Source organism: Actinoplanes sichuanensis (assembly GCF_033097365.1).
Taxonomy (GTDB): domain Bacteria; phylum Actinomycetota; class Actinomycetes; order Mycobacteriales; family Micromonosporaceae; genus Actinoplanes; species Actinoplanes sichuanensis.
The window spans coordinates 9,497,747-9,613,089 of the sequence record NZ_AP028461.1 but is presented as its reverse complement, the minus strand read 5'-3'; the positions used below and the strand labels follow the sequence as shown (position 1 = coordinate 9,613,089).

The 115,343-nt window shown below is 68.7% G+C and carries 105 protein-coding genes and 1 pseudogene (2 of these 106 running past the window's edge); 64 read left to right on the top strand and 42 right to left on the bottom strand.

Annotated elements, in window-relative coordinates:
• The 9 genes from Q0Z83_RS44230 to Q0Z83_RS44190 form a co-directional block, all read left to right on the top strand.
• Window positions 1–56, top strand: partial view of a sensor histidine kinase gene (locus Q0Z83_RS44230; protein ID WP_317789480.1) — the 3' end only. The gene continues 1,138 nt to the left of window position 1, outside the view; 56 of the gene's 1,194 nt are visible here — the last part of the coding sequence; its start codon lies off the left edge, out of view; the stop codon is at window positions 54–56.
• Window positions 53–793 (top strand): LytR/AlgR family response regulator transcription factor, encoded by a 741-nt coding sequence (locus tag Q0Z83_RS44225; protein WP_317789479.1) that lies wholly within the window; start codon window positions 53–55, stop codon window positions 791–793. Before Q0Z83_RS44230 ends, Q0Z83_RS44225 begins: the two co-directional genes overlap by 4 nt.
• A gap of 270 nt (window positions 794–1,063) precedes the next feature.
• On the top strand, window positions 1,064–1,747 hold the full coding sequence (locus tag Q0Z83_RS44220; protein ID WP_317789478.1) for a response regulator transcription factor: 684 nt from the start codon (window positions 1,064–1,066) through the stop codon (window positions 1,745–1,747).
• Window positions 1,744–2,805 carry a sensor histidine kinase gene (locus Q0Z83_RS44215; protein WP_317789477.1) on the top strand — a complete coding sequence of 354 codons (1,062 nt, stop codon included), beginning with the start codon at window positions 1,744–1,746 and terminating at the stop codon, window positions 2,803–2,805. Before Q0Z83_RS44220 ends, Q0Z83_RS44215 begins: the two co-directional genes overlap by 4 nt.
• 83 nt (window positions 2,806–2,888) lie before the next feature.
• Window positions 2,889–3,278 carry a DUF485 domain-containing protein gene (locus tag Q0Z83_RS44210; protein ID WP_317789476.1) on the top strand — a complete coding sequence of 130 codons (390 nt, stop codon included), beginning with the start codon at window positions 2,889–2,891 and terminating at the stop codon, window positions 3,276–3,278.
• Window positions 3,275–4,897 (top strand): sodium/solute symporter, encoded by a 1,623-nt coding sequence (locus Q0Z83_RS44205; protein WP_317789475.1) that lies wholly within the window; start codon window positions 3,275–3,277, stop codon window positions 4,895–4,897. The genes Q0Z83_RS44210 and Q0Z83_RS44205 overlap by 4 nt, the downstream gene beginning before the upstream one ends.
• Window positions 4,898–4,958: 61 nt before the next feature.
• On the top strand, window positions 4,959–5,621 hold the full coding sequence (locus Q0Z83_RS44200) for an RlpA-like double-psi beta-barrel domain-containing protein (RefSeq protein ID WP_317789474.1): 663 nt from the start codon (window positions 4,959–4,961) through the stop codon (window positions 5,619–5,621).
• Window positions 5,622–5,678: 57 nt separating this feature from the next.
• A complete protein-coding gene (locus Q0Z83_RS44195) occupies window positions 5,679–6,461 on the top strand; it encodes an ABC transporter ATP-binding protein (RefSeq protein WP_317789473.1) in 783 nt (260 codons plus the stop codon).
• Window positions 6,452–8,041, top strand: a complete 1,590-nt coding sequence (locus tag Q0Z83_RS44190) for an ABC transporter permease (RefSeq protein WP_317789472.1) — start codon at window positions 6,452–6,454, stop codon at window positions 8,039–8,041. Before Q0Z83_RS44195 ends, Q0Z83_RS44190 begins: the two co-directional genes overlap by 10 nt.
• Here the strand turns inward: Q0Z83_RS44190 and Q0Z83_RS44185 are convergent.
• A complete protein-coding gene (locus tag Q0Z83_RS44185) occupies window positions 8,038–8,226 on the bottom strand; it encodes a hypothetical protein (RefSeq protein WP_317789471.1) in 189 nt (62 codons plus the stop codon). The genes Q0Z83_RS44190 and Q0Z83_RS44185 overlap by 4 nt on opposite strands.
• A gap of 126 nt (window positions 8,227–8,352) precedes the next feature.
• Window positions 8,353–8,580, bottom strand: coding sequence for a hypothetical protein (locus Q0Z83_RS44180; protein ID WP_317789470.1), 228 nt, complete (start codon window positions 8,578–8,580; stop codon window positions 8,353–8,355).
• Between the two features lie 73 nt (window positions 8,581–8,653).
• Between Q0Z83_RS44180 and Q0Z83_RS44175 the strand changes: the two genes are divergently transcribed.
• The 9 genes from Q0Z83_RS44175 to Q0Z83_RS44135 all read left to right on the top strand — a co-directional run bounded on the left by Q0Z83_RS44175 (window position 8,654) and on the right by Q0Z83_RS44135 (window position 17,215).
• Window positions 8,654–9,178: a flavin reductase family protein gene (locus tag Q0Z83_RS44175; RefSeq protein WP_317789469.1), complete on the top strand. Its 525-nt coding sequence runs from the start codon at window positions 8,654–8,656 to the stop codon at window positions 9,176–9,178.
• A gap of 117 nt (window positions 9,179–9,295) precedes the next feature.
• A complete protein-coding gene (locus Q0Z83_RS44170; protein ID WP_378078374.1) occupies window positions 9,296–9,655 on the top strand; it encodes a DUF485 domain-containing protein in 360 nt (119 codons plus the stop codon).
• Window positions 9,655–11,331 (top strand): solute symporter family protein, encoded by a 1,677-nt coding sequence (locus Q0Z83_RS44165; protein ID WP_317789467.1) that lies wholly within the window; start codon window positions 9,655–9,657, stop codon window positions 11,329–11,331. The genes Q0Z83_RS44170 and Q0Z83_RS44165 overlap by 1 nt, the downstream gene beginning before the upstream one ends.
• Before the next feature lie 134 nt (window positions 11,332–11,465).
• Window positions 11,466–12,647, top strand: a complete 1,182-nt coding sequence (locus Q0Z83_RS44160; protein WP_317789466.1) for an LCP family protein — start codon at window positions 11,466–11,468, stop codon at window positions 12,645–12,647.
• 113 nt (window positions 12,648–12,760) lie between these two features.
• Entirely contained in the window at window positions 12,761–13,915 is a 1,155-nt protein-coding gene (locus Q0Z83_RS44155) for an LCP family protein (protein ID WP_317789465.1), read from the top strand.
• A gap of 21 nt (window positions 13,916–13,936) precedes the next feature.
• On the top strand, window positions 13,937–14,272 hold the full coding sequence (locus Q0Z83_RS44150; protein WP_317789464.1) for a rhodanese-like domain-containing protein: 336 nt from the start codon (window positions 13,937–13,939) through the stop codon (window positions 14,270–14,272).
• The gene (locus tag Q0Z83_RS44145) at window positions 14,269–15,060 is read left to right on the top strand and encodes a glycerophosphodiester phosphodiesterase (protein WP_317789463.1); all 792 of its coding nucleotides are present in this window, start codon (window positions 14,269–14,271) and stop codon (window positions 15,058–15,060) included. Before Q0Z83_RS44150 ends, Q0Z83_RS44145 begins: the two co-directional genes overlap by 4 nt.
• Window positions 15,061–15,144: 84 nt before the next feature.
• Window positions 15,145–16,269, top strand: coding sequence for a sensor histidine kinase (locus Q0Z83_RS44140; protein ID WP_317789462.1), 1,125 nt, complete (start codon window positions 15,145–15,147; stop codon window positions 16,267–16,269).
• 28 nt (window positions 16,270–16,297) lie between these two features.
• On the top strand, window positions 16,298–17,215 hold the full coding sequence (locus Q0Z83_RS44135; protein WP_378078375.1) for a DUF5926 family protein: 918 nt from the start codon (window positions 16,298–16,300) through the stop codon (window positions 17,213–17,215).
• 59 nt (window positions 17,216–17,274) lie between these two features.
• On the opposite strand, the gene Q0Z83_RS44130 is transcribed toward Q0Z83_RS44135, so the two are convergent.
• Entirely contained in the window at window positions 17,275–18,462 is a 1,188-nt protein-coding gene (locus tag Q0Z83_RS44130; protein ID WP_317789460.1) for an arginine deiminase, read from the bottom strand.
• Between the two features lie 260 nt (window positions 18,463–18,722).
• Here Q0Z83_RS44130 and Q0Z83_RS44125 point away from each other — a divergent pair, with 260 nt between their 5' ends.
• The 5 genes from Q0Z83_RS44125 to pheA all read left to right on the top strand — a co-directional run bounded on the left by Q0Z83_RS44125 (window position 18,723) and on the right by pheA (window position 22,017).
• Window positions 18,723–19,439 carry a hypothetical protein gene (locus tag Q0Z83_RS44125; protein WP_317789459.1) on the top strand — a complete coding sequence of 239 codons (717 nt, stop codon included), beginning with the start codon at window positions 18,723–18,725 and terminating at the stop codon, window positions 19,437–19,439.
• A 75-nt stretch (window positions 19,440–19,514) separates the two neighbouring features.
• Entirely contained in the window at window positions 19,515–19,976 is a 462-nt protein-coding gene (locus Q0Z83_RS44120; RefSeq protein ID WP_317789458.1) for a transcriptional regulator, read from the top strand.
• Between the two features lie 83 nt (window positions 19,977–20,059).
• Window positions 20,060–20,446, top strand: a complete 387-nt coding sequence (locus Q0Z83_RS44115; RefSeq protein ID WP_317789457.1) for an ACT domain-containing protein — start codon at window positions 20,060–20,062, stop codon at window positions 20,444–20,446.
• Window positions 20,447–20,470: 24 nt separating this feature from the next.
• Entirely contained in the window at window positions 20,471–21,040 is a 570-nt protein-coding gene (locus tag Q0Z83_RS44110) for a hypothetical protein (RefSeq protein WP_317789456.1), read from the top strand.
• A 17-nt stretch (window positions 21,041–21,057) separates the two neighbouring features.
• Window positions 21,058–22,017 carry a prephenate dehydratase gene (pheA, locus tag Q0Z83_RS44105; RefSeq protein ID WP_317789455.1) on the top strand — a complete coding sequence of 320 codons (960 nt, stop codon included), beginning with the start codon at window positions 21,058–21,060 and terminating at the stop codon, window positions 22,015–22,017.
• A gap of 2 nt (window positions 22,018–22,019) precedes the next feature.
• On the opposite strand, the gene Q0Z83_RS44100 is transcribed toward pheA, so the two are convergent.
• The 3 genes from Q0Z83_RS44100 to Q0Z83_RS44090 all read right to left on the bottom strand — a co-directional run bounded on the left by Q0Z83_RS44100 (window position 22,020) and on the right by Q0Z83_RS44090 (window position 23,658).
• Window positions 22,020–22,757 carry an AIM24 family protein gene (locus Q0Z83_RS44100; RefSeq protein WP_317789454.1) on the bottom strand — a complete coding sequence of 246 codons (738 nt, stop codon included), beginning with the start codon at window positions 22,755–22,757 and terminating at the stop codon, window positions 22,020–22,022.
• A 42-nt stretch (window positions 22,758–22,799) separates the two neighbouring features.
• Complete coding sequence (locus Q0Z83_RS44095) at window positions 22,800–23,141, bottom strand: metallopeptidase family protein (protein WP_378078389.1); 342 nt, start codon at window positions 23,139–23,141, stop codon at window positions 22,800–22,802.
• A gap of 88 nt (window positions 23,142–23,229) precedes the next feature.
• Window positions 23,230–23,658, bottom strand: coding sequence for an OsmC family protein (locus Q0Z83_RS44090; protein ID WP_317789452.1), 429 nt, complete (start codon window positions 23,656–23,658; stop codon window positions 23,230–23,232).
• A 67-nt stretch (window positions 23,659–23,725) separates the two neighbouring features.
• Between Q0Z83_RS44090 and Q0Z83_RS44085 the strand changes: the two genes are divergently transcribed.
• The 4 genes from Q0Z83_RS44085 to Q0Z83_RS44070 all read left to right on the top strand — a co-directional run bounded on the left by Q0Z83_RS44085 (window position 23,726) and on the right by Q0Z83_RS44070 (window position 27,415).
• Window positions 23,726–24,391, top strand: coding sequence for a hypothetical protein (locus tag Q0Z83_RS44085; RefSeq protein ID WP_317789451.1), 666 nt, complete (start codon window positions 23,726–23,728; stop codon window positions 24,389–24,391).
• 55 nt (window positions 24,392–24,446) lie between these two features.
• Window positions 24,447–25,703 (top strand): serine--tRNA ligase, encoded by a 1,257-nt coding sequence (serS, locus tag Q0Z83_RS44080; protein ID WP_317789450.1) that lies wholly within the window; start codon window positions 24,447–24,449, stop codon window positions 25,701–25,703.
• Between the two features lie 108 nt (window positions 25,704–25,811).
• Complete coding sequence (locus Q0Z83_RS44075; RefSeq protein ID WP_317789449.1) at window positions 25,812–26,621, top strand: HAD family hydrolase; 810 nt, start codon at window positions 25,812–25,814, stop codon at window positions 26,619–26,621.
• On the top strand, window positions 26,621–27,415 hold the full coding sequence (locus Q0Z83_RS44070) for an HAD family hydrolase (protein WP_317789448.1): 795 nt from the start codon (window positions 26,621–26,623) through the stop codon (window positions 27,413–27,415). The genes Q0Z83_RS44075 and Q0Z83_RS44070 overlap by 1 nt, the downstream gene beginning before the upstream one ends.
• A gap of 88 nt (window positions 27,416–27,503) precedes the next feature.
• On the opposite strand, the gene Q0Z83_RS44065 is transcribed toward Q0Z83_RS44070, so the two are convergent.
• Both Q0Z83_RS44065 and ddaH read right to left on the bottom strand, forming a co-directional pair.
• Window positions 27,504–28,067, bottom strand: a complete 564-nt coding sequence (locus tag Q0Z83_RS44065) for a bacterial proteasome activator family protein (protein ID WP_317789447.1) — start codon at window positions 28,065–28,067, stop codon at window positions 27,504–27,506.
• A gap of 50 nt (window positions 28,068–28,117) precedes the next feature.
• Window positions 28,118–28,948 (bottom strand): dimethylargininase, encoded by an 831-nt coding sequence (gene ddaH / locus Q0Z83_RS44060; protein WP_317789446.1) that lies wholly within the window; start codon window positions 28,946–28,948, stop codon window positions 28,118–28,120.
• Between the two features lie 68 nt (window positions 28,949–29,016).
• Between ddaH and Q0Z83_RS44055 the strand changes: the two genes are divergently transcribed.
• Complete coding sequence (locus Q0Z83_RS44055; protein WP_317789445.1) at window positions 29,017–29,478, top strand: Lrp/AsnC family transcriptional regulator; 462 nt, start codon at window positions 29,017–29,019, stop codon at window positions 29,476–29,478.
• Here Q0Z83_RS44055 and Q0Z83_RS44050 read toward each other — a convergent pair.
• The 3 genes from Q0Z83_RS44050 to mobA form a co-directional block, all read right to left on the bottom strand.
• Window positions 29,475–30,557 (bottom strand): T3SS (YopN, CesT) and YbjN peptide-binding chaperone 1, encoded by a 1,083-nt coding sequence (locus Q0Z83_RS44050; RefSeq protein ID WP_317789444.1) that lies wholly within the window; start codon window positions 30,555–30,557, stop codon window positions 29,475–29,477. The two genes, Q0Z83_RS44055 and Q0Z83_RS44050, sit on opposite strands and share 4 nt — an antisense overlap.
• Before the next feature lie 98 nt (window positions 30,558–30,655).
• Window positions 30,656–30,895: a DUF6457 domain-containing protein gene (locus Q0Z83_RS44045; RefSeq protein WP_317789443.1), complete on the bottom strand. Its 240-nt coding sequence runs from the start codon at window positions 30,893–30,895 to the stop codon at window positions 30,656–30,658.
• A complete protein-coding gene (gene mobA, locus Q0Z83_RS44040; RefSeq protein ID WP_317789442.1) occupies window positions 30,892–31,491 on the bottom strand; it encodes a molybdenum cofactor guanylyltransferase in 600 nt (199 codons plus the stop codon). Before mobA ends, Q0Z83_RS44045 begins: the two co-directional genes overlap by 4 nt.
• An 82-nt stretch (window positions 31,492–31,573) precedes the next feature.
• On the opposite strand from mobA, the gene fdhD reads away from it, so the two are divergent.
• The gene (gene fdhD, locus Q0Z83_RS44035) at window positions 31,574–32,401 is read left to right on the top strand and encodes a formate dehydrogenase accessory sulfurtransferase FdhD (protein ID WP_317789441.1); all 828 of its coding nucleotides are present in this window, start codon (window positions 31,574–31,576) and stop codon (window positions 32,399–32,401) included.
• Window positions 32,402–32,439: 38 nt separating this feature from the next.
• The gene (locus Q0Z83_RS44030) at window positions 32,440–34,068 is read left to right on the top strand and encodes an alkaline phosphatase D family protein (protein ID WP_317789439.1); all 1,629 of its coding nucleotides are present in this window, start codon (window positions 32,440–32,442) and stop codon (window positions 34,066–34,068) included.
• Window positions 34,069–34,076: 8 nt separating this feature from the next.
• Here Q0Z83_RS44030 and Q0Z83_RS44025 read toward each other — a convergent pair whose 3' ends face one another.
• Entirely contained in the window at window positions 34,077–35,057 is a 981-nt protein-coding gene (locus tag Q0Z83_RS44025) for a DUF4192 domain-containing protein (RefSeq protein WP_317789437.1), read from the bottom strand.
• Window positions 35,058–35,169: 112 nt separating this feature from the next.
• Window positions 35,170–35,670, bottom strand: a complete 501-nt coding sequence (locus Q0Z83_RS44020; protein ID WP_317789436.1) for a GNAT family N-acetyltransferase — start codon at window positions 35,668–35,670, stop codon at window positions 35,170–35,172.
• A gap of 56 nt (window positions 35,671–35,726) precedes the next feature.
• Between Q0Z83_RS44020 and Q0Z83_RS44015 the strand changes: the two genes are divergently transcribed.
• The 4 genes from Q0Z83_RS44015 (at window position 35,727) to Q0Z83_RS44000 (ending at window position 38,569) form a co-directional block, all read left to right on the top strand.
• The gene (locus Q0Z83_RS44015) at window positions 35,727–36,611 is read left to right on the top strand and encodes a fructosamine kinase family protein (protein WP_317789435.1); all 885 of its coding nucleotides are present in this window, start codon (window positions 35,727–35,729) and stop codon (window positions 36,609–36,611) included.
• A 67-nt stretch (window positions 36,612–36,678) separates the two neighbouring features.
• Window positions 36,679–37,698 (top strand): GTP 3',8-cyclase MoaA, encoded by a 1,020-nt coding sequence (gene moaA, locus Q0Z83_RS44010; protein ID WP_317789434.1) that lies wholly within the window; start codon window positions 36,679–36,681, stop codon window positions 37,696–37,698.
• On the top strand, window positions 37,667–37,945 hold the full coding sequence (locus tag Q0Z83_RS44005; protein WP_378078391.1) for a MoaD/ThiS family protein: 279 nt from the start codon (window positions 37,667–37,669) through the stop codon (window positions 37,943–37,945). Before moaA ends, Q0Z83_RS44005 begins: the two co-directional genes overlap by 32 nt.
• 63 nt (window positions 37,946–38,008) lie before the next feature.
• Entirely contained in the window at window positions 38,009–38,569 is a 561-nt protein-coding gene (locus tag Q0Z83_RS44000; protein ID WP_317789431.1) for a DUF6939 family protein, read from the top strand.
• A gap of 37 nt (window positions 38,570–38,606) precedes the next feature.
• Here Q0Z83_RS44000 and Q0Z83_RS43995 read toward each other — a convergent pair whose 3' ends face one another.
• The gene (locus tag Q0Z83_RS43995; RefSeq protein WP_317789430.1) at window positions 38,607–39,452 is read right to left on the bottom strand and encodes a VOC family protein; all 846 of its coding nucleotides are present in this window, start codon (window positions 39,450–39,452) and stop codon (window positions 38,607–38,609) included.
• Window positions 39,453–39,683: 231 nt separating this feature from the next.
• Here Q0Z83_RS43995 and Q0Z83_RS43990 point away from each other — a divergent pair, with 231 nt between their 5' ends.
• Window positions 39,684–41,045: a metallophosphoesterase gene (locus Q0Z83_RS43990; RefSeq protein ID WP_378078393.1), complete on the top strand. Its 1,362-nt coding sequence runs from the start codon at window positions 39,684–39,686 to the stop codon at window positions 41,043–41,045.
• A 65-nt stretch (window positions 41,046–41,110) separates the two neighbouring features.
• The gene (locus Q0Z83_RS43985) at window positions 41,111–44,239 is read left to right on the top strand and encodes a UvrD-helicase domain-containing protein (RefSeq protein ID WP_317797296.1); all 3,129 of its coding nucleotides are present in this window, start codon (window positions 41,111–41,113) and stop codon (window positions 44,237–44,239) included.
• 22 nt (window positions 44,240–44,261) lie between these two features.
• On the opposite strand, the gene Q0Z83_RS43980 is transcribed toward Q0Z83_RS43985, so the two are convergent.
• Window positions 44,262–44,930 carry a prepilin peptidase gene (locus Q0Z83_RS43980; RefSeq protein ID WP_317789428.1) on the bottom strand — a complete coding sequence of 223 codons (669 nt, stop codon included), beginning with the start codon at window positions 44,928–44,930 and terminating at the stop codon, window positions 44,262–44,264.
• Between Q0Z83_RS43980 and Q0Z83_RS43975 the strand changes: the two genes are divergently transcribed.
• The 4 genes from Q0Z83_RS43975 to Q0Z83_RS43960 all read left to right on the top strand — a co-directional run bounded on the left by Q0Z83_RS43975 (window position 44,902) and on the right by Q0Z83_RS43960 (window position 49,083).
• Window positions 44,902–45,615, top strand: coding sequence for an LppU/SCO3897 family protein (locus Q0Z83_RS43975; protein ID WP_317789426.1), 714 nt, complete (start codon window positions 44,902–44,904; stop codon window positions 45,613–45,615). The genes Q0Z83_RS43980 and Q0Z83_RS43975 overlap by 29 nt on opposite strands.
• Window positions 45,616–45,706: 91 nt before the next feature.
• Window positions 45,707–46,912 (top strand): AAA family ATPase, encoded by a 1,206-nt coding sequence (locus Q0Z83_RS43970; protein ID WP_317789425.1) that lies wholly within the window; start codon window positions 45,707–45,709, stop codon window positions 46,910–46,912.
• A 27-nt stretch (window positions 46,913–46,939) separates the two neighbouring features.
• Entirely contained in the window at window positions 46,940–47,437 is a 498-nt protein-coding gene (locus tag Q0Z83_RS43965; protein WP_317789424.1) for a DoxX family protein, read from the top strand.
• Between the two features lie 221 nt (window positions 47,438–47,658).
• The gene (locus Q0Z83_RS43960) at window positions 47,659–49,083 is read left to right on the top strand and encodes a glycosyltransferase family 87 protein (RefSeq protein WP_317789423.1); all 1,425 of its coding nucleotides are present in this window, start codon (window positions 47,659–47,661) and stop codon (window positions 49,081–49,083) included.
• A 135-nt stretch (window positions 49,084–49,218) separates the two neighbouring features.
• Here the strand turns inward: Q0Z83_RS43960 and Q0Z83_RS43955 are convergent, their stop codons facing one another.
• From Q0Z83_RS43955 to moaC, 4 genes are all read right to left on the bottom strand, one after another.
• Window positions 49,219–49,626 carry a molybdenum cofactor biosynthesis protein MoaE gene (locus tag Q0Z83_RS43955; RefSeq protein ID WP_317797295.1) on the bottom strand — a complete coding sequence of 136 codons (408 nt, stop codon included), beginning with the start codon at window positions 49,624–49,626 and terminating at the stop codon, window positions 49,219–49,221.
• 131 nt (window positions 49,627–49,757) lie between these two features.
• Window positions 49,758–50,975 (bottom strand): molybdopterin molybdotransferase MoeA, encoded by a 1,218-nt coding sequence (locus Q0Z83_RS43950; protein ID WP_317789422.1) that lies wholly within the window; start codon window positions 50,973–50,975, stop codon window positions 49,758–49,760.
• Between the two features lie 16 nt (window positions 50,976–50,991).
• Complete coding sequence (locus Q0Z83_RS43945) at window positions 50,992–51,492, bottom strand: MogA/MoaB family molybdenum cofactor biosynthesis protein (protein ID WP_317789420.1); 501 nt, start codon at window positions 51,490–51,492, stop codon at window positions 50,992–50,994.
• The gene (gene moaC / locus Q0Z83_RS43940) at window positions 51,465–51,956 is read right to left on the bottom strand and encodes a cyclic pyranopterin monophosphate synthase MoaC (RefSeq protein WP_317789418.1); all 492 of its coding nucleotides are present in this window, start codon (window positions 51,954–51,956) and stop codon (window positions 51,465–51,467) included. The genes Q0Z83_RS43945 and moaC overlap by 28 nt, the downstream gene beginning before the upstream one ends.
• Window positions 51,957–52,314: 358 nt before the next feature.
• Here moaC and Q0Z83_RS43935 point away from each other — a divergent pair, with 358 nt between their 5' ends.
• The 4 genes from Q0Z83_RS43935 (at window position 52,315) to Q0Z83_RS43920 (ending at window position 57,505) form a co-directional block, all read left to right on the top strand.
• Entirely contained in the window at window positions 52,315–54,807 is a 2,493-nt protein-coding gene (locus tag Q0Z83_RS43935; RefSeq protein WP_317797294.1) for a putative bifunctional diguanylate cyclase/phosphodiesterase, read from the top strand.
• The gene (locus tag Q0Z83_RS43930; RefSeq protein ID WP_317789417.1) at window positions 54,804–56,081 is read left to right on the top strand and encodes a glycosyltransferase 87 family protein; all 1,278 of its coding nucleotides are present in this window, start codon (window positions 54,804–54,806) and stop codon (window positions 56,079–56,081) included. Before Q0Z83_RS43935 ends, Q0Z83_RS43930 begins: the two co-directional genes overlap by 4 nt.
• 1 nt (window position 56,082) lies before the next feature.
• Window positions 56,083–56,469 (top strand): TFIIB-type zinc ribbon-containing protein, encoded by a 387-nt coding sequence (locus Q0Z83_RS43925; RefSeq protein WP_317789416.1) that lies wholly within the window; start codon window positions 56,083–56,085, stop codon window positions 56,467–56,469.
• A gap of 697 nt (window positions 56,470–57,166) precedes the next feature.
• On the top strand, window positions 57,167–57,505 hold the full coding sequence (locus tag Q0Z83_RS43920; RefSeq protein WP_317789414.1) for a YbaB/EbfC family nucleoid-associated protein: 339 nt from the start codon (window positions 57,167–57,169) through the stop codon (window positions 57,503–57,505).
• A 411-nt stretch (window positions 57,506–57,916) separates the two neighbouring features.
• Here the strand turns inward: Q0Z83_RS43920 and dnaB are convergent, their stop codons facing one another.
• Window positions 57,917–59,362, bottom strand: coding sequence for a replicative DNA helicase (gene dnaB, locus Q0Z83_RS43915; protein WP_378078380.1), 1,446 nt, complete (start codon window positions 59,360–59,362; stop codon window positions 57,917–57,919).
• A 382-nt stretch (window positions 59,363–59,744) separates the two neighbouring features.
• On the opposite strand from dnaB, the gene Q0Z83_RS43910 reads away from it, so the two are divergent.
• Entirely contained in the window at window positions 59,745–63,266 is a 3,522-nt protein-coding gene (locus Q0Z83_RS43910; RefSeq protein ID WP_317789411.1) for a hypothetical protein, read from the top strand.
• Window positions 63,267–63,387: 121 nt separating this feature from the next.
• On the opposite strand, the gene rplI is transcribed toward Q0Z83_RS43910, so the two are convergent.
• The 5 genes from rplI to Q0Z83_RS43885 all read right to left on the bottom strand — a co-directional run bounded on the left by rplI (window position 63,388) and on the right by Q0Z83_RS43885 (window position 66,459).
• Window positions 63,388–63,837, bottom strand: a complete 450-nt coding sequence (gene rplI / locus Q0Z83_RS43905; RefSeq protein ID WP_043529634.1) for a 50S ribosomal protein L9 — start codon at window positions 63,835–63,837, stop codon at window positions 63,388–63,390.
• A 14-nt stretch (window positions 63,838–63,851) separates the two neighbouring features.
• The gene (rpsR, locus tag Q0Z83_RS43900) at window positions 63,852–64,091 is read right to left on the bottom strand and encodes a 30S ribosomal protein S18 (RefSeq protein WP_007073789.1); all 240 of its coding nucleotides are present in this window, start codon (window positions 64,089–64,091) and stop codon (window positions 63,852–63,854) included.
• 41 nt (window positions 64,092–64,132) lie between these two features.
• Window positions 64,133–64,726, bottom strand: coding sequence for a single-stranded DNA-binding protein (locus tag Q0Z83_RS43895; RefSeq protein ID WP_317789409.1), 594 nt, complete (start codon window positions 64,724–64,726; stop codon window positions 64,133–64,135).
• 65 nt (window positions 64,727–64,791) lie between these two features.
• The gene (rpsF, locus tag Q0Z83_RS43890) at window positions 64,792–65,082 is read right to left on the bottom strand and encodes a 30S ribosomal protein S6 (RefSeq protein ID WP_014448192.1); all 291 of its coding nucleotides are present in this window, start codon (window positions 65,080–65,082) and stop codon (window positions 64,792–64,794) included.
• 294 nt (window positions 65,083–65,376) lie between these two features.
• The gene (locus Q0Z83_RS43885; RefSeq protein ID WP_317789405.1) at window positions 65,377–66,459 is read right to left on the bottom strand and encodes a hypothetical protein; all 1,083 of its coding nucleotides are present in this window, start codon (window positions 66,457–66,459) and stop codon (window positions 65,377–65,379) included.
• 128 nt (window positions 66,460–66,587) lie between these two features.
• On the opposite strand from Q0Z83_RS43885, the gene Q0Z83_RS43880 reads away from it, so the two are divergent.
• Both Q0Z83_RS43880 and Q0Z83_RS55990 read left to right on the top strand, forming a co-directional pair.
• Entirely contained in the window at window positions 66,588–67,364 is a 777-nt protein-coding gene (locus Q0Z83_RS43880) for a deoxyribonuclease IV (RefSeq protein WP_317789404.1), read from the top strand.
• A gap of 21 nt (window positions 67,365–67,385) precedes the next feature.
• On the top strand, window positions 67,386–71,015 hold the full coding sequence (locus Q0Z83_RS55990) for a hypothetical protein (RefSeq protein WP_396349878.1): 3,630 nt from the start codon (window positions 67,386–67,388) through the stop codon (window positions 71,013–71,015).
• Between the two features lie 26 nt (window positions 71,016–71,041).
• Here the strand turns inward: Q0Z83_RS55990 and Q0Z83_RS43870 are convergent, their stop codons facing one another.
• The 3 genes from Q0Z83_RS43870 to Q0Z83_RS43860 form a co-directional block, all read right to left on the bottom strand.
• Window positions 71,042–72,574 (bottom strand): glycosyltransferase family 87 protein, encoded by a 1,533-nt coding sequence (locus Q0Z83_RS43870; protein ID WP_317789403.1) that lies wholly within the window; start codon window positions 72,572–72,574, stop codon window positions 71,042–71,044.
• A gap of 142 nt (window positions 72,575–72,716) precedes the next feature.
• Complete coding sequence (locus tag Q0Z83_RS43865) at window positions 72,717–75,023, bottom strand: transglycosylase domain-containing protein (protein ID WP_317789402.1); 2,307 nt, start codon at window positions 75,021–75,023, stop codon at window positions 72,717–72,719.
• 517 nt (window positions 75,024–75,540) lie between these two features.
• On the bottom strand, window positions 75,541–76,008 hold the full coding sequence (locus tag Q0Z83_RS43860) for a DUF5318 domain-containing protein (RefSeq protein ID WP_317789401.1): 468 nt from the start codon (window positions 76,006–76,008) through the stop codon (window positions 75,541–75,543).
• A gap of 158 nt (window positions 76,009–76,166) precedes the next feature.
• Between Q0Z83_RS43860 and Q0Z83_RS43855 the strand changes: the two genes are divergently transcribed.
• Both Q0Z83_RS43855 and Q0Z83_RS43850 read left to right on the top strand, forming a co-directional pair.
• Window positions 76,167–76,802 (top strand): PadR family transcriptional regulator, encoded by a 636-nt coding sequence (locus tag Q0Z83_RS43855; RefSeq protein WP_317789400.1) that lies wholly within the window; start codon window positions 76,167–76,169, stop codon window positions 76,800–76,802.
• A gap of 23 nt (window positions 76,803–76,825) precedes the next feature.
• Complete coding sequence (locus Q0Z83_RS43850) at window positions 76,826–77,905, top strand: inositol-3-phosphate synthase (RefSeq protein WP_317789399.1); 1,080 nt, start codon at window positions 76,826–76,828, stop codon at window positions 77,903–77,905.
• 51 nt (window positions 77,906–77,956) lie between these two features.
• Here Q0Z83_RS43850 and Q0Z83_RS43845 read toward each other — a convergent pair whose 3' ends face one another.
• Complete coding sequence (locus Q0Z83_RS43845; protein ID WP_317789398.1) at window positions 77,957–78,412, bottom strand: methylated-DNA--[protein]-cysteine S-methyltransferase; 456 nt, start codon at window positions 78,410–78,412, stop codon at window positions 77,957–77,959.
• Window positions 78,413–78,432: 20 nt separating this feature from the next.
• Window positions 78,433–79,173 (bottom strand): hypothetical protein, encoded by a 741-nt coding sequence (locus Q0Z83_RS43840; RefSeq protein ID WP_317789397.1) that lies wholly within the window; start codon window positions 79,171–79,173, stop codon window positions 78,433–78,435.
• An 81-nt stretch (window positions 79,174–79,254) separates the two neighbouring features.
• Here Q0Z83_RS43840 and Q0Z83_RS43835 point away from each other — a divergent pair, with 81 nt between their 5' ends.
• On the top strand, window positions 79,255–79,767 hold the full coding sequence (locus Q0Z83_RS43835) for a SigE family RNA polymerase sigma factor (RefSeq protein WP_317789396.1): 513 nt from the start codon (window positions 79,255–79,257) through the stop codon (window positions 79,765–79,767).
• On the top strand, window positions 79,764–80,876 hold the full coding sequence (locus Q0Z83_RS43830; protein ID WP_317789395.1) for a hypothetical protein: 1,113 nt from the start codon (window positions 79,764–79,766) through the stop codon (window positions 80,874–80,876). Before Q0Z83_RS43835 ends, Q0Z83_RS43830 begins: the two co-directional genes overlap by 4 nt.
• Here Q0Z83_RS43830 and Q0Z83_RS43825 read toward each other — a convergent pair.
• The gene (locus tag Q0Z83_RS43825; protein ID WP_317789394.1) at window positions 80,873–82,300 is read right to left on the bottom strand and encodes a CCA tRNA nucleotidyltransferase; all 1,428 of its coding nucleotides are present in this window, start codon (window positions 82,298–82,300) and stop codon (window positions 80,873–80,875) included. The two genes, Q0Z83_RS43830 and Q0Z83_RS43825, sit on opposite strands and share 4 nt — an antisense overlap.
• Window positions 82,301–82,402: 102 nt before the next feature.
• Between Q0Z83_RS43825 and Q0Z83_RS43820 the strand changes: the two genes are divergently transcribed.
• The 8 genes from Q0Z83_RS43820 to Q0Z83_RS43785 all read left to right on the top strand — a co-directional run bounded on the left by Q0Z83_RS43820 (window position 82,403) and on the right by Q0Z83_RS43785 (window position 91,065).
• On the top strand, window positions 82,403–83,269 hold the full coding sequence (locus Q0Z83_RS43820; RefSeq protein ID WP_317789393.1) for a hypothetical protein: 867 nt from the start codon (window positions 82,403–82,405) through the stop codon (window positions 83,267–83,269).
• Between the two features lie 49 nt (window positions 83,270–83,318).
• Complete coding sequence (gene murJ / locus Q0Z83_RS43815) at window positions 83,319–85,049, top strand: murein biosynthesis integral membrane protein MurJ (protein WP_317789392.1); 1,731 nt, start codon at window positions 83,319–83,321, stop codon at window positions 85,047–85,049.
• A 175-nt stretch (window positions 85,050–85,224) separates the two neighbouring features.
• Window positions 85,225–86,817: a protein kinase family protein gene (locus Q0Z83_RS43810; RefSeq protein WP_378078394.1), complete on the top strand. Its 1,593-nt coding sequence runs from the start codon at window positions 85,225–85,227 to the stop codon at window positions 86,815–86,817.
• 30 nt (window positions 86,818–86,847) lie between these two features.
• Entirely contained in the window at window positions 86,848–87,519 is a 672-nt protein-coding gene (gene sigM, locus Q0Z83_RS43805) for an RNA polymerase sigma factor SigM (RefSeq protein WP_317789390.1), read from the top strand.
• Window positions 87,516–88,400, top strand: a complete 885-nt coding sequence (locus Q0Z83_RS43800; protein ID WP_317789389.1) for a hypothetical protein — start codon at window positions 87,516–87,518, stop codon at window positions 88,398–88,400. The genes sigM and Q0Z83_RS43800 overlap by 4 nt, the downstream gene beginning before the upstream one ends.
• Before the next feature lie 124 nt (window positions 88,401–88,524).
• Complete coding sequence (gene trxB, locus Q0Z83_RS43795) at window positions 88,525–89,484, top strand: thioredoxin-disulfide reductase (RefSeq protein ID WP_317789387.1); 960 nt, start codon at window positions 88,525–88,527, stop codon at window positions 89,482–89,484.
• A 16-nt stretch (window positions 89,485–89,500) separates the two neighbouring features.
• Window positions 89,501–89,824 carry a thioredoxin gene (gene trxA, locus Q0Z83_RS43790; RefSeq protein WP_317789386.1) on the top strand — a complete coding sequence of 108 codons (324 nt, stop codon included), beginning with the start codon at window positions 89,501–89,503 and terminating at the stop codon, window positions 89,822–89,824.
• An 89-nt stretch (window positions 89,825–89,913) separates the two neighbouring features.
• Window positions 89,914–91,065 (top strand): N-acetylmuramoyl-L-alanine amidase, encoded by a 1,152-nt coding sequence (locus tag Q0Z83_RS43785; RefSeq protein WP_317789384.1) that lies wholly within the window; start codon window positions 89,914–89,916, stop codon window positions 91,063–91,065.
• On the opposite strand, the gene Q0Z83_RS43780 is transcribed toward Q0Z83_RS43785, so the two are convergent.
• On the bottom strand, window positions 91,062–91,724 hold the full coding sequence (locus Q0Z83_RS43780; protein ID WP_317789382.1) for a GNAT family N-acetyltransferase: 663 nt from the start codon (window positions 91,722–91,724) through the stop codon (window positions 91,062–91,064). The two genes, Q0Z83_RS43785 and Q0Z83_RS43780, sit on opposite strands and share 4 nt — an antisense overlap.
• 152 nt (window positions 91,725–91,876) lie before the next feature.
• Here Q0Z83_RS43780 and Q0Z83_RS43775 point away from each other — a divergent pair, with 152 nt between their 5' ends.
• Window positions 91,877–93,190 carry an aminotransferase-like domain-containing protein gene (locus tag Q0Z83_RS43775; protein WP_317789381.1) on the top strand — a complete coding sequence of 438 codons (1,314 nt, stop codon included), beginning with the start codon at window positions 91,877–91,879 and terminating at the stop codon, window positions 93,188–93,190.
• Window positions 93,191–93,198: 8 nt separating this feature from the next.
• Complete coding sequence (locus Q0Z83_RS43770) at window positions 93,199–94,161, top strand: D-alanine--D-alanine ligase family protein (protein WP_378078386.1); 963 nt, start codon at window positions 93,199–93,201, stop codon at window positions 94,159–94,161.
• A gap of 402 nt (window positions 94,162–94,563) precedes the next feature.
• Here Q0Z83_RS43770 and Q0Z83_RS43765 read toward each other — a convergent pair.
• From Q0Z83_RS43765 to rpmH, 10 genes and pseudogenes are all read right to left on the bottom strand, one after another.
• Window positions 94,564–95,226 (bottom strand): annotated as a pseudogene (locus Q0Z83_RS43765) (hypothetical protein); the annotation flags it as partial.
• Window positions 95,227–99,307: 4,081 nt separating this feature from the next.
• Window positions 99,308–99,664, bottom strand: a complete 357-nt coding sequence (locus Q0Z83_RS55985) for a hypothetical protein (RefSeq protein ID WP_396349877.1) — start codon at window positions 99,662–99,664, stop codon at window positions 99,308–99,310.
• Between the two features lie 3,478 nt (window positions 99,665–103,142).
• A complete protein-coding gene (locus Q0Z83_RS43760; protein ID WP_317789377.1) occupies window positions 103,143–104,237 on the bottom strand; it encodes a ParB/RepB/Spo0J family partition protein in 1,095 nt (364 codons plus the stop codon).
• Complete coding sequence (locus Q0Z83_RS43755; RefSeq protein WP_317789376.1) at window positions 104,234–105,328, bottom strand: ParA family protein; 1,095 nt, start codon at window positions 105,326–105,328, stop codon at window positions 104,234–104,236. Before Q0Z83_RS43755 ends, Q0Z83_RS43760 begins: the two co-directional genes overlap by 4 nt.
• A 392-nt stretch (window positions 105,329–105,720) precedes the next feature.
• Complete coding sequence (gene rsmG / locus Q0Z83_RS43750) at window positions 105,721–106,476, bottom strand: 16S rRNA (guanine(527)-N(7))-methyltransferase RsmG (protein ID WP_317789375.1); 756 nt, start codon at window positions 106,474–106,476, stop codon at window positions 105,721–105,723.
• Window positions 106,477–106,478: 2 nt separating this feature from the next.
• Complete coding sequence (locus Q0Z83_RS43745; protein WP_317789373.1) at window positions 106,479–107,057, bottom strand: Jag family protein; 579 nt, start codon at window positions 107,055–107,057, stop codon at window positions 106,479–106,481.
• Between the two features lie 127 nt (window positions 107,058–107,184).
• A complete protein-coding gene (gene yidC / locus Q0Z83_RS43740) occupies window positions 107,185–108,210 on the bottom strand; it encodes a membrane protein insertase YidC (protein ID WP_317789372.1) in 1,026 nt (341 codons plus the stop codon).
• Between the two features lies 1 nt (window position 108,211).
• Window positions 108,212–108,469, bottom strand: coding sequence for a membrane protein insertion efficiency factor YidD (gene yidD / locus Q0Z83_RS43735; RefSeq protein WP_317789371.1), 258 nt, complete (start codon window positions 108,467–108,469; stop codon window positions 108,212–108,214).
• Window positions 108,466–108,822, bottom strand: a complete 357-nt coding sequence (rnpA, locus tag Q0Z83_RS43730) for a ribonuclease P protein component (protein ID WP_317789370.1) — start codon at window positions 108,820–108,822, stop codon at window positions 108,466–108,468. The genes yidD and rnpA overlap by 4 nt, the downstream gene beginning before the upstream one ends.
• 36 nt (window positions 108,823–108,858) lie before the next feature.
• On the bottom strand, window positions 108,859–108,996 hold the full coding sequence (gene rpmH / locus Q0Z83_RS43725) for a 50S ribosomal protein L34 (protein ID WP_093620811.1): 138 nt from the start codon (window positions 108,994–108,996) through the stop codon (window positions 108,859–108,861).
• 570 nt (window positions 108,997–109,566) lie between these two features.
• Here rpmH and dnaA point away from each other — a divergent pair.
• The 3 genes from dnaA to gnd all read left to right on the top strand — a co-directional run.
• Complete coding sequence (gene dnaA, locus Q0Z83_RS43720) at window positions 109,567–111,441, top strand: chromosomal replication initiator protein DnaA (RefSeq protein ID WP_317789368.1); 1,875 nt, start codon at window positions 109,567–109,569, stop codon at window positions 111,439–111,441.
• 2,118 nt (window positions 111,442–113,559) lie between these two features.
• Window positions 113,560–114,693 carry a DNA polymerase III subunit beta gene (dnaN, locus tag Q0Z83_RS43715; RefSeq protein WP_317789367.1) on the top strand — a complete coding sequence of 378 codons (1,134 nt, stop codon included), beginning with the start codon at window positions 113,560–113,562 and terminating at the stop codon, window positions 114,691–114,693.
• A gap of 39 nt (window positions 114,694–114,732) precedes the next feature.
• On the top strand, window positions 114,733–115,343 hold the 5' portion of the coding sequence (gnd, locus tag Q0Z83_RS43710; protein ID WP_317789366.1) for a phosphogluconate dehydrogenase (NAD(+)-dependent, decarboxylating). 262 nt of this gene lie beyond the right edge of the window; 611 of the gene's 873 nt are visible here — the first part of the coding sequence; it begins with the start codon at window positions 114,733–114,735; its stop codon lies beyond the right edge, outside the window.

Below are 115,343 nucleotides of genomic sequence, written 5' to 3'. Positions count from 1 at the left end.
CCGGTACGAAGGTGAGCATGCGGGTGCCGAAGTTCCACCCCCAGGTGCGGGCATGAGCAGCCTTGTCGTGCTCGCCGTCGACGACGAGCCGCCGGCCCTCGACGAGCTGGCCTACCTGCTGAACGCGGACGGCCGGGTGGCGCACGTGCACCGGGCCGGTGACGCGACCGAGGCGCTGCGGGTGCTGCGTGACACCGAGGTGGACGCGGTGTTCCTGGACATCCGGATGCCCGGCCTGGACGGCATGGAGCTGGCCCGGATCCTGCGGCGGTTCGCCCAGCCGCCGGCGATCGTCTTCGTGACCGCCTACGACGACGGCGCGGTGGACGCCTTCGACCTCGGTGTGACCGATTATGTTCGCAAGCCGGTGCGGGCTGAGCGGCTGGCCGAGTCGCTGCGCCGGGTGGCGGGTCTGCGAGCGGCGCCGGCGCCGGCCGTTCCGGCCGACGAGCCGGCCATCCCGGTCGAGCTGGCCGGCACGACCCGCATGCTGCCGCGGTCGTCGGTGCGGTGGGTGGAGGCGCAGGGCGATTACGCCCGGCTGCACACCGGGGACAATTCCCATCTGGTACGGGTATCGCTGGCGACCCTGGCCGAGCGATGGGCCAATGCGGGTTTCGTCCGCATTCACCGCTCGTATCTGGTGCAGCTACGGCTGGTCACCGAGCTGCGCCTGACCGGTTCCGGCTATGTGGTGGCGGTGGACGGTGTGGAGCTTCCGGTGAGTCGCCGACACACCAGAGAGCTGAAGGATCGCCTGATCAGAGCGGCCAAACACGACTGGACCCGCTGAATCCACACGGTTGTCCACAGCCCCACAGGCTTGTCCACAGAGTTATCCACAGGCAGACCGACCGGCTGGTCCGGATATCCCGGATGCGTGCCACCCTGCGCCGCTCCGATGCCGTACCGGCGCAAGCCCTCACAGGATGCATCTCCACAGGTTGTTCACATCTCCACCGCCGGCTCTGCGCAGGCGATCAATAAGCTCCTGGCCACCGGCCGGTGAGCCACGGGGGCACACCGACCGGGGACCAGGATCATCCGGAGAGGTGCCAGGAGCATGGAGAGTGTCGAACGGCGGATTCTCGTCGTGGAGGACGAGCGCGCCATCGCGGACGCGGTGGCCGCACGGCTTCGCGCCGAGGGCTTCCTGGTGCAGGTGGTCGGCGACGGGCCGGGCGCGGTCGCGGCGGTCCGCCAGACCCGTCCGGATCTGATCGTCCTCGACGTGATGCTGCCCGGCTTCGACGGCCTGGAGGTCTGCCGCCGGATCCAGGACCAGCGCGTCCCGGTGCTGATGCTGACCGCCCGTGACGACGAGACGGACCAGTTGGTCGGTCTCGCGGTCGGCGCCGACGACTACATGGTCAAGCCGTTCTCGATGCGGGTACTGGCGGCTCGGGTGCACGCACTGCTGCGGCGGGCCGACAAGAGCGCCACCCCCGCCCCGGCACCGGGCCTGCGACTCGGCGATCTGGAGATCAACCAGGCCGAGCGACGGGTGCTGCGCGGTGGTGTCGAGGTGCACCTCACCCCGACCGAGTTCGACCTGCTGGCGCATCTGGCCGGCCGACCGCGCACGGTGGTGCCCCGGGAGCGTCTGCTGTCCGAGGTGTGGGGCTGGGCCGACACCTCGGGTACCCGAACGGTGGACAGCCACGTCAAGGGTCTGCGGCGCAAGCTCGGGGCGGACCTCATCCGTACCGTCCACGGCGTCGGGTACGCCCTGGAGGTCGACAGATGACCGGCTGGCTGATGGTGCGTATCCATAACCTGGTGGCGCCGGTCTTCGCCTTCCTGCCACGGCCGCTCGACCCGGTCCGGTCGATCAAGGCGAAGCTCTCCCTGGCACTCGGCTTCGCCGGTGGAGTGGGTCTGCTGGTCTTCCTGTGGAGCATCGACTTCTACCGGATCGACCTGCTGTGGATCGCCATCGCGGCGGCGCTCGGCCTGGTCACGTTGCAGGTGATGGCACACGGCGCGACCGTGCCGCTGCGGGAGATGACGGTTGCGGCCCGGGAGATGGCCCGCGGCGACTACACCCGCCGGATCCGGACCCGCTCGCAGGACGAGGTGGGCGAGCTGGCCACCGCGTTCAACCAGATGGCGGCGGATCTGGCGGCCTCCGACCGGCAGCGGCGCGAGCTGATCGCGAACGTGTCGCACGAGCTGCGGACACCGATCACCGCACTGCGGGGCCTGCTGGAGAACATCGTCGACGGGGTGGCCGCGGCCGAGCCGGAGACGATGGCGACCGCCCTGGCCCAGACCGAGCGGCTCAGCCGCCTGGTCACCGATCTGCTGGACCTGTCCCGGTTGGACGCCGGGGTGGTGCCGATGCGCAGTGAGCCGATCGACGTGCCGGCCTTCCTGGACCGGGTGGCCCGGGAGGCGACCGTGAACGCCGGCGGGACCGGCCACGACGTACGGTTCGAGGTGTCGGCGCCCCATCTGGTGGTGCCCGGCGACCGGGAGCGACTGCACCAGGTCTTCGCGAACCTGCTGGACAACGCGGCCCGACACAGCCCGCCGGGCGGGATCGTCACGGTCCGCGCCGAGCGGCACGACGATCACGTGGTCCTCGCCGTCGTGGACCAGGGCGACGGCATCCCCGCCGCGGACCGGGAGCGGGTCTTCGAGCGTTTCACCCGGGGCGAGCGTGCCACCGGCGGCGGGACCGGTCTGGGACTGGCGATCGCGCGCTGGGTGGTGCAGCTGCACCGAGGCACCATCGCCGTCGTCGAGCCGGACGACAGCCGAGGGTGCCACATCCAGGTACGACTTCCGCTTCGAGCGGTCTGACGGAGAGCCTGCCCCACCCGGCGCGTGCTACCAGGTGCTCAACCGGTCTTGACAATCAGCCGGGGGCGGACAGACTGCCGGACATGGCCGTCGACGATCCGCCCCCGCGCCCGCGTGTGACGGTCGTGCTCGCCGACGCCGCCTCCCGGCGCGGCACAGCCGACCACGGCAGCACCGACCTCACCGAGCAGACCCCGGTCGGTGAGGCGCTCGTCAAGGGTCTGGTCCGCGCCCAGCTCGCCCTCGCGCTGCGGCTCGCCCTGGTGGTGGCGGCCGGGCTCGGCACCCTGCCACTGCTGTTCGCGGTCGCCCCGGCGGTCGGCACCGTCAAGGTCTTCGGGGTGCACCTGCCGTGGGTGCTGCTCGGGGTGCTGTCGTTCCCCTTCCTGGTGCTGGTCGGCGCGGCCTATGTGCGCTGGGCGGAACGCAACGAGCAGGACTTCGCGGCCCTCATCCGCAGGCCGGAGCAGTGAACCCGTACCTGGCCCCCGGCCTCGTCGTGGTGGTGCTGCTCACCGTGGCGATCGGGGCGTACGGCCTGCGCTTCGCCCGGACCACATCGGACTTCCTGGTCGCCTCCCGATCGGTGAGCCCGTCCTGGAACGCCGCCGCGATCAGTGGTGAATACCTGTCCGCGGCCTCCTTCCTCGGGGTCGCCGGTCTGGTCCTGCGGTACGGCGTGGACGTCCTCTGGTACCCGGTCGGTTTCGCCGCCGGCTATCTGGCGCTGCTGCTGTTCGTGGCCGCGCCCCTGCGCCGGTCCGGGGCGTTCACCCTTCCCGACTTCTGCGAGGTTCGGCTCCGGTCCACCGCCCTGCGCCGGTTGGCGACCGCGTTCGTGCTGTTCATCGGCTGTCTCTACCTGCTGCCCCAGTTGCAGGGGGCGGGGCTCACGTTCGCCACGCTCACCGGCGGGTCGTACGCCTGGGGCGCCCTGGTGGTGGCCGTCGTGGTGACGGCGAACGTGGCCTTCGGTGGGATGCGGGCCATCACCTTCGTGCAGGCGTTCCAGTACTGGCTGAAATTGACGGCTCTGGCCGTACCGATGATCTTCTTGATCTTGCAGTGGCAGGCCGATGGCCGCCCCGCGGTGACCCCGCCGCCGGGCGCCGTCTTTCCCGCCTCGACGACCGTGACGATTCAGCAGGACGCGCTCCTGAACGGCACACAGCGGGTGGAGAAGGGCCAGGAACTCCATTTCGCCCAGGGCACTCCGGTGCCGACGGTGAGCACTGTGGACGCCGAGTCCGGTGACGACTGGCTGCTGCCCGGCGGGATCGGCCTGTTCTCCACGTATTCGCTGATCCTGGCGACCTTCCTCGGCACGATGGGGCTGCCGCACGTGCTGGTGCGGTTCTATACCAATCCGGACGGCGCTTCGGCCCGGCGCACGACCCTCGTGGTGCTCGCCATGGTCGGCCTGTTCTACCTGCTCCCGACGCTGTACGGGGTCCTCGGCCGGATCTACACACCGCAACTGCTGATGACCGGCAACACCGACGCCGTGGTGCTGCTGCTACCCGAGGCGGCCCTCGGCGACGGCCATCTGGGCCGGCTGCTCGGCGCGCTGGTCACCGCGGGCGCGCTGGCCGCCTTCCTCTCCACCTCGTCCGGCCTGCTCACCAGCGTCGCCGGGGTGATCTTCACGGACGTGCTGCGGCCCGGCCGGAACGGCTCGATCCGAGATTTCCGGATCGCCACCCTGCTGGCCGCGTCGGTGCCGACCGGGCTGGCCCTCTACGTCTCCGACATGGACGTGTCCCGCGTGGTCGGGCTGGCGTTCGCGGTGGCGGCATCCAGTTTCTGCCCGCTGCTGGTCCTCGGCATCTGGTGGCGGGGACTCACCGACGTGGGCGCGATCGCCGGCCTGATCGCCGGCGGTGGCGCGGCGATGGCGGCGGTCCTGCTGACCGTGCTCGGCCCACCGCTGACCGGCTGGCCGGCCGAACTGATCGGCCAGCCGGCCGCGTGGACGGTGCCGCTGGCCTTCCTGGTGATGGTCGGAGTCTCCCTGCTCACCGGTCGCCGGGTGCCCCCGGACGTGGGTGCCACGATGCTGCGCCTGCACGCCCCCGAGGCCCTCCGAAGTTGATTTAAGGATCTTTAATGTTCGACCCTCGACCGACGGATGCAACGTCCTCGTAATCACGGGCATGAGACGCACATACCGCCGTCCGGGCCAGACCGGGAGCAACCGCAAGATCGTGATCGGGCTCGTCGTGGCCGCTGTGGTCGGTGGCGGTATCGCCGTCGGCACCGGTCTGAGCAACGCCTCCTCCGTCTGTGACGGGATGGATCAGGCGATCCGCCAGAACCAGCAGTTCATCGCCACCCAGCGGGCCAACCCGAACTCGCAGACCGAGGCCGTCGTGGCCAACCGGCAGGCGGTGATCGACCTGATCAACGTGCAGAAGAAGCAGGCCGGTTGCAGCGGCGCCGTCGCGGCTCCCCCGGCCCAGCAGGCCACCACGCCGCCCGCCCAGCAGGCCACCAAGCCACCGGCGCAGCAGGCGACGACCCCGCCGGCCGGCAACGCCGGCAACAACAACAACGGCGGCGGCGCGGCCGGCCAGGTCGTCTGCCCCGGCTCGACGGTGACCCTCTCCGGCGAGGGTGGCGCCCCGGCCGCGTCCAGCGGCACCTTCCCGATCGGCACCACGCTGCGGGTCCGGAACCTGGACAACAACAAGAGCATCACGGTCAAGGTGGCCAGCGTCTCGGGCAGCTGCATCCTGCTCAACAACGCCGCCTTCGAGGAGGTCCGCGAGCCCGGCAAGTTCCTGATCCGGCGGGCCGTCATCGAGCGGGTCGGTTGATCGGTTCGGGCGGTCCGGGTGTTCCCGGACCGCACGCCGGCCCGATACGTTCTTTTCATGAGCGTTCCGGCACAACGCCCGCCTGAGGGCGGCACAGCGGCGATGTCGCTGCGCGGGCTCGTCAAAATCTTCGACACACGGCTGGCGGTCTCCGGGGTGAGCCTGGAGGTGCCGGCCGGTTCGTTCTTCGGCCTCCTCGGCCCCAACGGGGCCGGCAAGACCACCACTCTCTCCATGGCGGTGGGCCTCTTACGGCCCGATCAGGGCCAGGCGATCCTTCTGGGGTACGACGTCTGGCGCGCCCCAGCCGAAGCAAAGGCTCTGGTCGGGGTCCTGCCGGACGGTGTGCGCATGTTCGACCGGCTGAGCGGCCCGGAGCTGCTCGCCTATCACGGCCTGTTGCGTGGCATGCCCGCCGACGTGGTCGACCAGCGCTCCCGTGACCTGCTCGACGTTCTGGAGCTCGGCAGCGGCAACCGCACCCTGGTGGTCGACTACTCGGCCGGGATGAAGAAGAAGATCGGCCTGGCCTGCGCGCTGCTGCACGCGCCCCGGCTGCTGGTGCTGGACGAACCGTTCGAGGCGGTCGATCCGGTGTCGGCGGCACTGATCCGCGACATCCTTCAGCGGTACGTGTCAGGCGGCGGCACGGTCGTCTTCTCCAGTCACGTGCTGGAGGTGGTGGAGCGGCTCTGCTCGCACGTGGCGATCATGTCGGACGGTGTCCTCCGCCTGTGCGGGACCTTGGCCGAGGTGCGCGGCGACCGTTCGCTGCAGGACGTGTTCGTGCAGGTCGTCGGCGGCCGGGTGGCCACCGGCTCGGAGCTCGCGTGGCTCTGACGCGGGTCCCGGTCTGGGCGTTCGTCCGGCTCAAACTACGCATCACCGGCAACGGCCTGCGCGGCCGCCCGGCCCGGATCGCGATGTTCGTCCTCGGCCTGGTCGCGGCTTGTTTCTTCGCGATCCTCGGGCATACCGTCTTCGCGCTGCCGGGTCTGCTGGACAAGCCGGGCGCGGCCGAGATCATGTTCCCGTTCGGCGGGGCGGTGCTGATCCTCGGCTGGGTTTTCCTGCCGCTGCTCTTCTTCGGTGTCGACAACACGCTCGATCCGGCACAGTTCGCGCTGCTCCCCCTGCGGCGACGCACGCTGATCGCCGGGATGGGTCTGGCCGCGCTGGCCGGGCTGCCGGCGTTGGCGACACTCGCCGCCACACTCGGCATGGTGACCTCGGTGGCCCGGCTCGGTGGGGCCGGGGCGGCTCTCGCCGGGCTGGCCGGGGTGGTGCTCGGGCTGGTGTTCTGTGTGGTGCTGAGCCGGGCGGTGATCAGCGCCTTCGCCACCGCGCTGCGCTCCCGGCGAGCCCGTGACCTGGCCACCATCCTGCTCGCGGTGGTCGCCGCGTCGATCGGTCCGCTGGAGTTGACCCTGCTCGGCGTGCTGAACCGGGCGGACTGGGACGCGGTCGACTCGATCGCCCGGGTGGTCGGGTGGACGCCCCTCGGTGCCCCGTACACGATGGGTCTCGATGTCGTGGCGGGGCGGGCGTGGGCCGTACCCCTGAAGATGTCGATCGTCCTGGCCGCCGTCGGCGGTCTGCTCTGGTGGTGGAGCCGGACGCTGGAGCGGGCGATGGTCGGCACGGCCGGTGGCGGCCGGGGCCGAGCCGATGCGTCGGACGATCGCAGACCGGTGGATCAGCTGCTGTTCCGCTGGTCGCCGCGGAGCCGATTCGGTGCGCTGACGGCGCGGGAGATCAGGTATTGGTGGCGCGAGACGCGACGACGCGCCGCACTCGTCACCCTGGGCATGGCCGGTGTGTTCCTGCCGCTCTCGACGTCGTTCGCCGGTGGCGCGGGCAGTGCCACCGGCCTGGCGTTCGTGGTGGGCGCGATCGCCCCGATCGCGCTGGCGAACCAGTTCGGGTATGAGGGCAGCGCCTACGCCACCAACCTCGCCACCGGCGTTCCGGGGCGTCTGGAGGTGCACTCGCGGGCCGCCGCGCACGCTCTCTTCACGGTGCCGTTGCTGCTGCTGGTGGCGGTGGTGACGGCTCTGCTGGAGGGGCGACCGGAGGACGTCGCGGCTCAGCTCGGGACGCTGCTGGCCACCTACGGCGCGGGTCTGGCGCTGGTGATGCCGATCTCGGTGCGGGCCGCCTACGCACTGCCGGACACGACCGGGCCGTTCTCGCTGTCGTCGGGTGGCGGGTTCAGCAAGGCGCTGCCGGGTCTGGCCGCGCTCTTCGGCGCGTTGATCGCCGGTGTCCCGGTGCTGGTGCTGACGCTCTTCCAGCCGTGGCTGGGGCTGCCGGTGGGCCTGGTCTACGGCGTCGGTGCCTATCTGCTCGGCGCGCACCTCGCCGGCGCGATGCTGGACCGTCGCATGCCCGAACTGCTGGCCGCGGTGACCCCGCGCTAGCGGATCCGCCGCAGCCCGTCACGCCTGACGAAGATGACGCGCCGCTCGGTCGCCTCCCCGGTCGGCCCGAGCACATAACCGTCGATCCACAGCCAGCCGTCATACGTGATCCGCGGGTCGACCCGGATCACCCGGAAGGTCAGCGCCCTCGAACCGGCAAATTGGACACTGGCCGAGGCGCCCACGTGGAGCACCTCCCCGGCCCGGGGCAACGCGTCGCTGATGGTCCGCCTCCCATCCTCGCCGCCTATGACATTACACAAGCGGAAGGCCTGGTCACCGGCCACAAAGGACGTTCAGTAAGGAACCCGTCACACTGCGTGTCGCAGCCCCACCTCGCGGACGAAGATCCGACGGCGCTGGAGTGCGGCACCGGTCTGATCGAGGACGTAGCCCTCCAGCCAGATCCATCCGTCATAGGTGGCCCGCGGATCGACCCGGATGATCCGCAGGGTCAGCGCGCGGTCGCCGGAGAACTGGACGCTCGCCTCCGGACCGACGTGAACGACGTCCCCGGGGCGCAGCATCACCTGACTCATCCCTCGAAAATAGTTGTTGATCAATTGAATCGGGTAGCGGCATGCGCAATCTGTAAATCGGCAGAATGATCGGATGACGACCGACGAGCCGGGTGCCCGCATCCACTCCACCGATCCGTTCGCCGTGCCGGAGGGAGAGAAGTCCCAGGTAAGACGCCTACGCGGACGGTTCGCCGCCCCCGTGACGCTGTGGACCACACCCGGTCCGGCCGGACTCACGGTGTCCTCCGCGATGATCGCCGACGGCGATCCCGGCCGGGTGCTCGGCCTGATCGACGAGGAGAGCGACTTCTGGGACGCGGTGTCGGCCGCCGGGCGGTTCGCGGTCACCCCGCTCGGCCCGGACGACCGGCAGCTCGCCGATCGGTTCGCCGGTCTCTTCCCCTCGCCCGGCGGGCTGTTCGCGGCCGGCGAGTGGGAGCAGACCGGGTACGGCCCGGTGCCCGCCCACGCCACCATCTGGGCCGGATGCACCCTGGACAGCAGCCGCCCGTGCGGGTGGGCCGTGCTACTCGACGGAGTGATCGAGACGGTCCGGACCGGATCCGCGGGCCGTCCTCTGGTCCACTACCGGGGTAGGTACACCGAGTTGGCATGACTGCCGCTCAGCGCATTCAGACCACCACTCAGCGCAGACCCCGACCGGCGGACGGTGACACGGCTCACTCCTTCGTACGGTGCCGGAAAGTCATCCCCCACGAAGGTGGTGAATCCCGTGCCGGCATCCGCCGAGAGATACCTCGAAGTGCAGCGCTCCGAGGAGTTCGCTCAACTGCGTCATCGACTGCGCAGCTACATCTTCCCGACGACAGTGGCCTTCATCGTCTGGTACTCGCTGTATGTACTGCTCTCCGCGTACGCGCGGGACTTCATGGCCATCAAGGTGATCGGCAACATCAACGTGGCGCTGATCTTCGGCGTCCTGCAGTTCGTCTCGACGTTCGGGATCGCCTGGCACTACTCGCGGTACGCCGCGCAGAAGCTGGACCCGCTCGCCGATGACATCTACAACGAGCTGGAGAACGGCCCCGCGGCCGAGCCCGCAGCCACCGCGACCGACGGGGGTAAGGCCTGATGGCGCCGCAGTTCCTCGCGGCCGAGGCCAACGCCTCCGGTTCCCGCTCGCTGACCATCACGCTGTTTCTGATCTTCGTGGCGATCACCCTGGGCATCACCATCTGGGCCAGCCGCCAGACCAAGACGGCCACCGACTTCTACGCCGGCGGCCGGCAGTTCTCCGGCTTCCAGAACGGCATGGCCATCGGCGGCGACTACATGTCCGCGGCGTCGTTCCTCGGCATCGCCGGCATCATCGCCCTGTACGGCTACGACGGCTTCCTCTACTCGATCGGCTTCCTGGTCGCCTGGCTGGTGGCACTGCTGCTGGTCGCCGAGTTCCTGCGTAACTCGGGCCGGTTCACCATGGCCGACGTGCTGGCGTTCCGGATGCGGCAGCGCCCGGTCCGTACCGCCGCCAGCGTCTCCACCATCGTGGTGTCGATCTTCTACCTGATCGCCCAGATGGTCGGCGCCGGCGCCCTGGTCTCGCTGCTGCTCGGCATCAAGCCGGGTGCCACGTTCCTGGGCATGGACGCGAACACCGCCAAGGTCGCCACGATCGTCCTGGTCGGCGCCCTGATGATCATCTACGTGACGGTCGGTGGCATGAAGGGCACCACCTACGTCCAGATCGTCAAGGCGTTCATGCTCATGGGCGGCGCGCTGATCATGGTGCTGATGGTGCTGGCGCACTACAAGTTCAACCTGTCGGCGCTGCTCGGCGACGCCGCCGCACAATCCGGCAAGGGTTCCGCCTTCCTGGAACCGGGCCTGCGCTACGGCGTCGAGACGGCGGGCGACGCGGCCAAGACGTTCTACAGCAAGATGGACCTGCTCTCGCTGGGCCTCGCGCTGGTCCTCGGCACCGCCGGCCTGCCGCACATCCTGACCCGCTTCTACACCGTGCCGACCAGCCGGATCGCACGTAAGAGCGTGCTCTGGGCGATCGGCATCATCGGCACGTTCTACCTGTTCACCCTGGCTCTGGGCTTCGGCGCGGCGGCTCTGGTGGGCGGCGCGAACATCACCGCACAGGACAAGGCCGGCAACACGGCGGCCCCGCAGCTCGCCCAGCAGCTCGGCATCGACTACCTCGGTGGCGAGACCGGTGGCGCGATCATGCTGGCGGTCATCGCGGCGGTCGCCTTCGCCACCATCCTGGCCGTGGTCGCCGGTCTCACCCTGGCCTCGTCGTCGAGCCTCGCGCACGACTTCTACGCCAGCGTGATCAAGCGCGGCAACGCGTCCGAGCGGGAGGAGGTCCGGGTCGCCCGGATCGCCGCCCTGATCATCGGCGCACTGGCCATCGCACTGTCCATCTTCGCGCAGAGCCTGAACGTCGCCTTCCTGGTGGCGCTCGCGTTCGCGGTGGCGGCGTCGGCGAACCTGCCGGCGATCCTGTACAGCCTGTTCTGGCGGCGGTTCAACACCGCGGGCGCGCTCTGGTCGATCTACGGTGGCCTGATCTCCGCGGTGCTCCTGGTGTTCTTCTCGCCCGTGGTGTCCGGCTCGGCCACCGCCATGTTCCCGAACGAGGACTGGCACTTCTTCCCGCTGTCCAACCCGGGCATCATCTCGATCCCGCTCGGCTTCTTCTTCGGCTGGCTCGGCACGGTCCTCTCCAAGGAGACCGACCCGGAGAAGTACGCGGAGCTGGAGGTCCGGTCCCTGACCGGCCACGGAGCTCACTGACCCTCTTCAGCAGTGCCACGGACCGGCGCAGTCGCCAGCGCCGGTCCGTGTCCGTGTCGTCACTCCTCCCACCTTCGTGCCGAAGCGGTGGCGACGACCCGGATCAACGCCGGGCACTACGTAACCTGGGTGACATGTCTGCCACCACCTCTCCCAGCGGCAATTCCTCCGGACGCGCGTCCGTGCCCGGGCCGGGGCGTCCCGACCAGGGCCCGCGCCCCTATGGTTCGTCTTCGCACGGTGGTGACGACTACCAGCCGGCTGGCCCCCGCGGACCGCGCCCGCCCGGCTCCACCGGTCGCTCCTACAACGGCGGTCGCCGGCCGCGACCCCGGTGGGGGCGCATCGCCATCGTCGTGGGCGCGGTCGTCCTGGTCCTCGCGATCATCGGCGGCATCGTGGCGTACGGCTACTTCTCCGGCCTCGACGACAACCTGAAGCGGACCAACGCCTTCTCCGGGATCACCACGGACCGCCCCGGCAAGACCGTCGAGGGCGCCTTCAACATCCTGCTGATCGGCACCGACTCGCGTGACCCGGACGCCGTGCAGGACAAGGCGAACCAGTGGCGCGCCGACACGCTGATCCTCATGCACGTGCCGGACGACCACAAGTCCGCGCAGCTCATCTCGATCCCGCGGGACCTGTGGGTGAGCATCCCGACCGAGGACAACGCGCCGTGCAGCACCAGCAGCCGGGCGAAGATCAACGCCGCGTTCGCCTTCGGTGGCATCCCGCGCGCGGTCCGGACCGTGGAGTGCATGACCGACGTGCGCATCGACCACGTGATGACCATCGACTTCAGTGGCTTCAAGGAGGTCACCGATGCGCTCGGCGGTGTGGATCTGAAGGTCGAGCAGGACATCACCTCGATCCACAAGCCCTTCCGCGAGTTCAAGAAGGGCATGATGCACATGAACGGGGCCCAGGCCCTGGACTGGGTGCGCCAGCGCAAGCAGTTCGCCCGGGGTGACTTCGCCCGCATGCAGCACCAGCAGGACTTCCTCAAGGCGATCATGGACAAGGCGGCGAGCAGCGGCACGCTGACCAGCCCGACCAAGCTCAACGACTTCCTGGGCTCGGTGACCAAGGCGGTCACGGTGGACGAGACGTTCTCGCTCACCGACATGGCGGTCCAGTTCCGCAACCTGCGTGGCGAGAATCTCACCTTCATCACCAGCCCCAACAAGGGCAGCGAGACCATCGACGGCCAGTCGGTCGTGGTCGCCGACCGGGAGAAGGCGCTGGCCCTCTACAAGGCGGTGGCCGAGGACAAGATGACCGAGTGGCTGGCGGCCAACCCGGTCAAGAAGTAAGCGCAGGCTGTCAGCGAGCTATGACTTCATCTTGAAACCGGAAAGACCTTCAGATGTTGTGCGAGCTGTCCGTAAGGTGATGCAGCCCCCGATCTCCCCCCTTGGAGTGCTGCGTGACCGTCACGGCGAACCGGCCGGCGCCATCAGTCGTGCCGCCGTCTCCTCCGGAGAAGGCTCGTAAACGCAGGTCACCGCTCTGGGCGCGGCTCTCCGCCACGGCCGGAGCGGTGCTGCTGATCGCGAGCGGGGGCGGCCTGGTCGGCGGCAAGGTGCTGATCAGCCAGACCACCGAGACGATCGAGGTCAAGAACCTCACAGGCGACGCTAAGAAGACGGTCGAGGAGGGTGGCGGCGCCACCATCGACGGCCCGATCGACCTTCTACTGATGGGTGTCGACAAGCGGGCCAGCTGGTCCGACGACACCCTGCACTCGGACACGATCATCATCCTGCACATCCCGGCCACCCATGATCAGGCGTTCCTCATCTCGGTCCCGCGGGACACCGAGGTGGAGACACCGGCGTTCGCGCCGAGCAAGTGGGAGGGCGGCACGGTCAAGGCGACCGAGGCGTTCTACTGGGGCGCGCAGAACGGTGCCGGGGCCGCGGGTGGTGCCCAGCTGCTCGCCAAGACCCTCAAGAACATGACCGGGATCAGCTTCGACGGCGCCGCGATCATCAACTTCAACGGTTTCAAGGGCGTGATCGACGAGCTCGGCGGCGTCGACATGTGCGTCGACCAGCAGGTCACCTCCAAGCACATGGGCCTGGTCGACGGCAAGCCGGTCTACCTCACCGACGCCGAGAAGGAGGGCCTGGACCCGAAGCCGGTGGTCTACAAGGTGGGCTGCCGGGCGATGGAGGGCTGGGAGGCACTCGACTACGCCCGCCAGCGGTACGGCCTGAAGAACGGTGACTACGACCGTCAGCGTCACCAGCAGCAGCTGCTCAAGGCGATGGCCAAGAAGGCGTCGGACAGCGGCGTGATGACCAACCCGCTCAAGATCAGCTCCCTGATCAAGTCGGCCGGCAAGGCCTTCACCCTGGACATCGGTGACATCGAGCTCGCCGACTTCGCGCTCGGCCTCAAGGACGTCGCCGCCAACGACATGGTGCTGCTGCGGACCAACAGCGGCACGTTCTCCAGCAACGGCAACGGCCGGGAGCAGTTCCAGGAGATCAGCCTGCAGATGTTCCAGGCCGCGAAGAAGGACCAGCTGGGTCAGTTCGTGCTCGATCACCCCGAGGTCGTGGCGAACGAGAAGTAGTCCCCCTTTAGGCTTGTCATCGTGTTCGGACCTCAGGTTCCCAGCGTCACCGCTGACCAAGTCACCCCCGGCGTCTACCTGCTCGATGTGCGTGAGCCCGACGAGTGGGAGGCCGGCCACGCGCCGGGCGCCCACCATCTGCCGATGATGGAGATCCCGGCCCGGATGGCCGAGGTGCCCACCGACGGCGAGGTGGTCGTGGTGTGCCGCGCCGGCGGGCGTTCCGGCCAGGTCGTGGCCTATCTGATGAACAACGGCTGGGACAACGTGCGCAACCTCGACGGTGGCATGCAGTCCTGGGCCGCCCTCGGCAAGGACGTGGTCACCGACAACGGGCAGCCGGCCCGCGTGCTGTGACTACCGGGTACCGCCCACTGGTCTTCGCGCACCGCGGCGGGGCCGACGCGCTGCCCGAGCACACGCTCGGCGCCTATCTGCGCGCGCTCGACGAGGGCGCGGACGGCCTGGAGTGTGACGTCCGGCTGACCCGGGACGGTCATCTGGTCTGTGTGCACGACAGCAAGCTGGACCGGACCAGTGACGGCCGGGGCCGGGTCAGTTCGAAGACCCTGGCCGAGCTGGACGCGTTGAACTTCGGTTCCTGGCATCCCGGCTATCCGGCCGACGCCGAGCTGCCCGACCTGGCCCGGCTGCTGACGCTGGAACGGCTGCTGGAGGCGGTGCGCGACTCCGGCCGTCAGGTGCGGCTGCTGATCGAGACGAAGCACCCGTCCCGTTACGGTGCCGAGGTGGAGCGCCGGCTGGTCCGGATGCTGCGGCACTACGGCCTGGCCGACCCGAAACCGGACGATGACGTACAGGTCACCGTGATGTCGTTCGCGGCACTCGCGTTGCGCCGCGTCCGGGCGCAGGCGCCCGGTCTGCCCACGGTCTATCTGATGGAGTTCGTGCCACCCGGCGCCGGCCGGGGCCGGCTGCCGTTCGGCGCCCGGACCGCCGGGCCCGGCGTCGAGCTGATCAGGGCGCGCCCGTCACTGTTGCCGACGATCAAGGCCGCCGGGCATCAGGTGTACGTCTGGACGGTCAACGAGGAGGCCGATCTGAGTCTGGTGCTGGAGCACCGCGTGGACGGCGTGATCACCGACCGTCCCCGGTTCGTGCTGGACCTACTCGACCGGATGTGACGTGCACCACTAAGGGCTGGTCGACCCCAGGATTCGCTTAGGTTCATCTGCCCAAAACCCCGCGAGCGAGGCAAACTCGCAGGCATGCCGGACCGCCCCGACTACGCGGCCCTGACCCGCGGTCAGGTCGCGATTCTCGGCCGCCTCAACTCGGGCGACGCCGGGCTGTCCGTGCTCCAGCAACTGGTCGCGCTGGCCGGGGAGTCGCTCGGTGCGAGCGGCGCCGCCTTCACCGAGAGCGCGGTCGACCACGGCCGGATCATCGTGGCCACCGGGGTGTGGGCGCCGGCGCTGGGCCGTCGGGTGGATCTTCAGCCCGATCCGGCCGACGACCTGATGGACGGCGTCGGCTCGGGCCATGTGCTCGGCGTCCGATGCGAGCACCGCGGCCGCCCGGTCGGCTGGCTGCACGTCTGCCTGGACAGCGAGCCCACCGCCGAGTTCGGCATCGTGCTGGAGCTGCTGGCCGGTCTGGTCGGCCGGCTCTACGGGCTGAACGCGGGGCTTCCGGCGCACGACGACCCCAAACCCGACACCGACCGCGACCTGTGGGTCGCGGTCACCAGTCACGAGCTGCGCACCCCGGTCACCGTGATCAAGGGGTACGCGGACACGCTCACCAACCACTGGGACAGCCTGGGCGAGCCGGGCCGGCGCGAGGCGGTCCGGGTGATCGGCGCCCGGGCCGGTGAGCTGGCCCGCCTGGTGGACCGCCTGCTCTCCGCCGCGAGTGAGGAGGACGGCGCGGTCGGCGCGTCCCCGGCCGGCCCGTTCGACTTGGTGGAAACGCTCCGCGAGGCGGCCGGGACACTACCCGCCGATCTGCGCGGTCGACTGGTGCTGACGAACATGCCCACCGACCTACCGAAGGCGTACGGGTCGCGCGACTCGATCGCCACCATCCTCACCGAGCTGACCACCAACGCCGAGAAGTATTCGGATCCGGACACCACGGTCGAGGTGTGCGCCGGCAGCGACGATGACACGCTCCGGTTCCGGGTCGCCGACCGGGGCGCCGGCATCGCCCCCGAGCACGTGGAGCACGCCTTCGACCGCTACTGGCAGGCCGACTCGGGGCACCATCGAGCCGGCGCCGGGCTCGGCCTCTATCTGGTCAGGCGGCTGGTGGAGCGGCAGAACGGATGGGTGTCACTGCGCCCGCGGGAGGGCGGCGGCACGGTCGCCGAGGTGCGTCTGCCTCGCGCGTGAACCACGGCCGAGCGATTTCAGGTGGCCCATGTCACCGGATCGCGGGACCGAACGCTTACCCTGGTTCCCCGTGAGCAAGCGTCGCAAGTCCCGCGAAACCGCACCGAAGACGAAGGTGCGCGACATCTTCGTCGCCCGCCCGTTCGAGGGCCTGGCCGACGAGACGGAGTGGATCGCTCTGCGCGAGCTGGTCCCGGCCGCGTCGGCGCCGCTGACCCTCAAGCCGGAGATCGTCGAGGAGTACGGGGACCGTCCGGTGACCCTGTCGACGGTGCTGCCGATGGCGTGGCCGGCCATGTCCCGCCGCGACGGGAACGTCTTCATCGGCCTGCAGCGGCACGTCCAGTCCGGTGACGTGTCGCGTGACCTGGCCGTGGCGATCCTGAACGCGCTGCGGACCGAGCCCGGCAACACCGTGTCGGTGCCCGCCCTGCCGGGTGAGGGCCTGCGCCTGCAGGACATCCTGGTCGACCACCCGCTCGAGATCACCATGCACGACGGTTTCGAGTACTGGCTGGACCCGGAGCAGATGCAGGACGCCACCGTGAAGGCGTCGCTGGAGCGGGCCAACGCCTCGATCTACCCGACCGTGCGGCTGGCCGCGGCCAAGGCGGCGTACTGGTGCCGGGTCGCCCCGGACAAGAGCCACGTCCGCTGGGTGCTCGGCGAGCCGGAGGACCGGGCGCTGGACGCGCTGTCCCGCCTGTCCGCCTCGGGTGACCTGCTGCTCGGTGAGGACACCAAGTTCGCCGGCATGTTCCGGGCGCACGGTCTGCTCGTGCCGGTGTGGGACGTGCCCGGTGAGCCGGAGGGCGCCGAGTTCGAGGCGGCGCTGGCCGACTTCGCCAAGCGCTACACCGACGTCCTGGCCGTCGACGAGCCGCTGGACGCGGCCGCCCGGCGTGCCAAGCAGGGCCTGATCGGCCGCCAGCTGACGTTGCGTTGACCTTTTTCGTGGGTACGGTCGGTGCTCCGGCCGTACCCACGCGAAATCGATCTTGATCTTCAGTGCAGTGGATCGCGCTGGATGGGGCAGCTCATGCAGCGTGGGCCGCCGCGACCCGAGCCCAACTCGGAGCCGCTGATCCGGACCACCTCGATGCCGGCTCGTTCGAGCTGGGCGTTGGTCTCGACGTTGCGTTCGTAGGCGACGCAGAGCCGGGGCGCGATGGCGAGCGTGTTGTTGCCGTCGTCCCACTGTTCGCGTTCGGCGGTGACCGGGTCGAGGCCGGTGTCGATGACCCGCAGCCGGTCGATGCCCATCGCCTCGGCCGCCGCCTCGAGGAACGGCCGGGGCGGGCGGACCCGTAGCTCGTCGCCCACTCCGGTGACCGTCCACGCCTGGAGACTGTCGGCCAGATTCGGGTACATCACCACGGCGTCGACGTCCACCATGGTGCAGACGGTGTCCAGGTGCATGGTGGCGCGTTCCTGAGCGATCGGCACGGCCAGCACGGTGTGCGCCAGGCCGGCCGCGATGACCCGCTGGGCGAGCCGTTCGGCGCCGGCCGGAGTGGTCCGCTCGCCGACCCCGATGGCCAGCACCTCCGGAGCCAGGACCAGTACGTCCCCGCCCTCGACGTGTTCCAGGGTCGGATCGAAGAGCAGCTCGGCGCCGACGAACCGGGGATGGTGCCGGTAGATGGCGTGGGTGAGCGTGGTCTCCCGCCGGCGGGCCCGCATGGCGAGACTGGTGACCGCTACCCGATCACGCACCCAGACCGACGAGTCCCTGGTGAACAGCAGGTTGGGCAGCGGATCGATGACGAAGTCGTGCCGGTCCATCATCTCGTAGACGAGGCCGCCACCCCCCGGCTTGATCTCCTCGTGGGCCAGTCCGGCGATAAGGATCTCGCCCAGCCGATCCGGGTCCTGATCGGCCAGGTAGCCGGCCACGCCGGCCCGCAGCGAGTCGCCCAACCGGCGGGCGGACAGCACACCGGCGGTCAGCTCGGCCCGCGCCTCCGGCACGGTGAGTGTCTCGGCGAGCAGTTCACCGAGGTAGAGCACCTCGACTCCGCGGCTGCGCAGGGCCTCGGCGAAGGCGTCGTGCTCCTCCTGCGCGCGGCTGACCCACGGGATCCCATCGAAGAGGAGCGAGTCGTTGTTCCTGGGTGTGAGCCGTGCGAGTTCCGCTGACGGACGATGCAGCAGTACGGTACGGAGGCGGCTGACTTCACTGTCGACGTACACATGGCCGACGTTAGTCGGTACCGAGCGCTATCGGGTCGTGACGTTGTGACTAGATCTTGGGACGGCCATGCATCGGCAGGGGGCGGGCGATAGCTTGGGAAGGTGCACATGCACCATCCGAAAGAAGATGTTGTCGTGAATGCGGCATTCATCCATACTCACTCCCCTTTCTTTCCCACCCACCGCCCTGTTCCGTAGGGACGCGAGCACGTACGGTAGTTGGAAAAGAGAGCCCAACTGACCTTTTGCCGGAGGTCGCAGTGACTGTCTTCCCCGCCCGCCCCGCGCTGCCCATGCCGTCACAAACGTCCACAGCCGTGGACCGAAGGCATCCGTCCTCTCTCGTGGACGAGCCGCCGCGCATCATCACACCCACCGAGTGGGCGCGCCGTCGTCGCGCCGAGCGTGGTGTCCGCCGCCTCGAGGCCGCCGGAGCACGCGCACTCACCAGGCTCGACCGCCTCGGACCGAACTGGCACATCGTGGACTGGCCGCGGACCGATGTCTCGCAGGCCTACTACGAGCCCAACCCGGCCGACGAACGGGCCGGATTCCTCGCGATCGGCCCCGGCGGCGTCTACGCCGTGACGGTGGTCGATCACGGTCGCTCCCGCGTCCTGATCGCCGGTGACGTGGTCCAGATCAACGGAAAGCGCCCGGAGTACGTGGTGGAGGCCCGCAAGGACGCCCGCCGCGCCGCCAAGGCGCTCACCTCCGTCGTCGGGCTCAACGTACCGGTGACCGCCGTCCTCACCTTCGTGGGCAACGGCGTGATCAGCGTGCACGGGCTACCCAAGGACTGTCTCGTCTCCACCGACAAGGAGCTCGACCGCCTGCTCATCGCCGGTGGCGCGAAGATCTCCCCGGCCACGGCGAACAAGCTGTCCGCCGTCGCCCACCACCCGGGCACGTGGTCGAACTACTCTTCGTACAGCAACGGACAGACGGCCGCTGACAAGCGGCTGAGCCGCCGGTAACGTTCCTTGCGACGCCATCGCAGGGCCGGCGTTCTGCGCCGGCCCTGCGATGTGAAGAGGAGCGAGGAGGAGCCGGTGGCGCATGTTGAGCTCTCCCTCTCGGGAGCGTTCGTCCCTCAGGCCCGGACACCGTCGGAGGCCGAGTTCATCACCAGCGTCGAGCGCTGGACGATGACGGTCGCGGCGGCCGACGAACCCTGCCTGGTGATCGACGTCGAGGGCTCGATAGTCGCGGTGTCCCCGTCCGGCAGCGAGCTGCTCGGGCTGGGTAAACCCGCCGACGCGGTCGGCCGGCGCCTCAACACCGCGCTGCGCCTCATCGACTTCACCGCGGGCGGTGGTCGCCTGGAGGAGCCGGAGGCGGAGAACATCCCGCCGCTGCTGGCGCTCCGCAGTGAGCGGCTGGCGCGTGGCCTGATCCGGGTGGTCCCCGGTGACGGCGAGGCTCCGCTGACTCTCGACGCGATCTCGACGCCACTGGTGGCCGGTGGCCGAGTGGGCGGCACTCTGACCTTCCTGTCCCCGGTACGGTACTGACGTCCCTTTTGTTCGCTAAGGTGTGTCGTTTACCGCACGCGGCAACCGTTGGACGTTACAGATCCGCAACGTAGTCTGCGAACATGCTCGATCTAGACCTGTTACCGGGTGAATACGCGGTGTGTCGGCTTCCGGCCGGCTCGACCCTGCCCGCCACGCTGACCTCAGGTCCGGACGACAAGAGCGTCATCTCGGTGACCTGGGGTGTCGACGAGCTCTCGGTCATCTGCCCCAACGACCGGGTGCCGGCCGACGCGGAGGCCGACACCGCGTGGCGATGTCTGCGTGTGGCCGACCTCAACCTGGCCATGACCGGGGTGCTCGCCTCCCTGGTCGGGCCCCTCGCCGAGGCCCGCGTCAACATCGTGACCTTCTCGACGTATGACACGGATTACCTGCTCGTGCCCGCCGTTCGGCTCACCGAGGCGGTCAACACGCTCACCGCGGCCGGGCATCGGATCGCCAGCTGACGATCGAGCTCCTACCATGAGGCCGTGTCCCCCCGCACACACCTCCCTCTGCTGGCCGCCGGCCTGCTGCTACTGAGTGCCTGCGGCGCTCCACCCGAGCCCCTGCCGACCTCTCCGCCGCTGCCGCGCGCCGGGGGCAGTGTGCCCGCGGGCAGCGCTCCGGCCGGTGGCCTGCCGCCGCCGCCGATCTACTCGGCACCACCGGTGGCCACTCCGACGTACACGTATCCGACATACACCTATCCGACGCCCACGACCGGTCGGCCGACCACCACGCTGCCGACCACCCCGACCGGACCGACGCCGTCCTATGCGCCGCGGTGCACGGGCGAGCCGACCGGTGCGCAGATAGTCACCCTGGCCAAGACCAGCCCGGCCGTCCCGGACGAGAACGTGAGCGTGCTCGACGGGCCGTACTGCGCGGGTGGCTGGAGCTTCACCACGATCGGGATGACCGGGGCCGAGCCGCTGTCCGTGATCACCACCGGCGCCGGGACCACGCTGGAACTGGTCACCGTCGGCACCGACGTCTGCAACCCGACGGTCAAGAAACGAGCACCGGCCGGAATCCGCGCGATGGCCTGCGGTTCCTGACGACTAGACTTTCGAGGATGCCCGGTACGCCGCCCACCAGCCCCGCCTACCCCGGCCACTTCGCCTACCTCGGCCCCGAGGGCACCTTCACCGAGGCGGCCCTGCGCACCATCCCGGCCGCCGAGCGCGGGATCCGGACTCCGGCGCGGAGTGTGCCCGAGGCTCTGGAGGCGGTGCGTACCGGTGCGGCCGACGCCGCGCTCGTCCCGCTGGAGAACTCGGTGGGTGGTGCCGTCCCGGTCACCCTCGACGAGCTGATCACCGGCAGCCCGCTGATGATCACGCGGGAGGTGCTGCTACCCGTCGAGTTCGTGCTCGCCGCCCGTGTGCTCACCCCGCTCGCCGAGATCCGCTCGATCGCCGCGCACCCGCAGGCCTCCGCCCAGTGCCGGCACTGGCTTCAGGCCAACGTGCCCGACGCGGTGGTCGTCGACGTGCTCTCCAACGCGGCCGCCGCGCTCCACGCCGCCGCAGGCGAACATGATGCCGCCCTGTGCGCCCCGATCGGAGTGGGTCGCAACAACCTGACGGTGCTCGCCGAGAAGGTCGCCGACCGGGCCGAGGCGGTCACCCGCTTCGCCCTGCTCACTCGGCCCGGTGCGCCCGCCGCACCGACCGGCGACGACGTCACCTCGCTGGCCGTGTCGATCCGGCACGACCAGGTCGGCGCGCTCCTCGCGGTGCTCACCGAGCTGGCCGTGCGCGGGGTCAACCTGTCCCGGATCGAGTCGCGGCCGACCGGGGAGCAACTGGGGACGTATTTCTTCTTCCTCGACTGCACCGGCCACGTCGCCGAGCCCCGCCTCGGTGAGGCCCTGCAGGGTCTCCGGCGCATCTGCGCCGAGGTCCGGTTCCTCGGCAGCTACCCCAAGCACCGCCTGCAGCCGGAGCCGCCGGTGGCCGCCCCGCCGGGCCTGTCCGACGGCGACTTCACCGACTCCGCGGCCTGGCTGGAGCAACTCCGCAACGGCGTCTGACGCTAATCGTCGAAAAGGTCACCGAGGATGCTGCTGCCGCCGCCGGATTTCTTCTCGGCGACACCGGCCAGACCGCCGGGAGGTTCCTCGGACGGCTGGACGATGACGAAACCCTGACCGGCGAAACTCATTGTGAACCGCTCACCCGTGGTCCGGCCCAGCAGGGTGCCGAGACCGAACTGCTCGGCCTTGTGGAAACCGGTCTGCAGGCTCGCCGACCACGCGATGGCCGCCTGCGGGTCGACGTACGTGGGCTGGTCGACGTTGAGCACCACGGGCGTACCCCGGGTGGTCACCGCGATCCGGCCGTGCCCGCTGAACACGCAGTTGAACAGGCCGGCGCTGGAGAACATGCCGGCCCCGCTGACCATCTTGATGTCGTAGTTCAGCGTCGAGTCGAAGGCCAGCACGTTCGCCCCGTTGATGGAGAGGGCGTCGCCGGGCTCCAGGTCGATCAGGTGGATGTCGGCCGCGTTCTCGGCGAGGAAGACGTCGCCGTTGCCGCGGATCCGCATCAGCGGGACACCCTCGCCGGTCAGCTTCTGCTTGAGGAACCTGCCGAGGCCACCGGAGCCGAGCGCCTCGAACGTCACCTGACCCTGGTAGGCCACCATCGACCCGGTCCGGGCCAGGAACTCACCGTTCAGTTCGGCCTTGAGGAGCTTCGAGTTCTGCAGCCGGAGGCCCGGCTGGCTGTGCTCTTTCTCCAGGTTCTCGGCCGAGAAGAGTTCGCTACGCATGACCCGAGGGTAGGTCCGGCCGACAAGGGCGAACCGGCGATCTCAGCCCCAGCCGAGGTCGTGCAGGCGCTGGTCGTCGATGCCGAAATGGTGGGCGATCTCGTGCACCACGGTCACCGCCACCTCGTCGACCACGTCCTCCTCGGAGTCGCAGATCTTCAGCGTGGGCAGCCGGAAGATGGTGATCCGATCGGGCAGCGCGCCGGCGTAGTCCCACCCTCGCTCGGTCAGCGCGGTCCCCTCATACAACCCCAGAAGATCGTCGCCACCACCCGGCGGCAGATCCTCGACCAGGAAGACCACGTTGTTCATGAGCGACATCAGCTCGACGGGCACCTCGTCGAGCGCCTCGCCCACCAACTCCTCGAAGCGTTCAGGACTCATATCGACCGGCACACACTCATTGTGCCCGGGTTCCCGGCGCGGCCGCTCCCGGCCGCGCCGGGGAGGACTCAGCCGCGCCGGGGACGACTCAGGCGAGCTTGGCGACCAGGCTGATCTCGGCGCCCGGCTTCAGCAGCCGCGAGATCGGGCAGTTCTCCTTGGCCGACTCGGCGAGCTCCTGGAACTTCGCGTCGTCGATACCGGGGACATCACCGACCGTCTCCAGGTCGATACGGGAGACGCCGAAACCGGCGTCGGTCTTGTCCAGGTGGACCTTGGCCACGGTCTCCACCGAGGTCGGCGTGAAGCCGGCGTCGGCGAGCCCCTTGGAGAAGGCCATCGAGTAGCAGCCGGCGTGCGCGGCGGCGATCAGTTCCTCGGGGTTGGTCCCCTCGCCCTCCTCGAAACGCGACTTGAAGGAGTAGGCGCCCTGCAGGCCGCCCTTGCCGGTCTTGACGGTGCCGGAACCCTCGGTGAGGTTCCCTTCCCAGCGGGCTGAAGAAGAACGAATAGGCATGGGCAGAACGCTATCCGATATGCCGCCCGTTGGTCCGCAGACCGGGCCAGGGGTCATCATGGACGGCATGGAGGAGTCCGTGATCACCTTCGGCGGCAGCGAGAAGCCCCGGCGGACGATCTTTCGCGACCTGGGGCGGGACAGACGGCTACCCGGGCTGGTCGCCGGGCTCGGCGCGGTCGCGGCCTTCGGATCGCTGATCTCCGAGTGGCAGAGCACCACCATCCGGGATGTGGGGATCGACGGTGAGCCGCTCCCCGAGGAACGGGTGCTGTTCGCCAACCTCCTCGATCTCGGCGGGCTGGGCGCCGGCTATCTGGTCGGGCTCCTGCTGCTGGTGACCGCGGTGGTGCTCACCCTGTTCGGGCCGCGACCCGGCCGGGCGTATGCGAAGGTGGCCGGTCTCGCCGTCGGCGGTGTCCTGCTGGCGCTGCTGCTGGCGCTGGTGCAGCACCTCAACGAGGCGAGCGCGCTGATGCCCAAGTATCTGATGGCGTTCAACGTCACCCAGGCGGACTCGATGCGCAACGCGCACGGGCGCGGCCTGTGGTGTGCGCTGGCCGCCGTCGGTCTCGCGCTGGCGGCGCTCTGGATGCCGGCCCGCACCGCCGCGCCCAGGGACGAGCCTGAAGCGCAGGTCACCGAGGTCGACGACGCGCTGGACATGACCATCACGCCGACCGCGCCGTTCGCGTCCCTCCCCGGCGAGCTGGATCAACCGCACCGATCGTGACACCGGGGGATATCCGTGTGCTGATCGGACCCGGTCGCCGGTAGGCTCGACAACCGTGATTGACCTGCGTCTGCTTCGCGAAGACCCCGACCTGATCCGCGCCAGCCAGCGGCTGCGCGGTGAGTCCACCGAGCTCGTGGATGCTCTGCTGCGTGCCGACGAGGAGCGCCGGGCGAGCACCCAGCGGTTCGAGACGGTTCGGGCCGAGCAGAAGTCCATCGGCAAAGAGGTCGCCAAGGCATCCGGGGACGAGCGGGCGGCGCTGCTGGCCCGTACCAAAGACCTCGCCGTTGAAGTGAAGGCGGCCGAGGCCGCCGCGAGCGAGGCGGAGCAGGCGCTGAAGAAGGCGCACCTGGCCGTGTCGAACGTGGTCGAGGGGGCGCCGCCCGGAGGCGAGGACGACTTCGTCGTGCTGCGTGAGGTCGGTGAGAAACCGCAGATCGCGGCGCCGAAGGATCACCTGGAGATCGGCGAGGCGCTGCGCGCGATCGACACCGAGCGTGGCGCGAAGGTGTCCGGGTCGCGGTTCTACTTCCTCACCGGGGTGGGCGCGCTGCTCCAGCTCGGCATGCTGCAGCTGGCCATCCAGCAGGCGGTCGAGCACGGCTTCACACCGTCGATCACGCCGACGCTGGTCCGGCCGGAGTCGATGGAGGGCACCGGCTTCCTCGGCGCCCACGCCGGCGAGATCTACCGGCTCGAAGCCGACGACCTCTACCTGGTCGGCACGTCGGAGGTGGCGCTGGCCGCCTACCACTCGAACGAGATCATCGACCTGAGCAACGGGCCGTCGCGGTTCGCCGGCTGGTCGTCGTGCTACCGCCGGGAGGCCGGCTCGCACGGCAAGGACGTGCGCGGCATCCTGCGGGTCCACCAGTTCGACAAGGTGGAGATGTTCTCGTTCTGCCGTCCCGAGGACGCCGCCGAGGAGCACCTGCGTCTGCTCGCCATGGAGGAGGAGATGCTGGCCAAGGTCGAGATCCCGTACCGGGTGATCGACGTGGCCGCCGGTGACCTCGGTTCGAGCGCGGTCCGCAAGTTCGACTGCGAGGCGTGGGTGCCGTCGCAGGGCCGCTACCGCGAGGTCACCTCGACGTCGAACTGCACCACCTTCCAGGCCCGGCGGCTCAACATCCGCTACCGGGACGCCGACGGCAAGCCGCAGACCGCCGCGACCCTCAACGGCACGCTCGCGACCACCCGATGGCTGATCCCGATCCTGGAGAACCACCAGCAGCCGGACGGTTCGGTGCGGGTGCCCAAGGCACTCCAGCCGTTCCTCGGCGGGCGCGACGTCCTCGAACCGGCTTAATCAACAGGCAACCGGTCGGCTACCAGATGTCATAGATGCTGGTAGCCGATCGGGTGTACCGTTCTCCTTCCGCCCTCCGCGGGGGTCAGCCGACCCACGGAGGTTTCGATGAAGCCCGGGCTCCCCAAGCTGATCGCCACAGATCTGGACGGCACACTCGTTCGCAGTGACGACACGGTCTCGGCGTACACCCATGAGGTTCTCGACCGAGTCCGCGCCGCCGGTATCCGGATCGTCGCCGCCACCGGCCGCGGCCCCCGCCTCACCTCGCTCACCCGCAACGACATCCGCGTCGCCGACTTCCTGGTGCTGGCGCAGGGCGGCTGGGTGCTCGATCTGGCCGACTCGACCTACCTGCGGCAGGCCCGCCTGCCCGGCCGTGCGCTCGGTGAGGCGCTCGGCGCCCTCGAGTCGGTGGCCGGTCCACTCTCGGTCATGTTCGAGGCGCTGGAGCATGACGACGCCCCGCTCTGGGGTGACTACGACCCGACCTGGCGCTATCCGGTCACCGTCGAGTCCAGGACCCGCGCCGAGTGCCTGACCGGCGAGGTGATCAAGGCGTTCGCCAGGTCGTTCCAGCTCGACGTCGACGAGTTGCTCGCCCTCGCCCACCGGGTGGTGCCGTCCGACCTGGCCACGGTCACCCAGGCCGGCCTCGACTATGTGGAGATCTGCCCGGCCGACGTCGACAAGGGCACCGGCCTGTCGGTGGTCGCCGAGTCCGTCGGTGTCGACCCGTCGGACGTGCTGGTCTTCGGTGACATGCCCAACGACCTGCCGATGTTCGCGTGGGCCGGGTGGGGCCGGGTGGCCGTCGCCAACGCCCATCCGACCCTGCTCGCGGCGGCCGATGATGTGACGCTCGCCAACGACCAGGACGGGGTGGCCGTCTACCTGGACCGGCTATTGTCGAGGTGATGGGATCTTTCCGGTTGGTCGCGTCCGACATCGATGGCACGCTGATCACCAGCGAGCGCACCCTCAGCCCGCGGACCCTCGACGTTCTGGGCCGGCTTCCGGTCCCGCTGGTCCTGGTGACCGGGCGGCCGCTGCGGTGGCTCGCTCAGCTCTACGACCAGTTGCCGGGGCCGCTGCCCGCGGTCTGCGCCAACGGTGCGGTGATCTACGACCCACAGACCGACGAGGTGCTGCGGGCGTCCCCACTGCCCGTCGAGTTGCTGCTCGAGGTCACCAAGACACTGCGTGACACGGTGCCGGACATCTCGCTGGCCGTCGAGGTCGAGGACGGGCGCGCCTTCCTCCACGAGGACACCTGGACGATCCGCTGGGAGCACGACCACTCGGTGCGGGTGATCGCGTCTCCCGAGGAGCTGACCTCGGTCCCCGCGGTCAAACTGCTGGCGCGCTCCTCGACCGCCGATCCCGACGACTTCCTGGCCTTGATCAGCCGCACTCTCGGTGACCGGGCCGAGGCCACCCGCTCGTCGTCGTCCGCGCTGGTGGAGATCTCCGCGGCCGGGGTGACCAAGGCGGCCGGCCTGGCGTGGTTCTGCGAACGTACCGGCATCACCGCCGACCAGGTCGTCGCCTTCGGCGACATGCCCAACGACATTCCGCTGCTGAGCTGGGCCGGTCGCGGGGTCGCGGTCGGCAACGCCCACCCGGCGCTGCGCGCGGTGGCCGACGACGTCACCGGCACCAACGATGCCGACGGCGTCGCCGATTACCTGTCGTCCGTCTTCAACCTCTGATTCGGTACGGCCGGCCCGCCCTCACCGAATCCACCGCGTGGTCGCTGCGGGACAGGGTGGATTTCGGCGGAGCGGTGGCCGTACCGAATCAGAGGTATTGACCTGTGTTTCCGAGAATGTCGGACGGGGCCTGCTTGCCGGGGATGACGCCGCCGACCGGCAGAGCCGGGCGGCCCGGGACGCCGCCGCGCATCTGCTCGAGCTGAAGGCGCGCGGCCATCTGCTGGGCGACGAGGGCCGCCTGGATGCCGTGGAAGAGGCCCTCCAGCCAGCCGACCAGCTGGGCCTGCGCGATACGCAACTCGGACTCGCTCGGCGGGGTCTCGCCCTCGAACGGCAGCGAGAGGCGCTCCAGCTCCTCGCGGAGCTCAGGGGCGAGACCGTCCTCGAGCTCGGCGATCGAACGCTGGTGGATCTCCCGCAGGCGGCCTCGGCTGGCCTCGTCGAGCGGAGCGGCCCGCACCTCCTCGAGTAGCTGCTTGATCATGCTGCCGATGCGCATGACCTTCGCCGGCTGCTCGATGAGGTTGCCCGGCTCCTCCGGGGTGAGCGAGCCGTCCGCTTCGACCGTGCCCATGGGGCGGCCATCGGGGCCCACGACGATGACGGAGCCGTCTTCCTTGTGCTCAGTGGTGCGGGTGTCGTCGGTCATGCGATCCATCTTTGCGCACGGCTTCGAGCGATGCTCGTGTGGTTGGTGGTTCAGGGCCGCAGTTCCGCGACGGCGCATTTCACGCTGCCACCGCCACGCTTGAGTTCCGAGAGATCCACGTGAACCGGCAGGTATCCGGCGTCGCGCACCTTGTGTCCCATCGCCACCGCTTCGGTGTTGAGGATCACATGGCGGCCGTCGCTGACCAGGTTCAGGCCGAAGGCTTCGGCGTCCTCCCGGTCGGCGAGCACCGCGTCCGGGAAGAGTTGGGCCAGGACCCGCTGCGAGGCCGGCGAGAAGGCCTCCGGGTAGTACGTGACGTGCCTGTCGTCCAGGGCGGCGAGCGCCGTGTCCAGGTGGTAGAAGGCCGGGTCGACCAGGCGCAGCGAGATCACCGGGCGGCCGAGCGCCTCCTGTGCCTCGGCGTGGGCGGCCGGGTCGGTGCGGAAGCCGTAGCCGGCCAGCACGATGCCACCGTAGGCACCGGGCAGGTAGGCGAAGTCGCCCTCACCCTCGTTGACCTGCTCTGGAGCGACGAACCGCCAGCTCTCGGCGGCCAGGTAGAACGCCTGATGGGCGACGGCCTCGGCGGAGCGCTGGGGATACTTGAAACGGGCGCCGTAGACGGTGCCGTCGACCGAGAAGGCGCCGTTCGCGGAGTAGACCATGTCCGGCAGACCGGGCTCCGGGTCCAGCACGTGCACGACGTGACCGAGGCCGGTGAGCGTGGTGCGGAGCTGCTCCCACTGCTTCAGCGCCAGGCCGGCGTCGACCGCGACAGTGGTGTCCATCCAGGGGTTGATGGCGTACTCGACCGTGAAATGCTCAGGGGGACACATCAGATATGTCCTGTTTCGCGGCAAGCGCTCCGTGTAGCTCATGAGGTTAAAGAGTAGGTAGGCTGCGTTGCAGCAAACAGCTCTAAATCTTGCTCCTCGGAGGCGAATCGTTGCAGATGGACGTCGTCGACCAACGAATCGTTGCGTTGCTCGTCGCTGATGCCCGCGCTTCGTATGCCGAGATCGGTGCGAAGGTCTCGCTGTCCGCACCCGCGGTGAAGAGGCGCGTCGATCGATTGCGGTCCAGCGGGGTGATCAAGGGATTCACGGCCGTCATCGAGCCGTCCGCCGTGGGCTGGACGACCGAGGCGTTCGTCGAACTCTTCTGCACCGGGCGGACCACGCCGGCACAGATCACGGTGGCCACCCGGCGGCACCCCGAGGTGGTCGGCGCCTACACCGTCTCCGGGCAGGCCGATGCCCTCGTGCACCTGCGGGCAGCCGACATCGGGCACCTCGAACAGGCGCTGGAGCGGCTGCGGGCGGAGCCGTTCGTGACGTCCACCCGCAGCATGGTCGTGCTGTCGCGGCTGGTCGAGGTGCCGACCGCGATCCCGGCGGTAAATACCTAGAGATACATCCCCGGGCGGTGGCCCTCGTCGTCCTCGGCCTTCGGTGCGGCCGGCTTGTCACCCTCGCCGAAGAACCGCTTGCCACCGAACTCGCCGTGCAACCTGTCGTCGAGCTCGTCGGCGAGACCGGTCATCACCTGCACCGCGAGCATCAGGTGGGTCGGCTGGAAGTTACGGCCGAACACCGGGATCGACGCCCACACGGTGTCCTGCGCGCAGTAGAGCCGGCCGATCGGCATGCGGTTGGTCAGCTCGGACAGCTTCACGTAGAGCTGCTCGGTCGGCTCCACCTCGGTGAGGATCGGGGAGAAGACGTCGACCAACGGCGGGTTGTCACGCACCCGGACGAAGACCATCGCCGAGCCGGCCCGGATGCCGATGTCACCGTCGGCATCCACCTGGAGCTGGTCGATCGTGGTCTTGGACATGGTGGCGACGACCGTGCGGACCCGCTCGTCCAGCGGCACCACATCCTCGGTGACGCCGGCCAGCGCCCTCTCCAGGGCGTCCTCGTCGTCGAGCGCGTCGAGGGCGATCTCGATGCTCGGCTCGTGCCGGGCGGTACCCAGAGGGCTCGCGTCGATCGGCTCGTCCTCCTCGTCGTGCACGAGGTAGACGAGGAACGCCGGATGCGGAGCACCGTAGACGTCACGCAGCGTCCGGGTGACGGCGGTGGCCAGCGGGCCGACCTTGTCGTGCGAGGTACGCATGCCGAACGAGTCACCGGACCCGGCCAGCACACCCGGCGGCGACCAGCCGAGCGCGACCAGATCGGCGACGGCGGCCCGATCCATCCGGTACTCCTGGGGGAGCGCCGCGTTACCGACCGCGAGCGCCTCGACGACGCCGTCGGCCAGCACCCGGATGCTCACCGAGTAGACCGCCGTGCCGGTGCCGGACGCGGTGGGATCGAGGGTGAGATCGACATACGACCCCGGGGCGAGCGTCGGCACCAGCCCGGCCAGGGCACTCGCGAACTCGCGCCACGCCTGGGTGACCTTGGCCCGTAGATCGGCCGTGGTCGGCTCGTCGAGCAGCACGCCCTCGTGTGTGTCGCCCGCGGCGCCTTCTGCCGTCATGATCGCACCTCCGTTCCCGTCACCCTATCGAGCGACGACGGGCCGTGGACGCCCGTCCCATCCCTATCCCGAATGTCCAGGGTGGAACCGCTTCGACGTCAGCTTTCGGGCGCGGCTCGACGCAGTGCCAAGGCGCTGATCTTGGCGGCCGCTTCGGCCGGATCGGCCCCGGCCCCGACAGCGAGTCCGAGGAGGTACGCCGAAACCGGCGCCCCCGGCCGCAGGACGTTGTGCGCCACATCCCGGGCCACGTCGAGCACCTCTTTCACCGGCACCACCGCGCCACCCAGCCCGAGCTCGGCACTGACCTCGGCGACCCAGTCGTCCATCTCGCTCATCGGGCCCACTCCTCCGCGGTCCGCAGATCGTCATCGGTGTCGCAGTCGAACCAGGGCGGCGGCCCCGGCCGACGCCAGGACACCTCGGCCACCCGGGCGTGCTCGAGCAACGCCCGCACCGGCGCGCCGTGCAGCCCGCCACGGGACTCGGCGACCCGGTCGAGTGCGGCCCGTAGCCCGGCGGTCCGCCACACCCCGCAGAGCGTCTGAAGGTGCCCGTCGGTGTCGCGATAGACCGCGCCCTCCATCGGTGCCGACTCCAGGGTGAGCCGCAGCACGTCGACCGCCTCACCGGTCAACAGCGGCAGGTCGGCGGCGAGCAGGGCGGTGAAGGTGACGTGCGCGGGCACCAGCGCCAGCCCCGCCGAGGCAGCCGCGACAGGGCCGCCACCAGCGGGTTCCTCACGCGTGACGTGCACCGGAACCGGGAAGTCGGCGGGTATTCGCCCGACCACCACACGGGGGTCGGCGTCGTGCACCGCCGCCAGCACCCGGGTGAGCATCGACTGACCGGCAACGGTAAGGGTCGGCTTGTCGGCACCACCCATTCGCCGTGCCGCACCACCGGCCAAGACCACCGCCGCGAATCCCCCCACGTGAGTACCGTATCCCGAGCGGGTGGCGGGTGTGACCACGCGCTCGGTTCGACGCCTTCGGGGGACCCCGTAAGCTCCCGCTATGAGCAGGTCCGCGGGTCGTCGCACGGTCGTCACCGTCGATGTCACAGCGCCTTCCGGCAGGCGTAGCCGCCAGGATCACCTGGCCGCCGAGGAGCCGCTGGAGATTCGGGTGCGCAAGCGGCCGCTGGCAGTGACCATGCGCACACCCGGCCACGACATCGATCTGGCGATGGGGTTTCTGCTGAGCGAGGGCATCATCGGCGAGGCCTCGGACGTGACGACCGCACAGCTCTGCGCCGGTACTGATACGCCTAACACGTACAACGTGGTGGATGTGGTCCTCGACCCGTCGGTGCCGCCGCCGGTGACCGATCCGACCCGCAACTTCTACACCACCAGCTCGTGCGGCGTGTGCGGGAAGGCGAGCATCGACGCGGTGCGGACCAAGTCGCGGTTCGACGTGGCCGCGGATCCGATGGAGATCGCGGCGCTGACGCTGGCCGGGCTGCCGCCCAAGCTGCGGGCGGCCCAGCGCACCTTCGACCGGACCGGGGGCCTGCACGCGGCGGGCCTGTTCACCGCGGCCGGCGATCTCCTGGTCCTGCGCGAGGACGTGGGCCGACACAACGCGGTCGACAAGGTGCTCGGCTGGGCATTGCGGGAGGGCCGACTGCCGCTGGCCGGGCACGTGCTGCTGGTTTCCGGCCGGGCCAGTTTCGAGCTCACCCAGAAGGCCTGGATGGCCGGGTTGCCACTGCTGGCCGCGGTCTCCGCGCCGAGCACCCTGGCCGTCGAGCTGGCCGAGGAATCCGGCATGACACTTGTCGGATTCCTTCGCGAACCGCGCATGAACATCTATGCCGGGGCTCATCGCGTCACCGTCTGACCAGTTGTCGTTAACCCGCATCGCGAACGCTTCGACGCATGCCGATATCTCGCCGCACCCTGCTGACCACGGCGGCCGGTGCCGCCACCGTCATCCCGCTGGCCGGCGCCATCACGCCGTACCGGGGTCCGCTCCGGACCGACCCGTTCACCCTCGGCGTCGCGTCGGGTGACCCGTCGCCTGACGGTTTCGTGCTGTGGACCCGTCTCGCTCCGACCCCGTCGGCCGCGGACGGTCTCGGCGGCATGCCGTACCGGACCGTGCCGGTGGCCTGGGAACTCGCCGCCGACGGACGATTCCGCAAGATCGTCCGCCGGGGTGTCGCCCATGCCCGGCCGGACCGTGCGCACAGCGTGCACGTCGAGTTGGACGGACTCGCGCCGGGCCGCGAGTTCTTCTACCGCTTTCGGGCCGAGCGCTTCGTCTCGCCGGTGGGCCGGACCCGCACCGCACCGGCACGTTGGACCCGCGAGGCGTCGCTGGCGATGGCGTTCGTGTCGTGCTCGCAGTTCGAGCACGGCTACTTCACCGCGTACCGCAGGCTGGCCGAGGACGCGCCGGACCTGATCCTGCACCTCGGCGACTACCAGTACGAATACGCCCCGGACACGTACAACATCCCCGGCGGGAACCCGCGCGATCACGAGGGTCCGGAGACGGTGACGCTGGCCGACTACCGGCAGCGGCACGCCCAGTACAAGACCGACCTCGACCTCCAGGCGGCGCACGCGGCCGCGCCGTGGGCGGTGGTGTGGGACGACCACGAGACCGAGAACAACTGGGCCGACGAGGTGCCCGAGCAGCCCGACCCGAACTTCCTCGCTCGCCGTGCCGCCGCGTTCCAGGCGTACTACGAGAACATGCCGCTGCGCCGGACCTCGGTCCCGAAGGGCATCGACATGCAACTCTACCGCCGGTTGCACTGGGGCCGGCTGGCCACCTTCCACATGCTCGACACCCGGCAGTACCGCGACGACCAGGGGTGTGGCGACGGCTACAAGGACTGTCCCGCCGCGTCCGACCCGGCCCGCTCGATCACCGGCGCCGAGCAGGAGAAGTGGCTGCTCGACGGTTTCCACCGGTCCACCGCGCGCTGGGACATCCTCGGGCAGCAGGTCTTCTTCGGGCAGCGGGACAACAACTCCGGCCCGCAGAAGGTGCTCAGCATGGACTCGTGGGACGGGTACCAGGGCTCGCGGGACCGGATCACCCGCGGCTGGGTGGACGCCGGCGTCCGTAACCCGGTGGTGCTGACCGGCGACGTGCATGCGCACTGGGCCGACGAGCTCAAGCTGGACTGGAACGACCCGACCTCGCGGACCGTCGGCACCGAACTGGTCTGCTCGTCGATCACCTCCGGCGGTAACGGGGCCGATGTGCCCAGTGGCAATCACAGCTGGGCGGCCTGGAACCCGCACCTGCGCTTCTACAACAACCAGCGCGGTTACGTCCGGACCCGGATCACGCCGGAGTCGCTGACCGCCGACTTCGTGGTGCTGCCCTACGTGACGACACCTGGCGCGCCGGCGCACACCCGGGCCACCTTCGTGATCGAGGACCGGGTGCCCGCCCTGCACAAGATCGCCGACAACCCGACGCCCGGCGCCGCACTGCGCAGCGCGGACCTCGGCGAGGAGACGGTCCGGCAGGAGACCGAACGCCCCTGACCGGCCGGTCATCGCCGCCATCGCCGCACGATTTCCGGAGGGATGGCGAACCCGAGCAGTTGATGCAGCATGCCGGCGAACTCGTGGCCGGGCTCCGCGTCCAGTGCCCGGTCCACGGCGACCCGGGCCAGCGCGCCCCGGCCCAGCTGCCAGGCGGTGAGGCCGAGCAGGCAGGCGGGCGCCGGGACGTGGACCGGCTCGACCCGGCGCAGCACGTCGGTCCAGAGACCGGCCCGCCACTCGTGCGGGCCGGTCCGGTCGGCGGCGTAGTCCTCGACCGAGAGGTCGGACAGCAGCACCCCGAGCCAGGCCGTCTCGGCGTCGGTGAGGACCCCACCGGAGCGGTACCGCTTCTCCGCCTCACGGACGGCGAGACGGCCGGCCTGCCGGATCCGTTTCTCGACCCCGGGGCCCTCCAGCAGGCCGTCGAATCGGCTGCGGGCCCGCTCGGTGGCGACACCCATGGCCGCCCGCTCCGGCCCCTCCACCGGCGCCAGCTGGGCGACCAGGTCGCGGCGGCTGGGCAGGGCCACCTGGCCGCGATAGGTCGCCTCAGCCGCGATCGCACTGTCCGGCGGCAGGCAGGGGGTGCCCTCGGCCGGGCAGCAGCCCTGGTCGTCGCACGCATAGGACCACCAGCGACCGTCGTGCACGCGCAGGACGTCGTCGATCCGGACTCCGACCACCTGCAGCGCCTCGGCGACCCGCAGAACCACCGAGGTCACCCGCTCCGGCGGGCCGTAGCCGATGATCACCACGTGGTCGGGCGTCTGCCGCAGGGCCGCGGCGGCCGCGTCCGCAGCCCCACTCTGCAGCTCCGCGTCGTCGACGTCGGGCGGCGGCAGATCGAAGCACGCGCCGAAGTCGAGCCGGCCGTGACGCATGCCGACCAGCGCGACGGCATCGTGCGGGTGGTAGCCCATCAGGAACGGCAGGACCGCGACGAGCTCGCCGGAATCGCGGACGACGATGGTGGTGTCGGCTTTCATGCCGGCCAGCGTGGCCGCTCGGCGGCCCGGGCCGCCTGCCTCGCGTCTCAGCTGTGGACGACACGCCGGTTCGTCCACAGTCTGCGAACAGAAAACCCCAGGTGACCGGCTTCTACGACCGGAAGGGCAACTCGTGCAGCTCCAGGCCGTGGTGCCAGGGGTGGGTGTGCCGTTCCAGGTCCATCGTCAATTCGATCGACGAGACCACGTCGTATCCGGCCGCGTGCAGACTGCGGATCGCCTCGATGTTGCGCGATTCGGGGGAGATGGTCAGCGCGGTCATGTTGCGGCGCTTGGCCTCCGCGGCGACGTGTTGCAGCAGCTTGCGGCCGACACCCTTGTGCCGATGGGTGATCGTCACGACGACCGGGTCGACCTCGCCGGCCCGGCCTCGCATGATCAGGCCGACCATCCCGATCACTCCGTCGTCGGCGTGATCGGAGACCCACAGTCCGGAGAGGTCCAGCCGGGTCAGATACTCCTCGAACCCGGCACCGCCGTCATCCCTGTGCTCGCCGTACATCTCGTTGTGCTGGCGGGACAACTCGGCCCACAGACGCCGGCACGCGGAGTGATCACTCGGCCGGTACGAGCGCACTACGACAGGGGTCATGTCGCCATCTTGCCTCGGAATGGAGACGTACGTCACGGGAAGCGCAAGATAACCAGGTGGACATGGCGTACCTGCGCACGCACCCCCAGCATCTCCCGACATTTCTGACACATCAACGCATTCGTGAGACACCAGTGCACTCGGGCGTCTGCTCGGCGAGCCGGCTGACTCTCGACGACGGCGCGTCGATCTTCGCGAAGACGTGGCCGTCCGGACCCGCCCCGGACGGCATGTTCGCGGCTGAGGCGGCCGGTCTCGCATGGCTGCGCGCGGCCGGGACGGTGCCGGTTCCGGAGGTGCTGGTCGCGCTGCCCGAGATCCTCGCGATGGAATGGGTTGAACCCGGCGAATCCACCCTCGAGGCTGCTGAACGATTCGGTCGCGACCTGGCCCGGCTGCATCGGTCCGGTGCCGATTTCTTCGGGGCTGAGCTGCCCGGATACATCGGGCCGCTGCCGCTGGACAACACCCGCGGCGAATCCTGGGCGTCCTGGTTCGCGGAGCGGCGGCTCGACCCGTACCTCAAGATCTCTTTTGATCGCGGAGCGCTCGACGCGTCCGACCTCGCCTCGGTCGAGAAGATCATCAAAACCCTGCATCGGTACGGCGGAAGCGAACCGCCCGCACGAATCCACGGCGACCTGTGGCCGGGAAATCTGCTGTGGGCGGCCGACGGCCGGGCCTGGCTCGTCGACCCGGCAGCGCACGGCGGCCACCGCGAAACCGACCTGGCGACACTCGCGATGTTCGGCGGTGCTCCCCACCTGGACCGCATCCTCGCCGCATACCAGGAGGAATCACCGTTGGCCGACGGCTGGCAGGATCGTGTCCCGCTGCACCAACTGCATTTGTGGCTGGTGCACACCGCCGCTTTCGGCAGCGCATATCGGTCCGGGGTACGCGACGCGGCCGACGCGTTGTCCACAGGACGATATGCCTAGAGGCAGTAGGCATCAGAAACGGCTAGATTCGATTCGTGCGCATCTCCCGGGGATCAGCCGAGCCGCTGTGGCGGCGCGTGTGACCGTGCTCGCCGACCGGTTCGGTCGCATCGCCACCGATCTCCGTGTCTCACTCACGGATCGATGCAATCTGCGCTGTACGTACTGCATGCCCGCCGAGGGCCTGGCGTGGATGCCGCAGCCGCAGCAACTCACCGACGACGAGGTGAAACGACTCGTCCGCATCGCGGTCGAGCAACTGGGGGTCACCGAGGTCCGGTTCACCGGTGGTGAGCCGCTGATCCGGCGCGGGCTGGTGAGCATCGTCGAGGACGCGGCACGGCTCGACCCACGGCCCAAGCTGTCGGTCACCACGAACGGGATCGGGTTGGACCGGATCGCCGGTCCGCTGCGTGACGCCGGGCTACACCGGGTGAATGTCTCACTCGACACACTCGATCCGGTCCGATTCCACACGCTCACCCTGCGCGATCGGCACTCCGACGTGCTGGCCGGGCTACGTGCCGCGGCCGCCGCCGGTCTCACGCCCGTGAAAATCAATACGGTGCTGATGCGCGGGGTCAACGACGACGAGGCACCTGCCCTGCTGCAGTTTGCTCTCGACCACGGTTATCAGCTCCGGTTCATCGAGCAGATGCCACTGGACGCTCAGCACCAGTGGGACCGGCGGGAGATGGTCACGGCCGAGGAGATCCTGGCCGCGCTGGAGCCGTTCGATCTACAGCCAGACGATGTTTCACGTGGAACGGCGCCGGCCGAGACCTGGTTGGTGCCGGGCCATGTCGACGCGGCCGGCGAGCCGGCCCGGGTGGGTGTCATCGCCAGTGTGACCCGGCCGTTCTGTGGCGACTGTGACCGCACCCGACTCACCGCGGACGGTCAGGTTCGTAACTGTCTCTTCGCCACCGAGGAGAGTGACCTGCGCAAACTGCTTCGCGGCGGGGCCTCCGACTCGGAGATAGCCGACGCCTGGCGGGCCGCCATGTGGGGCAAACGGGCCGGGCACGGCATCGACGACCCGACGTTTCTGCAGCCTGCCAGACCCATGTCCGCGATCGGAGGCTGAGTCCGTGCTCACGGTCCGCTACTTCGCCGGGGCTCGTGCCGCTGCCGGCGGCACGTCCAGCGAGTCGGTCGAGGCCGCCACCATCGAGGAGCTGACCCAACTGCTGGCCGACCGCCATGGTGAGCGGCTGGCCCTGGTGATGAAGGCGGCCAGCTTCCTCGTCGACGGACTCGCCTGCCACGACCGCACAGCCGCGCTCCCGGCGGGGACGACTGTCGACGTCCTGCCCCCGTTCGCCGGCGGCTGATCACCGCCACTTTTTGTCGTACCCCTCGGGCAGCATGTCCGGCGAGGCCTGAGGGAGGTTGGGATGCCAATTCACGTCGCGAGTCGCCGGCGTAAACCCGAGTCGGTGCGGGCGGCGTTTCCGGGCGCCACCATCGTCGACGTGACCTCACGTGGGCCCGAGCCATGGGTGCGACTGAGCCCGTTCTATCCGCACGGTGGGATTCCGGTTCCGCTCAGTCCCGGCAACGTCGGCGCCTCGGTGGAGGGCATCTGGCAGGCACTCAAGGTCTTCGAGCACTCCGACGTCGACCCGACCAAACTGTCGGTGACGTCGATGACCGGGCTGAAGCGGACGGTCCGCCGGTTCGGTCCGGTCCGCGGGCACCGGGCCGGGCTCGACGGCGAGACCCTGCTGGATTATTCGACGGCCCGTCGGCAGATCTACCTGCCGGCCTATCGCTGGGTGCTTGAGCATCGGCTCTCCGACCTGGTCGATCGGCTGGGAGCACTGGCCGGTGGCGGGCTGGTCCTTCTCGACTACACCACCAACGGCGACCCGGCGGACACCTCGAGCCCGCTCTCCCACGCCGCGCTCCTCGCCCACCACCTCACCGGCCGTTGGCCGACCGAGACGCCGCCATGAGCCCTGGTCGTCGGGTGAGGTGATGGTCTCCGGTGGGTCAGGGGTCACGGCCCTGCCAGGTGGTCACGCAGACTTCGTTGCCCTCCCGGTCGGCGAGGACCCAGAAGGACGGCGCCCACTCCTCGGAGACCAGATGACCACCTGCGGCGAGTGCGGCGGCGATGCGACCCGGTGCCTCGTCGTGCGGGACGCTGATGTCGAAATGGATGCGGTTGCGCTGCGGGCGCGGCTCGGTCATCCGCTGAAACCAGACCGCCGGGCCCTGGCGCCAGGGGTCGACGAGACGGTCTTCGGGGCCGTGCTTGCCGGTCTCGTCGGTGTATCCGAGCACCGCCTTCCAGAACGGGCGCACCGAAACGATGTCCAACGCGTCGATGGCGATCTCCCACTCCTGCACCGACCTGGCCGCCACCGGGATCGAGGGCACCGGACTTGTCGCCACCGACGTCGAGGGCACCGACCTGTTCGCCAACCGGGTCGAACCCTCCGAACCTGTCGCCACCGACGTCGAGAGCGCCGACCTGTTCGCCAACCGGGTCGAGCCCTCCGTGCGGGAGGTGCCCGGGTGTATGTCTCCAGGGGTGGTTGTCAGGCCGAGGTTGTGGAGGGCTTCAGTGATCCGGCCGGCCAGTTCGGTGTCGCGGGCGGTCACGCCGCCGAAGGCCCGCGGTCGCAGAGTGAGGCTCACCCGGTTCGGACGGAGGTCCAGACGCAGGTGTTCGTCGGCGTCGGCCCCACAGGCCTCGACCGCGCGGGTGCCGGCCGCGGCGGCCTCGGCGAGGGAAGAGACCGGCACGGAGGTGCGCAAGGTGCCCAATACGAAACGCCAGCCCTGGTCGGCGACTGCTTCGGAGGCTTCGCGTCGGGTCAGAAAACGTTCCATCCGGTCAGGCTTCCAGATTCGAGGCAACGGTGCCGACCGGCAACAGGCACACCCATGCTGAGACACCGCTGAGGAACGGGTGCGTCGCCGATGCCGGGAGAGTCAGGCGTTCGGGGACACTTGGTCGGGCAAGTTGGGGGTGCCTCCACGAGAGTGGACGGCTGGGGAGGGTTCGGGTTGTTCGTTTTCTTCGTGGTGATTCTGCTGATCGTCGGCTTGATCCACTTCTACCTGTGGAAACGGCTGGTTCGTGACCCGCTGCGTCCGGGTTGGGGGCGCCGGGCCGGGACGATCGTGGCGGTGGCGCTCGGTGTGCTCACTCCGCTGACGTTCATCGGGGTCCGGGCCGGTTACTTCAAGTGGCTTTCGTGGCCCGGCTATCTGTGGATCGCCGTGATGTTCTACCTGCTCGTGACACTGCTGGTGCTGGAGGTTCCGCGACTGGTGCTGATGCGCCTGTGGGCGGGCTCCGGGCGTACCGCGAAGAAGGCAGGAACCGCGACCAGCGGCGCACCCGCACCGATCCGCGTCCCCGATCGGGAGACCGCGGCCGAGCCGCGGCCGACGGCCCTGACGGGCGGAGGCGCGCCACAACCGGCGGTCGGCGCAGGCGACCCGCAACCAACGGTCGGCGCAGGTGGGCCGGTCGGAACCGCGACGGCGGAGCAGGCGACGACCGCCGAGACGCCGGACGGCGACGAACCTGGAGCTGTGCGGAAGCAGGACTCGGGCGGTGCTGACGCGCCGGAACCGGACGCCGAGGAGAAACGGGGAATCGAGCGGCGGCTGCTGCTGGCCCGAGGCACGGCGATCTTCGCGGGACTGACCGCGGCCGGCATCACCGGCTATGGCGTGAAGACCGCGACCAGCGCCCCGCAGATCGACCGTTTCCAGATGCCGATGGCCAAGCTCCCGAGGGCGATGGACGGCACCCGGGTGGCGGTGGTCTCGGACATTCACATCGGGCCGCTGACCGGGGTGAACCACGCGCAGCGCATCGTTCAGGTGATCAATTCGGTGAACGCGGACCTGGTGTGCGTCGTCGGCGACCTGGTCGACGGCAGTGTGGCCGAATTGGGCCGGTTCGCCGCGCCGCTGGCCGGGATCGAGTCCCGGCACGGGGCGTTCTTCGTGACCGGTAACCACGAGTATTACTCCGGCGCCGAGGAATGGGTCGAAGAGGTGGCCCGGTTGGGGATCAAGCCGCTGCGCAACGAGCGGGTGGCGATCGACGGGCTGGACCTGGCCGGCGTCAACGACCTGAGTGGCGCGGACCAGGGCGACGCCCCGGATTTCGCCCGCGCGCTGGGCGATCGGGACACCGCCCGGCCGGTGGTGCTGATGGCCCACCAGCCGGTGGCCGCCGTGGACGCCGCTCCCTACGGGGTGGATCTCCAAGTCTCCGGTCACACACACGGCGGCCAGATGGCTCCGTTCAACCTGCTCGTGAAACTTCAGCAGCCGGTAGTCTCCGGCTTCGGGGAGGTGGACGGCGTGCCGGTCTACGTGACCAACGGTGCGGGTTTCTGGGGCCCACCGGTGCGTGTGGGCGCACCCCCGCAGGTCACGGTCATCGAATTGCGTGTGGCATAACCCATCAAGATCGGTAAGTGTGTTTGAGCGTGGCGAAGCAAGGCGAGACCGACGGCCATGACAGGATGCGGGGCGTGAAGGTCAGCACGGATACATATGTGGCGGACCTGCACATTCATTCGCGCTTCTCGCGGGCCTGCAGCCGTGATCTGACGCTGCCCAACCTGGCCTGGTGGGCCCGGCGTAAGGGCATCGCCCTGCTGGGCACCGGGGACTTCACTCACCCGGCCTGGTTCGAGCACCTCAAGGAGAGCCTGGAGCCGGCCGAGCCCGGTCTGTTCCGGCTCACCGACGAGAAACCGGTCACCAAGCGCCTTCCGGGTTCGCTGCGCGGCACCACACCGGCCCGGTTCATGTTGAGCGTGGAGATCTCGACGATCTACAAGCGCGACGACAAGACCCGCAAGGTGCATCACCTGCTCTACGCGCCCGATTTCGAGTCGGTCGAGAAGATCAACACTGCGCTGGGCAGGATCGGCAACCTGACCGCGGACGGCCGGCCCATCCTGGGTCTGGACTCGCGCAATCTCCTGGAGATCACCCTGGAGGCGGGCGGCTATCTGATCCCGGCGCACATCTGGACCCCGTGGTTCTCGGCGTTGGGTTCGAAGTCGGGGTTCGACGCGATCGCCGACTGCTATGCCGATCTGGCCGAGCACGTGACCGCGGTGGAGACCGGCCTCTCGTCGGACCCGGAGATGAACTGGCGGGTCTCCAGCCTCGACCGGTACCGCCTGGTCTCCAACTCGGACGCGCATTCGCCGGCCGCCCTGGCCCGTGAGGCCACCCTGTTCACCGGCACACCCGACTACTTCGCGGTGAAAGACGGCATCGGCCTGGCCGGGACGCTGGAGTTCTTCCCGGAGGAGGGCAAGTATCACGCCGACGGCCACCGGGCCTGCGGGGTGAACTGGGAGCCGGCGAAGACCCGTGCGTCGAACGGCCGTTGCCCGGAGTGCGGCCGCCCGCTGACGGTCGGTGTGTTGAGCCGGGTCGAGGATCTGGCCGACCGTCCGCTCGGTTTCCACAAGGACGACCACGTCGAGCACCTGATCCAGCTGCACGAGATCATCGGTGAGATCCACGGCGTCGGCCCTAAGTCGAAGACCGTCGAGTCCCAGCTCAACCATCTGGTCGCGACGCTCGGCGCGGAGCTGGACATTCTCCGCAAGGTGCCGGTCGACGAGATCGGCAAGGCCGGCGGCGACGAGCTGCGTGAGGCGATCACCCGGCTCCGGCGCGGCGACGTGCGGCGGGTGCCCGGTTATGACGGCGAGTACGGCGTGATCACCCTGTTCGACCCGGGTGAACTGCGCAACCGCAGCAGCGCTCCGCAGACGGAGACGCTCTTCGACTTCCCCGCCTCACCCGCGCAGCCGAAGCCGAAAGCCGAGTCGGCGCCGGTGAAACCGAAGGCCAAGCCGGTGAAGGACAAACCGGCCCCGCCGCCGCTGGCTCCGCCGCCGAGTCCGCACGAGCCGTTCGAGCCGATGCTCGCCGGCATGGAGGAGGTCGGCACCGGCTTGCTGGACCGCCTGGACGCGATGCAGCGGGTGGCCGCGTCGGCGCCCGGCGGGCCGCTGCTGATCGTCGCGGGCCCGGGCACCGGCAAGACGCGGACGCTGACGCACCGGATCGCGTACCTCTGCGCCGAACTGGGCGTCTTCCCGGAGCGCTGCCTGGCGATCACGTTCACCCGGCGGGCCGCCGCCGAGCTGAAGGAGCGTCTGGAGGCGCTGCTCGGGGACGTGGCCGAGGACATCACCGTGGGCACGTTCCATTCGCTGGGCCTGACCGTGCTGAAGGAGAACGCGAAGGCGGCCGGGCTCGGTTCGGGCTGGCGGATCGCCGACGAGCACGAACAGGCCCAGGCCCGGGAGCAGGCCGGTGACGACGACGCGGCGTACCGGAAGCTGCTGCGCCAGCAGGATCTGGTCGACCTGGACGATCTGATCGGCGTGCCGGTGGCGCTACTTCGCGAGGATCCGGCGCTGGTCGAGAAGTACCGCAGGCGCTGGCAGTGGATCTTCGTGGATGAGTATCAGGACGTCGACGAGTTGCAGTATGAGCTGTTGCGCCTGCTCAGCCCGCCGGACGGCAACCTGTGCGCGATCGGCGACCCGGATCAGGCGATCTACTCGTTCCGTGGTGCCGACGTGCGGTACTTCCTCCGTTTCAACGCCGACTTCGTGGACGCCCGCCTGGTCCGGCTGACCCGTAACTACCGGTCGTCGGCACCGATCCTGGCCGCCGCGGTGCAGGCCATCGCGCCGTCGACACTGGTCAGCGGCCGCCGGCTGGATCCGGCCCGGCTCGATCCGGAGGCATCGCTGGTCGGGCGCTATGCGGCCCGCAGTGTCGCCGACGAGGCTGACTTCGTAGTTCGGACGATCGACGAGTTGGTCGGTGGGCTGTCGCACCGTTCGCTCGACTCGGGCCGGGTCGATTCCCGGGCCGCCACCGTCGGCAACCTGTCGTTCTCGGACATCGCGGTGCTCTACCGTACCGACGCCCAGTCCGGGCCGATCGTGGACGCGCTGTCCCGTGCCGGTGTCCCGGTGCAGAAGCGCTCACACAACCGGCTGCGGGACCGTCCGGGTGTCGCGGAGATCGCCCGAGAGCTGCGGCATGCCGGTGGTACGGGTGGGCCGCTGCCGGCCCGGGTGAAGGCGGCCGGTCAGGCGCTGTCCCAGCGGTACGCGGCGCCGACCCTGGACGGTGATCAGCTCGCCCCCGAGGACGTCCGGCTCGCCGCCGAACTGCTGCTGCCGCTGGCCAACCGGGTCGACGACGACCTTCCGCTCTTCCTTCAGCAACTGGCGACCGGCGCCGAGGTGGACGCTCTGGATCCACGGGCCGAGGCGGTCAACCTGCTGACCCTGCACGCCGCGAAGGGCCTGGAGTTCCCGGTGGTGTTCCTGGTCGGCTGTGAGGACGGACTGCTGCCGCTGCGCTGGCCCGGCTCGACGCCGTCAGAGGATGAGGTCGCCGAGGAGAGGCGGCTGTTCTTCGTCGGCCTGACCCGCGCCCAGGACCGGCTCTACGTCAGCAACTCGGCGAAGCGGTTCCGGCACGGCAGCGAGCGGGAGCAGTCTCCGACCCCGTTCCTCGATGTGATCGATTCCGGACTTTTCGAGAAGCTGGGCGAGGCCGCCCCGGCCCGCCCGAAGGATCGACAGCTGAGGCTGCTGTGAAGAGCCGGCCGGGGCCGGCGGCTCAGACTGTGGTGGCGGCCAGCAGGAATCCGGCGAGGAGCGCGGGCCCGAACGGGATCGGCCGACCTTTCCGGGTCACCAGCAACCAGGCGGCGACCACACCGTTGAGCAGGTGGGCGGTGCCGAGGCAGACGGCCACCGCCGGCCACCCCGCGAACCCGAGCAGGAACGCCAGTGCCGCGCCCAGTTTCACGTCGCCGAGGCCGAGTCCGTGCCCGGGTAGCAGGGCGATCGCCAGATAGGCGGCGCCCACCAGCAGGCCCGCGGCCAGCGCCGGGACGATCCGGTCCGGCGCGAGCAGGGCGAGCGGGATCCCGCCGACCAGCACGAACACGCCCACCAACCGGTCCGGCAGTCGCAGACAACCCAGGTCGATCATCGCCAGCAACAGGCCGGGGATCGCCGCGAGCAGGTGGACCGGCAGTTGCGGGACCGGCCCGAGCGCGGCCGCCAGCGCTCCGGCGATCACCGCGAACGTCACCGTCGGCCAGTGCCCGCCGACACCACAGGCCGGGCCCGTGTGGAGCCAGCCGGCCGCTCCCGATGGGTACGCCCGCCCGCACCGCCCGCACGCGGAGCGGGCCGGTGATCCGAAGGGAACGGTCAGCCGGTGCGCGATCCGGGGCAGGAACGCTCCGGCCGTGGCGCCGAAGAGCATCGACAAGATCACCAGTTGTGACGACACGAAGGTGAAAGGTATCCGATTGTCCGGCGCACGCTACGGTGTCAGGCGGCGTAAATCGCTTCTGGAGGGACCCCCGATGTCGCAGAACGGGCCTTACCCTGGTCAGGCATGGCCGAGCGGTAGCCCTGAGCAGCCATATTCGGAGCCCTCGGACCCGTGGGGCGGGCACGCGCAGGATATTCCGCAACAGCCGGCGTTCGCGCCGCCGCCGGAGTGGCAGAAACCCGAGTGGAAGAAGCCGCCCGCCCGGCGAGGGTTCGCGATGGGCGCCACGGTCGCCGCGCTGAGCGTGCTGATCGGTGGTGGGGTGGCGACCGCGGCCTGGTTCACGCTGGGCGGCAAGAAGGAGCCGGTGTCCGGTTCCACCACCGCCGTGACGGCTCCGGCGGTGCCCGGTGCACGGCCGCAGACCAGTGCGGACGCCAGGTTCGCGGCGAAGGGCCAGTGTGTCCGCAACGAGGGCACGAACACCGAACCGAAGCTGCGGATCGTCGTGTGCACGGCCAACACCTACGAGATTTTGAAGCGCATCGACGGCCGGACCACGGGCGAGCGCGATGCGGTACGGAAGTGTGCAACCGTCCCTAAATACACCAAGTGGTACTACTACGACACCGAGTACGACGACGTCGATTTCGTCCTGTGCCTGCGCGAGTATGAACCCGTCTAGCGCTTTCTAGCCGTGATGCTAGACCAACTTAGAGGGTGATATCGAGCGGACTCTAGCGCTGACGCTAGAGAGCCCGATACGGTGCTACGTCATGGATCCGGTGCGGAACCCGTACGCTCCCGGCGCCGGCCAGCGCCCGCCCGAGCTGGCCGGACGTGGCCGTGAGCTGGACGCCTTCGACATCGTGCTGGAGCGGGTGGCCCGCGGCCGTCCGGAGCGCAGCCTGGTCCTGACCGGCCTGCGCGGGGTGGGCAAGACGGTGCTGCTAAACACTCTGCGGTCGGCGGCGATCGGCCGGCTCTGGGGCACCGGCAAGATCGAGGCACGGCCGGACCAGTCGCTGCGCCGCCCGGTCTCCGGCGCCCTGCACATGGCGATCCGTGAGCTGGCCCCGCATCATCGCGACCCGGATCGGGTGGACGAGGTGCTGGGTGTCCTCAAGGCGTTCGCGCTGCGGTCCAACGACGGCAACGCCAAGCTGCGTGATCGCTGGGCGCCGGGCATCGACGTGCCGGCGGCACGGGGTCGGGCCGACTCCGGTGACATCGAGATCGATCTGGTCGAGCTCTTCACCGACGCGGCGTCGTTGGCCACCGACGTGGGCACCGGGATCGCCCTGTTCATCGACGAGATGCAGGACCTGAGCGCGACCGACGTGTCAGCACTCTGCGCCGCCTGCCACGAGTTGTCCCAGCTGGGCGCGCCGCTGATCGTGGTCGGCGCGGGGCTGCCACACCTGCCGGCCGTGTTGTCGGCGGCCAAGTCGTACTCGGAACGGCTCTTCCGCTACGCGCGGATCGACCGATTGGATCGGGACGCCGCCGACCTGGCGCTGGGTGTGCCCGCCGAGCGGGAGGGCGTGGAGTACGACCAGGAGGCGCTCGACCTGCTCTACGAGAAGTCGGGCGGGTATCCGTACTTCGTCCAGGCCTATGGGAAGGCGACCTGGGACCACGCGCCGCAGACGCCGATCACCGCCGACGACGTGCTGATGGCCGCGCCGGAGGCGGAGGGTGAGCTGGCGGTCGGCTTCTTCGGCTCGCGGTTCGAGCGGGCCACCCCGGCCGAGCGGGAGTACATGCGGGCGATGGCCGCGCTCTCCGACGATCCGGGCAACGACATGGACGCCGCGGTGCCGACCTCGGAGATCGCCATCTCCCTCGGCCGTAAACCGGCGAGCCTCTCCCCGGCCCGCGACGCGCTGATCAAAAAAGGACTCATCTACTCGGGTGAACGTGGAACCGTCGCGTTCACCGTCCCGCACTTCGGCCGCTACCTCAGAACGCAGCCGGTATGACGGCCCGGTTGCGGGTATAACCGGGTGATGAGGCCCGTACGCTCCGCAGCCCGCGCGATGCTCGCGTCGATCTTCGTCGTCGACGGCATCCGTACCCTGGCCAGGCCGGATTCCCGCGTCGAGGCGGTGCGCCCGCTCACCGACCGGGTGACGCCGCTGATCGAGCGTGCCGACCCGCGCCTGCCCACCGACCCGCGCACGCTGGTCCGGATCAAGGCCGTCACCGACGTGGTGGCCGGCCTCGCCCTCGCCACCGGGCGCTTCACCCGTCCGGCCGCAGGGGTCCTCGCCGCCGGGCTCGTCCCGCACGCGCTGACCGAGAAGGGCGATCGCGACCACCTGCTGCGCACCCTCGGCCTGCTCGGCGGGTTACTCCTCGCGGCGGTCGACACACAGGGCCGCCCCGGCATTCAATATCGGACATCGCACGCGATCGACAGGAGCCAACGGTCGGTCCGCCGGGCGGTACGAACCGCCCGCCGGGAGGCCCGAATCGTCGCGGCCGCGCGCAGATTGCCCGGCTAACAACCTTATTGCGGCCTTTGCGTTAAAGCGGACGAGGGGCCGCGCGGTCGGTCAGCGCCTTCTAAGCTCGCTTCCGCTCGGCAACGCCCTGCCGCCGTCCCGACCCGCTGCGCGCTACGCGCAGACGGGCTGGGTCAACCGGCAGGTCGTGCCGTGCCCGGGGACGAGACGGGGGTCGCGCCATGCCGGCAATCAGGAACATCGCGCTCAGCGCTGCGCGCATGAGGTTCGCACTGGTCGCCGTCGGCGTGCTGGTCACGGCCGCGATCATCACCCATTCTCTGCAGCGGTACGGCCTGAGCACCCTCGCCGTCGAACGTGAGGCGATCCGGGGCTGGCTGGCCGGGGACGGGCTCTACGCGTACCGCTCCCCGATGAATGAAGCAGGCGCCGCGCTGCCACCCGCACCGGCACTGCTCGTCGCGCCTCTCACCCTGTTGCCGCTGCCCGTGGCCGGCTGGCTGCTCGCCCTCACCGGACTCGCCGCGTTGGCGCTCAGCGCCCTGGTGATCGCCGGTCCGGTGGCCCGCCGCCACGGTCGTCGACGCGGCCCGTTCGTGCTGGCCGCGGTCACCCTGGCGCTACTCGCCGAGCCGGTCCGCGCCGCCATCGGGCTCGGCCGCCCAGAGCTCATGATCTTCGCTCTGCTCGCCGCCGACCTGCTCGGCCTGCGGCGCGCGGCGCGGCTCCGCGACCGTTCCCTGGCCGCCCTGCTGCGGGCCCGCCGGTCGCCCCGGGTCGCCCTGGCCACTCGCCGATCCCCGGCCGACCGTCCGCGTGCGGCCCGGATCGTGCACGCCTTCCGCAACACCCTGCCCTCACGCTATTCGGGCGATTTGTCGGAATCATCGAAGCGCTCCCGCCGGGAGGTCGACACGTCCGGCGGCGGCACCCTGCGCCGAATCTGGGCGAACGGCTCGTGGGCCGGCGCCGGCACCGGCCTGGCCGTCACCTTCAGCGCGACCGCTCTGCTCTTCGTGGTCTATCTGCTGATCACCCGGCAGCGCCGGGCCGCCCTCACCGCCCTGGCCACCGCGGCGGTGGTCACCCTGGGCATGCTGGTGGTGGCGCCGGACGAAACCCTCACCTGGTACGGGACGACGATGTGGGAACTCGCCCGCCCCGCCCCGGTCAGCGACCTCGACAACCAGTCCCTGGCCGGAATGATGGCCCGACTGTACGGCTTTCCGGCCCCGCCGGTGCTGGTGTGGTTCGCCTTCGGCATCCTGCTCGTGGCGGTCGGCCTGATCCGGGCCCGGTCCGCCCACACCGAGGGCGACGAGGTGGCCGCTTTCACACTGGTCGGCCTGACCGCGGCGGTGGCCGGTCCGGTGACCACCGCCGCCGAGAGCCTGTGGATGCTCCCCGCGGTACTGGTCCTGGCCGACGCCGGTCTGCGCCGCCGGTTGAGCGTCCGGCTGCCCCGCTCGACACGCCGCACCGGAACCGTCTACCTGACCGCGGCCGCCGTCGGCTACCTGATCCTGATCGCCACGCCGGCCTGGTCGCTCCGCTGGAACGTGCCCGCGCTGGCCCTGATACTGCTGGTCAACGTGCTGCCGTGGCGCCAGGGAGCACCGACCCTGCCGACCGCCCGCCCGGCACCGCACCGTCGCGCCGCCATCCCGTTGCCGCGCGGCCGCTGAATCACCGCCGGGCGGCCATCCCGTCGCGCGACGAGCCCACTACCGCTCGGCCGCTGAATCACCGCCGGGCGGCGGTCATCCCGTCGCGCGGTCGGCCTCAGGAAGTCGGCGTCCCGGGTGTCTGTGGGAGCACTGTCAGGGGCAGTTGACCCACTCTTCGGTGCCGTCGCGGAAGACCTGGCGCTTCCAGATCGGCAACCGCGCCTTGGCCTCGTCGACCAGGCGGGCGCAGGCCGCGAAGGCCGCCGCCCGGTGCGCCGTACTGACCGAGGCGACGAGGGCCACATCGCCGATCTCCAGCGTGCCGATCCGGTGGGACACGGCCACCGCGTAGACGGCCGGGTCGGCGGCGATCTCCTCGGCCACCTCGCGCAGGATCGCGGCGGCGGTCGGGTGGCCCTCGTATTCGAGCAGGGTCACGCCACGGCCGTGGTCATGGTCACGGACGACACCCTGGAACGACACGACCGCTCCGGCCCTGGGGTCGGCGACGGCCGCCTCGTGCGCGGCCAGGTCCAGCGTCTCGTCCACCACCGCACTCATGGCCACCAGACCGACGGCTTCCGGAGAAGCCGCATCGGAGGCGGAAGGTGCGGGGACGGGCGAAGCCGGCACAGCGGCGGAGGTCGTGGACGGTCCCGACGCGGCGGGCTGGGACAGGTCGGCGGGGCTGGTCACGGGCGCTCCCCGGGCGTCAGAGGAAGTGGCAGGAAGGGGACCGTGTCACCGGCGGCGGCCTGCGAGCCGGGCCGGACGACGACGAACCCGTGCGAGTTGGCGAGACCACGAAGCATGGCCGAACCGACGTGGCCGGCCGGAGTGGCGGTCCGCCCGGTCGGATCGAGAGTGGCCAGCGCCAGGTGGGTGAAGCCGCCCCGGCCGGCCACGTCCGCACCGGCGACGACCGACGGCAGCGGCGGCAACGGTCGGCCCTGCAGACCGGCGAGCAGCGGCGCGACCAGTGTGACCAGGGCGATCACTGCGGACTGCGGGTTACCGGGCAGCCCGGCGAGGAACCTGGGCCGCCCGTCCGGACCGGACACCCGGGCCAGCAGCATCGGGAAGCCGGGTCGCACCGCGACGGTGTTCACCACATACGACGCGCCGAGCTCGGCCAGCGCCGGATGCAGGTGGTCGACCGGCCCGTGCATGGTGCCGCCGGTGGTGCAGACCAGATCGGCGGTGTCGAGAGCGAGCCGGATCGCGTCCAGGTGAGCGGTCAGGGTGTCCTTGACCGGCCCGTGCACCGACTCGACAGTCGCGCCGTAGCGCCGCAGCCAGCCGGGCACCTGCGGGCCCAGAGAGTCGCGGACCCGGCCGGCTCCGGGTGGTCCGGCGGTGAGCAGCTCGTCACCGAAGACCAGCAGTGCCGCGGAGGGCGCCGACCGTACCGAAAGGGTCTCGTAACCGCAGGTGGCCGCGACGCCGACGACTGCCGGATCGACCGCGGTGCCGACCGGGAAGAGCTCCTCGCCGCGATGCGCCTCCTCGCCCGGCAACCGCCAGTCCGGGATGGTCCGCGGCTCGCCGGAGACGCGGCCGTCGGTGCCGGTGACCGAATCCTCGATCCGGATGAGAGCCGTGGCGTTGTCCGGCACCATCGCGCCGGTGGCGATCTCCACGCAGTCGCCGTCCGCGGTAAGCGGCGGCGGGGTGGCACCGGCCAGGACCCGGCCGACCGGGCGCCACGGCCCGGCACCGCGCACCGCCCAACCGTCGATGCTCGACGTCGGGAAGGCGGGCAGGTCGGTGAGGGCGCGCAAGGGTTCGGCGAGGGTCCGGCCGTCGGCCACGGCCAGCGGAATCGCCTCCACACCGCGGGCCGCGTCGAGGCCCGCGCGATACGCGAGCGTGCGCGCCAGTTCCCAGTCCACAGGGGTCGACTCGGTCACCCGCAGAGCCTAACGCTCAGTGGTCGCCGCCACGGATCTGGTCCACCGTGTGGGCGAGCAGTGGGCCGAGCACCGCGAGCCCGTCCTTGGCGCCGCCGGTGGAGCCGGGCAGGTTGACGATCAGCGTGCGGCCGGCCACACCGGCGAGGCCGCGGGACAGTGCGGCCGCCGGGACCCTGTCCCGGCTGTGGGCACGGATCGCCTCAGCGATGCCGGGGATCTCGAAGTCGAGCAGCCCGCGGGTTGCCTCGGGGGTTCGGTCGGTCGGGGTGACCCCGGTTCCACCGCTGGTCAGGACGACATCGATACCGTCGGCGACGGCGGCGCGAAGGGCTTCGGCGACCGGATCCCCATCGGGTACGACCACCGGCGCCTCATCCACCTCGCAGCCGAGTTCACGGAGGCCGGCGACGAGGCGGGGCCCGCTGGTGTCGGCGTAGATCCCGGCGGCCGCCCGGTTCGAGGCGACGACGACTCTGGCTCGGATGGTCACGGCCGCTCCTCCGGGCGTACCCAATCGCCGGTTTTGCCGCCCTCTTTGCGCAGCACCCGGATGTTCTCCAGGCTGGCCGCGGGGTCGACCGCCTTGATCATGTCGATCATCGCGAGGCCGGCCGTGGCGACGGCGGTGAGGGCCTCCATCTCGACGCCGGTCCGATCGGCGGTCTTGGTGACCGCGGTGATCTCGACGGTGTCGGCGGTGAGGTCCAGTTCGATCTTGACGCCGTGCAGTCCGATCGGATGACAGAGCGGAATGAGATCGGGCGTCCGTTTCGCCCCCATGATGCCGGCGAGCCGAGCGACCGCGAGGGCGTCGCCCTTCGGCAGGCCGTCCCGGCGCAGCAGATCGACGACTTCGACGGTGGTGCGCACACGGCCGGCGGCGGTGGCACGACGGTCGCTCACCGCCTTGGCGGACACGTCGACCATGCGTGCGGCACCGGTCTCATCGACGTGAGTGAGGTGGCTTTCCTGGGGCATACCGGGAGCTTAGTTCGCAACGCTGCCGCATTCGCTTCACACTCCGTCCACACTGCTCAGGGATGCTGCGGCAAGCTTGAGAAATAGAATTGTCAGTGGCTGAATGACGCGATTCTCATCGCGATGAGTTTCCATTCAGAAACTGTCCGTAACGGCGCGTCACGCTATTGTCGCATTCTGCGCATAGCGACACGATCCACTGGAATCCGACACCTATCAGGTCCTAAATTCTGTCCTGTCAGGACGAGCTGGGACAAATAGGAGGTATCGCCATGCGCGACAACCGTGAGTGGACCTGAAACCGGTACGTTGTGCCTTGAGCGACGAAATGATCGCACTCGGCGACGACAAGGACGTCATGTCTCGGGAAAGCAGCGACGACAACGCGACCGATCAGCAGCTCCGGCTGCTTGTCGGTCTCGTCGCCGTTCTGGGCCTGTTCGCCGTCGCGGGCTTCGCCGCCTACACGGTCGTTCTGCCCAGCCCTCCGCCGCACCCCCTCGTCCTCGTCGCTCTGTGTGGGTGCCTGTTCATCGCCAACCGGGTCAGAGTCCTGGTCCGGGTTCGGGCCAACAACGAAAGCACCACCTGGGGCGAGATTCCCGTCCTGGTCGGGCTCACTCTCATCCCGGCGCCATGGGTGGTCTTCTGCGCCGTCGCCGCGATGGCTCTGCTGCGTTGCCTGAAACGGGTCAACCTGCAGAAAACCGTTTTCGGGGTGGCCAAGGAGGCTCTGACCACCAGCTCGGCGGCAGCCGTCTTCCTGGCCTTCGGTGTGCGACCGGATCTGACCGACCCACCCTTCCCGGTGCTGCCCATCGTGGTGGCGCTCATCACCTTCTTCCTGGTCGATCACCTGGTCTTCGTGCCGGTGCTGGTCACCGCCACCGGTGACGGTGTCCGCGAGGTCGCGCTGCGCAACTGGACCGGCAACATCATCTGCCTGGTCGGAGAGCTGGTCACCGCCCTGCTGGTGGTCGCGGTCCTGGCCACCGGCACCAGCCCGCTGCTCCTGCTGAGCGTCCCGCTCGTTGTGCTGTGCATGCACCTGTGGCAGTCCCGCAGCGTCCGCACCCGCGAGGAACGCGAGTCGTGGCAACGGCTCGCCAAGGCCACCGACGAGCTGAACGCCGTCGACCTCACCCAGGTCCTGCACTCGGCGGCGACCCGTGCGGCGCAGATCTTCTCGGCCGCCGAGTCCGCGATCGACCTGGCCGACCGGACGGTCCGCGCGACCGCCACCCAGGTCCTCATCGACGGCCCGCGCGCAGACGGTGATGTCACACCACCCGATGAGACCTCGGTCGACCTCGTCGCCCACGACGGCAGTGTCCGGGTCGGGGTGTTGCGCCTGCGGTTCGGCGGGACGGTCCGGCTCACCGAGGTCGAGCAGTACAAGCTGCGAACGTTCGCGTCGGCGGTGTGCACCGCGATCCGGAACGCGCAGGCGTACGCCGAACTCGCCCGAATAGCGGCCGAGAACGCACACGCCGCCACCCACGACCCGCTGACCGGCCTGGCCAACCGCCGCCGGCTGTACGAGCGCGCCGAGCAGGTGTTCCGCTCCACCGCCCAGGGCCTGTTCGCCCTGCTACTGATCGACTTGAACCACTTCAAAGAGGTGAACGACACACTCGGGCACGCCGCCGGTGACCAGGTGCTGCGCGAGGTGGCGACCCGTCTGCGGGACGCGGCCGACCCCGGCGACCTGGTGGCCCGACTGGGCGGTGACGAGTTCGCGGTGCTGCTCACCGGCCTGCCGACGCCCGCGCTGGCCGGGCACCGGGCGACCGGGATGCTCGCCACCCTGGACCCGATCATCGAGGTCGAGGGCATGCGGCTGACCGTCGAGGCGGCCGGTGGCATCGCGCTGGCGGCCGGCGCGGGCAGTGTCGAGGAGCTGATGCGCCGCGCCGACATCGCCATGTACCAGGCAAAACGCGCCGGTGAGCAGATCGTCGTCTACGCGCACGCTCGCGACACCGCCGACCTGGAGCGGCTGATGCTCACCGGCGAGTTGCGGCGGGCCGTGGACGAGCACGAATTCACCGTCGACTTCCAGCCGATCGTCGACCTGGGCACCGGCGAGGTTCTCGCGGCCGAGGCCCTGGCCCGTTGGCATCACCCGGACCAGGGCAGTCTCAGCCCGGTCCGGTTCCTGGAGACGGTCGAACGGTCCGGTCAGTTGCCGGCGTTCGCCGACGCGGTCCTGGAGCAGTCGTTGATCGCCAGGCAGAGCTGGCGGGACGCCGGCTTCGACCTGCCGGTGGCGGTGAACGTGTCACCGCGCAGCCTGCTCGACCCGTCCTTCCCGAGCGCGGTGCTGGCCCGGCTGTCCCGGCACGACGTGCCGGCCGACCGGCTGGTCCTCGAACTCACCGAGACCCTCACCGTCAGTCAGCTCGACGTGGTCGAGCGCACCCTCGCCGAACTGCGCAACGCCGGTGTCCGGCTGGCCATCGACGACTTCGGCACCGGCGTCTCGTCACTGTCGGTGCTGTCCCGGATCCCGGTGCACCAGCTCAAGATCGATCGTGAGTTCGTGGCCGGAGTGGAGACGACGGCCGAGGCGGCGGCGGTCGTCCGGACCACCGTCGACCTGGCCCGTAACCTGCATCTGACCGTGGTGGCGGAGGGTGTGGAGAGCGAGCCGCAGCGCCGCGCGTTGTGGGCGCTCGGCTGCGTCGCCGGTCAGGGACATCTGTTCGCCCGGCCGTACTCGGCGGCCCGCTTCCTCAGCATGCTGCAACGCGGCTCGGGCGGACGGCCCGGTGTGTTGGCGGCAGCCCTGCACGACGAGGGTTCGGTGGTGCGCCTGGCTGCGCGCCGTCTGCCAAACTTGCCCGCGTGACCAAGAAGCTGGACCTGGCCCTCTACGCCCTCTCCGCGGTCTTCGCGCTGGTCACCGCCCTGACCTCGACGCTGCTGCCACATCGCGCGTGGGGGGCGGTCGCGGCCTGGGGTTATCTCGCCGCCGCGCTGCTCGTCTACCTGGTCCAGCGCCGTGACCTGCTCGCTTGGGCCACCTGGGGTGCGGTCGCGCTGCTACCGGTGGTGATCCAGTCGGTGCAGCGAGCCGGTGGGCGTACCGACCGGGCCCAGGAGGAGGTGCTGGTCGTCGAGCAGATGGGCGAGTCGTTGCTGCACAGCGGCACGCCCTACCTCAGCCGTACCGAGATCGCCGCCATCCCGCTCGACGAGCGGCTTCTGGGCTATCGCCCGTATCAGCCGGGAATGTCGATATTCGGCCTCCCACGCGCGGTCGCCGGCGACCACTGGTTCACCGACGCCCGGATCTGGTTCGCGATCGCCACGGTGGTCACCCTCAGCGTCGCCGTCACCCTGGTCCGCACGCTTCAAGACCCTTCATCGGTACGGCCGTCGCGCCCCCTCAGCAAGCTGCTCCGCTCGACCGTCCCCGTATCCCAAGCCGAGAGTCCCACCTCCACCTCGCCGGCTCTGGTGCGCGCCATCCAGGCCGCAACCGTCCTACCGGTGACCGCGTTGACCTTGGCCACCGGCGGTGACGACATCCCGGTCCTGGCCCTGTGCCTGCTCGCCCTGGCCCTCGCCGCGACGGGCCGCCCCGGCTGGTCAGGCGTGGCGGTCGGCGCCGCGGCGGCCTGCAAACTGTTCGCCCTGCCGGTCGTCGCCGTCCTGGTCGTATACGCGACAGTCACCGGAACGTGGCGCCGTCTCCTGCCCGGGGCCCTCGGCCTGCCCCTGCTCGCCCTGCTCCCACCGCTGCTGGTGAACGCCGACGCCCTGATCGAGAACGTGCTCCGATTCCCCCTCGGCCACGGCCTGGTCACGAGTCCCGCGCAGTCCCCGTTCCCCGGCTACCTGATCTCCCAGAACCTTCCCGGCGGCCGATACATAGCCGCTGGCCTGCTGGTATTCGCCGCTGCCGTGATCGGTCTGCTGCTCCTGCGCCGCCCGCCCCGGACCGCCCGCGCCGCTGCTCTCTTCTGCGGATACGGGCTCCTCACCGCGATCCTGCTGATGCCGACGACACGATTCGGATACCTCCTCTACCCCGCCGCGCTACTGCTCTTCGCACCAGCACTCAGCAAGGACACAGGTTCTTCCGCCCCACGGCATGACACGGCCTTGTACCGTCATTGAAATGCATATGACGTGCCCCAAGTGCCACGGCGAGATGCGGGTCTACGAGCGCAGCGGCGTCACGATCGACCAGTGCAGCGAGTGCCGCGGCATCTTCCTCGACCGTGGCGAGCTGGAGAAGCTGTTCGCCGCCGAGGCCAGCTATAACCGCGCCCCGTCCGGTGGCCAGGTTCCACCGCCGCCTCCGCCCGCCCCCCACACCCCGCACGCGCCGACGCACCAGCCCGGCTACGCGCCTCCGCCGCCCCCGCCGCCGTATGGTGCACCGGCGCCGCACGCCTACCCGCCGGCCGCCCCGGCGTACGGTCACCACGGTCACTACCGGCGCGGATACGGCCACCACGGCCACTACCGCCGTCGGAGCTTCCTCCACGACCTGTTCGACTGACCGCTCCGAGCCACTCGCGCCTGACCGGCTCCGGCCCCGCGTCACGGTTGCCGTCGACATGACGGCCCGGTCGCCGGGCTCCGGAACGGTGAAGCTGGGACCGGCCGCCTCCGACCCCGAGTCGAGGCGGCCGACCAGCTCAGGCTTGCCCTTGGTCCGGCCTGCCTTTGGTCCGGCTTGCTCTTACTTCGGTCGATTGAGGTTCGCGTCGCTGCGACCGGCTACCTCTGCGCGCGCCTCGACTACCAGCCGCCGCACCACGAGCGTGGTCCGTCCCGCCTACCCGCTCCCTGCGGCCACGACCGGCGCCGGCCGACCCCGCACAGCGAAAGTCGTCTCGACACCGTGCCCCGCGAGCCCACCACCGGCCCGGGCACTCGGCAGATTCGGCTGATAATTTTCCGCGCCCGCCAGACCACCCTCGGGCACGCAGAGTCATGTCATCGTTCGGCTTCTTGCTCCACAGTGTTCGGTCTACCTGTGGAAGTTCGTGCGCTTCGCCGAGACGTCCGAATTGCGAAAGTGCTATTGCTCACTCTCGGTAGTCACAAGACGGAGTCGTATCGTCACTTAAAAGTGAGCTATTTCGATAAGTCTCTCTTTTCGTGTGCGTTACGAAGTTACCGGAATACGCAACGTCGCCGATCTTGGGTATTCTCACGTCCGCCCCCCTGTCGCGGCGAACGGAGGAAGAACCGTGACTGAAACTGCTGATCGTGCGGCCGACCCCAACTTGCGCACCGATCTGGAAGACATCTACGGCAGATACGAGGAACTGCGCTCCGGAGTGGACGAGCTTCAGCGCAGCGTCGCCACCATGCAGGTCAGCGCCGAATCGGAGAGTGGCGAGGTGCGGGCCACTGTGGACGCCGACGGCCGTCTCGTCGACCTGCGGCTCAACCAGGACGCCTGCCGTGAATGGCCGGTCGACACCCTCGCCCGCGTCATCGTCGAAACCGTCCAGCACGCCTCGGCCGGCAAGTCTCGGCAGATCGAGCAGTTGGTCACCAACCATCGCCCGACCGACAACGCCTGACTCTTCGGAAGACCCGCTCCCCATGTGAGACCGAACTCAACACATCTGTTCAGTTCAGCCGTCACGGAAACACCACACGCCAGGACCGATGGCCCCACCCCACGGTCACAGGTCCACGCTCCCGAGCCGGGCCGCGGTTCTCACCACCGATACCGCGACCCGGTGACACTGTCCGCCGCGTGTCCACACCGCGGCAATCGTTGTGCCTTTCCGGAAATATCTGCGAATCATTCGCGTCGACCCGGCGTACGACAAATACGGAATGTTCGATAAGGGAACGCTCTCCCGGCCGGTGATGAAGTGATGGCGCGTGAGTCGCCTTGTGGCTCTCATTGCGGAGACGTCGCGTCAGTAGGCCCGGAACGGGCCGGATGCGGTTGGCGACGCCTCCGAACGTACGAAATATGGGTTTTAGATCGCCATGTCGACGAACCGCGAGAGATGCAGCTGCGCTGCCACCGTGATGGTGTCGGTCGGGCCGTTTCGGTGTTTGGCGACGATGAAGTCGGCCTCGCCGGCGCGTGGCGACTCCTTGTCGTAGTAGTCGTCGCGGTGCAGCAGGATCACGACGTCCGCGTCCTGCTCGATGGAGCCGGACTCACGCAGGTCGGACAGCTGAGGACGCTTATCGGTCCGCTGCTCGGGACCACGGTTCAGCTGACTGACTCCGATCACCGGGCACTCGATCTCCTTGGCCAGCAGCTTGAGACCACGGGAGAGCTCGGAGACCTCCTGCTGGCGGCTCTCCGTCTTCTTCGGCGAGGACATCAGCTGGAGGTAGTCGATGACCAGCAGGCGAAGGTTGTGCCGCTGCTTGAGGCGGCGTGCCTTGGCTCGGATCTCCATCAGGTTCATGTTGGGGGTGTCGTCGACGAAGATCGGCGCCTGACTGATCTCGCCCATCCGCCGGGCCAGCTTGGTCCAGTCGTCGTCGGAGAGCTGGCCGGAGCGCAGTGTGTGCAACGGCACACGCGCCTCGGCGGAGAGCAGACGCATGACCATCTCGATCTTGCTCATTTCCAGCGAGAAGATGGCACTCGCGTGACCGTACTGAATCGCCGCATTGCGGGCGAAGTCCATGCTCGCGGTCGACTTACCGAGACCGGGACGACCGGCCACGATGATCAACTGGCCCGCATGTAGACCGTTGAGCAGCCGGTCCAGGTCTTGGAAGCCGGTCGGGATGCCGGTCATCACACCGCCGGCCGCGCCGACCGCCTCGATCTCGTCGAGGGTGGGCTGCAGCATGTCTCCGAGTGCCGCGAAGTCCTCGCTGACCCGTTTCTCGGTGACCTCATAGATGGCCTGTTGGGCCAGGTCGACGATGTCGTCGACGTCACGTCCGCCGTTGCCGCCGGTGCCGTAACCCAGCTGCACGATCTTGGTGCCCGCCTCGACCAGCCGGCGCAGGATGGCGCGCTCCGAGACGATCCGGGCGTAGTAGGAGGCGTTCGCCGCGGTGGGCACGCTCTCGATGAGAGTGTGCAGGTAGGGCACGCCGCCGACCCGCTGAAGATCGCCGGAGTCGGCGAGGGCGGCCGCGACCGTCAGGGCGTCGGCCGGCTCGCCACGACCGTAGAGGTCCAGGATGACGTCGTAGACAGTCGCGTGGATCGGCCGATAGAAGTCGTTGACCTTGAGGATCTCGACGACGTCGGCGATCGCGTCCTTGGACAGCAACATGCCGCCGAGCACACCCTGCTCAGCCGCGACGTCCTGCGGTGGCGTCTTGTCGAAGCCGCCCTCGAAGCCGCCGCCACCGCCCTTGTTGCCCCCGCCACCGCCCTTGTTGCCGCCGCCGCCACCGGCCTGGGACGGCGGCCGCGACTCGGGCCTCGCGTCGTCGGTGATCGACACCGGTTTCCCCCTCCACTCGGCCATGGCCGCCTCACGGTCGAACTGCCTCCCCCTTCGACTGATCCCGGGCGGGATTCAGGGGTTCGCTGAAGATCTAAGTCCGCTTGTGAGGCTGGACCACTGTACGAACCCCGCCGCCACCTGCCCAACTGCCGCGGTGGACGAGTCTTGGGACAACCTGTGGACATCACCGGTGACTCTGTGGGTATCCCTGTGCACACCGTGTGGACAACTTCAGGGACAGTGAACCCGAGCAGGGGATTCGGCCTCTCCACCTGTGGAGGGCAGAAACAAGTCAGGATCTGCGGAAATAGCTACTCGGGTGAGCAAGCAGTCGCACTGAGGCGTTGCGGTTCCGCTTCGAGCACGTCACCCTTTCCAGGTGGACCAACGGGAGTGGGACTACGGGACCCGCATGTCGCGCCCTCGGCGCGCTGCGGGTGCTTGGCCCACCCGTGAGCCGGAGATCGAGGAGCCGGAGTCGCGCTGGGCCTCGCTGACCGATACCGGCAGCATGGCGCCGAGCGACGAGGCACTGGCCTGGCAGCGCCGTGCCGACGACTGGGCCCAGCAGGCCGAGGTCGAGCCGTATGGCGGTGGTGGCCAGGCGATCGAGCCGGTGAACAGGTGGTCCTCCGAGGTCACCCCGACCGGTCGGCCGACCTTCCCGGCCGACGGTGTCGGCTGGCGCACGGAGACCGCGGAGTGGCGGGCCACCGGCGCGCGCTGGCGGCAGACCACCGAGTGGCGTTCGTCCACCGGCTCGCATGTCTGGCGTTCCACCACCGAGGCGTGGCGGGCCGAGGACGAGGCCGCTGAGCGGGACAAATCCGCGTCGATCCCAGGCACCGCGTGGGAGACCGGCACCGATCGGGAGATCCCGTCGTGGCGTCAGTCACCCGCCGCCGATCAGTCGACCGGCACCCCGTCGTGGCGACAGCCCTCCACCGAGACACCGTCCTGGCGACGCAACGACCCGGACAACTCGTCCTCCTGGCAGCGTCGGCCGGACCTGCCGGCCGCGACCACGCCGGTCGAGCAGACCCCGTCCTGGCGGCAGCCGTCCACCCAGATGCCGACCTGGCAGCAGCCGTCCACGCAGACCCCGGCGGGCCAGACGCCGTCCTGGCAGCAGCCGTCGCAGACACCCTCGTGGCAGCAGCCGCAGGCGACGCCGTCCTGGCAGCAGCCGTCGGCCTCGACGCCGCAGGCCTCCCAGACACCGTCCTGGCAGCAGCCGCAGACCCCGTCGCGCCGCCGGGCCGCCGACACCGGTACCGGTACCTGGTCCACCTCGTCCGCGGCGTCCGCCGGTTCGACCTGGGGTGATCAGGGTCGTCCCGGCCCCGGGGAGAACACCACCGGCCTCACCCGCTGGGAGCGCACCGACGCGCCGCGCTGGCAGCGGTCTGCCGCAGAGGATGCCCGCCATCTGGTCCGTGAGGACGACCGGGCGGCCTGGCGACGGGACGCGGGCGGCTTCGGCGAGCGCCCCACCCGGGTCGGGCGCCGCCGGGCTGCCGAGGCCGATCCGGCCCCGTCCGGCGGGAGTGGCTGGTCGAGCGGGTCGTCTGCGGACAACTGGGCCGACCACACCGACACCGGCAGCATTCCGGTCGTTCCGGATCAGGACGAGCGCCCCGCGTGGGCGGCCCGCTCCGAGGCACCGTCCCGGCGTGACCGGCGGCGCGAGCCCGAGGAGACCCGCCCCGAGCCGCCCGCCCGTCGTGGCGGCGGCAGCGCCGGTGGTGGCGCCGCCGAGCGTCGTCGGTACAACTCCAATCCGACCAACTGGCGTGAGGACACCGCCTCCTGGGATGCCGACCAGGACACCAGCAACTGGACCCGCGACCCGGACACCGGCCAGTGGAGCCGCTCCGGGGAGGACCCGCGGGTGCTCGCGTGGCGTGCTGAGGCGGCCCGTCGCGAGGCGATGAAGGACGACGATGAGCCTCCGGCCCGTCGTTCCCGGCGTGACGAGCCGGTCGGTGGTGTGCCCGGTGGGCCGCTGCCGAGCAGCTCGGTTCCGGCCGGCAATACGAGTGGCGCCGGTTGGTCGGCCGGTAACGCCCCGGCCGACGATGGTCGTTCCGCCCGCCGTGGCCGTCCTGAGGAGCCGTTCAGCCCCGACGGGTACTCCGGTGGCCGGCGTCGCGCTTCGGAGCCGTCCCGGGCCCCTGAGCCGCCGATCCGTCCGCGCCCCGGCGAGGAACCGCTGGGCCCGCAGGCCTGGCAGGTCGATCCCGAGCCGCGGCAGAGCCGGCAGTACCGGCGTCTCAACATCGACCCGGAGGGGTACGCCGACAACGGCCGTCCCGGACCGGGCTACCCGGGTGAGGACAGTCGGTCCGGCTCGGTGGGCTACCCGCAGGACGGCCGTCGCGGCCCGGCTGCGCCGCAGTGGTCGGAGCCGGCCGGACCGGAACCGCGCCGCCGCGCCTACCGGGACGAGCCGGCCGAGGCACCCCGTCGGCAGGAGCCGGGTTACGGCGGTGGCCAGCGCGAGCTGCCAGCCAGTGGCGGCTACGGTCAGGCCCGCCCGGAGGCGCCGCGCAGTGGCTTCGGCAGTGCCGGTGGCCAGCGCGAGCTGCCGGCCGGCCCGTCCGCCCAGCCGCAGCGGCCCGCCTACGGCGGTGGCCAGCGCGAGCTGCCGGCCGGTCCGTCCGCGCAACAGCAGCCGACGTACGGCGCTCGCGAACTGCCCGCCGCGCCGGCCAGCGGCCCCGCCTGGGGCGACCAGGAGCATGGCCGGCGACCGGGTGGCGCGGGCGGTCAGTCCTGGCTGGATCAGGAGCGCGGGCAGCGGCCGGCATCGCAGCGGCCGGCCTACGGCGGTGGCTCCGAGACGTCCTGGCTCGACCAGGAGCGTCAGCAGCCCCCGTCGGCCCAGCGTGGACCGGTGTATGGCGGCCAGAACATCCCGGCCCAGCCGGCCTCCTATGACACGCCCCCTGAGCAGCAGCGCCGCCCCGGTTTCGGGTCGGCCCGCGCGTTGCCGGCGGGCAGCTCGGCGCCCACGTCCGGGCCGGCCTGGACGCAGCAGCAGAAACCGGTGTATGGCAATGCCTCGGATGATCTGACGGCACGCTGGCCGGATCCGCTGACCGACACCTCGTCGCGGCGTGGCTGGAGCGACCGTGACGATCCTCCGCCGCCCTCGGGAGGCGGCTTCGGCGACCGTCCGCCGCTAGCGGACTGGCTCGCCGCGGAACGCGCCGGCCGGCGCGGGGCCGAGTATCGAGGCGCCGGGCAGGACGGTGAGACCGACTGGCGCCGAGAGCTGTCCCGCGAGACCGAACTGGCTGAGGGCGAATCCCGCCGTTACGACACGTCGGACTTTCCTCCCTTTCGGCCAAGCGGTTCAGCCGCGGTCGATGGATCGTCGAATCTGGCCCTGAGCGCCACCTCGGTGATCGCCGCACCCGGCACAGTGGGCGCCGGTGGAGTGGCGGTCGAGGAGGACACCTCGTGGCCTCCTCGCCGGGCGACAGGCGCCTTCCAGGGCACCGGCTCCTACGAGCGTCGCCCGATGGGCGGCGACTTCCTGCTCAACCGGCAGAACGATCTCCTCGATCCGGAGGACGAAGAAGAGGAGCAGGAGGACACCGGCACGCCGCTCGCGGCGGTCGGTTACACCGTCGTCTGGTACGGCGTACCCGTCGTCCTCTTCGTGCTCGGCATCTTCGTGGTCAACAGCGGCCAGAGCGGTCACGCCCTGGACACGCTGGCCGCCGCCGCGCCCGGGTTCGGTATCGCACTGGTCCTGAGCATGGTGGTGGCCTACGGCCTGCGGACCGTCACGACGGCCTGGAAATCGGCGAGTGTCGGCCTGGCCGCGGCGGTGGTCGGCGGCGGTCTGGCCACCGTGCTGAGCTCGGCGATCACCGGCAACAGCCTGAGCTGACCCGGCCCTTCGCTCGACGACGTTCCCTTGCTCCGGCAACGAGAACGACCGCCCTTGCTCCTGCAACGAGAACGGCGCGCCGGGCCGAAGCCCGACGCGCCGTTTCGGCGTAGTACGACGACTACTTGGCGGCCACCACGTTCACCGGGAACGTCGCGGTCACCTCGGGGTGCAGCTTGACCTGCACGTTGTACGAGCCCGTGGTCTTGATGTGACCGGGGAGCTCGAGGCGGCGACGGTCCAGCGCGGGACCACCGGCGGCCTTGACGGCGTCGACGATCTCGGCCGGGGTGATCGAGCCGAACAGACGGCCACCGTTGCCGGAGCGCGCCTTCAGCGTGACCTTGAGACCGGCCAGCTGGCCCTTGACCTCGTTGGCCTGACCCAGGTCGCGGATCTCACGAGCCTCGCGGGCCCGCTTGATCACGACGACCTGTTTCTCGGCGCCCTTGGTCCACTGGATCGCGAACCCCTGCGGCAGCAGGTAGTTGCGGCCGTAGCCGTTCTTCACCTCGACGATGTCGCCGGGGGTGCCGAGGCCGGAAACCTCCTGCGTAAGGATGATCTTCATCTCGGTGCCCCCTCTCAGCGCGCCGTGGCCGTGTACGGCAGGAGCGCCATCTCACGGGCGTTCTTGACCGCGCGGGCGATCTGCCGCTGCTGCTGGGAGGTCACACCGGTGACGCGGCGGGCACGGATCTTGCCGCGGTCGGAGATGAACTTCCGCAGGAGCGCGGTGTCCTTGTAGTCGATGTAGGTGATCCCGTCCTTGTCGAGCGGGTTCACCTTCTTCTTCGGCTTGCGAAGCGCCGCAGCCTTAGCCATTGCTCAAACTCCTGTTGGTGATCTGGAAAGCCCGGTAGGGCTTAGAAGGGAGGCTCGTCGTCGAACGAGGAGTTGCCACCACCGCCGGAACGGCCACCGCCACCGGACGCCGGTGCCGCCGTGGCCCAGGGGTCGTCGAAGTCGTTGCTGTTGCCACGACCGCCACCACCGCTGTTGTTGCCACCGCCGCCACCGAACTGCCGGTTGCCGCCGCCACCACCGGAGCCGAAACCGCCCCCGGAGTTGCCGAAGCCGCCGCCACCGCCGGACCGGACCGCTTTCTGCACCGTCGCCGTGGCGTAGCGCAGAGATGGGCCGATCTCGTCCACCTCGAGTTCGTAGGAGGAGCGCTTCTCGCCCTCTTTGGTCTCGTAGGACCGCTGACGCAGCCGGCCCTGCACGATCACCCGGGCGCCGCGCTGCAGCGACTGGACGACGTGCTCGGCGGCCTCACGCCAGATGTTGCACGTGAGGAAGAGCGCCTCGCCGTCTTTCCACTCGCCGGTCTGCCGGTCCAGCGTCCGCGGCGTCGAGGCGATGCGGAACGAGGCGACACCCGCGCCCGAGTTGGTGTAACGCATCTCAGGGTCGTTGACCAGGTTGCCGACGACCGTGATTACGGTTTCTCCAGCCATGAAACTTCTCCTCGCCGCTCAGATCGTTGACGCAAAGGGTCTCAGGACCCTCTGACAAAAACGGCTCAGCGGGTCTCGGGACGGATGACCTTGGTGCGCAGGATGGACTCGTTGAGCCGGAGCTGACGGTCCAGCTCGGCCACGGCCTCGGGCGTCGCCTGCAGGTCGACGACCGCGTAGATGCCCTCGGCCTTCTTGTTGATCTCGAACGAGAGCCGGCGACGGCCCCAGACGTCGAGCTTCTCCACCGAGCCACCCGCGGTCCTGATCACGTTCAGGTACTGGTCGAGCGACGGAGCAACGGTGCGCTCCTCGAGCGAAGGGTCGAGGATCACCATGAGTTCGTAATGACGCAAGACGTTCTCACCTCCTGTGGGCTATGCGGCCACGGTCTCTCCGTGGCAGGAGGTCTTGTGTCGCTCGCAGAAGAAAGCCGTGGGAGACATGAGCCCACGGCGAACACACTGCGAACCGAGCCAGCATACCCAGGTGGGTCGCTCGGCCCAAAAACGGCGACCCCGTCCGTGGGACGAGGTCGCCGGTGGAGAGCCGCGGGGCGTCCGGCCCGATTCGTTGGGTGGGACCTGGGGAGGAACGACCACACCGATGAGGTTGGACGCGTACGCCCCGCGGAGCTTTCAAAGAGGAGCTTACGCCATATTTGTACGTGATGCACGTTGCGACACGATTGCCCGAATCGCGGCAGTTGCGACGCCGAGTACGCAGACCAGAGCGGTCAGTCCCAGCAGGCCCAGCGGGTGCCCGTCCTCGATCCGCCCGACCGCGGCCACCGGCTGAGCGGCGTCCAGACCACCCGAACCGGGCGGCTCGTCGGCCGGACCGCCGACCACGTTCTCTCCGCCCGACGGCTCCCCTCCGACTGTCGGCTCCTCTCCGGCCGCCGACATCTCGCCGGCCGTCGGAATCTCTCCGGCCGTCGGCTTCTCTCCAGCTGTCGGCGAAACGACCTGATCCGGCGTCGGCACCGAGGGCGTCACGGACTTCCGGCCGCCCGGAGGCATGCCGGCGAACGCTGGAGCGCCGACTCCGGCCGTACCCCGCCGGGCCTTGCTCTTGATCCTCGGCTCGGTGTCGCCCTGCGGCGCCTGCTCCGCGGTGGCCGAGGCCCGATTGGCGGTCGCGGCCCGCGATCGGTCCGACTTGTGCGCTCCGCGCCGAGACCCCTTCGAGGTGGTACGGGTGGGCTCGGACATCGGAGCGACGGAGTCCGGGACGACCGATCCGGAGGTACGCGCCGGTGAGCCGTTCGCCGGCCTCGACATCAGCGGCGAGCCGCCACCGATCGGTTCCGGGGTCGGTCCGGGCTGCTCGAACGAGGCCGACGGCGCCGCCGTGACCAGCATCGGCAGCACGTCCTCACCGAACGCGCACTCCGGAGTGAGTTGCACCGCAGTCGTCCCGCGCCGGAACATCACCTCGGCCATCCCGTCCGCCGGGACGATGCCCCGTGGGACTCCGCCGAGCCGCAGCTGCGCGTCGTGGCCGGTCTGGTTGACCACCCGGACCACACTGCTGGCCGGCACCGTCATCGCCTCGGCGCTCGGCCGCGAACCGCAGGACAGGCCGAACATACCGATGCCGGCGAAACTCACCATCCGGCTGTCGGCGTCGAACTGGTCGGCGCTCGCCGTGCCGTTCGAGAGCAGCGGAGCGCCGAAGATCAGGGCACTCAGCCCCAGCGCCGCCATCCGGTATCGGAACTGCCGCGACATGCGCCATCCCCCAGGTCAACACCGGCTCACGCCGGCATCCGTCAGCAAAGATCAATGGAAGTAACGAGTCGCTGTGGAGCGCGGTGACGCGAGGGGAAAGCGTCGTACCCGCGTCGTAGGCTCGTCCCATGCGCATCGGAGCCCACGTCGATTCCGCCGACCCGCTGGCCGAGGCCGCCGCCCGCGGCGCCGAGGCGGTGCAGTTCTTCCTGACCGACCCACAGAAATACAATTCGCCCAAACCACGCGAGGACGCCGAGCGGATCCGGGCCTCCGAGGTGGACGTCTTCGTGCACGCGCCGTACATCATCAATGTCGCGTCGCCCAACAACCGCATCCGCATCCCGAGCCGCAAGCTGCTGATGGCCCACGCCCGGGCCGCCGCCGAGTTGGGTGCGAAAGGGCTGATCGTGCACGGCGGTCACGTCGGCGCCGGCGCCGACCTGGAGGCCGGTTTCGTCAACTGGCGAAAGGCCTTCGAATATGCGGAGAGTGAGGGTGGCCTGCCCCTGCCGGTCTTGATCGAGAACACTGCGGGCGGCGACAACGCGTGTGCCAGGCGGTTCGACGCGCTGGCCCGGCTGTGGGAGGCGGTCGGCTCGTTCGGGGCCGGATTCTGCCTGGACACATGCCACGCCTTCGCCGGTGGCGAGGATCTGGTCGGCATCGTCGACCGGGTCAAGGCGATCACCGGACGGATCGACCTGATTCATGCCAACGATTCCAAGGGCGGATTCGACTCGGGGCAGGACAGGCACGACAACCTCGGGAGTGGGAAGATCGACACCGAGTTGGTGGTCGCCGCCATCCGCGCCTCCGGAGCTCCGGCCATTGTGGAGACCCCTGGTGGAGTCGAGGGGCAGACCGCTGACATCGCCCTACTGCGGGAGCGGGCGGGCAACTGACGCACCGCCCCGGGGAGGGTCATGACCGAGCAGCCGAAGCCGACCGCGCCTGGCGCCGCGGCTGAATCCGTGCCCGGCTCCGCGCCCGCGGAATCGGTGCCGACACCGCGCGACCCGCGGGTGGATTCGCCGGGCGACTCCGGGTCGGATTCCCCGCGCGACCCGCGGGTCGATACGCCACGCGACTCCCGGCCGGATTCCCCGCGCGGCTCCCGGCCGGATTCGCCGCGCCGCCGGTTCGGCCTTTTCCGGAGGAAAACGGCGGTCGCTTCCCAGGCTGGACTTTCGCCCTCGGCCGCGTCCCTGTCCACGCCCTCGGCCGTTTCCGTGTCAGCGGCCTCGCCGATGACATCGGGCGCGCCTTCCGGGGCAGCACAGCCTGCGAGTTCACGGGCGGCTTCGGGCGCATCGACGACCGCGAGTGGCGGCTCGGTGGCGGTGAAAGCCGAGAGTTCCGGCGAGGGGCAGGCTTCCTCGGTGCCCGAGGAAGCCGCGAAGGGTCGGGATCCCTCGCGGTCCGCCGAAACCGCGACGGGTCAGACCTCCTCGGAGCCCGACAAACCCGCGAAGAGTCAGGCTTCCTCGCGGTCCGTCGAAACCACGAAGGAGCGGACCCTCTCGGAACCCGACAAAACCGCGAAGGGTCAGACCTCGTCGGGACCGGATGAATCCGGTAAGTCGGATAAGACGGAAAGTCCACAGGAGACGGCGCCGAAGCCGCGGAAGCCCCTTCCGTCGACTCGGCCGCCCGGGGCGCCGCCGGACCCCTGGTCCGTCTTCGCCGCGACACAGGACAAGCAGCCGGGCCGGATCCGTCGGGGTCTGCGGGCGGCGCTTCGCGGGATCGTCCACGAGTACGCCCTGGTGGTCTACGCCGCCTGCCTGCTCGCCGTGATGATGACCTGGCCGGCACTGCGGTACCCGATGCACACGCTCCCGCAGGACCTCGGCGACCCGTCCCGGCAGGCCTGGCAGGTCTCCTGGATCGGGCACATCCTGATCAGCGATCCGGTGCGGTTGTGGCAGGCGAACGCCTACTTCCCGGCAGCGGACGGTCTCGCCTTCGGCGACAGCCTGGTGGGCTACGCCCTGGCCGGAATGATCGGCACCGGCCCGGCCGCGGCGGTGCTGCGTTACAACGTGCTGTTCGTGTTCGCCCACGCCCTGCTCGTGATCGGCGCCTACGCCCTGGTCCGGCAACTCGGAGCCCGGCGCACCGGTGCGGCGGTCGCGGCGGTCGCGTTCGCCTACGCGCCGTGGCGGCTCGCGCAGGAGGGCCACCTCGACATCATCTCGGCCGGCGGCATCCCGCTGGCGCTCGCCATGCTGGCCCGCGGACACGGGTATTCACTGCGACACGGCTTCCGCGCCGAACGACGCAGCGCCACCTGGGCGATCTGCGGCTGGCTCGTCGCGATCTGGCAACTCACCCTCGGCTTCTCGCTGGGCATCCCTTTCGCGTACGTACTGGGCCTGCTCCTGATCGCTTTGATGTTCGCCTCGGCGATCCATTCCCTACGCGGCTTCCTTCGCTACCGGCGCGACCAGAAGGACCGTCGCGAGGTCGCCGCCCTCACCAAGCCCATCCCCGATTCCGACAAGACTTCCCTCTCCGGCTCCGAAATAGGCTCCGCCCCCGACAAGAAGGGCGGAACAGCCACTACCGACAAGAGTGCTGAAGTTGCCGCTCTTCCCGCCTCCACCAACAAGGGCCAGGTAGCAGCGCGCGACAAAAAGGGCGAAACGGCTATTCCCGCCGCCGACAAGAGGATCGAAGCGACCACAGCGCCTCCGATGGGCAAGCCAGCGGCAACGGCATCCGACTCGACGGCATCCGACTCGACATCCGGCTCGACATCCGCGCCAGCGACGTCCGGCGCGGCGGGCGTTACCGCCGTGTCCGAGACGGCGGCGTCTGGCGCGGCGGGCGTTACCGCCGTGTCCGGGACCGATGATGCGGTGACATCCGCCTCACCTGCATCCGACGCCGCGGCGGCAGCCGCCTCATCCAGGTCCGCTCGGCAAGGCGAGACGGCCTCGCTCACCACTTCTCCCGTCGGAAAGACCGACAAATCGGTCGCATCAATCTCGCCAACAGCCGACGCGACGGCGGCGGCATCCACCTCTTCCGCGTCCGGTCAGAAGAGTGAGACCACAACTCTCGCCGATCAGAAGGCTACGACCGACGAGGTCGCAGCTTCACCGGCAGGAAGGCCTGAGAAATCGTCCGCATCCAGCTCTCTCGCTGCCGACAAAAATGATGAAAAGGGCGCGGGTCCCACAGGCGGCAAGAATGCAGCTCCCACAGGCGGCAGGGATGCGACTCCCACAGGCGGCAAAGATGCAGTTCCCGTAGGGGGCAAGGATGCGGCTTCCACGGGCGGCAAAGATGCAGCTCCTGTAGGGGGCAAGGATGCGGCTTCCACGGGCGGCAAGGATGCTCGCGCGGATGGCAAGGGTGCGGCCTTGGCCGCCGGGAAGGGTGCTGCTCCCGGTGGTGGCAAGGGTGCGGCCTCCTCGGGTGGCTTGACCGACACCGCGGTGCAGCCGGCCGTGGAACTGGCCGGGGCGGATGTCCTGGAGAGCGCGCCGCGGAAGAAACAGAGCTGGTTGCGGTTCTTCCGCCGCCCCACTCCGGTACCTAAGAAGCCTCGTTGGAAGCCGCTCATCGGAGTTCTGCTGACCAACGTCAACATCATGGGTGCCACGATCTTCGCGGCGGTCGGCATCCTGATCGCGGTGCCGTACATCCGGCTCAACGACAGCGGTTCCCGTCTTGAAGAGATCCGGTTCTTCTCGCCGCCGCTCCAGGGCTTGCTGATCGGTCCAGCCGAATCACGTATCTGGGGTGCCGCCCACGAGACTCCTCGTTCCACGCTCGGCTGGGCGGCCGAGATGTCGCTGCTTCCCGGCTTCGTGCTGTACGCGCTGGCCCTCGCCGGTCTGTTCCTGTCGATCTGGCGGCTCCGGCACCGACTGGTGCTCCTCGGTGGGCTGGCCACCGCGGTCGTCCTCACTCTGGGCACGAACTTCTTCGAGGGCCGCTGGACCTACCTGCCGTTGTTCGGGCACTTCCCGGCTTCGTTCGACCTGCGCATTCCGGGTCGCCTGATGCTGTGGGTGACGCTGGTGCTGACGATCCTGGCCGCCGGAGCGGTCGACGACTTCGTCCGGCGGGCCGAGCACCTGGCCGCCCAGCGGATCCCACCATGGCCGGGCCCCTGGCTACGCCTGGCCACACTGGTTCCGCTGTTCCTGGTGGCGTTGGAGGGCTGGAACACCACGGCGCATCCGATCGTCCCGACCCAGCCGGCCGCGATGCGTACCGTCCCCGGACCGATGCTCGTCCTGCCGACCGCCGAGTTCACCGACCAGACGGTCCAGCTCTGGAGCACCACGAAGTTCCAGGACATGGCCAACGGTGGTGGCGGCTTCGGCGCACAGGCGCAGAGTGAACTGCGGGCCAAGGTGGCCGGCTTCCCGGACGCCACCAGCATCAACTACCTGGACTCGATCGGTGTCCGCCGAGTGCTGCTGTTGAGCGACCACATCGCCGGTACCTCGTGGGAGGGCGCCGGCGACCTGCCGGTGGACAACCTCGACATCCGGCGCGAGGACATCCCCGGCGCCGTCGTCTTCTACCTCGACTAGGACCAAGCTCCGATCTTGGAAGCCTTCTAGCTCGCCGGGAGGGGCTCGGCGGGCTCGTCCTCGTCCTTGTGGACCGGCGGCGGGGGCGGGGCCTCGTCCGACGGGCCCATGCCGAGGCTGCGACGCAAGCCGGTGATCCATGGGTGCTCCGGCCCGTCCAGCGGACCGGCATCCGGGTCGGCGCCGTCGTAGCTCGCCCGGACCACATCCAACTCCGGGCGCCAGATCTCGCGCACCACCAGACCGCACAACACCGCCACGGTGACCAGGCGGAGGGTGGAGGCGAGCACGAAGGTGCCCTCCGGGATGACCGCGTTGCCGTTGGCACCGATCAGCTCGGCGTAGAAGGCGGCCAGATAGCCGATCTCGGCGATGGTCCACGCGATGATCGCGCCCCACTTCGGGCGGGCCAGGACCACCAGCGGGAGCAGCCACAGCACGTACTGCTGGGACCAGACCTTGCTGAAGATCAGGAACGCGGCGACGACCAGGAACGCGAGCTGGCTCAACCGCGGCCGGCGGGGTGCCAGTAGTCCGAGGACCAGGATCGCCAGGCAGGAAAGGCCGAACAACGCGTACGACACGTTGTTGAGCGTCGGCACGTGATCGCTGAGCCACTGGAACGGACCCTGGTCACCGACCGCCCCGGTGTTCCATTTGCTGTCGATGTACCGCCCGATGTACCAGAACGTGCCCCAGTCGATCGGCCGCTCGTCATTGAGCCGGAAGAACCGCAGCCAGCTCTCGTGCCACATGATCATGACCGGCAGGTTCACCAGGAGCCAGGTGATCCCGGCGGCCACGAACGAGCTGACGAATGTCCATATCCGGCCCATCCGCAGCGCCAGGATCAGGATCGGCCCGAGGATGAACAGCGGCCACAGTTTGGCCGCCGCGCCGAGGCCGAAGAGGACACCGGCCCAGACCGGGTACCGCTTGACCCACACGTACAGGCCGAGAGCGAAGAACCCGATCGCCAGGAAGTCCCAGTTGATCGTGGCGGTGACCAGCAGAATCGGTGAGAGCGCGAAGATCGCGGCATCCCAGGGCCGGCGTCGGCGCAGCGCCAGGATGACCCCGACACTCATCACCGCCAGGATCGAGAGCACCAGAGCGTTGATGTTGTAGAACCAGCTGCCCTGGTTGATGTCGGGGTGGGTCTGCCCGTACGAGTGGACCGGCAGCCCGAGCGCGCCCATGAAGTATCCGGTGACCACCGGATACTCGACCGGGTGGTCCCGGTAGGGGACCTTGCCTTCGTTGAGCCCTTCGGCGAAGTAGAGCGCCAGCACGTCGGTGTAGCAATACCGCGTGTATTGGACGTTCTTCTGCCAGTTGCCATCCATGCAGGGCGATTTCTGCACCCAGGAGAGCGCCAGCATCAGACAGGCCAGCGCGATCACGATGCGCTCGGCGGTCCAGAATCGGCCGGGTCGGGCGTCCGGGCGCACCGCGTGGGCACCGAGTGGCCCGCCGATGGCTTCAGAGAGTCCGCGCACGAAGCCGTCCGAGGTCGCGCTCGAGACGTCAGGCCGATCGGTGGGCGGTAGGGCGCTCATGTCTTGGCATCATGCCGCATGAGTAGCCCGGAAAGGTGACCGGCCGGGTCCGGCACACCGATCTTCATCAGACACACAGCCACGGCTAAGACAAAGCGGCGCCCATCTCCACGAGATGGACGCCGCTTCTCAGTCAGGGTCGCTAATCGTCGTCGTCTCCGCCGCCGTTACCGCCACCGTTGTTGTTTCCGCCCCCATTGTTGCCGGGACCGGTGTTGCCGGTGTTGCCGCCGGTCACCTGGCAGAGGATGTTGGTCGGGTCGATCTGGCAGAACCCGCTGTTCGGGTCCTGGGTGATCGGCGTCTCCACGACCGGCTTCGTGCCGTTGCCCTTGCTGTCGTCACCGGTCTTGATGCGCTCCGGGAACTTCTCCTCGTCCCACTTCATCGCCTCGGCGGCGGTCTCGAGGAACTCCTTCCAGATCGAGGCAGGAGTGCCGGAACCGAACATCGGGTCGCCGTTCTTCTCCTTCAGCGACACACGACCTTCAGCGCCACCGACCCAGACGGTCGCAGCCAACTGAGGCATGCCGCCGACGAACCAGGTGTCACCGTTCAGGCTCTTGCCGTCGATCTCGATCTCCCAGGTGCCGGACTTGCCCACCGTCTCGTGACCGTCGATCGTCTTCTTGGCCCGCTTCGGGATCGCCTTCATGACGCCGAGCAGGTTCGACATCTGGGCCTCGTCGAAGACGCGCTTGCCCTTCTGCGGCGCGGTGTAGAGGACCTTCTCGTCACCGGTCTTCGGGTCACGCTGCTTCACCTCTTTGACGAAGTGCGCGTCGTGCCGGACGCCGGCGTTCACGATCGTGGCCACACCCTGCGCGTGCTCCAGGGGAAGGACACGGTACTGGCCGAAGGCGACCTCGGTGTGGAAGTCGCTGCCCAGCTTGCCCTTCAGGTCGATCTTCTTGCCCTTGTCGGTCCACATCGTCTCGACACCGGCGTCGCGGGCGGCCTCGATGACCTTGTTGGGGCCGAGTTCGTCCGCGATCCAGTAGAACGGGAAGTTGTAGGACCGGATCGTGGCGGTCTCGAGGTCACAGAAGGCACCCTTGCCATCACAGATCGCGCCCGGGTCGGCGCCGGCGTTGCTGATCTTGCCGCCTTCGGGCTTCTCCTTGTTCACGTCCCAGACGGTGTCGAAGGAGTAGTCCGCCTTGAGGCCGGCGGCCAGCGTGTAGATCTTGAACGTCGAGCCCGGGGACTGACCACCGGATCCGTCGTCCGGCACGCCACTGCCGTCACCCTTCATGTAGCCGGCGTAGTCGATGCCGTACGGGTCGTCGCCGCCGTAGTAGCCGAGCACCTCACCGCTCTTCGGGTCGATGCCGATGACCGCGGCCTGGTACGACGCCTTCTGCTTGTACATCGGGGAGGTCTTGCTCGTCTTGGAGCCGGCCTTCTCCGCCGCCGCCTGCACCTTCGGGTTGATCGTGGTGGTGACCGTGTAGCCACCGGCCTTCAACTTGTCCGCAGTGATGCCGAGGGAGTTGAGTTCGAACAGGACATGGCGCGTGACCATGTTGACCGGCTTGTCCTCCGGGGTGCCCTTGGCGGCCTTCTTCGGGTCGATCGGCATGGGGTACTTCCGCTGGTCATACTGCGCCTGGGTGATCGCACCCAGCTCGAGCATGTTCTTCAGCGTGTACTCCCAGCGCTGCTCGGCTTCCTGCCGGTTGTTCGCCGGGTCGTAACCGGGGTGGGTCTTCGTCGCGTACGGCTGCTTGATCAGCGACGCGAGTACCGCGGCCTGGTAGACGTTGATCTCGTTCTTGGAGCCCTGGACCACCGAGGCTCCGTAGTAGCCCTGTGCGGCCGACTCGGCGCCGTACCGGCCACGGCCGAGGTCGATGAAGTTCAGGTACATGCCGAGGATCTCGTCCTTGCTGTACTCCGACTCCAGCTTGCGGGCGATCACCGCCTCGCGCAGCTTACGGCTGTAGCTGATGTCCTTCTCGTCGGCGACGTGCCGGGCGTACTGCTGGGTGATGGTGGAGGCGCCCTGCAGTTCACCGCCGGTGAAGTTGTTCCACGCGGCGCGGGCGATGCCCTTCATGTCGATGCCGTTGTGGGTGCGGTAGTTCTTGTCCTCCGCAGCGATCACGGCATTCTGAATGTTGGGGCTCATCTTCTGGTACGGCACGTTGATCCGGGGCGAGCCGGTCTTCTCCAGCACCGAGCCGTTGGACAGCAGGATCGTGTTCATCTGCGCCTCGGCCTTGGGCGTCGGCAGCTTCACGTCGTCGAAGAAGTAGGTGCCACCGACGATGCCGACACCGAGCATGATGACCAGCACCGCCGCGGCCGCGGTCAGGATGTTGGCCCGCCGGTACTTCTTGTCGGCCTTGCTGCGGCCCTTCTTGCCACCGGAGCCACCGGAGCCACCTGATCCGCCACCACCGGGCCCACCCGGGCCACCCGGGCCGCCGGGTCCACCCGGTGACACGGAGGCACGGCCACCGACCGAGGCGGAGCCGACCGAGGCACGGCCGCCGACGGAGGCGGAGCCCACGGAGGCGCGGCCGCCGGCCGGCGCGGAGCCGACCGAGGCACGACCTGGGGTCGCCGAGCCCACCGACGCCGAGCCGACCGATGCCCTGGCGGCTGGGGCAGAGCCCACCGACGCCCGCCCCGACGAGCCGGGCACCGAGGCGGCACCGGATGGACGCCGGTAGGCGTCCGGACCGGGCTTGCTCTCGTTACGCGGATCGTCGCCGGGCGTGGAAGCAGCGGACGGCCCGGGCACTTGTACCCGGGCTCGTGCGGACTGCGATTCGCCGTACGCGTTCATTCCCTCACACCTACCGGTCGCGGGGGCGCGGTCATAAGGCCCGGACGAGCCTTTCCGACACTGCGCCACGAGCGGGCGTTGTGGGCTGCGGTCCCGGCAGCCCCCATGTCATGTGTCTGTGATGACCGAAATCCGGTCTCAAACTCGTACACGTTAGCGAGATCGATCCGGTTCATCCCCGGGCCTCCCCGCTGTGTGACGACGGACCTGTCCGGTGGGATCCCCCTCCACCGGACGAGACCATAACGTCGGTGTGCAACGTCTCATCGTCGGCGAGACCGTCTCGCCCCAGAACGAACCTCTCGATCAGGTGGTTCCAGGCGCAAGAGCGGCACACCTCGACGACGAAGACCTGAAACTCACGCAGCGTCATCGCCAGCACGGGCAGCTCGGCCATTTTCCGAGCCTGACCAGCGGACTGCTTGAGCTCATCGCCATAGACGTAGTGCACAAGCGTCAGGTTGTCCCGGCGGCAGATCGGGCACCGTTCGTCGGTCGGCTCGCCATGGAAGGTTGCGGCGTTTCTCAAGTAAGGAGACGCGTCACACACTTCAAGCGGACCGATCCGGCCGTTTTTGACGTCACGCAGGACTGCCCGCCTCTGTAGCGAGTAGTCGACAACCTGCCGCTGCGTGCGCATGGCGAAGAGAGTACGCGGTCCCCGCTCCCACGGCGACAGTCATCACACAGCGTGGCGTGGCGACTGCACAGGATGGGTAAGTTGCGGACCTGAGCGGGCCGATCTACGGTTGCGATGTATCGAGCCGATACATCGGGACACAGTTCGAGGGAGGGCCAGTGCTGGAATTGGCGATCCTCGGTCTCCTCCAGGAGGCCCCGATGCATGGGTATGAGCTCCGAAAGGAACTCGCCACCAAACTCGGCACGCTCCGCGCCGCGATCAGCTACGGCACTCTGTACCCCACTCTGAAGCGGCTGAAGCTCGCCGGCTGGATCAGTGAGGCCGAGGCCGACAGCGACATCATTCCCCCGATGACCAGCAAGCGGGGGCGGGTTGTCTACAAGATCACGGCAGAGGGCAAGGAGCACTTCGCCGACCTGCTCACCCAGACCGGCCCGGAGACGTATGACGACGCCGGATTCGGCGTGCACTTCACGTTCTTCTCGCGCACCGATCGCGCCACCCGGCTCCGCATCCTGGAGGGCCGGCGCCGCCGCATCGAGGAGCGCCGTGAGGGGCTGCGCGAGATCCTGGCCCGCGCCGCCGATCGTCTCGACGCCTACACCCTGGAGCTTCAGCGCCACGGTCTCGACGCGTGTGAGCGCGAGGTCCGCTGGCTGGAAGAGCTGATCAGTAACGAACGCTCCGGCCGCACCCCGGCCTTCCGACAACGCGCGGAGAGTCAGCGCGTGGAGAGCCGGCGTGCGGAGAACAACCCAGAACCACCGCGTCCGCACCTGGACCGGCCGTGATGAACAACAAGGAGGCAAACGCGATGGGTTCCGTCCGCGTCGCCATCGTCGGTGTGGGTAACTGCGCCTCGTCCCTCGTGCAGGGCGTGGAGTACTACAAGAACGCCGACCCAAACGACCGCGTCCCGGGTCTCATGCACGTGACCTTCGGCGACTATCACGTATCTGATGTGAAGTTCGTCGCGGCGTTCGATGTGGACGCCAAGAAGGTCGGCATGGATCTCAGCGAGGCGATCGTCGCCAGCGAGAACAACACCATCAAGCTGACCGACGTGCCGCCGACCGGCGTCACCGTGCAGCGCGGCCCGACCTTCGACGGCCTGGGCACCTACTACCGCGAGATCATCGAGGAGTCGACGGCCGAGCCGGTCGACGTCGTCCAGGTCCTGCGCGACGCCGAGGTCGACGTCCTGGTGTCCTACCTGCCGGTGGGCTCGGAGGAGGCCGACAAGTTCTACGCGCAGGCCGCCATCGACGCCGGTGTCGCGTTCGTGAACGCGCTGCCCGTCTTCATCGCCTCCGACCCGGAGTGGGCGCAGAAGTTCACCGACGCGGGCGTGCCGATCGTCGGCGACGACATCAAGAGCCAGGTCGGCGCCACCATCGTGCACCGCGCGCTGGCGAAGCTGTTCGAGGACCGCGGTGTCGAGCTGCTCCGCACGTACCAGCTGAACTTCGGCGGCAACATGGACTTCATGAACATGCTGGAGCGCAACCGCCTGGTCTCCAAGAAGATCTCGAAGACCCAGTCGGTGACCTCCCAGATCCCGCACGAGATGATCAAGAGTGACGTGCACATCGGCCCGTCCGACCACGTGCCGTGGCTCGACGACCGCAAGTGGGCGTACATCCGCCTGGAGGGTCGCTCGTTCGGTGACACCCCGCTGAACGCCGAGCTCAAGCTCGAGGTGTGGGACTCGCCGAACTCGGCCGGCGTGATCATCGACGCGGTCCGTGCCGCGAAGATCGCGAAGGACCGCGGCATCGGCGGCCCGATCCTGTCGGCGTCGTCCTACTTCATGAAGTCTCCGCCCGTGCAGTACAGCGACCACGACGCCCACGCGGCCGTCGAGGCGTTCATCGCGGGTGAGATCGAGCGCTGACGCTCGTCCCTGTCGATTCAGGCCGGCCCGGGCGAAACGGGCCGGCCTGAATCAGCTCCAGGCCCGCTGCAGGGCGACCGCGGCCTCCAGCTCCAGCAGGATGCGCTTGCGGTCCAGGCCGCCGCCGAAGCCGACCATCTTGTTGCCGGCGCCGACCACCCGGTGGCACGGGACGATCACCGGGATCGGGTTGTGGTTGCAGGCCGTGCCGACCGCGCGGGCCGCTCCCGGATCGCCGAGCGCGGTGGCGATCGCCCCGTAGGTGATCGTCTCGCCGTACGGAATCCGGGCGATCTCCGCCCAGACCGCCCGCTCGAACTCCGAACCGCCACGCATGTCGAACGGCACCGTGAAGTCGGTCAGCTCTCCGGCGAAGTAGGCACGCAACTGCTCGGCCGCGGGATGGTCGGTGGACGGCCCGGGCCGGGCGGCGAAACGCACGCCCACCACGGCCGGACCGTCGACGACGAGACCGAGCGGACCGATCGGCGACTCGATGACGAACATGGCTTCCAGTCTGCCCCGGACTACCCGACCTTGACGGCGTCCCCGGCGGCGGCCGGCTCACGCTTCAGGTCGCCCTCGTAGACGGCCTTCCACACACCGCTGCGGACGGCGGTGAATCGCTTGCCGTAGACGCCCTTGGCGTTCGTGACGGCGGTGCCCTTGTACGTCCAGGTGCTCGCGCCGTTCGCCTTGAAGAACACCTTGACCCTGGCTGCGGCGTACCCCTTGCCATCGACCTTGAGAATGCCCTTGGCGGTGATCTTCCGACCCTTGCGCACCGGCTCGGGCGACGCGTTCAACGTCAGCCGGGACGGCCGCTTGATGAAGACGTCGATGAACTCGGGGTCGATGTAGGTCGCCTGGCCGGGCCCGGTGTAGACCCCGCCGGACACCACGGCGAGGTAACGACCGGATCGATCGGTGCCGCACAACGGCAGGGTGGCCCGGTAGGTGGTCGACGATCCGACCTGGGTGAGGCTCCGCCCACGCAGGTAACCGTCCTGCGACAGGGGCCCCTCGATGTCGACGCGGACACCGCTGGGCGCCGGGCTGCCGGCCGGGATCGGCGCACTGAGCACCGCGGTGAAGGTGACGGTCGCGCAGCCGGCCCTGGAACCCAGGACCACGGTGTCCCGGCTGACCGAGACGGACTTGATGACGATGTCGGAGTCGGCCGCCTGCACCGGTGCGCCGATGAGAAGCCCGGCCGCGGGGGCGACGGCCAGCAGGGCCGCGAGGACCCGGTTGCGTACTGCGCTCATGGCCCGGACGCTACCGTCCCGGCCCGAAAATGAATGCAAAGATCTGGATCCCTCGCGCGTCGTGCTCGGCGGAGGTGACCGGTGAGGCAGTCGCTCGAAGACGAGTTCACCGCATTCGTTGCGGAACGGGGGCAGGCTCTGCTCCGGATCGCGCACGCGCTGACCGGGGATCGGGAGTCCGCACAGGACCTGGTGCAGGGGGCGCTGGCGAAGGCGTACGCGCGGTGGCCGCGGATTCACAGTGACGCCGAGGCGTACGTCCGAAAGATCATTTACAACGACCGGGCGTCCGCCTGGCGCCGGCCCGCACGCCGCAACGAGGTGTTCGTCGCCGAAGTGCCGGACCGGGCCGCCGAGCGCCGCCACGACCAGGACGTCACCGACCGGCTCACCGTCCGCGACGCCCTGTTGTCGCTACCGGCCCGGCAGCGGGCCGTACTCGTGATGCGCTACCTGGAGGACCGTTCGGTGGAGGAGACCGCCGAGGCGCTCGGCTGCCGGCCCGGCACGGTGGCCAGTCAGGCGTCCCGCGCCCTGGCCAAACTGCGCGGCATGGTCGGCGACCGGATCACGTCGATGGGAGGGGCCCGATGAGAGACCTGGAGGAGACCTTGCGCGACGCGGTCCAGGACCTCGCCGACGACGCCCCGCACGCCTACGACCTGGCCGGTGCGGCCCGCGTCCAGGGTCGCCGGATCCGCCGTCGCCGGCATGCCGCGGCCGCCCTGGCGGTCCTCGCGGTCGTCACCGTTCCGTTCGTCTGGCTGCGGCCGGAACCGCGGATCCCGGTGGTGCATCCGGCACCGACGCCGTCGGTCACCGTGCAGGCGAGTGTGCGTCCGCTGCCCGATTTCATGATCAAGACGCCCTATCGGCTTCCCGGTGACGCGGTCGTCACCATGGTCACCATCCCGACCAGGGTCGACGACGGGGTCGACGAGAACACTCACGTATCGCTGGATCGGGACGCCGGCCGGTACCGGCAACTGCCGTTCGACTACGGCCGGCCGGCCATGGCACCCGATGGCAAGCGGTTCGCGGCGAAGATCTCCCGGTATCGGACCGACGTGGTGAACACCGCCGGCGGTGTGGTGGACACGCTGAACGTCGACACGGACCTGAGAGTGGGCGCCGACCCGGTCTGGTCGCCGGACGGGTCCCGCCTGCTGGTGCCGGTCAAGGGTGGTTTCGCCGTCTACGAGACAGGTACCGGGAATCTCCGTGAGTTCGACAACGCCGACGTCGATTCGCTCTGTTCCGACTTCTGCTCGTTCAGCTGGCTGCCGAACGGCCGTGAGTTCGCCGTCCCGCGACTCGATGTCAGCGTGCCCCGCAGCGAGGCCCACCCGGACAGGCTCGAGGGTGTAGTCGTCTACTCGACCGACACCGGCGAGCGGGTTCGGAGCATCCCGATGGTCGGAGTGCCGGTCGGCAACGGTGCCTGGTCCCCGGACGGCCGGACGGTGCTGGTCCACGAGAAGACCGAAACGACCGACGGCATCCGTGTCGTCGATGCGGTCAACGGCGCCCCACGGAGTGGGTTGTTCGCCGGGCCGGACGCGATCTACCTGGCCGACGGCCGGATCCTGGCCTTCGGCAACCGGTACGCCCAGATCCACGCCGCCGACGGCACGCTACTGGAGGAGTACCGGATGCCGCGCCAGTTCACCGATGGTGTGACGCTGACCGTGGCCCGTTCCTAGAAGTCCTGCGAGCGGGCCCATTTCAGGAGCTCCGCCTCGGCCTCGTCGCGATCCAGCGGCCCCCGGTCGAGCCGGAGCTCCTTCAGATAGCGCCAGGCCTGACCGACGATCGGGCCCGGTGGCACCCCGAGCAGCTCCATGATCGCGTTGCCGTCCAGGTCGGGGCGGACCTTGGCCAGGTCCTCCTCGGCCGCGATCCGGGCGATCCGCTCCTCCAGCGCGTCGTAGTCGGTGGCGAGCTGGGTGGCCTTGCGGCGGTTGCGGGTGGTGACGTCGGAACGGGTCAGCTTGTGCAGCCGGGCCAGCAGCGGGCCGGCGTCGGTCACGTAGCGACGCACCGCCGAATCGGTCCACTCGCCCCGGCCGTACCCATAGAACCGCAGGTGGAGGGCGACCAGCCCGACCACCTCGGTGATCACGTCCTTGGGGTATTTCATGGCCTTCATGCGCTGCTTGGTGAGCCGCGCACCGACCACCTCGTGGTGGTGGAAGCTGACCCGACCGTCCCGGCCGACCGCCTTGGTGGCGGGCTTGCCGATGTCGTGCATGAGCGCGGCCATCCGGAGCACGAAGTCCGGGCCCTCGTCACCCTCCAGCCGCATCGCGTTGCTGACCACGATCAGGGTGTGCTCGTAGACGTCCTTGTGCTGGGCGTGTTCGTCGATCTCCAGCTTGAGCCCGGAGATCTCGGGCAGGAAGCGGTCGGCGAGCCCGGTGTCGACGAGCAGCCGCAGGCCGGTGAGCGGATCGGCGCCGGACATCAGCTTGGTGAACTCGTCCCGGATCCGTTCCGCGGTGATCCGGTCGAGATCAGCGGCCATGTCATGCATGGCCGAAACAACCGAATCCTCCACAGTGAACCGGAGCTTCGCCGCGAATCGGGCGGCCCGCAGCATCCGAAGTGGATCGTCGCCGAACGAGATCGACGGAGCGGCCGGTGTACGGATCACCCGCGCCGCCAGGTCACGAAGCCCTCCGAACGGGTCGGTGAACTCGTGCCCCGGCACCGACACGGCCATCGCGTTGATGGTGAAGTCACGCCGGGACAGGTCATCGGTGAGCGACGTCCCGTAGGAGACCACCGGATTGCGGGTCACCCCGTCGTAGGCCTCGGCCCGATATGTGGTGATCTCGATCCGCAGACCGTTCTTCTGGATACCGATCGTGCCGAACTCGCGCCCGGTCTCCCAGATCGCGTCGGCCCAGCCGCTCACCGCGGAGAGGGTCTGCTCGGGCCGGGCATCGGTGCAGAAGTCGAGGTCGTCGCCGAGGGTGCCGAGCAGCGCGTCGCGGACCGAACCGCCGACCAGATGCAGCTCGTGCCCGGCATCGGCGAATCGCCGCCCGAGCTCGTCGGCGACGGGGGACACGCGGAGCAACTCGGCTACCGCTCTCTGCTGGGCGTCGTTCAGTACAGAAGACATGGGGTCACCAGCGTATCTGCCCGGAGGTCCGCCGATGGGCAGCGGGTGGGGCGGTTGGATGGGGGCATGGCACGAGGAGTTATCGCCGGGCAGGATGGGCACATGCCGGTTCCCGAGGCCTTGCGCCGTTTGTCCCAGGACCCCGACTTCTGGACCGGTCAGGTGACCGAGGTCGCCGAGCTGCACATCTCTTTCCCCGTAGTGGGCGGCTATTCGCTGACTCTAGATATCGATCTACCGAGCGGCGACCGATATCTGGGGCTGCGCCGACCCGCGTCGAGCGAGCCGGTGTCGCTGGGCTGGGCGCCCGCCGAGGGCCCCTTCCCGGCCTCGTTGCGCTGGTGGGAGTTGGAGTCCTGCGCCCGGGTGATCGCCCTCTCCGACCCGCTGCTGCCCCATCCGGGGCTGGTCGTGGCGTTGCTGTCGCCGTTCGCGCCGGCCGGCGAGGACGACGATCCGGCCGAGATCGCCGCGGTTCGCGAGGCCGCGTACCGCTCGCTGCGCCGTGCGGTCCCGGCCGCCGAGCCCTCCGGGCCCGAGCAGACCCCGCTGCCGCTCTTCGCCGACGAGCGTTGGTGGCCGACGCCTCCGGTGCCGTCGCCGCAGGTCCTGGACGAGGCCGCGATCGCGGCGTTGAGCGCACCGGCCCGGGCGCGGCTTCAGGTTCGCGTCGGCGAGCGGTTCCCCCATGAGGACCTTTCCGATCTGGTACGCCGTACCGGCGCCGTTCTCACGCTTCTTTCCACCCAGGAGGGGTACGCCGGAACGCGCCCCCTGGCCAAACGGATCGCCGACTCGGGCGACCTGGCCGGAGTGCCGGCTCTGCTCGGCGCACTGACCGAGGCCGGCTGTGATCATCCGACCGTGCTGGATGCGCTGAGTGAGCCTCTCGTACCGCTGGAGGCATGCTGGATGGTGGAGACCCTGGCCGGAGCCGAACCCGGCACCCTCCTCCGTCACCACGTGTGAGTTTTGCCTTTATGGTGGCTCCATCATCGGCAGGGTTCTGGAGGCTTTGGTGAACGGCGGCCTGTACCGCAGCACGCACGCGGCACCGGATGGCCGGCCTCCGGCCCAGGACGGCGTGATAGTCGTCTCGGTCGAGGAGCCGGCACCACAGCAGGCCGGCCAGACCGACGGGGGCAGCACCGCCGGCCAGAGCGCGGTGATGGCGATCGGCAGCCTGGTCAGCCGGGTGATCGGCTTCATCCGCAACGCGTTGATCGGCATGGTCCTCGGCGAGGCGGTCGGTGACGCGTACACCGGCGCCCAGTTCCTGCCCGGTCAGATCTACGAGCTGCTGCTCGGCGGGATCCTGTCCAGCGTGCTCATCCCGCTACTGGTCCGGCGGCGCAAGGCCGATCCGGACGGTGGTCAGGAGTTCACCCAGCGGCTGCTCTCGTTCGCCGTGGTCATGCTCGGCGTGGCGACCGTCCTGGTGGTGGCGGCGGCCCCACTGATCACCGCGATCCAGACCAGCGGCGACTCCACCACCCCAGAGTTCCGTGAGCTGGTCACGAACTTCTCGTACCTGATCCTGCCGATCATCTTCTTCACCGGCCTGTCGGCGCTGATCGGCGCGGTGCTCAACGTGCGCGGCCACTTCGCCGCGCCGATGTGGGCGCCGATCCTCAACAACATCGTGGTGATCGCGGTGTGCGGGGTGTTCCTGCTGGTCTTCGGCACCGACAAGCAGCTGACCCCGGAGAACATCAGCGTCGCCGAGTTGACCCTGATCGGCGCCGGCACCCTGCTCGGCATGGTGGTCCAGGCGATCGGTCTGCTCCCGGCGCTGCGCAAGGTCGGCTTCCGCTGGGCGTGGCGGTGGGCACCCCGGCAGCTCGGGCTGCGCGAGATCGGCAGCCTGGCCGGCTGGATGCTCTGCTACGTGGCGGCCAACCAGATCGCGGTCTTCGCGCTGGTCCGCGCGCTGAACAGCGCCGGCAGCGCGGACAACCCGGGCGCGCTGGCCTTCAACAACGTCTTCCTGCTGATGATGATGGCGCACGGGATCATCGGCGTCTCGGTGATCACCGCTCTGCTGCCGAAGATGAGCGCGGCCGCCGCCGAGGGCCGGCTCGACGAGGTCAGCGCGGACCTGAGCCGCGGCATCAAGCTGGTCTCCGCGGCCCTGGCCCCGATCGTGGTGGCCTATGCGGTGCTGGGCGGCCCGATCGCGGTCTTCCTCTTCGCCGGTGGGCGGATCACCAACGCGGACGCGCTGGAGATGGGCACGGTCCTGACCGTGGCGGCGTTCGCCGTCCTGCCGCTGTCGATCAGCTTCCTCTGCACCAACGTCTTCTACGCGATGCAGGGCAACCGGACGGCCGCGCTGATCAACCTGCCGGTGGTGGCGGTCCGGATCACCGGCTACTTCGTGCTCGCCGCGGTTCTCGACGCGTCGCTGACCGCGGCCGGGATGACCGCCGCCAACGGGCTCTCCTATCTGCTGTCGGCGCTGATCTCGCTGGCCGTGCTACGCCGCCGGATCGGCCGGCTCAACCTGGGTTCGGTGGTGTCGTCGCTGCTCCGGGTCGCGGTCGCCGCCGGAATCGGCGCGGCGCTGGCCGTGCTGGTGACCCGCCTGCTGCCGGGCTCGGGCGCGCCGGACGGCCGGATCGAGGCGATCGTGCAGATCGCCGTGGGTGGTGTGGTGATCCTGGTCGCCTATCTCGGCGCGGCACTACTCCTGCGCGTCGGCGAAGTGAGCCAGGTGGTCGGGATGGTGCGCCGGAAGCTCGGCCGCTGATCATCGGATTCCCCTCCTGAACAGGTGATTTCCGACTGTTCGGACACCGATTCGCCGGATTCGTGTCCCCCTGGACCGGTGCCGCGCCGGGGGGACGACCTGCCATGGCATGGCCGAGTACGGGTATGGTCGGGGGCGGCATGTGCGGGATCCCGCTGTCCCGAGCGCTGAGAGGCTGCCCGGGGAATTCGGCACCGAGGAATGCACCACCGAGGGAGGACTGGTGACCCAGGTCGGCGAAGGCCACGAGACCGCGGCCGACGAGGCCGGACCGGTCTTGACCTTCGGTGCCCCCACCGCCGGTGAGGTTCTGGCCGAGCGCTACCAACTGGAAGAGCACGTCAACAACGACAGTGCCGGCCGGCAGGTGTGGCGCGGTACCGACGTGATCCTCCGACGCCCGGTCGCCATGGTGCTCAGGTATCCGGGTGGTGACTCCGCTGTCGAGATGCTCCAGGCCGCGGTCGCCGCGAGCCGCGTGATCCACCCCAATCTGGTCGGTGTCTACGACGCGATCGACGAGCAGGAGCGGGCCTACGTGGTCCGCGAGTGGGTCGACGGCGAGTCGCTGCGTGACCTGATCGCCGCCGAGGGTCCGCTCGACCCGGCTCGGGCGATCGCGATCGCGCACTCGGTGGCCGATGCTCTGACCGCGGTGCACGCCACCGGCATGGTGCACGGCAACGTGCATCCCGGCAGCACGCTGATCGCCGACGACGGCCGGGTGGTCCTGGCCGACGCACGGGCCGACGCCGCGGACAGCAACGAGTCCGACGTACGGGCGGTCGGCGGCATCCTCTACTTCGCGCTCACCGGCCACTGGCCGCACACCGAGGTGGGCCGCTCCGCGCTGCCCGACGCCAACCGGGACAGCGCCGGCAACCCGGCCGCCCCGCGCCAGATCCGCGCCGGCATTCCGGCGTATCTCGACGACCTCACGATGGACCTGCTGGACCGCCGGGTCGCCGCGCCGGCATCGGACGCGCTCACCGCCGAGTTGGGCCGACTGGACGCCGCCGCCGAGGACGAGGAGTTCGAGGATGTCGGCCCGCTCCGCTTCGTGCAGAGCGGCGGCTCGTCCTCGTCCGGCGAGCAGGTGCGCAGCGCCCCGAAGATCCTGGTCGGGGTGGGCGCGCTGATCGTCATCGCGATCATCGGCCTGGTCTTCGGCATCCGCGCGATCAACAACACCGGCAAGTCGACCGAGGCGAACAACGCACCGGTCACCCAGCCGACCGGTGACGGCGACAACAGCGCCCAGCAGCCCGCCCCCGAGCCGCAGAAGATCAAACTCACCGCCGACATGGTGCGTATGGTCGACCCGCCCGACGGTCAGCGACTCGACGGTGAACAGGCGAAATACACCGTCGACGGCGATCCCAGCACGGTCTGGGAGACCTCGAAGTACAACTCCGCGCCGTTCGGCGGGCTGAAGCCCGGCATGGGCATCCTGATCAACCTGGGCGAGAAACGCGCTCTGTCCGAGGTGCAGGTCACGACCTCTGCGCCGGGCGCCACGATCGACGTGCGCACCGGTACCAGCGACCCGGGTGACAGCAGCAGCGGCGACGACAAGGTCGTGAAGAACTTCAAGTCGCTCAGCGACGAGAAACCGGAGAAGGCGTCCGGCACGAAGGTGTACTTCAGCGGCTTCGATCCGAACGAGAAATACCAGTACGTGCTGGTCTTCCTCACCGAGCTGCCGCGCGCCGAGGACGGCGACCGGTTCCAGATCAGCGTCAGCGAGATCGCGCTGTCCGGCTACTGATCGGCTGCATCTGTGCACTAGATTGCTGGCGTGACGTTCCGGGGCGTATCACCCGGCGGCCTCGGTGACACGCCGAGCGACGCCGATCTGATCCGTGCCCACGTCGACGGTGATCCGGAGGCGTTCGCCGAGCTGGTGCGCCGCCATCGGGACCGGCTGTGGGCGGTCGCCCTGCGTACTGTCGGCGACCGCGAGGAGGCCGCTGACGCCGTTCAGGACGCTCTGCTGAACGCGCATCGCAACGCGGCCAAGTTCCGGGGCGAGGCGGCCGTCACGACGTGGCTGCACCGCATCGTGGTGAACGCCTGCCTGGACCGGATGCGCCGCCGACAGGCCCACCCCACCGTGCCGCTGCCGGACGGATCCCGTGACGACGACCGTCCCACCGGGCCCGAGCCGGTCGCGCCCGCCGCTGACCAGGACACCGTGCTCGTCGTGCGGGATGCGCTGGCCGCCCTGCCGTTCGAGCAGCGGGCCGCGATCGTGCTGGTGGACGTGCAGGGCTACGGCGTGGCCGAGGCGGCCGAGATGCTCGGTGTGGCGGAGGGCACCATCAAGAGCCGATGTGCCCGCGGCCGCGCCAGGATGGCGATGACCCTCGGATATCTGCGGGGGAACCAGAACGGCGGCGGGACCGTCCCATCCAGGTCGGAAGCGGCGAGTCCGCTGCCGACCGGAGTCGAACGGAGGGAGCCGCGGTGACCGGCACCGAGTTCGAGTGGGCCGAGTTCGAGGGGGTCGACGTCGACCTGCTCGCCGACTATGTCGGTGGCGCTCTGGACGGCACGCCGGAGCAGGAGCGGGTGGCCGGTCTGCTCGCCACGGACGAGACCTGGCGGGCCGCCTACGAGGCGCTGGAGCCGGGGATGATCGCGGTCGGCGCGGTGCTGCGGGAGCTGGAGCCGGAGCCGATGCCCGACGATCTGGCGGCCCGGCTGGACACGATGTTCCGTGACGCCGCTCCGCCCTCGGCTGAGCCGGCACCCGCCTCAGGTGAATCAGGGCCGGTGGTAGCCGTACCGGCAAAGGTTGTTGATCTTGATAAGGCCCGGCGCCGGCGACGGTGGGTCGCGCCCGTGACGGTGGCCGCGGCAGCTGTCGCGTTCGCCGGTTTCGGAGTCAACGCGCTGCTCACGTCGCCGGATGCGGCGGATACCGCGGCCGGTATGGCTTCTGCCGAGAATGCTCCGATGTCCGACAAGTCGACCGTCGGCGGTGAAGTGCTCCGCAGCGACACCGACTACACCGAGAGCACGCTGGCCCAGGCCGGCACGACGCAACTGCGCGCGACCGGCTCGACCGACTCCTCCGCACAGGTCTACGCCGGCGAGGGGATCGGCGGCGCGGCACTGGACCGGCTGAACATGCCGGACGCGACCGCCGCCTGCATCCAGGAGATCACCCGCGTCAACGGCGGCGCGTTGATCTCGGTGGAGTTCATGGATTATGCGCGGTTCAACGGCAGGCCCGCGCTCATCGTCCGATTCGCCGCGGCCGATGGCACCTGGGTGTGGGCGGTGGGCCCGCAGTGCGGCACGCCAGGTGCTGGCGCGGACGAGCTGGAGCGCGTGCCGGTACGCTGACGGGAATCCCCGCGTGAGGTCGGACACCAGCCATGCCCGGGGAATGGCGGATGCCTGGCAAGACGTTCTAGCGTGCAGAGTCGCCGATGTTAAGCGTGCGGCGAAACAGACTGAGGAGTCGGCAGTGGACGAGGTCCGCAATCTGATCATCATCGGTTCCGGACCGTCGGGCTACACCGCGGCGTTGTATGCGGCCCGGGCCAACCTCAAGCCTCTGGTGATCGAGGGTGTGAACTCCGGTGGTGCCCTGATGACCACCACCGAGGTGGAGAACTTCCCGGGCCACCGCGACGGGATCATGGGTCCCGAGCTGATGGACAACATGCGGGCCCAGGCGGAGAAGTTCGGCGCCGAGTTCCTGACCGACGACGTCACCCGGGTCGAGCTGACCGACAAGCCGACCGAGGCCGGCACCGAGGGCCTGAAGACGGTGTGGGTCGGTGAGCAGCAGTTCTTCGCCCGCGCGGTGATCCTGGCGACCGGCTCGGCCTGGCGCCCGATCGGCGTTCCCGGCGAGCAGGAGCTGCTCGGCCACGGCGTGTCGTCATGTGCCACCTGTGACGGGTTCTTCTTCCGTAACCAGCACATCATCGTCGTCGGCGGCGGTGACTCGGCGATGGAGGAAGCCACCTTCCTCACCCGGTTCGCCGAGACCGTCACGATCGTGCACCGCCGGGACAGCTTCCGGGCCAGCAAGGTCATGCAGAAGCGGGCGCTGGACAACCCGAAGATCAAGATCGAGTGGAACTCGGTGGTCGAGGAGATCCTCGGCACCGACGGCAAGGTCGTCGGCGCCCGTCTCCGCGACGTCAACTCGGGCGAGACCAAGGTCCTCGACGTCACCGGCGTCTTCGTGGCGATCGGCCACGACCCGCGCAGCGAGCTCTTCAAGGGCCAGATCGAGCTCGACGACGAGGGCTACGTGAAGGTCGACTCGCCGAGCACCCGGACCAACATCTCCGGCGTGTTCGCCGCCGGTGACCTGGTCGACCACACCTACCGGCAGGCCATCACAGCCTCCGGCACCGGCTGTGCCGCGGCGCTGGACGCCGAGCGCTTCATCGCTTCATTCGTAGAGCTGTAAGACCCGGGAGGTCCTTGTGGGAGCAACCAAGGTGGTCACCGACGCCACCTTCGCCAGTGACGTGCTGAAATCCGGCAAGCCGGTGCTCGTCGACTTCTGGGCGGAGTGGTGCGTGCCCTGCAAGAAGGTCGACCCGCTGCTCGCGGAGATCGCCAACGAGATGGGTGACCAGGTCGAGATCGTCAAGGTCAACATCGAGGAGAACCCGGAGACCGCGATGGCGTACGGCGTGATGACCGTGCCCACGCTGACCATCTTCAAGGACGGCGAGCCGTTCAACTCGGTGACCGGGGCGAAGCCGAAGAGTTTCCTGGTCAACTTCATCGAGACGGCGCTGTAGAACCCTCTCTTGTGAACGCCCCGCGCCCCGGTTGGGTCGCGGGGCGTACTCTCGCGAAGGTCGTCCTTTCTCGCCCTAGGGAGTCGTGAGTGCGGTCCATCCGACGCGGAGACACCGGCGTGGCAGTTTCCGAGATCCGGTCGATCCTGGTCGGCCTGGAGCTGCTGGCCGAGGCTGACCCCGACGTTTTCGACGAGGCGCTGGAGACCGCGGTGCGGGCCTTCCAGCAGAGCCGTGGGCTCGGCGTCGACGGTTTGGTCGGCGACGAGACGTGGGGCGCCCTCGACGCGGCCCGCTGGCGGCTCGGCTCCCGGGCCCTCTTCCACTCCGTTCCCGACGCCCTGGTCGGCGAGGACGTCCGCGCCCTTCAGGAGCGCCTGCTGGAGATGGGTTATGACACCGGTCGCCCGGACGCCGTCTACGGCGCCCGGACGGCTCGTGCGGTCGCCCAGTTCCAGCGCGAGGTCGGGCTCGTCCAGGACGGCTCCTGCGGCCCGCAGACCATGAAGGCGCTACGCCGGCTAGGCCGCAAGGTCGTCGGCGGCCGCCCGCAGTGGCTGCGTGAGGCCGAGGCGTTTCGCCAGTCCGGTCCCAACCTGGTCGGCAAGACGATCGTGATCGACCCCGGCCACGGTGGCGGTGACGACACGGGTGTGGTGGTGCCGGACGGCCCGCTCCGGTGGAACGAGGCCGACCTCGTCTTCGACCTGGCGTCCCGGCTGGAGGGCCGGCTCTCCGCGGCCGGCATGCGGGTGCATCTGACCCGTGGCCCGTCACCGGCCGCCCCGATGAGCGGTGCCGAGCGGGCCGCCCTGGCAAACACGCTCGGCGCGGATCTGTTGATCTCGCTGCACCTCGACGGGCACGACTCCGAGGCGGCCGAGGGCGTGGCGTCCTACCACTACGGCACCGGGACCGGTCTCAGCTCGACGGTCGGCGAGCGGCTGGCCAATCTGGTGCAGCGGGAGATCGTCGTGCGGACCGGGATGCACGATTGCCGTACCCATGCCAAGACCTGGGATCTGCTCCGACTGACCCGGATGCCGACGGTGCGTGTCGACCTCGGCTATCTGACCTCGCCGGTTGACCGTGAGCGGTTGATCGACCCGCTGTTCCGGGAGCAGATCGTCGAGGCACTGCTCGCCGCGGTACAGCGGATGTATTTCCCGGTGGAGCGGGACGTCCCCACCGGCTCGATCGACGTCCGCCAGCTGCGCCTCGCGTTGGCCGACAAGGGCTAATTCTCCGCCGACCTCGTCGCTGTCACCGGGCGGACCGGGCGCAGCAGGGTCTCCGGGCTCATCGAGCCGAGCAGCTTCTCCAACGCGTACTCCACGTCGGACTTCCAGGACAGGGCCGTCCGCAACTCCAGCCGCAGCCGCGGATAACGGGGATGCGGGCGGACCGTCTTGAAGCCCACCGACAGGAAGAAGTCGACAGGCGCGATACAGGCCGACTCCTCGCTGCTCTCATCGGGCTTGGCGTCACCGAAGGCCTCGACCGCCTTCACCCCACGCTTGGTGAGATCACGGGCCACCCCCTGGACCAGCATCCGGCCCAGGCCGCCACCGGCGAAGGCGGGCACCACCTTGGCCGTGGTCAGTAGGGCGGCGTCGGCACTCACCGGAGACGTCGGGAACGCCATGCCCCGAGGAACATAGGCGGGCGGCGCATACATCACGAAGCCGGCCGGCATCCCGTCGACATACGCGAGTTTGCCGCACGAGCCCCACTCCAGCAGCGTCTGCGAGACCCAGGCTTCCTTTTCCAGGCCCGGGTCACCGGTGGCGCAGGCCCGTTCCGCGGAGACCGGATCAAGCTCCCAGTAGACACACTGCCGGCAGGGCCGGGGCAGATCCTCGAGCGTGTCGAGGGTCAGATTGACCAGGCGTCGCGACATGAGCCGACCCCTTGCATTCGCACGGGCATGGACCGGACGCCGCCGCGCCCCCGCCGAATCCTACGTCGGAACCACCATGAACGGGAGCAGGTCGGGCAAGTGCCGGGCGGCATTAGGATCGCTTTCAGTCTCATATTCAAGGGGTGATTCGCATGACCGGTACAACTCAGGACGATTACACCGATCGGTACGCGCGACGGGTGCGCGGGATGACCACGTCGGAGATCCGGGCCCTCTTCTCCGTCGCCAGCCGACCGGAGGTGGTGTCGCTGGCCGGCGGTTCGCCGTACATCGCCGCGCTCCCCCTGGACGCGGTCGGTGAGATGCTCGGCGACCTGGCCTCCCAGCAGGGCGCCACCAGCCTTCAGTACGGCATCGGCCAGGGCACCATCGAGCTGCGGGAACAGATCTGCGAGGTGATGTCGCTGTCCGGCATCACGAACGCGTCCCCCGACGACGTGGTGGTCACCGTCGGTGGACAGCAGGCCCTCGACCTCCTGGCCCGCCTCTTCCTGGACCCGGGCGACGTGGTGCTCGCCGAGGGGCCGACCTATGTCGGCGCACTCGGCGTGTTCCAGGCCGCCCAGGCACAGGTCCGGCACGTGGCCATGGACGACGAAGGCCTCCTCCCGGCAGCACTCGAGGAGGCGATCCGGGCCACCGCGAGGGAAGGGAGGCGAGCGAAGTTCCTGTACACGATCCCCACCTTCCAGAATCCGGCCGGTGTCACCCTTTCGGAGGCGCGGCGCGAGCAGATCCTCGACATCTGCGAGCGGGCCGGGCTGCTGGTGGTGGAGGACGACCCGTACGGAATGTTGTCCTTCGAGGGTGACGCCCCGCTGCCGCTGCGGGCCCGCCGCCGCGAAGGGGTCTTCTACTGCTCGACCTTCTCCAAGACCTTCGCGCCGGGCCTGCGGGTCGGCTGGGTCCTCGCGCCGCACGCCGTACGGGAGAAGCTGGTCATGATGAGCGAGGCCAACGTGCTGTGCCCGAGCGCGTTCGCTCAGGGCGCCGTCACCCGCTACCTGACGACCATGCCGTGGCAGGAACAGATCAAGGTCTACCGGGAGATCTACCGCGAGCGGCGGGACGCACTGCTCAGCGCCCTGGAAGACCTGATGCCGGCCGGCACCACGTGGACCCGGCCGACCGGCGGCCTGTTCGTCTGGGCGACCCTGCCCGAAGGCCTCGACTCGAAGGCGATGATGCCGCGGGCGATCGCCGCGCGGGTCGCCTACGTGCCCGGAACGGGCTTCTATGCCGATGGGACCGGCCGGGGCAACATGCGGCTCAACTTCAGCTTCTCGGCCCCGGAGCGGCTGCGTGAAGGCGTGCGGCGGCTGTCCGGAGTGATGCAGCAGGAGCTGGCCATGCGCGCCGTCTTCGGCGAGGCCGGCCTTCAGCCGGGACATCAGCGCCGTCGTGGCCCGGCCGCCGCGGATGCGCCCGGGCCCGACTTGGCATGATCACAGGCATGGGTACGCGTGACGACTTGCGAGTTCTGGTCCTGGCCGGCGGGCTGTCCTATGAACGGGACGTGTCCCTGCGGTCCGGTCGCCGGGTGCTCGACGCGCTCCGGTCCGTCGGCCTGACCGCCGAACTGCACGACGCCGACGTGTCCCTGCTGCCCGCCCTACAGGCCGATCCGCCGGATGCGGTGGTCATCGCCCTGCACGGCGCCACCGGCGAGGACGGGTCGCTGCGTGGGGTCCTCGACCTGTGCGGGGTGCCCTACGTCGGCGCTGATGCTCAGGCGGCCCGGCTCGCCTGGGACAAGCCGTCGGCCAAGTCCATGCTGCGGGAGGCCGGGATTCCCACCCCGGACTGGGTGGCGTTGCCGCACGACCGGTTCTCCGAGCTCGGCGCCGTCGCCGTTCTGGACCGGATCGTCGAGCGGCTGGGGCTGCCGCTCATGGTGAAGCCGGCACAGGGTGGGTCCGGGCTCGGCGCCGCCGTGGTCCGCGAGGCCGGCGATCTTCCGGCTGCGATGGTGGGCTGTTTCGCGTACGACTCGACGGCACTCGTCGAGCAGTATGTGACCGGGACCAACGTGGCCGTCTCGATCGTCGACCAGGGTGCCGGGCCGTCACCGCTGCCGATCGTGGAGATCGTTCCGCGGGACGGGGTGTATGACTACGCGGCCCGGTACACGGCCGGTCTGACCACCTGGCACGTGCCGGCCCGCCTGCCGGAGGCGGTCGCTTCGCGGGTCTCGGAGACGGCGATCGCCGCGTACAAGGCCCTGGGTCTGCGCGACCTGTCCCGCATAGACGTGATCGTGTCTACGGACGGTGAGCCGCACGTGCTGGGTTGCAACGTGTCGCCGGGGCTGACCGAGACTTCGTTGCTGCCGTTGGCCGTACAGGCGGCCGGGGTGGATCTGGGGGTCGTGCTCAGTGCGTTGGTGGAGCGGGCGGCGTCTCGGCGGGTGCACTGAACGATTCAAGGCTTCACGGTTCAAGGCTTAACGGTTCAAGGTTTCACGTGAACAGGCCCGGCGGTCGTCCGCCGGGCCTGTCTGCTTTCGTGTCGCTCCGGAACCGACCTTCAGCGGGGTCGCGTCCCCGCTTTCCCGCATACGCCGCTTGGTCGCCGAACCACAGGCGCCGCAGCCGCTCCGCCCCAAGACCCCGCCGCGGTTCGCTCCGTAGGGTCGTCCCGGGACATCTTCATCCGCCGCCGTACCGCCGTACCGCCGTACCGCCGTACCGCCGTACCGCCGTACCGCCGTACCGCCGTACCGCCGTACCGCCGTACCGCCGTACCGCCGTACCGCCGTACCGCCGTACCGCCGTACCGCCGTACCGCCGTACCGCCGAATTTTCTAGGACTCGGACGCCTCGACGTCGCCCAGAGTCGCGGGTCGACGGCCTCCATCCGCATCCGGGTCCATGCTGGTCGGCACGTTGATCGTGGCCGGCGACTCCCATTCGATGTGCGCCGGTTCGGTGTTGGCCTGCCCGCCGAAATCAGCCAGCCAGGCCGCGACGAGAGCCAGGTTCTCCCGCCACTGCGACTCGGGTATCACCGGCAGAATGTCATCCCAGAGAGACAGGAAGGTGCCCCGCAACTGAAGCCGCCCATAGGGCCGAGCCAGGAACCACATGTGCAGGTGCGCCGAACCGTCCCCCCAACGATTCACGTGAACCCGCGCCACCCCGTCGAGCGACCGGATCGCCCGCTCGAGCCGAACCGTCATGACGCCCAACTCAGCCGCCAGCAGATTGGGCAGGTCGCCGAGGTCCAGGTGCGAACGGCATTCCAGAATCAAGACCATCGGCAACCCGGTCGGCCGATCCATGGCACGCACGCGCCATCTCTCACTGACCCAGATGTACGAGTCATCTGGCGTCCCGCAGGCCACACACTCAGAGCCGTCCTCCCCGCTCCGAGGCGGCTCCACCTCCACCGGCGGCGCGAGTTTCTTGACCCGCATATCACCCTCGAAGGGGAACGACGGCCACCGTGTGAAGTCAGGAAGGGAGGAGGTGTTCTCAGACACGACGTGACCTTAGCCCAGGCCAGGAGGGGCTGTCCCGGGTCAATTTCGCACGACGGAGGGACTCTCCCCATGTCGACGACGATGAAAATGAGTCCTTCCACACACCCGTCCCCAAGTTATCCACAGGAGTTATCCACAGGCACCCCCGTTTCACGTGAAACACGACGTAGAACGCTTGCGCACCCTGTGGATAGAGCCGTGGACGACCTACACAACATCGGCGTCGTTTCACGTGAAACACCAGCAGCCCCAGAATCAACAGGCACAACACACAGGTTGTGGATAGTGGCACTCACGCATGTCTCGGGCCTCATCCCGGAGCAATCGGAGGGCCGGCCGCATCCTCCACGGGCAGCCCACAAGGCACCCACCCGAACGTAAAGATCACCCGGCCCGGAAAACCCCAGAACCCCAAACGGACAGCCACCCATCCGCCCTAGCCCGCCGATCCGCCGTGCCCTGCCGGTCCGCCGTGGCCCGCCGGTCCGCCGTGGCCCGCCGGTCCGCCGTGGCCCACCGATCCGCCGTGGCCCGCCGACCTGCTCTGGACCGATGGACTTCGGCTTCCTCAGCGAGCTGCGCCAGCACGTGCAGTGGCGCAAGGGCCGACGCCGCCGATCTGCAGTGAACCCGCCTTACCCGCCCACGGCGGTGAGTAGCCCTCACTTCAGATCGCCCAAGTCTTGACCGCTCTGAACCGGGAACCCCGCAACCGCGGAACGCGCCACACGTGGAACCGCTCGCCACCCGGAAGCGCCCCGGAACCCAAAATGCTCCTGCCTCGAAACGGTTCGACCCAGACCCCTCTAGGGACCGGAATCCGTCCTGAGTAGGCATTGCCCCGTTCCGGATTCCGACCGTCACGGACCTACCGAATCTCGGACTGCCTGGATACCCACCGTTCCACGACGGTCTCGAATCCCAAGCCGCATGGACCGTGCCGCGCCGTCCTGAGTCCACCGGACTCCGCTAAGGATGGCTGCGCATCAAGTCTCTGCCTCACCACATGTGAAAGCTACTCGCTCGCCAACATGGCGTTCGCTCTCTTGGCGTGTCGCTCAAGCGCCAAGGCAGGCTTCAGAGGTCAACGTTGACGGCAGCCGACTGACCGCTGTCTCGCGCATCCTTGCCCGCCCGTATTCAAGACAGCGACGGCTGGGCTGGCCCACATCCGTTCCCGGTCATCCCATGCTGGCGCGGACACCCGTCACCCATCTTGACCGCCAGGTCGCCATCCCGCACTGATCGAGCCGCGGTAACCCACGCCATCCCACCGACCTCTAGCCGGCCATTCAGGCAGCGCTTCTCCCACCGGAGGCAGCCCACCCTCAAGAAGTCTGATCAGCCAATCGCGGCATGGCCCTCATGGAACTACTTTGCGCACCTGCTCAGCCGCCGGCTACCACAAGGCGGGGCAAACGCCCACAGTGCCGGTCCCCAACCGTCACCTGGTTTCTCCACCGGTTGTAGCCCTGCGCCTTCGTCAACGGCCACAGCGGCATGCAATCTCAAGCCCGAACCTAACCGGCGGAGCCGCCAGCAACCTGGTCCGGCAGGCGCCGACAACTTGTCACCCAGCCAGGCACCCCTAACCAGATCTGGGTCTCCTCGCTAAGCACTCATCTCAGCCCGAATGAAGCACCCGGCTTCCCGCAGAAGGTTTCACCGCGATGCCAACGATTCGAGAATGCCACCCCAGATCACCGCCCGCAGCTCCCGGAGATCAACGACGGTCAGAACCTCGCCGCGCCTTCACTCGTACTGCTTCCTCTCGCTCGGCCTGGAAGTCCGGCACACATGCCCCCGGCTTCCGTTAGATACGAGGCTCCGATCAACAAGCCACCGGAACACTTTCGATTCGTCACTCAACCGATTCGCCAGCGACCTGATCCCGGAGGACTCACAAATACTCAACTGCCACGCGCCGCGAACTCGGTCGTCATCACCCGCCATGGACTCCACCCATCACCCATCATGGACTCCGTCCGGCAGCCCCTGCGGGACATCACCCGCCATGGAACTCCGCTGCCTCCCACCGTGACGACCCAGCTGCCCCACCCGCCACAGAACTCGGTTACCACCCGCCGTGCAACTCCAGGTGTTACCAGCCGTGCGACTCCGGCTGCCGTATCCGTGTGACACTTCCGCCCGCCGAGCGACTTCCCCGGCCGCCCGCCTGACTTCAGCCGGCAAGCCGGCATGGGCGCCTCAATCCCAGCCACCATGACCTTCGGCGACCATCCGTCAGAAGCATTCACGCCTCTCGCAATCTCCTCTTCGCCACTTCCCGCCGGCAATGGCCGAAGCAAGGCAAGCACGCTAGCGGCGTGACTCGGCACAGCTTGATCGGACGTCGGAGCACCCAGTCGTGCGGCAGAGCCCTATCCCGTCTGAGCCTCCACTACGCCAACCCTCGGATCACCCAGATCGAGCATCGCTTCAGGCTCAAATGAGCACTGTTGATCGACACCAGTGCCATACGCGGTTCGATCACCAGTCAGGCACAGCAACCTTTCCCAAGACGCATCCCAGTGCCTTCATGACGTCTCTAGGAACACGTAAAGCCCGCGTCGGCGATGCGGACGCCTCCCGCTACCCCATCGATCACCCCGATGCCATGTCAGAGGACACCGTTCTACGGACTCTCCGAAGCCGGCGAGATCGCGTGCCTTCCCGCACCGTTTTCAGCAAGGCGCCACCTCTGTTGCCACGTCTCCGCGGTCCACCTTGGTCTCCAAGATGCGCAAACCCGTGCCCTTCCGGATACTCGGCAACGACCGGCTCAGGGACACCCGCCCAAGAAGGCTGGCGCAGAAACCCCGATGTCGCACTGCCAGATACGGCCTACCTAGATCACCTCGTTGGTGCCAGCACCAGATCCCGGCCGCTGGGGACCACGTTCAAGGAGCTTCCATCGCAGACCCCGACGCCCTCATCCGGTAGTCCTCTACGCGCCCGGCCAACCATCGAATCGACCTCAGATCAGATTCGCCATTCACCAGACCCTCGACCCGAGGGGTCCAACACCGGCCCGTTGAGTGGAGCTCTGTTGGTCACGGACCGGATCACTCGCCAGCCGTTCGCTACTTTTTGTGCCAGCCGCAGAGCCCCAGAACTCCGGCTACTAACCGGTCTCCATCCAGTCGTCGCTTCCGCAGCAGCCCGCCAAAGCAAGAACCTCGCGATTCAACCCGTTGCAGCGTCGATCAAAGACAGGGCTTATGTAGCTGACCGTTCGCAGTTTGCGGGTCTCTGACCAGGATCCATCGGATCCTCTGATCAGACTCGAGGTCGAAGGCCACACTCTCACCTCGGAGCCATTGAAGCGGAGATCCAGTTCCACACCGGTCACACCGCTCCGCTTCATACCCGCAGAAGGCGAACGCGATGACCGCTGGCCGTATACCAGCGTTACACGAGAGTGCCGCCAGCAGTCTGATCCAGGATCGAGAACCACCGCCCCCACCGCAGCCCCATGCATCCGACTCGTCGTCTGACTTAAGAACGTCCTTGCGGTTTCCGCCACTCGCCCGCAAGCAGCCAGCCGACAACCGCTCCCTCTAAGCCGTTAATCAATTCGCAGCCGCCATCCAGTCATCCGACCTGCAGGCCTCGGCTCGCCACCACCTCCGCTCAGACAAAGTGCGGCGCGGTGGCAATCTTCGACCATCAGGGCCGGCTAACTCGCAGACGAACGGCCGCCCGGTTCCATGCGGCTACCTCGTTTCCTAACTCGCAGGCGAACGACCGCCGAATTCGATGCGACTGCCTCGTTTCCTGACTCGTCGACTAAGTCATTGACCGATCCCGGCCAGCTCGACCCTCAACGTCACGACGACACCCAGAGCAATCCCGCCCCCAAGCGCCCCCGAAGCTAGCCACCCGCTCTTAGTCCGGTGAGAGCCCAGCAGCCCGAAGACTTCGGTCCAGGCGCAGCCGGTCAAGCCCTACTCTGGGTTCACCAACGCTGCCCCGACTTCCTCTGATCGCCTTTCTGATCCAAGCAAGTCCATGGGCGCCCACTGAACACTGTCCACCGGGCCCACCCGAGACTTCGCCCAAAGGGTGTCGGCTAAACGCATCAACACGTTCGAAGCATCGAGCGAGAAATTCGATCGCTCCAATCAGAAGTCTGGCCGCCCATCCGGCGTTTCACGTGAAACACCGGGCACCGGGCACCGGGCACCGGGCACCGGGCACCGGGCACCGGGCACCGGGCACCGGGCACCGGGCACCGGGCACCGGGCACCGGGCACCGGGCACCGGGCACCGGGCACCGGGCACCGGGCACCGGGCACCGGGCACCGGGCACCGGGCACCGGGCACCGGGCACCGGGCACCGGGCACCGGGCACCGGGCACCGGGCACCGGGCACCGGGCACCGGGCACCGGGCACCGGGCACCGGGCACCGGGCACCGGGCACCGGGCACCGGGCACCGGGCAAATCTCCCACACGGCTGTTTCACGTGAAACGGGGCGGATAATAGTTTCCGCACCGACCCCCTCACTGCACACCTAGCCGAGATGGGCCACGAGATCGGCCCTCGGCGACAGCGCGGGAGTTGCTCGGCTTTGTGATCAGACTCCACTTACTGCTGGCCAACACCGAGGAAGCGGCTTACCGTCGCCCAGGCGGCCCAGCTTCGACGGACGGCTTGTTTCAGCCGGCACGACCGGGACGACCGGCACGACAAACCCGGTTCCCATCCAAAGATTTGTGGCTTCCCGGCTTCCACAAGCCGTGTCGGGATAGGGATCTTCAATCGCTGACAGCCACACCTCTCCAACCGATCGGTCAACCTCAGGAAAAACCGGCATCCGACTGCAGGGGTTGGTCTTCGCGGAGCTGAGGCATTAAGTCAGCTAGCCAACTGGAAGGCGTGATTGGAAGGCACCAGCCCGGCGTACCCAGAACCGCTGAGGCACCTCATCACTGGCCCGCTCCACGTAAAGGAAATCAGCGACCGGGTGTGACGTCGCTGGCTCCCGCCGGCACTAAGAGGTTGGGAACACGAACACACATCGGCAGCCATCGCATGCCATCTCCCCGGCCTAGCATCCACTGCCAAGCAGTGCTCTCACGGACAGACCCCCTACCTGAGGTAGCGCCTCGCCGCCAGGTGCGTACAACCCACATCCGACTGCCCGGAGGTACTGCGGTCGAAGTAGATGGCCAGTGGCTCGAAAAATTCATTCCAGCAAGCACGAGGCAGGGCATACCTCGTCGGCGTGACTGAACAGCCAGTTGCTGACACGGGCCGCAGTCATCATGCAAGAGGACGGTTCACTCCAGCAAGTAGCTGGCGATGTTTCACGTGAAACCGGCCGTGTTGCGCGAACTCTGTCTATTTCCGCCCAGACGATAGAAGTCGCACGCTCCACTTGAGCATCTCGTGGCGCCTATATCCGGTACGCACCGACCGGCCTCATGGCACATTCCGCTCGCGGTGCTCTATCGCGAAAGCCCGACTCTGCGAACGAAAACGCCATGGCTTGCCATGTCCATACCCGCTGGCTTGAGGTCGTTTCCCGCTTCCGCGACCAAGACCACGGCAACTTCCATCGTTCCGATGCCTTGATTTGGCGGTCCCAGATAAGGCCGAAGACAGGGCGCAGACCGGCGATGAGACCGCACTCCCCATAGGCGATCGAAATGAAGCCCTTCCTAGAGGTGCCCCAAAGTCGGCATCGGCGCCTCACTGAACCAGGCCAGAAAGCCAGTCCGAGACGGCGGTACGCCATCCAGGCCAGGTATGTCGCTGGCACCAGTCCCAGATCTCGTCCGGTTGGATACACAAGCCTCCCGCTCGTAGCGCCCCTACCGGTCATCTTCCAAGGCCCGCCGCCGGCAAGACTTCCGGCTCGGCTCGGCTCGGCTCGGCTCGGCTCGGCTCGGCTCGGCTCGGCTCGGCTCGGCTCGGCTCGGCTCGGCTCGGCTCGGCTCGGCTCGGCTCGGCTCGGCTCGGCTCGGCTCGGCTCGGCTCGGCTCGGCTCGGCTCGGCTCGGCTCGGCTCGGCTCGGCTCGGCTCGGCTCGGCTCGGCTCGGCTCGGCTCGGCTCGGCTCGGCTCGGCTCGGCTCGGCTCGGCTCGGCTCGGCTCGGCTCGGCTCGGCTCGGCTCGGCTCGGCTCGGCTGACGATGATGATGATGCTCGTACCGGTCTCAGGCAAGCTCCGATGCGCACTCCAGACGGCCTCCGCCGCCCTCAACGTCATCCCAGTAAGCGGGCCGGACGACCGAAGACCGGCTCCGCGCCCCGGCGGAGGTTCCCCGCATCGTCGTTTCACGTGAAACCACTCCCCAAAAGCCGACGCGGATTCCAGGGCCGACCGGCCCTCATAGCGTCATCCGAAACCTCGCCACGTCGCCTTGAGGGGGAGTCAAGGCGCGGCCGGAGGAGCCTATCCACGCGCACCGGATCTCTGCTTCGGCGCACCCGCCAAAGTCAACTGCGACCCACGGAAGACCTCCCACCAAAAACAGAGCCAACCGCGCGTACCTCACAGAGCTCAACCCGTACACGAAGCAGCGCCACACAACAGAACGGACCTCGGTTGGTACCCAGGCCGAGCATCATTAAGGCCGGCCTCAGCCCTAACGCCGGGCAGCCTTAACCCATCTTGGTGGCCGCCTCCACGCCCTCGGACCGTCGCAGGCCTCCGCGAAGATCTCGCGCACCACCCCGGCGATGATCACAGGAGTGAAACAGTGACGTGGAGGCTGAAGGTGCCGTGTGCTAGCCGAGACCAAATCGGCTGGCCGCCCATGCAGCGAATTCGATCATCGGCAGGCGCGAGCAGCCAAACAGCCGAAGTGGCAAGTCAACGTCCAGAGAATAGGCGGCCAGTAACGGGCAACAGGCAGGCAGAGAGACCAAGAGACAGACACGCCGGCTAGGCCGGAGCCAATCTGGGTGGCGAGCCCCCAGACAGACAGACAACTAGTTACGAGCATCAGACAAAGCGGCACCGCACAGTGAGACCAACGCATCTGCGAACCTGTGGGCGAGGTGCCCCTGGCCGAGCCGTCGTTGGCCACATTCACCTAGGCCAAAGTCCGGCAAGCTCGGTCGTGCGGTGCTTTCAGCGACATGTCTGCGGCGGCAAAGTTCAGAGGAACGCTGACGCGCAACCGGCCACGAGATGATCTGTGACAGGCGCTAGAGGGGGCCAAGCGACGGGTGAAAGTCCGCCACGCCTCCAGAAGCGCGGACGGCCTTATCGAGCGCCGAACTAGCATCACCAGATCGCAAAAGGCGCGCAAGGCCGAGGGCATGGCTCAGATCGAGCCTAGACAGGCCCAGGAACGAGGCGCGCTCACCGAAAGTGCGGCACATGCTGACCGCGATTGCACCGCTTCTATACACCGATCCACTGGCCAGCCTGCCACTCTCCGAGAGACGCGCCACTGCCTCAAGATCGAATTCAACACCCGAGCAAGCGAGATCGTCGCGAGAGGAAGACGAAGACAAGAGGAAGGGGTACGGAGTGTGGAGTGGAAGCCGATACAGGAAGACTTCACGCGAAGTAACGCACCGCGGCGCCACCGCCAAGGACCACCCGGCAAACCAGCGGACACATACAGGAACACGGGTCGCGGGCAACACCACCGCGGGGGGTCGGGCACGACCGAAAACTCCGAAGACCAACCGCACTCAGACACAGCAAGCCGAAGATCCAAACGCAAGAACGATTCGTTTTCGTCACCGCGAGGCAAGCGCCCAACCGATCACGGTCCCCAGAACACGGTCAACCCGGTTCTGTCAGAACGATTCTCCTGAGATTTCGCGATCGGCCCCCGGCGCCAAACCGCCACTTCAAAACGCGAACTACATCCCGTTGTCCCCGAGCCCCAAGAGAAGCACAAAAAGAGGCGCGTGATCCCTCACGCGCCCCACATCAAGCTCTACAAGAAGCTCAATCCTCCGACGGCTCGCTGCCGTCCCGGACCGCGCCCTCTTCCTCAACCCCGATCATGCCCACGATCCGCTCAAGGTCATCAACGGTCGCGAACTCTATCGTGATCTTTCCCTTGTTCCGTCCGATGTCGACCTTCACCCGAGTGTCGAACCGATCGGACAGCCGCTCAGCCAGATCGTTCAAGGCCGGCGCGTGGACCTTGGCCCGCCGACTCGGCGCAGCCTTCTTAGCCGTCGGCTCCTCGGACGCCGCGAGATGCACGATCTCCTCGGTAGCCCGAACCGAAAGCCCTTCCCGAACGATCCGCTCGGCAAGCGCATCCTGAGCCGCACTGTTATCAAGCCCCAGCAACGCCCGAGCATGCCCCGCCGACAGGATCCCGGCGGCAACCCGTCGCTGCACAGCAGCAGGCAGGTTCATCAACCGGATCGTGTTGGAGATCTGCGGCCGGCTACGTCCGATCCGCCGGGCCAACTCCTCGTGCGTGGCCCCGAACTCTTCAAGCAACTGCTGATAGGCAGCCGCCTCTTCAAGCGGGTTCAGATTGGCGCGATGGATGTTCTCGAGCAGAGCATCCCGGAGCATCGCGTCATCGGGAGTGTCCCGGACGATCGCCGGGATGGTCTCGCGCCCCACAGCCTGGGCCGCACGCCACCGGCGCTCACCCATGACCAACTCATAGCGGCCGTCGCCAAGCTCACGCACGACGATCGGCTGGAGGAATCCGACCTCCTGAATCGAGGTCTTGAGCTCCTCAAGGGCCTCTTCGTCGAACACGTGCCGCGGCTGCTTGGCGTTCGGCTCGATCACCGAAACCGGCAGCTCGGCAAACCGGGCACCAGGAACCGGCGCAAGGTCCGGCTCAGAGGATGCCCCGTCCGAGTTCGACGAAGCAGCGTCCGGCTGCACGGGCACCGAAATGGCCGGCCCGGTAGCAGCAGGCCCGGGGGTTGGCGCCGACGAGACAGACGGCGACGACGCGACAGGATCCGGATCCGGCAGCACCTCGACCGGAGCCGCCGCTTCACCGGCGGGCGCCGTCGGGATCAGTGCGCCCAGGCCGCGGCCCAGGCCACCCCGCCGGTTCTTCATGCCGTGCCTCCCGTATTGACCCCACGAACGGCGAGTTCCAGGGCAGCCTCGAAGTAGCTGGTGGCTCCTCGTGAACCCGGATCGTAGGTCATCACCGACTGCCCGTAGCTGGGAGCCTCCGATACACGCACGTTTCGGGGGATCACCGCGTTCAGCACCTTTGCACCGAAGTGATTCCGCACGTCCTGTTCCACCGCATCTGCCAGACGCGTACGCCTGTCGTACATCGTCAGCAAGATCGTAGAGACATCGAGGGTGGGATTGAGGTGCTGACGCACCAGGTTGATGTTGTTGATCAGCTGATTGAGACCTTCCAGCGCGTAGTACTCGCACTGAATCGGTATCAGCACCTCCTGCGCCGCGCACAGGGCGTTGACGGTCAGCAGCCCCAGCGACGGCGGGCAGTCGATGAAGACGTAGTCGAACTTCTCCGGGTGGCCGGCGATCGCTCGGGCCAGCCGTGATTCACGGGCCACCACCGAGACGAGCTCGATCTCCGCACCGGCCAGGTCGATCGTTGCCGGCACGCAGAACAGGTTCGGAATGCCCTCGACCGGCTGCGCGACCTCGGCCAGCGGCACGTTGTCGATGAGGCAGTCGTAGACGTCCGGCACGCCGGCGTGGTGCGGCACATTCAGGCCGGTGGACGCATTGCCCTGCGGGTCCAGGTCAACCACCAGCACACGGTTGCCGTGGAGCGCGAGCGCCACAGCGAGGTTGACCGTCGTGGTCGTCTTCCCGACGCCGCCCTTCTGGTTGGCGACGCAAATCACCCGCGGGTGGTCTGGGCGCGGCATGATGATCTCGCCGCTCGGGTTGAGGATCTGCACAGCTCGCAACGCTTCCATAGCAAGGGGCGGATCGTCCTCATCCGCCGCTGGCGTTTCACGTGAAACATGCTCGGTCGACTGAACCGGCGCCCCTGAAGAAGGAGCGCTCGACGAAACAGCGCCCTGGCTCGGCATGGGCGCGCCGTATTCATAAGCGAGTCGAGGCTGCGGAACGTCGCCAACGTGCGGCCCGCCCACGCTCACTCCCGACGGCCTGTCGAGAGGCGACTCGGTTTCACGTGAAACACCGTACTCATGCACCGCTTCATCCCTGATGGCTAGGAAGGGGTTGGCCGGCAGAACGTGGCTCCTGCACGGGAGACACTATCGACATCCGGCCAGCCTACGGGTGTCGGGCATGTGTCGCCATGGTCGTCTGTCCGACGAAGCGACCTCAATGTCGTTCCATCGTCTTCCAACAACGCCCCGAACACCATGACGCCGGGCACAAGCTTGCCGCGAACATGCGACCCACACCCAACGGCTCGCTTCGCTTCCCGAAAATCAACACCACAGAGGGGGTACGGCCAAACAGTGAAAGCCCTGAGCCGGACGTTGAGCACGCTACAGACCCATCTCTACCCCCAAGTAGCTCCGCGCACCCAACGTCGACGTCAGGCCCTCTGAACCGGCTGCAGGCGCCGCCTACGGACTCACCCGCGACGAGATCGCTTACCGCCGCGAGTCGAAGCCGAACGACGCCCCGGCACCACATGCCGCTCTTTGACGATCTCCACAACAGTCGTAGGCGGATCGATCAGCCCATCACCACATAGCCGGATCGACGCCGTCCCACCACCGAGCGCCGTGACCGCAGCCGCATGCTCAGCGATCTCCTCAGCGGCCGACGATCCCTTCATGGCCAGAAGCCGCCCACCGACGGCAGCAAGCGGCAGACACCACCCAGCGAGCTTGTCCAGAGCGGCTACAGCCCGAGCGGTGACCACGTCAGCCCCAGGCACCTGCCCGACGACCTCTTCCGCCCGGCCGCGGACAACCGTGATGTTGTCCAACTCGAGAACGACAACCGCTTCCTCAAGGAACGAGGTACGCCGGGCGAGCGGCTCGACCAGTGTGATCGCCAGATCCGGACGGGCGATGGCCAACACGAGACCGGGCAACCCCGCACCGGAACCGACGTCCACCACGCCGGCGCCGGCCGGAATCATCTCGGCCATCACCCCGCAGTTGACCAGGTGCCGTTCCCAGAGCCGAGGAGCCTCACGCGGCCCGATGAGCCCACGCACGACACCTTCGGTGGCGAGGAGCTCGGCATACCGGCCGGCGAGTTCGAGCCGATCTCCGAAAACGGTGAGAGCAGAAGCAGGGGGTTCGGCGGGGAAAGACGACGGCCCGGGCGTGACATCGCCCGGGCCGGAGTCACCCGCGCCGTAGCGGGTATCCGTCACGATCAGTCCGCCACACGCACCACGATGCGCCGGTTGGGCTCGACGCCTTCGGACTCGCTCTGCACGCCCGGGATCGCGTTGACGACGTCGTGCACACACTTCCGCTCGAACGCCGACATCGGCTCCAGGCGTACCGGATCGCCGTGTTCTTTGACCTTCTCGACCGCATTGCGGGCGACCGCGGCGAGTTCCTTGCGGCGGGCGGCCCGGTAGCCGCCGATGTCGAGCAACAGCCGGCTGGGCGATCCGGTGGCCCGGAAGATCGCGAGACGGGTGAGTTCCTGAAGCGCTTCGAGGGTGGCTCCGCGCTGGCCGACGAGCGGCTGGAGACGGCCGCCGACGACCTCGACCATCGGCCGGCCCGCGGAGACGAGCTCGTCGATGTCGCCGTCGTAGTCGAGGATGTCCAGCAGCCCCTCGATGTAGTCCGCAGCGATCTCGCTCTGGCGGAACAGGTCGCCGTCCGAGGCGACGCTCTCCGACTTCTTGCCCTCTTCAGCCGGAACGGCCGAATCGGTGGCGGCCGGCTCGACAGCGGAGGCTGACGAGTCGGCGGAAGGGGGAGTGCTGGTGTCGGTCACGGTCTCATCTCCGTTGTGTTCGGGCCGGACCTAAGTCGGTCCGCTGTTCCCGCGCGGTGAAACGCGGGGAGGTCACTGAAAACCGAGGGGAGCGCTCGGGCGCTCCGTACGAGCACCCGAGCCGCGATCATCCCTTGGGTTTGTTCGCCGGTCGGGCGCCCTTCTTGGGATTCACCGGTTTGGCACCCGGTTTGGGCGCGAGGGCCTTGGTGTCGACGACCGGGCTGACCGGCTCGGCCTCGGCCTTGCGACCGAACAGGCCACCGGTACGGGCCGGCTGAACCGGGCTCTTGGGGCCACCCGAGGTCTTGGTGCCGGCGGCCGGGCGGGCGCTGGTGCCACCCTTGTTCGCCATCTGCGGCGGCGGGAACTTACGCAGCACCCACTGCTGCTGGGCCAGGGTGAACAGGTTGTTGGTGACCCAGTAGATGACCACACCGATCGGGAACAGCGCGCCGGAGAACAGCAGCGTGAACGGGATGCCGTAGAGCATCAGACGCTGGATCATCAGCTGCTGCGGGTCCTCGGCCCAGCCGGTCTTGAGGATCATCTGGCGCTGGGTGAGGAACGTGGTCGCCATCATCACGAGGACCAGGACCGCAGCGAGGATCTTGACCGTGGTGCCGTCGGCACCGAGCGCGGCCAGCTGCTCGGCGGACGACCCGAACTTGGCACTGATCGGCACGTTGAACAGGTGAGCCTGGAAGGCGCTGTTGAACTGCTCCAGCGGCCAGCCGTACAGCTGCTTGTTCTCGTCGGAGAGACCGGGCTTCAGGTGCTGAAGCACGTGGAAGAGCCCGAAGAAGACCGGAATCTGCAGGAACATCGGAAGGCAGCCCATCAGAGGGTTCGCCTTCTCCGTCCGGTACAGCTCCATCATCTCTTTCTGGAGCGTCTCCCGGTCACCCTTGTGCTTCTCCTGGAGCGCCTTGACCTTCGGCTGGAGCGCCTGCATGGCGCGCTGGCTCTTGATCTGCTTGACGAAGACCGGGAAGAGGATGATCCGCAGGGTCACCACAAGGAAGATGATCGCGAGGATCCAGGCCCAGTTCGTGCCGATCACGCGGTCGTCGGGTATGCCGATCGCATCCCACAGGGAATGCCAACGCAGAAGAATCCACGAGATGGCGTAGTAGATCGGGTCGAGACTCAATCTAATCTCCAGTCACATCGGCAGGACGGTGACGGATCGGGTCAGGCACCGGGTCATACCCGCCAGGGTGGAAGGGATGGCATCGTAGGAGCCGCCAGATCGCCAGGCCCGTCCCCCGCAGGGCGCCGTGTCGCGCCAGGGCTTCCTGGGCGTAGGCACTGCACGAGGGGTAGAACCGACAGCGTGCCGGCAGCGCCGGACTCAAGTATCGACGGTACGCGACGACCAGAGCGGTCAGGAGCCGGGCGGGCAGGCTCATCGTGGCCGCCGGGGTCTTCGGGCCGACGCGAGCGCGCTCTCCAGATCGCCGGCGAGAGCCGCGGACGTTGCGCCGGCGGACGGCGGCAACGCGCGGATCACCACGGTCGCCCCGGCCGGCAGGTCGTTGAGAAGCGGCCGGACCAGATGACGTAAACGCCGCTGGACCCGGTTGCGGACGACGGAGTTGCCCACCGCTTTGGACACGACAAAGCCGGCGCGCGCCGTGGAGGCGAACGCCGGCTCGTCGATAAGCAGGTGGACGACCAGGGTTTCGCGGCCGGCTCGACGGCCACCGCGAATCGCTGCGGCGAAGTCCGCGCTACGCCGCAGTCGTTGCGCCGCGGCAAGCACGACTACCTGGGCATTCCGACCGGACTAGCGGTCGGCTCAGGCCGACAGCTCGCCGCGGCCCTTGGCCCGGCGGGCCGACAGGATGGCACGGCCGGCACGGGTGCGCATGCGCAGCCGGAAGCCGTGGGTCTTGGCACGCCGGCGGTTGTTCGGCTGGTAGGTGCGCTTGCTCACGTCAAAACTCCGTCTTCGTACTACGACTCTGGGGGCATCATGCGCTGCAAGACGCCACTTTAGCAGAGCGCGGCGGAGCAACCGCCCAACCCTACGCAGCCCCCTTGACAGGGTCAACCATATCCTGGGTCGGCACGCCGACATGGGCGTGCACCTTCGTCCGACCAGGTCTTTCCACGCCCGAAGTGAATCTTTTCTTAGCTCTGGGCAGGGGATGGCCCGCACGGCGGTTGTAGTCGACCTCTCACCGCTGTTAGCGTGCGCGGTTGCTGGTCTTACCGGCCGTTCGCAGACCGCGGGGCGGCGGCCAAAACCGGACAAGCAGGTGGATCGTTCGCCACGGTGAGCCTGTTTACCGCCCGCGCCACTACAGGCTCCGGTAAATCTGCCGACCGTCCGGCCGGGAGCGGCCACCGGCACCGCCACGGGTTGTGGATAACCTGTGGATAGCCGGTTGGCGCCGTGCGTGTTCAGCACGTTAACTGTGCTGGGTTCGGGGGAGCCGAGAGGCACAGGCTAAAGGCCGGACAAGGCCCACCGGGGGTCGGTGGCGATGGGGGTGGCGCGGCGGTGGCCGATCAGGTCGACCTGGGCACGTTGTGGCGTGACACGTTGGACGAGTTGTCCGACGAGATCGCGTCACGGCAGCAGCGCGCCTATCTACAGTTCACCCGCCTACGGGCCATCGTCGAGGACACCGCCCTCCTATCGGTTCCGGACACGTACACCCGAGACATCATCGAGTCCCGGCTGCGCCCGGCGATCACCGAAGCCCTGACGAAGCGGCTCAGTCGACCCATTCAGGTGGCGGTCACCGTCCGCCCTCCGGAGGACGGCTCGGGGATGCCCGGGACGGTCTACGGCACGCCAGCCGAGCAGGCCGCCCCGATCGCCGAACCACAGCCGCGGCACTACGCCGAGTCCGGACCGTATGCGGAGCCCGGGCCGTACCAGCCGGAGCTGCCCGGATACCCCTCCGGTCCGCAGCGGATGCCCGAGCCGCCGTATCAGCAGGCCGCCTTCGGTCCGGCCGAGCACGCGCCCGAGCCGTACCCGACCGGGTCCGCACAGCATTCGGCGCCGCAGGCGCCGTACTCGCGTGGCGTGCCGACCGCCCGCGACGGCCAGGAGGCGCTCTTCGCCGACCCGATGCCGCAGCAGATCCCGCAGCCCCCGGTGAACCGGTCGCCGGCGACACGCCCGGCCGAGCAGGAGACGCCGAACGACGCGGTCGCGCACCGGATGGCAGCCGACGCGGCCCAGCTGCGCGACAACCGACGGCACCCGGACGACAGGCCGATGCCCGGCCCGGACCGGCGCGACGACATGCCGGTGCGGGCCGGCGACAACGGCCCCGGACGCCCGCCGGTCGACCTACGCGGTCCCGGTACGTCCCCGCGCCCTGGTGGGCAGGACGGCAACCGGCTCAACCCGAAGTACATGTTCGAGACGTTCGTGATCGGCTCGTCCAACCGGTTCGCGCATGCCGCATCGGTGGCCGTCGCCGAGTCACCGGCGAAGGCGTACAACCCGCTCTTCATCTACGGCAGCTCCGGGCTGGGCAAAACCCACCTCCTGCACGCGATCGGTCATTACGCCACCACCCTGGGGCACGCGCGTTCGGTGCGCTACGTGTCGACCGAGGAGTTCACCAACGATTTCATCAACAGCCTGCGTGACGACAAGACGCAGGCGTTCCAGCGCCGCTACCGCGACGTCGACATCCTGCTGATCGACGACATCCAGTTCCTGGAGAATCGCGAGCGGACGCAGGAGGAGTTCTTCCACACGTTCAACACGCTGCACAACGCCAACAAGCAGATCGTGATCAGCTCGGACCGCTCACCGCGCCAGCTGGCCACCCTCGAAGACCGGATGCGTACCCGCTTCGAGTGGGGTCTGCTGGCCGACATCCAGCCACCGGACCTGGAGACGCGAATCGCGATCCTCCAGAAGAAGGCCGCCCAGGAGCGGATGTACGCCCCTGACGACGTACTGGAATTCATCGCGTCCCGGGTCTCCAACTCGATCCGCGAGCTCGAGGGCGCGCTGATCCGGGTGACCGCGTTCGCCAGCCTGACCCGCTCGCCGGTGCAACTCTCCCTGGCCGAGGAGGTGCTACGGGACTTCATGCCGGACGGCGCCGGCCCGGAGATCACCGCCGACCAGATCATGGTCTCCACCGCCGACTACTTCGGCGTCAGCCTGGAGGATCTGCGCGGCCATTCCCGCAGCCGGGTCCTGGTGAACGCCCGCCAGGTCGCGATGTACCTCTGCCGCGAACTGACCGATCTCTCGCTGCCGCGAATCGGCCAGGCCTTCGGCGGCCGAGACCACACCACGGTCATGCACGCCGACCGCAAAATCCGGCAACACATGGCCGAACGCCGGTCCCTCTACAACCAGATCGCCGAACTGACCAACCGAATCAAACAAAACACCTGATTTGGTACGGCCACCCGCCGATCAACCGCACCACTCCGCTCTCACCTGGCGTTTTCGGCGGGGCTGCCCACTCCCGGCAACCCCGCCGCCGCCGGGCTGCCATTCCCCCACGGTCACCCCATTCCCCGCCCCCAGCACACGGGCAAACGGCTGGATGGTCACGCCGTTCCCAGCCGGTTCCGTTGACTGCCACCGCCGACCAGCCGACCCCATCAACGTGCCGACAAACCACAGGTGACACACCAGCTCGACGCCGTTGTGTGCCGGCCCCGCAACGCGATCCGTAAACCCGCGGCCCAAGACGCGACGCGATCCGATCCGATTCGAGACGCGACCCGACCCGGCCCGACCCGCGTCGCGACGCGGCGCCACCCGACCCGACCCGACCCAACCGGACCCGACCCGACGCCACCCGACCCGAGACGCGACGCGACGCCACCCGACCCGAGACGCGATCCGATCCGATCCGATCCGATCCGATCGAGATTCGAGACGCGATCCGATGCGCAAAGTCATCACGCAGCACGCCCGGAACGCCGTTCGGCCGACCAGCGATCTTCGAACCGCAGATGGCCACGCCGCTGATGCATCTGGTGTTCACCATCGGATCCGGGCATCGCGGCAGGTGCGATCGACGTGCTCCAACCGCCGGCGTGGCGACCCCAACTGGGCACGCTGGGCGCTCGACACCGGTACATGCCGCCTTGAGTCGCAAGACGAAACCACAGGTAGAACCGCAGCACGCCCCACGTCGCCGAAGGTCGGTCTACGAGGCGATGCAAACCACACGCCGGCCCGCTGCGCATTCGGCGTAGGTGTGGGTCGGCCACCGGCGTGGGTAGGGCCTCTGGCGAGCACGGCGCAGACGGGTAAACGCGGAGACCGCGGGTGGCCACGCCCGTGAGCTGCTGCCGAAGGGCTTGCTGTCGGAGGGAAGAAACGGTGGCCGGCCCGCTGGTGGTTCGGGTGGGGATAGGGACCACGGCCTCAGCCCGGCGGTCGCGTTTCGGCCGGGAGTAGGTGGGTGATCGCGCTGACAGCCAGGTGAGGTGTGGAAAGGCTCAGCGGCGGGTGCCCGTACCCGATGAGGGTTTGAAGCTTTCGGCAGCCGGGCATGGGCGGTGGCCGGACAGCTCGGGAAAGGGTGACCGGACGCGTCGGTGGCGGGGTTTCCACAATCCACAGGCTTGGGATTCCGGAGGTTCGAAGTGCCCAGGCGCGCAGGGACGGGCTTCGACGGCTCGACCGGCCGATTTCGGGTTTCCCACAGGCTTTCCACGATCGAGTGAATAGGCTCTGACCTGCCTAAACTCGCGAATCCGTGAGTTGTCCACCGGTTCTACACGGGGTTGTCCACAGGTTATGCCCAGATCATCCGCCGATCAGGCAGGCATAGCCGCAGCTCAATGCCTACTTCCAAGGGGCCTCAATGGCCGATTGTCAACGTCGGGACGTGACAGCTTCGTGCCAACGTTGTCCACAGCTGTCCACAGGCATCCACAGCCTGGATCCCCAGACGGTGGAAATCTCCCGACAGCCTTGTCCACAGATGTGCGTAAACCCTGGGGAAATCGATGTGGACAGACACGGAGGGTGACAAAAGATCACACAGGCTGTGGACGGCTGTGGATTACCTGTTGAAGGTTCTGGGGACGACGAGTCGGTAGCGTTCCTGCGTAATCCACAGCGCAGGGGATAGAACCGGTGGATTACCGGTGGATAGCCTGTGGACGACGGTGGACAACGCTCGCCGCGTCGGGAACTGTGGACACGGAGCCCTAGTTGTACCCCGGTTATCCACCTGTGAATCACCGGTGGATAACTCGGTGACCAGGGAAAACTCGGGTTCTCCACAGTATGCACAGGCCCTATGAAGACGACTAGTTATCTCTTCTAAGAAAACAAAAACCAATCATCAGCGTTGTGGAAGGTGTGGATCCGCGCCTCGCGGCTTGCCGTGGACCGGCCCTCAAGAAGCACCGAGAAGCAGGGTTGGGGCTCTGCGGTCCGGTCGGTGTAAGAAGGCGGACCGGGGTCGGGCACGCAACAGCAGCACCGGAGCCATAGAGTTCAGTCGGGGTCCATGCCCCTGTATGAGGACGCATCGCGGAGGACAGCATGAAGTTCCGGGTGGAGCGAGACGCGCTCGCCGACGCCGTGGCCTGGACAGCCAAGAGCCTGCCCAGTCGGCCCTCGGTGCCGGTGCTCGCCGGCGTCCTGCTGCGGGTGACCGATGGCCGCCTGCAGGTGTCCGGCTTCGACTACGAGGTCTCCAGCCAGGTGACGGTCGAGGTGCAGGCCGACGCGGACGGCGCGGCTCTGGTCTCCGGTCGCCTGCTCGCCGAGATCACCAAGGCGCTGCCGGGTAAGCCGGTGGACATCGCCGCCGTCGGCGCGCATCTCGAGCTGGTCTGCGGGAGTGCCCGTTTCACCCTGCCCACGATGCCGGTGGAGGACTATCCGACCCTGCCGGATATGCCGACCAGTGCGGGCACGATCGACGCCGCTACGTTCGCCTCAGCGGTTTCCCAGGTGGCGATCGCCGCGGGCCGTGACGAGACGCTGCCGATGATGACCGGTGTGCGTCTGGAACTGAACGGTTCGAACATCGCCCTGCTGGCCACCGACCGATACCGGCTGGCGATGCGCGAGATCGAGTGGACCCCGGAGGACCCGGAGATCAGCCTCAACGCGCTGGTCCCGGCGAAGACGCTGAACGACACGGCCAAGGCTCTCGGCCCGATCGGCGGTGCGGTGACGCTGGCGCTCGCCCAGGGCAGTGCCGGTGAGGGCATGATCGGTTTCGCCGGTGGCGCCCGCCGTACGACGAGTCGCCTGCTGGACGGTGCGAACTATCCGCCGGTGCGCTCGCTTTTCCCGGCTTCGCACAACGCCGAGGCCCGGGTCGCGGTGTCGTCGCTGGTCGAGGTGGTCCGACGGGTCGCCCTGGTTGCCGAGCGCACCACTCCGGTGCTGCTGAGCTTCAGCGAGGACGGCCTGGTGGTCGAGGCCGGCGGCACCGAGGAGGCGCGCGCCAGCGAGGCGATGGAGGCCGAGTTCACCGGTGAGCCGCTGACGATCGGTTTCAACCCGCAGTACCTGATCGATGGTCTGCAGAACCTGGGCGCTCCGACGGCGATGCTGTCGTTCGTCGACGCGTTCAAGCCCGCTGTGATCTCGCCCGCTGGCGAAAGCGGAGAAATCATCCCGGGTTACCGCTATCTGATCATGCCGATCCGGGTCACTCGCTGATACTGAGCTTGAACCAATCGCTCATCTAGGGAGATCACCATGCAACTCGGCCTGATCGGTCTCGGCCGCATGGGTGGCAACATGCGGGAACGACTCCGTGCAGCGGGGCACGAAGTCGTCGGATACGACCAGAACCTGGAAGTAAGCGACGCAGCAAGCCTGTCCGAGCTGGCTGAGAAGCTGGCCGCGCCGAGGGTCGTCTGGACGATGGTTCCGTCCGGGAAGATCACCGAGGACACGATCAACCAGCTCGCCGAGGTTCTCGAGGCGGGCGACATCATCATCGACGGCGGAAACTCCAAGTTCACCGACGACGCCCCGCGGGCCGAGCGGCTGAAGGCCAAGGGCATCCACTACCTGGACGTCGGTGTCTCCGGCGGCGTGTGGGGCATCAAGAACGGCTACGCCCTGATGGTCGGTGGCGACGCCCCGCAGGTCGAGCACTGCAAGCCGATCTTCGAGGCGCTCAAGCCGGTCGGTGAGTTCGGGTTCGCGCACGCCGGCACCCACGGGGCCGGGCACTACGCGAAGATGGTGCACAACGGCATCGAGTACGGCTTGATGCACGCGTATGCCGAGGGCTACGAGATCCTCAAGGCGTCCGAGTACATCCATGACGTGCCCGCCGTGATCAAGAGCTGGCGGGAGGG

Bases quoted from the DNA above. Each gene is read 5' to 3' on its own strand.
- Q0Z83_RS44090 (WP_317789452.1), bottom strand. From the start codon at position 23,658: ATGCCTATTCGTTCTTCTTCAGCCCGCTGGGAAGGGAACCTCACCGAG.
- Q0Z83_RS43760 (WP_317789377.1), bottom strand. From the start codon at position 104,237: ATGAAGAACCGGCGGGGTGGCCTGGGCCGCGGCCTGGGCGCACTGATC.
- Q0Z83_RS43935 (WP_317797294.1), top strand. From the start codon at position 52,315: ATGTCTCGGGAAAGCAGCGACGACAACGCGACCGATCAGCAGCTCCGG.
- Q0Z83_RS44095 (WP_378078389.1), bottom strand. From the start codon at position 23,141: ATGAGTCCTGAACGCTTCGAGGAGTTGGTGGGCGAGGCGCTCGACGAG.
- Q0Z83_RS44135 (WP_378078375.1), top strand. From the start codon at position 16,298: ATGTCACCGGATCGCGGGACCGAACGCTTACCCTGGTTCCCCGTGAGC.
- Q0Z83_RS43965 (WP_317789424.1), top strand. From the start codon at position 46,940: ATGAGGCCCGTACGCTCCGCAGCCCGCGCGATGCTCGCGTCGATCTTC.
- fdhD (WP_317789441.1), top strand. From the start codon at position 31,574: ATGAGCAGGTCCGCGGGTCGTCGCACGGTCGTCACCGTCGATGTCACA.
- Q0Z83_RS44180 (WP_317789470.1), bottom strand. From the start codon at position 8,580: ATGAGTCAGGTGATGCTGCGCCCCGGGGACGTCGTTCACGTCGGTCCG.
- Q0Z83_RS43840 (WP_317789397.1), bottom strand. From the start codon at position 79,173: ATGAGCGCAGTACGCAACCGGGTCCTCGCGGCCCTGCTGGCCGTCGCC.
- Q0Z83_RS44225 (WP_317789479.1), top strand. From the start codon at position 53: ATGAGCAGCCTTGTCGTGCTCGCCGTCGACGACGAGCCGCCGGCCCTC.
- rplI (WP_043529634.1), bottom strand. From the start codon at position 63,837: ATGAAGATCATCCTTACGCAGGAGGTTTCCGGCCTCGGCACCCCCGGC.
- Q0Z83_RS44085 (WP_317789451.1), top strand. From the start codon at position 23,726: ATGGAGGAGTCCGTGATCACCTTCGGCGGCAGCGAGAAGCCCCGGCGG.
- Q0Z83_RS43860 (WP_317789401.1), bottom strand. From the start codon at position 76,008: ATGCGCACGCAGCGGCAGGTTGTCGACTACTCGCTACAGAGGCGGGCA.
- Q0Z83_RS44065 (WP_317789447.1), bottom strand. From the start codon at position 28,067: ATGACCGACGACACCCGCACCACTGAGCACAAGGAAGACGGCTCCGTC.
- Q0Z83_RS43955 (WP_317797295.1), bottom strand. From the start codon at position 49,626: ATGAGTGCGGTGGTGGACGAGACGCTGGACCTGGCCGCGCACGAGGCG.
- Q0Z83_RS44175 (WP_317789469.1), top strand. From the start codon at position 8,654: ATGACGACCGACGAGCCGGGTGCCCGCATCCACTCCACCGATCCGTTC.
- rpsR (WP_007073789.1), bottom strand. From the start codon at position 64,091: ATGGCTAAGGCTGCGGCGCTTCGCAAGCCGAAGAAGAAGGTGAACCCG.
- Q0Z83_RS44075 (WP_317789449.1), top strand. From the start codon at position 25,812: ATGAAGCCCGGGCTCCCCAAGCTGATCGCCACAGATCTGGACGGCACA.
- Q0Z83_RS43960 (WP_317789423.1), top strand. From the start codon at position 47,659: ATGAGGTTCGCACTGGTCGCCGTCGGCGTGCTGGTCACGGCCGCGATC.
- Q0Z83_RS44215 (WP_317789477.1), top strand. From the start codon at position 1,744: ATGACCGGCTGGCTGATGGTGCGTATCCATAACCTGGTGGCGCCGGTC.
- Q0Z83_RS43925 (WP_317789416.1), top strand. From the start codon at position 56,083: ATGCATATGACGTGCCCCAAGTGCCACGGCGAGATGCGGGTCTACGAG.
- Q0Z83_RS44115 (WP_317789457.1), top strand. From the start codon at position 20,060: ATGCTCGATCTAGACCTGTTACCGGGTGAATACGCGGTGTGTCGGCTT.
- Q0Z83_RS44160 (WP_317789466.1), top strand. From the start codon at position 11,466: ATGTCTGCCACCACCTCTCCCAGCGGCAATTCCTCCGGACGCGCGTCC.
- Q0Z83_RS43775 (WP_317789381.1), top strand. From the start codon at position 91,877: ATGACCGGTACAACTCAGGACGATTACACCGATCGGTACGCGCGACGG.
- Q0Z83_RS44070 (WP_317789448.1), top strand. From the start codon at position 26,621: ATGGGATCTTTCCGGTTGGTCGCGTCCGACATCGATGGCACGCTGATC.
- Q0Z83_RS43895 (WP_317789409.1), bottom strand. From the start codon at position 64,726: ATGGCTGGAGAAACCGTAATCACGGTCGTCGGCAACCTGGTCAACGAC.
- dnaN (WP_317789367.1), top strand. From the start codon at position 113,560: ATGAAGTTCCGGGTGGAGCGAGACGCGCTCGCCGACGCCGTGGCCTGG.
- Q0Z83_RS43780 (WP_317789382.1), bottom strand. From the start codon at position 91,724: ATGTCGCGACGCCTGGTCAATCTGACCCTCGACACGCTCGAGGATCTG.
- Q0Z83_RS43995 (WP_317789430.1), bottom strand. From the start codon at position 39,452: ATGGAACGTTTTCTGACCCGACGCGAAGCCTCCGAAGCAGTCGCCGAC.
- Q0Z83_RS43845 (WP_317789398.1), bottom strand. From the start codon at position 78,412: ATGTTCGTCATCGAGTCGCCGATCGGTCCGCTCGGTCTCGTCGTCGAC.
- Q0Z83_RS44140 (WP_317789462.1), top strand. From the start codon at position 15,145: ATGCCGGACCGCCCCGACTACGCGGCCCTGACCCGCGGTCAGGTCGCG.
- Q0Z83_RS44100 (WP_317789454.1), bottom strand. From the start codon at position 22,757: ATGCGTAGCGAACTCTTCTCGGCCGAGAACCTGGAGAAAGAGCACAGC.
- Q0Z83_RS43985 (WP_317797296.1), top strand. From the start codon at position 41,111: ATGCGGGGCGTGAAGGTCAGCACGGATACATATGTGGCGGACCTGCAC.
- Q0Z83_RS44200 (WP_317789474.1), top strand. From the start codon at position 4,959: ATGAGACGCACATACCGCCGTCCGGGCCAGACCGGGAGCAACCGCAAG.
- Q0Z83_RS44025 (WP_317789437.1), bottom strand. From the start codon at position 35,057: ATGAAAGCCGACACCACCATCGTCGTCCGCGATTCCGGCGAGCTCGTC.
- Q0Z83_RS43870 (WP_317789403.1), bottom strand. From the start codon at position 72,574: ATGAGCGCCCTACCGCCCACCGATCGGCCTGACGTCTCGAGCGCGACC.
- Q0Z83_RS43970 (WP_317789425.1), top strand. From the start codon at position 45,707: ATGGATCCGGTGCGGAACCCGTACGCTCCCGGCGCCGGCCAGCGCCCG.
- Q0Z83_RS43825 (WP_317789394.1), bottom strand. From the start codon at position 82,300: ATGTCTTCTGTACTGAACGACGCCCAGCAGAGAGCGGTAGCCGAGTTG.
- Q0Z83_RS44000 (WP_317789431.1), top strand. From the start codon at position 38,009: ATGCCAATTCACGTCGCGAGTCGCCGGCGTAAACCCGAGTCGGTGCGG.
- Q0Z83_RS43830 (WP_317789395.1), top strand. From the start codon at position 79,764: ATGAGAGACCTGGAGGAGACCTTGCGCGACGCGGTCCAGGACCTCGCC.
- Q0Z83_RS44050 (WP_317789444.1), bottom strand. From the start codon at position 30,557: ATGACGGCAGAAGGCGCCGCGGGCGACACACACGAGGGCGTGCTGCTC.
- yidD (WP_317789371.1), bottom strand. From the start codon at position 108,469: ATGAGCCTGCCCGCCCGGCTCCTGACCGCTCTGGTCGTCGCGTACCGT.
- Q0Z83_RS44210 (WP_317789476.1), top strand. From the start codon at position 2,889: ATGGCCGTCGACGATCCGCCCCCGCGCCCGCGTGTGACGGTCGTGCTC.
- Q0Z83_RS44020 (WP_317789436.1), bottom strand. From the start codon at position 35,670: ATGACCCCTGTCGTAGTGCGCTCGTACCGGCCGAGTGATCACTCCGCG.
- Q0Z83_RS44045 (WP_317789443.1), bottom strand. From the start codon at position 30,895: ATGAGCGAGATGGACGACTGGGTCGCCGAGGTCAGTGCCGAGCTCGGG.
- Q0Z83_RS43770 (WP_378078386.1), top strand. From the start codon at position 93,199: ATGGGTACGCGTGACGACTTGCGAGTTCTGGTCCTGGCCGGCGGGCTG.
- Q0Z83_RS44195 (WP_317789473.1), top strand. From the start codon at position 5,679: ATGAGCGTTCCGGCACAACGCCCGCCTGAGGGCGGCACAGCGGCGATG.
- pheA (WP_317789455.1), top strand. From the start codon at position 21,058: ATGCCCGGTACGCCGCCCACCAGCCCCGCCTACCCCGGCCACTTCGCC.
- Q0Z83_RS43885 (WP_317789405.1), bottom strand. From the start codon at position 66,459: ATGTCGCGGCAGTTCCGATACCGGATGGCGGCGCTGGGGCTGAGTGCC.
- Q0Z83_RS55990 (WP_396349878.1), top strand. From the start codon at position 67,386: ATGACCGAGCAGCCGAAGCCGACCGCGCCTGGCGCCGCGGCTGAATCC.
- Q0Z83_RS43850 (WP_317789399.1), top strand. From the start codon at position 76,826: ATGGGTTCCGTCCGCGTCGCCATCGTCGGTGTGGGTAACTGCGCCTCG.
- Q0Z83_RS44030 (WP_317789439.1), top strand. From the start codon at position 32,440: ATGCCGATATCTCGCCGCACCCTGCTGACCACGGCGGCCGGTGCCGCC.
- Q0Z83_RS44220 (WP_317789478.1), top strand. From the start codon at position 1,064: ATGGAGAGTGTCGAACGGCGGATTCTCGTCGTGGAGGACGAGCGCGCC.
- Q0Z83_RS44165 (WP_317789467.1), top strand. From the start codon at position 9,655: ATGGCGCCGCAGTTCCTCGCGGCCGAGGCCAACGCCTCCGGTTCCCGC.
- Q0Z83_RS43880 (WP_317789404.1), top strand. From the start codon at position 66,588: ATGCGCATCGGAGCCCACGTCGATTCCGCCGACCCGCTGGCCGAGGCC.
- ddaH (WP_317789446.1), bottom strand. From the start codon at position 28,948: ATGAGCTACACGGAGCGCTTGCCGCGAAACAGGACATATCTGATGTGT.
- Q0Z83_RS43820 (WP_317789393.1), top strand. From the start codon at position 82,403: ATGCCGGTTCCCGAGGCCTTGCGCCGTTTGTCCCAGGACCCCGACTTC.
- moaC (WP_317789418.1), bottom strand. From the start codon at position 51,956: ATGCCCCAGGAAAGCCACCTCACTCACGTCGATGAGACCGGTGCCGCA.